Below are 89,429 nucleotides of genomic sequence, written 5' to 3'. Positions count from 1 at the left end.
GCGATCGTAATGGCACTTTTGAACCTCAACTGGTGAAGAAGCATCAGACCACGCTGTCCGACGAGATAGAGCGTAAGATCATCCGCCTGTTCGCGCTGGGAATGAGCTACCAGGATATCGGCCGGGAGATTGAAGATTTATATGCCTTCAGTGTTTCCACTGCCACCATCAGCGCGATTACCGATAAAGTTATTCCTGAGTTAAAGCAGTGGCAGCAGCGCCCGCTGGAGAAGGTTTATCCCTTCGTCTGGCTGGACGCCATTCACTATAAAGTCCGGGAGGATGGTCGTTACCAGAACAAGGCCGTCCACACGGTGCTGGCGCTGAATCTGGAAGGCAAAAAAGAAGTTCTGGGTCTGTATCTGTCGGAAAGTCAAGGCGCTAACTTCTGGTTATCCGTACTGAGTGACCTGCAAAATCGTGGAGTTGAAGACATTCTGATAGCCTGCGTGGACGGGCTGACCGGCTTCCCGGAGGCGATTAACAGCATTTATCCACAGACAGAGGTGCAACTGTGCGTCATTCACCAGATACGCAACTCGATAAAATATGTCGCATCGAAGCATCACAAAGCGTTTATGGCCGACCTGAAGCCGGTGTATCGGGCAGTATCAAAAGAAGCCGCAGAGACGGCACTGGATGAGCTGGAAGCGAAATGGGGTCAGCAGTATCCGGTGGTACTCCAGTCGTGGCGTCGCAAGTGGGAAAACCTGTCAGCGTACTTCCGTTATCCGGCCAATATACGTAAAGTGATCTACACAACCAACGCGATAGAGTCGGTGCACCGTCAGTTCAGGAAGCTGACCAAAACGAAAGGCGCTTTCCCGAATGAAAACAGTCTGTTGAAGCTACTTTATCTGGGGCTGATGAACGCGCAGGAGAAGTGGACAATGCCCATCCAGAGCTGGAATTTGACATTGTCGCAGTTAGCCATTTATTTTGAAGGGCGACTGAATAATGTGATGACGCTGTAGAGTTTTTAACGTGACACAGAATTCTGAACGCTCTCTCTTTTTTAGTTTAAAATATTATGCTCGTTAAAAATTGGGCCTTCCAAATAAGCCCTCTCCTACCGAAGAGGGTCGATCTGCTTAGTATCCCGCCGTTAAATCATCCACGGAACGCGGGTCGGATGCGCCATACAGTTCGCCATCCGGGCCAACCATAATACTTTGGGTGCTGCCCATCGCTTCTTTCAGCGCGACTTTCTGCCCTTTCTGTTCCAGCAACTTCAGCGTATCGGGGCTGAAGCCCTTTTCTACCCGCAGTTCGTCCGGCAACCATTGATGATGGAAGCGCGGCGCGTTGGTCGCTTCGGCGACGTTCATGCCAAAATCAATGCTGTTCACTACCATTTGCAGCACGGTAGTGATGATTCGACTCCCGCCAGGACTGCCGGTCACCAGCCAGGTTTTGCCATCTTTTACCACAATAGTGGGCGACATCGACGACAGCGGACGCTTCTTCGGACCGACCGCGTTAGCATCGCCGCCTACCAGGCCATAAACATTAGGTACACCGGGTTTAGCAGAAAAATCATCCATTTGATTATTCAGCAGAATACCGGTATTTCCCGCCACAATTCCTGTGCCGAAGGTGGTGTTCAGGGTATAGGTCACCGCCACGGCATTGCCGTCTTTATCCACCACCGAGAAGTGGGTAGTCTGGTTGCTTTCATACGGGGCGAGCTTGCCAGGTTTTATCTGGCTGGAAGGTTTGGCCTTGTTGATATCAATTTGATCGGCCAACGTTTTCGCATAGGCTTTGTTGGTCAGCGCCTGCCACGGCACTTTCACAAAGTCCGGATCGCCCAGATACTCTGAGCGGTCGGCATAGGCGTATTTTTCCGCTTCCGCCATGATTTGCATGGCATCGGCGCTGCCAAAGCCGTACTTCTTCATGTCGAAGTTTTCAAGAATATTGAGGATTTGCACGATGTGAATACCGCCCGAGGACGGCGGCGGCATGGAGAAGACCTGATACCCGCGATAGTCACCGCTGATTGGCGTACGCTCAACGGCTTTATAGCTGGCTAAATCCTCTTTGGTCATCAGACCGCCGTTCTTCTGCATTTCCCCGGCAATCTGGTCGGCAATCGCCCCTTTATAAAACGCATCCGGGCCATTTTCGGCAATCATTTCCAGGCTTTTCGCCAGATTCTTCTGGACCAGCTTATCGCCTTTTTTCAGCGGCTCGCCGTCTTTCCAGAAAATGGCTTTGCTGTTCTCATGGTTGGGGATCACTTCGCTGCCGTAAGTTTTTAAGTCGTCGGCCAGCGCATCGTTAACCACAAAACCCTCTTCCGCCAGCTTCATCGCCGGACGCACCACTTTATTCAGCGGCATCGTGCCGTATTTCTCCAGCGCCAGCGAGAAACCCGCCACGGTACCCGGCGTACCGGATGCCAGATGCGACGTCAGCGACTTTTTCGCATCGGCGTTACCCTGATCGTCGAGGAACATATCACGGGTCGCGCCAGCCGGCGCCATTTCACGAAAATCGATCGCCGTGGTAGCGCCATCTTTAGTGCGCAGCAGCATAAATCCCCCGCCGCCCAGATTCCCGGCTTGGGGATGCGTGACAGCCAGAGCATAGCCCACGGCGACGGCGGCATCCACGGCATTACCGCCCTGCTTTAAGATATCCACGCCAACCTGCGTCGCCATTGCATCCACGGACGCCACCATCCCTTGTGTAGCCCGCACGGGATGAAAGACATCTTCTTCAACACCATAGGAGACTGGCGGCGCGACGGGAGGATTGGCCACCGCGCTAAACGTCCCCCCGGCCAGCAGAGCGGCGATCGCCACCCAGCGCATAAACGTTGGTTTCATCGTTGTTTTTCTCCAGATAAATGGGTGTATGTCCCGTTTAATCCTGGTCCACAACGCTTAAAAAATCATCATCATGGCGAAATAGAGGTACACTTAAAAAGAGGCCTCATCGGGAGGAGACGACAATGAAACGCTTACTACTTATTACGGCTTTGTTACCCTTTGCTGTATTGGCCCAGCCAATTAACACTATGAATAATCCTAATCAGCCAGGTTATCAGATCCCCAGCCAGCAGCGTATGCAGACGCAGATGCAAACGCAGCAGATTCAGCAGCAGGGTATGTTGAAACAACAGATGCAAACGCAGGCGCGCAGCCAGCAGCAAAATCTACAGTCGCAGTTGAATGCCAATACGCAGCGGGTTCAGCAGGGACAGCCGGGCAACGGTATGCTCGGTCAGCAAACGCTGCCCAATACGCAGGGCGGAATGCTCAGCGGCAGCGGAAATCCGGACCGGATGTTAAACCATTCCCAGCCAATGTTGCAGCAGGGCAGCGGAACGCCGCAGCCTGACATCCCGCTGAAAACCATCAGCCCTTAAAACTGACAGCCCTTAAAACTGAAAGTGAGGGCCGATGTCATCAATGCGATCGGTGCAGATACAATCCACGCCCCAGCGCAGCAGCTCTGCCGCCCGCTGGGGCTGATTGACGGTATACACCAGAATCCGCAGACCCGCGGCCTTAATCTCTTGCACTCGCGTCTCATTGAGTAATTTATGGTTGAGATGGAGGGAAACACAGCCCAGACGGGTCGTCAGTTCACGCCAGTCTTCACGCCATTTATCCAGCAGTAACCCGCGCGGCAGTTCAGGTGCTGCCGCCTGCGCCGCTTCCAGCGCCTCTATCTCAAAGGAAGAAAGCAGCGGCGGCGTCATCCCGGCCCACAGTTCGCGGGCGGCCAACGCCACGACGCGTCCTGTTAGCCTTCCGCTCCCCGTTGTCGGTTTGATCTCAATATTCGCCATCATGCCGTGTTTACGGCAGCGCTCCGCCACCTGCGAGAGCAACGGCAGCGGCTCGCCTTTAAATTCGCCGCTAAACCAACCGCCAGCGTCCACACGCAATAAATCCTGCCAGTTCAACTCGCCCGCCACGCCCCAACCGTTGCTGGTGCGCTCCAGGTTATCGTCATGCAGCAGGAAAATTTCGCCGTCTTTCGACAGCTTGGCATCAAACTCAATCATGGTGTGCCCGTATCGCGCGCCCACGTCAATCGCCGCCAGAGTGTTTTCCGGTGCCAGTTTACCGCCGCCGCGATGGGCGACAATGTGGGGATAAGGCCAGTTACTCATACACGTTGTCCTGTTTCGCCATCAAAAAGATGTCGCTGATGTTCCGGCAGATGCAGCCATAGCGTACTGCCCGCCGCCGGGCGCTGCTGATGCGCCAACCGCACCACCAGTTTCTGATCGCCCCAGCGCCCATGCGCCAGATTATCCGCGCCCAGAATCTCCAGCGTGTCTACCGTTAACGGCACGCCGCCTTCCGCCTGCGAGCTTAACGCAATATGCTCCGGGCGGATACCCAGCGTCATTTTACGTCCAGCATGACCCCGATAGCCCGCACCAATCGGCAACGCCAGACCGCCAGGCAATTCGAAACGGTCGCCGGAAGCGCTGATAACGCCATCCAACAGGTTCATCGCCGGGCTGCCGATAAAGCTCGCCACGAAGCGACTGGCCGGTTTTTCATATACCTCTACCGGCGTGCCAATCTGTTCTGCGACGCCTTTATTCATCACCATCACCCGCTGGGCCAGCGTCATCGCCTCTACCTGATCGTGAGTAACATAGAGCGAGGTGGTACGAAGACGACGATGCAGATGTTGTAACTCCAGACGCATCTGCACGCGCAGCTTGGCGTCGAGGTTAGAGAGCGGTTCGTCGAATAAGAAGACTGCCGGCTCGCGGACGATCGCGCGCCCCATTGCCACGCGCTGCCGTTGACCGCCGGAAAGCTCGCGTGGACGGCGTTTAAGCAGGCCGTCCAGCTCCAGAATGCGCGCCGCCTCCCGCACGCGTTCTTCAATATGCGCTTTGCTCATACCGCGAATTTTTAGTCCCCACGCCATGTTCTCCTCTACGCTCATATGGGGATAGAGAGCATAGTTCTGAAATACCATCGCGATGCCGCGATCTTTGGGCTCCATCTCGGTGACCCGTTTGCGATCAATCCAGATATCGCCGCTGGTCACGCGTTCCAGACCGGCTACCATCCGCAACAACGTTGATTTGCCGCAGCCGGACGGCCCGACCATCACGATAAATTCGCCATCCGCCACGTCCAGCGTTAACGGTTGAATGACCTGGGTTTTGCCGTCCCAGCTTTTGGTTACTGCCTGTAGTTTTAAACCAGCCATTTTATTTCTCACTGTCCACTAAACCACGCACAAACGCCCGTTGCATGGCTAAAACGATAACGACCGGAGGGATAAGGGTGAGCAACATTGCCGCCATCACCTGGTTCCATTGCGTGGTACCTTCGCCGGTAGCGATCATCCCTTTGATACCCGCTACGGCAGTGCCAAGATTCACGTCGGTGATAATCAACAGCGGCCACAGATACTGGTTCCAGCCGTAGATAAAGGTGATGACGAATAACGCCGCCAGGTTGGTTTTTGACAGCGGCAACACGATGTCGCGGAAAAAGCGCATCGGCGACGCGCCGTCAATACGGGCCGCCTCCACCAGTTCATCCGGAAGCGTCATGAAGAACTGACGAAACAGGAAAGTGGCGGTAGCGGACGCCATCAGCGGTAGCGTCAGACCAGCATAGCTGTCGAGCATTTTCAGGTTGGCGATCACTTCCACCGTCGGGAAGATACGCACTTCAACCGGCAGCATCAGGGTGATAAAAATCATCCAGAAGAACAGGTTACGCAGGGGAAAACGAAACCAGACGATGGCGAATGCGGAAAGCATAGATACCGTGATTTTGCCTACCGTAATGCTGAACGCCATAATGAAACTGTTAAGCATCATCAGCCAGAATGGCGCGCTATTAACACCGACGCCGTTGACCCAAATAGTTTTGATATTCTCCAGTAACTGCGTGCCGGGAAGCAGCGTCATCGGCGTCTCAAACACCGCGCGATCGTCCAGCGTCGCCGCGACAAACGCGACATACAGCGGAAACAAAATGACCGCGATCCCCAGAATCAGCATGGTATGGCTGAATATTGTCAGCCCGCGACGATTCTCTATCATTGGTAACGCACCTTACTTTCCACATAGCGGAACTGCACCACCGTCAGAATGATGACGAGGAACATCAACACCACCGACTGCGCGGCGGACGCCGAGAGATCCAGGCCGGTAAACCCTTCGCGATAGATCTTATAAATCAGCGTCGTGGTGGCTTGTACCGGCCCGCCGGCGGTCGCGGCGTCGATCACCGGGAAGGTGTCGAAAAAGGCATACACCAGGTTGACCACCAGCAGGAAGAAACTGACCGGCGCAATAAGCGGCAAAGAAAGCCGGAAGAAACGACGAATCGGCCCGGCGCCGTCAATGGCCGCCGCTTCCACCAGCGAGCGGGGAATGGACTGCAGCGCGGCAAAGAAGAATAAAAAGTTGTAACTAATCTGCTTCCAGACTGACGCAAATACCACCAGGAACATCGCCTGACCGCTGTTTTGCGCGTGGTTCCAGTCATAGCCGAATTCGCCGAGGAAATGGGTGATTAATCCCCGCCCCGGGTTAAACAGGAAAATCCACAATACGGCGGCGACGGCGGGCGCGACGGCATAAGGCAGCAGCATCAGCGTCTGATAAAAACGGCTGCCGCGCACCACGTAATCCACCAGGGCGGCGAAAAACAGCGAGACCAGCAGGCCGCTAAATGTGACCAGCGCGCTGAATTTAATCGTCGTCCAGAAGGCGTCGAGATAATAACTGTCGTGAAAAAGCGCGACGAAATTCTCCAGCCCGACAAATTGGCTGGAAAAACCAAACGGATCGACGCTTTGCAGCGAATACCACAGCGCTTCGCCCGCAGGCCAGATAAAGAAAATAACGGTGATAACCAACTGCGGGGCAACCAGTAAATACGGCAGCCAACGCGAGCGGAACACCGGACGGGATGATGACATGAAGGTTCTTTTCCTGGAAGGTGCCGGATGGCGGTGCAAGCACCTTATCCGGCCTACAAACGCTGTAGGCCTGATAAGCGCAGCGCCACCAGGCACTTATACACTTAAGATTTGCTCGCTTTCTCAAAACGACGCAGCAACTGATTCCCGCGATCCACCGCGGTATCCAACGCCTGTTGTGGGGTTTTCTTCCCGGTCCAGACGCTTTCCAGCTCTTCGTCCACGATGGTACGAATCTGCGGCATATTGCCCAGACGCAAGCCTTTGGTGAAGGGTAACGGCGGCTTATTCAACATCTGGCGAGTGGCGATATCCGCACCGGGGTTTTTATCGTAATAACCCTGCTCGCGGGTCAGCTCGTAGGCGGCGGTGGTAATCGGCAGGTAGCCGGTTTTTTGATGCCATTCAGCAGCGTTTTCCGGTTTTGCCAGGAAGTCGAGGAATTTGGCGACGCCGGTATAGGTTTCTTTATCTTTACCCTGCATAACCCATAGGCTGGCTCCGCCGATAATGGCGTTTTGCGGCGCGCCCTTGATATCAGCGTCGTACGGCATCATACCCACGCCATAGTTAAATTTGGCATACTGGCGGATATTGGCGAGCGAACCGGAGGACGCGGTTGTCATCGCGCAGTCACCGTTATAAAACTTCTCGGTAGACTCGTCCTTACGCCCAACATAGCTAAAATCGCCTTTCTTATTCATCTCTTCCAGCAGCGCGATATGTTTCACCTGCTCTGGCTTATTAAATTCCAGCACCGCATCTGTACCGTCAAAACCATTGTTTTTACTGGCGAAGGGGAGACCGTTCCAGGCGCTGAAGTTTTCCAGTTGGATCCAACCTTGCCAGCCGCTGGCGTAACCGCATTTCATGCCTGCCGCTCTCAGTTTCGCGGTATAGTCAGCCAGCTCCTGCCAGGTTTTCGGCGGCTGTTCCGGATCTAAACCGGCTTTCTTAAAGGCGTCTTTGTTGTAGTACAGTACCGGCGTGGAGCTGTTAAAGGGCTGGGAGAGCAGATGCCCGCTTTTAGCATCGGTGTAGTAGCCTGCAACGGTCGGTACAAACTGGGACTCGTCAAAGTTAATACCGGCGTCTTTAAACACTTCATAAACCGGCTTAATGGCTTTCGAGGCCATCATGGTCGCTGTCCCAACCTCATAAACCTGCAATATTGCCGGCGCGTTGCCGGTACGGAATGCCGCGATCCCGGCGCTCAGGTTCTGTTCATAGTTCCCCTTATAGACCGGAACGATTTTGTAATCCGGATTGGCCTGGTTGAAACGTTGCGCCAGTGAATCAACTTCTTTGCCTAACTCCCCTTCCATTGAATGCCAGAATGGAATAGTGGTGACGGCCAACGCCTGACCCGTAAATGCCAGACTCAGCGCCAGTCCTAAAGCTGTATGTCGTAACGATATCATCGGTTATCTCTCTTTTTGTGCCGGGATGCGCGATATCACGCGTTTTATGTTCGCGGGGGTAACATGACATGCTCGAATGACAGAAAAATAACTTTTTTATTACAAAAAAAAGATAGTAAGGCGACAGAGAGATGGCAAGGCAGTGAAAGCGCCGGAAAAGAAAAGTGGGAGCTACGGCACGGATAGGTACGACATTATTCTCGGGGGCGGCGCACATGCCGTAACTCAACCAGGCGGAGCATCGCCGGGATTAACGTCTCAGGCGCGTAAGCGAACGGCAATTTGCTCCAGCGTAAGCCGCCCTGCCGCCGCATCGACTGTCATATCGACAAAATCCGGATTCGCAGCGAGTGAGATCCCGTTACGCTTTAAAAACAGCAGCGTAATAAATAAGGCGGTGCGTTTGTTACCATCATTGAAGATATGCCAACGGGATATAGCGAGCAAATGCATTGCCGCCAGCAGCCACACGTCGGTCACTCCTTCATATTCGATTTGATTGAGTACCCGGTACATTAGCGCTTCCGCGCGGCCAGGATCAGGCATGCCTGTTACACCAGGCGTAACGCGGAGAAGCCTGTCGTGAAACTGAATTATCTCTTCCGCTGAGATAAGTTGTAGGGTCATTTATCCGCCAGATCCCTGAGCTCATTGCCATGAACCGCCATAATGGCAGCAAACTCATCATCCATTCGCGCCGTCTGATAACGCTCAAACTCCTCGGCGCTGATGATCACTGCGGACTTATGCCCACGACGCGTGATGGTGACAGGGCCCGCCGTCACCGCGCTTTCCAGGACTTCGGCCAGATTTTGCCGCGCTTCGCTATAGTTAACCGTACGCATAAACATCTCCCCAGTTGTACATGTTTATTGTACAACAAACACGTACAAAAAAAGAGCCATCAGGCTCTTTTGAAAAATTTTACCGCTTGCCGTTACCGGGGGCGGCGCACGCGCTTCCCCCTGGCACAGTCTAACCGCCCAGATAGGCGCTGCGCACCGCTTCGTTCGCCAGCAGTGCATCACCGGTATCGGATAGCACCACGTGGCCGTTTTCCAGCACATAACCGCGGTCGGCGAGCTTCAGCGCCTGGTTAGCGTTTTGCTCGACAAGGAAGATGGTCATACCCTGCTCGCGCAACTGCTCAATGGTGTCGAAGATCTGCTGGATGATGATCGGCGCCAGCCCCAGCGACGGTTCATCCAGCAGCAATAGCCTCGGCTGGCTCATCAGCGCGCGACCAATCGCCAGCATCTGCTGTTCGCCGCCGGACATAGTGCCCGCTCGCTGGATACGGCGTTCATGCAGGCGCGGAAACAGCTCGTACACCCACTTGATACGCTCCTGAAACCGATCGCGCTCGGCAAAAAAACCGCCCATCGCCAGGTTCTCTTCCACCGTCATCCGCGAGAAGACGCGCCGCCCTTCCGGCACTATCGCCACCGCTTCACGCATGATTTTCGCCGTCTGCCAGTCGGTGATGTCTTTACCGTCAAACACCACCCGTCCGCTGGAGGCGCGCGGATCGCCGCACAAGGTGCCAAGCAGCGTCGTTTTCCCCGCGCCGTTAGCGCCAATCAGGGTAACGATTTCCCCCTGGTTGATGTGCAGACTGACGTCGTGCAGCGCCTGAATCTTGCCGTAGTGGGCGCTGACTTTTTCAAACGTTAACATCGTTTTTTCCATCTTATGCCTCACCCAGATAAGCGCGGATGACGTCCGGGTTGTTGCGGATCTCTTCCGGCGTGCCGTTCGCCAGCGGCGTGCCCTGGTTCACCACATAAATACGATCGGAAATGCCCATCACCAGCTTCATATCGTGTTCAATCAGCAAGATAGTGGTGTTGTGATGGTTACGTAGTTCGGCAATCAGCTCATCCAGCTCTTTGGTCTCTTTCGGGTTAAGGCCGGCCGCCGGTTCGTCGAGCATCAGAATTTCTGGCTGCGTCACCATGCAGCGGGCAATCTCCAGCCGGCGCTGGTCGCCGTAGGCCAGATTACTGGCCTGGCGGTTGGCATGTTCCAGCAGGCCAATACGCTCAAGCCAGGTCGCCGCGCGGTCCAGCGCTTCGCTTTGCGCGCGGCGGAAAGCGGGCGTTTTCAACAGGCCGGAAAAGAGGCCCGTTTTCAGTTGCTGGTGCTGCGCCACCAGCAGGTTTTCAATCACCGTCATTTCGCGAAACAGGCGAACATGCTGGAAAGTACGTACCACGCCCATGCGGGCGATCTGCTGGCCCGGCAATCCTTCCAGATGCCGCTCGCGCAACGTGATCGTACCGCCTGTCGGCTTATAAAAACCGGTCAGGCAGTTAAACACCGTCGTTTTACCCGCGCCGTTAGGGCCAATCAGCGACACAATTTCCCGCTCACGCAATTCCAGCGATACATTGTTGACCGCCAGCAAACCGCCAAAGCGCATCATCAGGCCGTTAACCGCTAATAATGGCTGACTCATGCCTGCTCTCCTTTCGCCTGACCACTTTTCAGCTTCAACTGCGGACGCGTCATCGGCAGCAATCCCTGCGGGCGCCAGATCATCATCAACACCATCAAACCGCCGAGCATCAACATGCTGTATTCGTTGAAATCGCGCATCAACTCGCGCGACACCACCAGCAGAACCGCCGCCAGGATCACCGCAAACTGCGAGCCCATTCCGCCCAGCACCACAATCGCCAGCACGAAAGCGGATTCGGCGAAGGTGAAGGATTCCGGGCTGACAAAGCCCTGGCGGGCGGCAAACAACGTCCCGGCGAAACCGGCAAACGCGGCGCTGATAGTAAAAGCGGTTAGCTTGATGCGCGTCGGGCTTAAACCTAATGAGCGACAGGCGATCTCATCTTCACGCAACGCTTCCCACGCCCGGCCCAGCGGCATACGCAGCAGGCGGTTAATGACAAACAGCGACAAGACCACCAGCAACAGGGCCACCAGATAGAGGAAAATGACCCGGTCGGATGGGTCGTACTTCACGCCAAAGAAATTGCTGAAGGTATCCCAGCCGCCTTCGCGGGTACTGCGGCTAAACTCCAGACCAAACAGCGTCGGTTTGGGTATCTGACTGATGCCGTTCGGGCCGCCGGTAATTTCAGTGTTGTTGAGCAACAGGATACGGACGATTTCGCCGAAGCCGAGCGTCACAATCGCCAGATAGTCGCCGCGCAGGCGCAGTACCGGGAAGCCGAGCAGGAAACCGGCGGCGGCGGAGACCAGTCCCGCCAGCGGCAGGCAGGTCCAGAAACCCAAACCGTAATAGTGGTTGAGCAGCGCAAAGGTATAAGCGCCGATGGCGTAAAAGCCGCCGTAGCCCAATACCAGCAGGCCGGACAGCCCCACCACCACGTTCAGCCCCAGACCGAGGATGATATAAATCATGGTCATAGTGGCGATATCGACGCTACCGCGCGACACCATAAACGGCCACGCCACGGCGATAACCAGTAGCGCCATCAGAAACAGCTTTTGCTTAACGGTAGAGCCATCGATCGCCGGCAGAATAAACTTCGGTCCGGAGACGTGCTTCACCGCTTTCTGGAACATCGGACGCAGCAACTGAAAGAAAAAAACCACTGCCGTACCGATAAAGATCCACTGCCAGCGGATGTCGGCGGCGGTATCCACCACCAGTTTGGTGCCGTCCAGCTCCAGTTGTACGCCCATGAAGACGCTAGCCAGAACGAAGAACATCGCCGCAGAGAATAGCGCCATCGCAATATGCATCGGTTTCATACTTTCTCTACCTCCGGCCGCCCCAGGATACCGGTCGGCATCACCAGCAGTACCAGAATCAGCAGAGCGAACGATACGACATCTTTATATTCGGTACTTAAATATGCAGACGAGAGCGCTTCGGCGACGCCCAAAATCAGACCGCCGATCATCGCGCCCGGAATGCTGCCAATACCGCCCAGCACCGCCGCGGTGAACGCTTTCATCCCGGCCATAAAACCGATGTAGGGGTTAATCACGCCGTAAAATTGCCCAAGCAGCACGCCCGCCACCGCCGCCATTGCCGCGCCGATAACAAACGTTAGCGCAATGACGCGGTCGGTATTAATGCCGAGCAGGCTGGCCATTTTCAGATCCTCCGCGCAGGCGCGGCAGGCGCGGCCCATCCGGGAGTAGCGAATGAAAATGGTGAGCGCCAGCATAGCCAGAAAGGTGACTATCCAGATCACCGCCTGCATGGTGGTGATGGACGCGGAAAAGTTTTCGCTGCTGCCCACAATCCACTGGCCGTTAAACAGGCTGGGTAACGCCACGTCGCGCGAACCTTCCGTCAGGCTGACGTAGTTTTGCAGAAAGATGGACATCCCGATGGCGGAAATCAGGGCGATCAGGCGTTTGGAGTTGCGCACGGGCCGGTAAGCGACTCGCTCGATACTCCAGCCGTAGGCGCTGGCAATAATAATCGCGCCGATAAATCCGGCGGCCACCAGGAGCCAACTGGTGTCTATTCCCATCATCATTAGCGCGGCGATGATCATAAAAGAGACGTAGCTGCCGATCATATACACCTCGCCATGAGCGAAGTTGATCATGCCGATAATGCCGTACACCATCGTATAACCGATAGCAATCAGCGCGTAGGTGCTCCCCAGCGTGACGCCGTTAAACATCTGCTGCAAGAAATAGAGAAACTGCTCGGACATAAGGTAACCTTTTTAAACCCGCCCGGCGTGCGGGCGGTGGGATAACTTATCTTCTGGCATTACTTCGCGACGGTTGACGAGCCGTCGGCGTGCCACTGGAAGACGCCAAATTCAAATCCCTTAAGATCGCCTTTTTCATCCCATTTCAGCGGCCCAATAACGGTATCAGCCCCGTTAGCTTTAAGATCTTTCACCAGATCCAGCGGAGCATGGCTGGCGCTACGCGTCATTGCGGTCGCCAGCGACTGGACGGCGGCGTAGGTGATCCAGACGTACGGACCGCTGGGATCTTTCTTGTCGGCTTTCAGCGCCTCGACAATCGCCTTATTCGCCGGGTCCTGGTCATAACGTTTTGGCATCGTCACCAACATGCCTTCCGCCGCACCGCCCGCAATATTGGACAGCGACGCGTTACCCACGCCTTCCGGCCCCATAAATTGCGTTTTCAGGCCATTAGCCCGCGCCTGGCGCAGCATCTGCCCCATTTCCGGGTAGTAGCCGCCGTAATACACAAAGTCGATATTCTCTTTTTGCAAGCGGGCAATCAGAGCGGAGAAATCTTTTTCGCCGGCGGTAATACCATCAAAAAAGACAATATTGGCATTGCCCTGCTTCAGGCCATCCTGCACGGAGCGCGCCAGTCCTTCGCCGTATTGCTGTTTATCGTGAATGATAGCGATGCGCTGCGGTTTCACCGTTTCCAGGATGTATTTCGCGGCCGTTGGCCCCTGGGAGGAGTCCAGGCCGGCGGTACGCATAATGTACTGATAGCCGCGCTGGGTCAGCTCCGGGTTAGTCGCCCCCGGGGAGATCATCAGAATACCTTCATCTTCATAGATATCGGATGCTGGCTGAGTAGAAGAAGAACACAAGTGACCAATAACGTATTGAATACCGTCGTTAACGATTTTGTTGGCCACCGCCACCGCCTGTTTTGGATCGCAGGCATCATCGTACTCTACGCCGACCAGCTTATCGCCTTTAATACCGCCTTTAGCGTTGATGTCTTTAATGGCCTGGCGCGCGCCGTTAAATTCCATATCGCCCCATTGCGCTACCGGGCCGGACATCGCCCCGACTATGGCGACTTTAATATCATCTGCCATTGCCCCCTGCGAGACTGCTAATGCAACAATCCCTGCGATTATTGTTTTCGCTTTCCGTTTCATGTGCCTGTATCCCCATTCGTGATGTTATATGTTTTGTTTTTTGCTGGTTAAAAAGCAGACTGTACTTTTTATAAATGGTGCGCTTTTTACTGACTCATTAATGAGTTAGCGCAGCATTTAAAGCATAATAAGATTAAAATCTCTATTTTTCAGTCTATTAAGGAAAGATAATATTCTGCTTTTCGCTATAGATAAACAAAAAAAAGCACACTTGTCAGCATAAAATAACGGCATATTAAGCGGAATAATTCACTAGCATTCAGGGAATTATGCTGCCTGTTTTCCATTCTCTAATGCTTCAAACTGTAATTATCGTTGTTAAAAAATTAATAACCTGGTAAATGACACAAAAAAGAGAAAGCATCTGGCCTGCCTGTTTCGGTACACTGATCGCATCTTTTGAAATCGGGACAAGCCGTCGATGAAGCTGACCATTCTTCGTTTAGAACACTTTAGCGCTCAGGATCAGATCGATCTGGGCAAAATCTGGCCGGAATATTCCGCCTCCTCATTAAGCGTAGATGAAACGCACCGGATTTATGCCGCGCGGTTTAACGAGCGTTTGTTGGGCGCCGTAAGAGTGACGCTGAGCGGAACGCAGGGCGCGCTGGATTCCTTACGCGTGCGTGAAATCACCCGTCGCCGCGGCGTCGGGCAATACCTGGTAGAAGAAGTCATCCGCGATAATCCCAACGTCTCGTCGTGGTGGATGGCAGATGTCGGTGTTGAAGACCGCAGCGTGATGGCCGCGTTTATGCAGGCGTTAGGTTTTACCGCACAGCATGACGGCTGGGAGAAGCGCTAGCCAAAAAGTTGCTCAATCGACTTTGTCGGGTAAAACAGCGCGTGCTCGTTTTCTCCGGATAAAGAAATAAAGCCCAGTCGCTGATAAAAGGCCTGGGCTTTTTCGTTTAACGCTTCCACAAAGATGCCATGAATCCCAACGGCCAGTGATGCCGACCACACCACTTTCATCGCATGCGTGACCAATATGGCTCCCCACCCTTTTCCCTGTAATGAGAGATCGACCGCTAAACGGCCCAGCGTAACGCTGGGGATATTCTGGTAAGGGATGCGCTTTTGCTGGGTTCTGGAAGGCAACGACGCGCGTTCAAAGCAGCTTCCTGACAGGGTGTAATACCCCAACACTCGCCGTTCTGGCGTAGTGGTTCTGAGTACATAGCCGCGCAAGATTTTGTTGTTATGCTGGCGCTGAAGATGCTGCGTTAAAAAAAGGTTTAATGATGCCTCACCGCAGTCGAACTGCCGCCAGTTGTATTCTGCGTTATCAGCCAGAATCTCTATTGTCAGGTTGTCCACGGTTCACTCCATGTCTTGTAGACGTTGCGCCGCGCGTTTTAATTTCTCATTGGGGGCAGGAGGATGACTAAGCGCATCCATGACTCGCGCCCAGGATGCTTCATTAAGGATAACCCGACGGTGCTGTTCAAGCACTTCTGCGGCTCGCTCCGCTGCGCTATTCAACATAAATTGCGTGATTGATTGATTAGTAATGGCGGCCGCTTCTTCAATCATGCTTTTATCGCCGTCTGTGAGCCGCAGATCGATACGCTGTTTTTTTAGGGCTGACATGAAAGAGACTCCTGGATAATGTACGGTAATACACCGTACATACAGTGTATTTCGTCGTGATATTTTTTTCAACATCGGGCGGATTACAGGCGTAAGAAAGCCGGATGGCGCTGACGCTTATCCGGCCTACATGCCGGGAGCAAAGATAAAAACCACCTCGCAATTTTCCAAGAATTTCGCGTTGCAGGCAGGCGGCAAGTTATGAAATCCCCGGGAGCTTACATAAGTAAGTGACCGGGGTTGAATAACGTAGCCAACGCACCTGCAGCGCGAAAGGCGCCAGGAAAATTACTTAGCGTCTGTCGCCGTACCGTTCGCATGCCAGTCAAACACGCCGAACTCAAATCCTTTCAGATCGCCCTTCTCATCCCACGACAGCGGTCCCATTACGGTGTCGACCGTGGCGCCTTTCAGGTATTTGGCGATTTCCGCCGGATCGTCAGACTGGTTCAGACCCGCCTGCAAGGATTGCAGCGCGGCGTAGGTGGTCCACACGAATGCGCCGCTAGGATCTTGTTTCTTGGCCTTGATAGCATCCACAATCGGTTTGTTCGCCGGGACCTGATCGTAGTTCTTCGGTTTGGTGACCAGTAAGCCTTCCGCCGACTCTCCGGCGATGTTAGACAGCGACACGTTCGCCACCCCTTCCGGCCCCATAAACTGGGTTTTCAACCCTGCGGCACGGGACTGGCGCAGGATCTGTCCCATTTCCGGGTGATAACCGCCGTAGTAGACAAAGTCGATATTCTCTTTTTTCAGACGCGCTACCAGAGTGGAGAAATCTTTTTCGCCGGCGGTAATGCCGTCAAAGAATACAACGTTAGCGCCGCCTTTCTTCAGACCGTCCTGCACTGCGCGCGCCAGCCCTTCGCCATACTGCTGCTTATCGTGGATAATTGCGATGCGCTGCGGTTTTACCTTCTCCAGAATATATTTTGCCGCCGTTGGCCCCTGGTCAGAGTCCAGACCGGTCGTGCGCAAAATCAGGTTATAGCCGCGCGCGGTCAGCTCCGGCGCGGTCGCCGCCGGGGTTATCATCAGGATACCTTCGTCTTCGTAGATATCAGACGCTGGCTGTGTGGAAGAGGAGCATAAGTGACCGATAACATACCTGATGCCGTCGTTCACCACTTTGTTAGCGACAGCTACCGCCTGTTTCGGGTCACAGGCGTCGTCATATTTCACCGCGACGAGCTTATCGCCTTTAATACCGCCTTTCGCATTGATATCGGCAATTGCCTGCTCCGCACCGGTAAATTCCTGGTCGCCATACTGCGCCACCGGACCGGACATCGCGCCGACAACCGCGACTTTAATGTCCTCGGCGAATGCCATATGGCTTAATGACAGGGCGATACATCCTGCCAATAACGTTTTACCCTTCATATTCATCCTGATAATCCCCATTATTCTGGTTGTTACGTATGTTGTGGTGTTATTGTTCAGCACTTTATTTCAATTATTGGCTAGCTACCCGTGCTTTAGCAGCATACTCTGCTAAAACATACCCGATTTTTATTATTTTGGAATAGCTAAATTTACATCCAGATAACAGATTTGTGTCGGTGGGGGAGAGGAAGGGCCCGTAGGCCCGATAAGCGAAGCGCCATCGGGACTACGTGTTGCCGGATGGCAGCGTAAACGCCTTATCCGGCCTACAAAAAACAAAACCCCCGAATTCACATTCGAGGGTTCATTGGCAATTCGCGAAGATTACGCTTCGATCGCAGCGCGAAGCTTTTTCATGGCGTTCTTTTCAAGCTGGCGCACACGCTCAGCGGAGACGCCGTAACGATCGGCCAGCTCCTGTAACGTAGACTTATTGTCTTCGTCCAGCCAGCGAGCGCGGATAATATCCTGGCTACGCTCGTCGAGCCCCTGCATCGCGTCGGTCAGTCGATTGGCGGCCTGCTCTTCCCAGTTATCGTCTTCAATGCCGTCGGCAAAGTTAGACGATTTATCCTGCAGATACAGCACCGGCGCCATTGGCTGACTGTCGGACTCATCGTCCGAAGACATGTCAAACGTCATGTCCTGCGCCGCCATACGCGACTCCATCTCACGCACATCTTTACTGGAAACACCCAGTTCGCGCGCCACCATTTCAACCTCATCCTGATTAAACCAGCCCAGACGCTGCTTGGTTTTACGCAGATTAAAGAACAGCTTACGCTGCGCTTTCGTGGTTGCGACTTTAACGATACGCCAGTTACGCAGCACGTATTCGTGAATTTCTGCTTTAATCCAGTGTACGGCGAAGGAGACCAGGCGCACGCCTACTTCCGGGTTAAAACGGCGTACGGCTTTCATCAGGCCGATGTTGCCTTCCTGGATCAAATCCGCCTGCGGCAGACCATAGCCCGCATAGTTACGAGCAATATGAACAACAAAGCGCAGGTGAGACAGGATCAGCGTTTTAGCTGCTTCCAGATCGCCCTGGTAATGCAGCCTTTCAGCCAATGCCCGCTCCTCGTCAGCCGATAACATCGGCCACGCGTTCGCCGCCCGGATATAAGATTCCAGGTTGCCAACAGGGGCTAAAGCTAAATTTTGCATTTCTTTGGTCATTCAAATCCTCTCAATCAGTATTGCCTGGCACCGTCAGCGAGCAACAACCGTGCCAAAGCCGATGAGCAACGAGAATATCATCCACTCTTTTATCAGACAGTGATTTTATCCACAAGTTCAATGTAACACTGTGCATAATTTACACACATAATGTGACATGAAGATGAAACGCGGGGAAGAGACAACAGGGACTCTTTCCCTGCGAACGGAAGCCCATTGCAGGGAAAGATTATACCACGATTTTATCAATCGGGAGTAAAGTGACGTAAATGTTGCACCGTGGCCAGCCAGGCGGCGATCCAGCCAATCATGGAACAGACCAGCAGCAGCAACAGGCACTCATCGAACGATAAGCCATTGAGATCAAACTTCGTGCCGAAGACCTGCGCCACTTCAGTCACCGCCGATGATAAACGCATCACCAAAATTTCAGACAATATCAGTGAAAGAAACGCGCCGGAAAAACCGAGCAACGCGCCGCCATAGAGGAACGGACGCAGGATAAAGCCATCGGTCGCGCCAATCAGCTTTTGCACGTTAATGGTGTCGCGACGGGCAAAAATGCTCAGGCGCACGCTGTTGCCGATAACGAGGAAGACCGCCGCGACCATCAGCACGCCAATCATCGCCGACACGCGGCCCACCAGCCCGGTGAGCGCCGCCAGGCGCGCAAACCAGCTATCATCCATGCGGACTTCGTCAATGCCGTTAATCTGCGAGATACGGTCGCGCAGCGTATTAAGCGAGGCGGTACTCTGGAAGTCCAGCTTGGGGATCACCACCGCCACCGCCGGTAGCGGGTTCTCTTCCAGCATGTCCAGCGCGCCGCCAAAACCCGACCAGTTGCGGAATTCTCCCAGCGCGTCCTCACGGGACAGGTAGTTGACCTTCTCAACGCCCTGCTCGGCCTGAAGCTGCCCAACAACCCGTGCCGCCGCGTCATCATCCAGCGTTTTTTGCAGATAAACGGTGATCTGCGGCGACGGATAATACTGAGTCGCCGCCTGGTTGACGTTCTTATAGACCATGTAACAGACGCTGGGCAGCGTCAGGGAGATGGCGATCACCATCACCGTCAGAAACGTCGCCAGCGGTTTGCTTTTCAGATCCTGCAGCGCGCCGTGCCAGGCATAGCGCACCTGTTCATTAAAGACATTTGTTTTACGTGAGTTCGGTTTCGGCGTCGGCTTCTGGCGTCCTGGCGCGTTGCGCCCGCCGCCTGTTCCGCCGCGAGACTTACGCAGTCGATCCAGCCGTCCGCCGAACTGCCTGATTTGGTTAATCGCGTCGCGCCTATTCATTGGCCAGGCCTCCATGCAGATGTCCATCGCTCAGGACGAGCTGCCTATAGGAACGACGGGAGATAAGTCCAATATCGTGCGTCGCCATCAGTACCGTCACCCCTACGCGGTTAAACTCTTCAAACAGACGTAAAATCCCTTCCGACAACGCGTCGTCCAGGTTCCCGGTCGGTTCATCCGCCAGCAATACCGCTGGCTTATTGACCACCGCGCGGGCGATGCCCACGCGCTGTTGTTCGCCTCCGGAGAGTTGAATCGGGAAGTTTCTCGCTTTGTCCAGTAGTCCAACCTTATCCAGCGCCGCCGACACACGACGACGGATATCATCGCCGCTGGCACCGGCAATGATTAACGGTATCGCCACATTGTCATAGACCGTGCGATCCATCAGCAGATGGTGATCCTGGAAAATCATCCCAATCTGGCGGCGCAAAAACGGCACTTCGCGGTTTTTCAGGCGCGTAATATCATGCCCGCTGAAGAAGATTTTGCCGGCGCTGGGCCGCTCAATCCCACAGATTAGCTTCAGCAGGGTACTTTTCCCCGCGCCGGAGTGGCCGGTCAGAAACGCCATCTCGCCTGGCCGCATATGGAATGTCACTCCCTGCAGCGCTTGTCTCCCGCCGAGATAGGCCTTGCTGACATGTTCAAAGCGAATCATTGTTAATCCTCTCGGGCAAAAAGTGCCTCAATAAAATCGTCCGCCTTAAACGGACGCAAATCCTCGATACGTTCGCCCACGCCAATGTAACGGATAGGAATGCCAAACTGGTCAGCTACCGAGAAAATCACCCCGCCTTTCGCCGTACCGTCCAGCTTGGTCAGGGTAATACCGGTTAAGCCTACCGCTTCATGGAACAGTTTGGCCTGGCTTACCGCGTTCTGCCCGGTGCTGGCGTCAATGGTCAGCATAACTTCATGTGGCGCTTCTTCGTCCAGCTTTTTCATGACGCGAACGATTTTTTTCAGCTCTTCCATCAGGTGCGACTTGTTCTGCAGACGCCCTGCCGTATCGGCAATTAACACATCCACATTACGCGCCTTCGCGGCCTGGATTGCGTCAAAAATCACCGAGGCGGAGTCCGCGCCGGTATGCTGGGCGATAACCGGAATGTTGTTACGCTGTCCCCAGACCTGTAGCTGTTCGACCGCCGCCGCGCGGAAAGTATCCCCCGCCGCCAGCATCACTGATTTACCCTGCTGCTCAAACTGGCGCGCCAGTTTACCGATAGTGGTGGTTTTACCCACGCCGTTCACGCCAACCATCAGAATAACAAAAGGCGTTTTACCTTCAATATTAAGCGGTTCGTCTACCTTCGCCAGAATCTCGCCCATCTCGTCTTTCAACAGACCATACAGCGCCTCGGCATCTTTAAGCTGTTTGCGGCTGGCGCCTTCCGTCAGATTAGCGATAATCTTACGCGTGGTTTCCACCCCGACATCAGCGATGAGCAACTGCTCTTCCAGCTCCTCGAACAAATCATCGTCGATTTTCTTGCCGCGGAACAGACTGATAAATCCGGAACCGAGATTTTCTTTGGTTTTCAGCAGGCTGCGTTTCAGGCGGGCAAAGAAACCTTCTTTAGTCGGTTTTTCCTGCTCCTGAACGATCGCTTCCACCGGCGCGTCTTCTTCCGCTGGCGGAACAACCATCACCGCCTCTTCCGCCGCCTGAGCAGCCAGCGCCTGCGCTTCCAGCTCTTCGTCGGTGAATTTCGCCGCGTTTTCACCCTCTTCTTCTACCGCGGCAATGACCTCTACGGTTTCCGCTTCGGCCTGCCACTCTTCCGGCGAGATAGCCTCGTCTTTGACCTCTTCCGGCAGCGGCAATTCCTCGCGTTCCACCGCGATCTGCGGCGCTGCCGTCTCAATGGCCGCCGCGGACTCCGGCTCTACCGGCTGCGGTTTTTCGCTCTCCTGAACTTTCTCAGTAACGTCCACCACCTCTTCCGCAAAGGCTTCGGTTTCTGCTTTGCTGTGCGCGGGCGTTTGCGCGTCTACGTCTGCCGCCGTTTCAACAGGGGGCTCAACCGGTCGTTGTTCCTCAACAATCTGCTGTTCTTCGGTCTGTTCCTGCTTCTGCTCTTTATCACCGAAGCCCAACCAGGAAAAGAAGCCACGTTTTTTCTGTTTTGCCATCTGCGACTACACCCCTCGCGGCGCTATATACATGGAAGCTAAAAAAATGATGAAATAGTCTATCACTTAACTTAATTCACATCACCGCCTGGAATAACTTGCAACAGGCGGTTCGAGCAAGAGAAATGAAAAAACCGACTCACTCTGGCAGCGGCCAAATCCGCATTATTGGCGGGCAATGGCGTGGCCGTAAATTACCGGTTCCGGACAGTCCGGGTCTGCGTCCCACCACCGATCGCGTGCGCGAAACGTTATTTAACTGGCTGGCTCCGGTAATGGTAGACGCCCATTGTCTGGATTGCTTTGCCGGCAGCGGCGCTCTGGGCCTGGAAGCGCTATCGCGTTATGCGGCCCAGGCAACGTTACTGGAAATGGATCGCGCCGTATCGCAGCAGTTGCAAAAAAATCTGGCAACGCTGAAAGCCAACAATGCTCGCGTCGTCAATACCAATACGCTGGCCTTCCTCAGCCAGCCGGGAACGCCGCATCACGTCGTCTTTGTCGACCCGCCGTTTCGTAAAGGGCTGCTGGAAGAGACGTTACAATTGCTGGAAACCCAGGGATGGCTGGCCGACGACGCGCTAATCTACGTAGAAAGCGAGGTGGAAAACGGTCTGCCGCCCGTTCCGGCGAACTGGGCATTGTATAGAGAAAAGGTGGCCGGACAGGTCGCTTATCGTCTGTATCAGCGCGACACGCAAGGAGAAAATGATGTTGATTAATCTGGGCCGCTTATTAATGCTCTTCGTGTGGGCATTTTTGATTCTTAATCTGGTGCATCCCTTCCCGCGCCCGCTCAATATCTTCGTCAACGTGGCGTTGGTGTTCATGGCGCTGATGCACGGTATGCAGTTGGCGTTGCTGAAATCAACGATACCGAAAGAGGGTCCGCAGATGACGACGGGAGAAAAAATCCGCATTTTCCTGTTCGGCGTGTTTGAGCTGCTGGTCTGGCAGAAGAAGTTTAAGAACAAAAAATAACGTTTGCTGCCGGATGACGGTTTATTCGTTATCCGGGGTACGGCTAACAAACCCGACGAACCGCGTTCCCTTATAGCTCAGCGTACCTTTATCGCCCACCGTCAAAGCGTGGTACTGCTGCGCTTGTAAACGGAACGTTTTTTCCAGACCGCCATTGAGCGGCTTAAAACTGACCTCATAGCGCATACTGGTTCCTGCCGGGCTCACTTCCTGCTGGCGAGAGCGTCGGTCGTTAACCGGCTTCTCCCGTTTATTGCTGACCACGACCAGCTTTTGCTGTAACGGCGCCGCCTCATTAGCGGCTTTTTCCCGCCGTTGCTGAACGAAGCGAAACGACGCGGCAACCACGATTAATGCAATGATTATAATGAAGAAAAGCGGTGGCTTACTCATAATGTTAACCTGTCAGAAAATGCGGAAATAAGCATACCCTGCCCGTTATAGTGTTGTCATCTGACCGTCACGGCCTCTACACTGAATAATAGAGCCGCAAGCATACCGTTTGCGAAAAAATAACGAATTCAAGGAATTAAGATGCTTTGGTCGTTTATCGCTGTCTGCCTGTCCGCATGGCTGTATGTGGACGCCTCCTATCGCGGGCCAGCCTGGCAACGCTGGGTTTTTAAGCCCGTCACGCTATTACTGTTGCTATTGCTGGCCTGGCAAGCGCCGATGTTTGACGCCATCAGTTATCTTGTGTTGGCCGGACTGTGCGCCTCGCTGGTCGGCGATGCGTTAACGCTATTACCGCGTCAACGCCTGCTGTACGCCGTCGGGGCATTTTTCTTATCGCATCTGCTCTACACCATTTACTTTGCCAGCCAAATGACGTTGTCGTTCTTCTGGCCGCTGCCGCTGGCGTTACTGATAGTCGGCGCGTTGCTTATCGCCGTTATCTGGACGCGACTGGAGGAGCTACGCTGGCCGGTATGTACTTTTATCGCCATGACGATGGTCATGGTCTGGCTGGCGGGCGAACTGTGGTTCTTCCGTCCAACGGCGCCAGCCCTTTCGGCCTTTACCGGCGCGACGCTGCTGTTTATCGGCAATATCGTCTGGCTGGGTAGCCATTACCGCCGCCGTTTCCGGGCGGATAACGCGATTGCCGCCGCCTGCTACTTTGCAGGACACTTCCTGATTGTTCGCTCGCTGTACCTGTAAATAATAGCGCTTGACTCTGGAGTCGACTCCAGAGTGTATCCTCCGGTTAATGAGAAAATTATCATCAACCGGAGGACGTTATGTCGACCCCTGATACCGATGGCAAAAAAGTCCCACCCTTTACCTCCTTCAGATTAGCCCCGGCAATACAGAAGGCCGATAGCTGCTGCTGCGAAGAACATTGCGCGTCCAGCGCGCCTGTTTCTACTGCCGTGGCAGGCACGCGCTATACCTGGAAAATCTCCGGCATGGACTGCGCCGCCTGCGCCCGAAAAGTGGAGAATGCGGTACGCCAAATTCGCGGCGTCAACCAGGCGCAAGTGCTGTTCGCCACCGAAAAGTTAGTGGTCGATGCCGACGCCGACCTCCGCACGCAAATTGAACGCGCCGTACAGAAGGCGGGTTATACCTTGCGTAGTGAAGATTCGCGCGACGCCGCACCTGAATCTCGTCTTAAAGAGAACCTGCCGCTTATTACGCTGATCATTATGATGGCGATAAGCTGGGGGCTGGAGCAATTTAACCACCCGTTCGGCCAACTGGCCTTTATCGTCACCACTCTGGTCGGTCTGTATCCTATTGCCCGCCAGGCGCTGCGGCTGATGAAAAGCGGCAGTTGGTTCGCTATTGAAACGCTGATGAGCGTCGCCGCCATTGGCGCGTTGTTTATTGGCGCGACGGCGGAGGCGGCAATGGTATTGCTGCTGTTCCTCATCGGCGAGCGCCTGGAAGGATGGGCCGCCAGCCGCGCCCGTAAAGGCGTCAGCGCGTTAATGGCGCTTAAACCGGAAACGGCGACCCGTTTGCGCGACGGCGTGCGGGAAGAGGTCGCTATTAATACCCTGCGACCGGGCGATATTATCGAAGTCGCCGCCGGGGGGCGTTTACCCGCCGACGGTAAACTGGTTTCCGGTTTCGCCAGCTTTGATGAAAGCGCGCTCACCGGCGAGTCTATCCCGGTGGAGCGCGCAACGGGCGACAAAGTCCCGGCAGGCGCGACCAGCGTTGACCGTCTCGTCACCCTGGAGGTGTTATCTGAACCTGGCGCCAGCGCGATTGACCGTATCCTGACGCTGATTGAAAAGGCGGAAGAGCGCCGTGCGCCCATTGAGCGGTTTATTGACCGTTTCAGCCGCATCTATACGCCAGTCATTATGGTCATCGCGCTGCTGGTGACGCTTATTCCGCCGCTGATGTTCGATGGCGGCTGGCAGGAGTGGATTTATAAAGGGCTGACGCTGCTATTAATCGGTTGCCCGTGCGCGCTGGTGATCTCCACGCCCGCGGCCATTACCTCCGGGCTGGCGGCGGCGGCACGGCGCGGCGCATTGATTAAAGGCGGCGCAGCGCTGGAGCAACTGGGCCGTATCACGCAGGTCGCCTTTGATAAAACCGGTACGTTGACCATCGGTAAACCACGGGTGACGGCGATTCATCCGGCAAGCGGTATCAGCGAAGCTGAACTGTTGGCGCTGGCGGCAGCCGTAGAACAAGGCGCTACGCACCCGCTGGCGCAGGCTATTGTCCGCGAAGCGCAGACACGCGATCTGGCGATCCCGACGGCGGAATCGCAGCGAACGCTGGCCGGAACCGGGATTGAAGCGCAGGTTAACGGCGAACGAATTCTGATTTGCGCGGCGGGAAAACAGCCTGCGGCAACGTTTGCCGGGCAAATTAGCGAACTGGAAAACGCCGGGCAGACGGTGGTTCTGGTGCTGCGTAACGAGACCGTACTTGGCGTCCTCGCCCTCCAGGATACGTTGCGTGACGATGCGCGCGACGCCATTCGCGAACTGCATCAGTTAGGCGTTAACGGCGTGATTCTGACCGGCGATAACCCACGGGCGGCGGCAGCGATTGCCGGCGAGCTGGATCTGGCTTTTAAAGCCGGGCTACTGCCGGAAGACAAGGTGCGGGCAGTCACCGCCCTTAACCAACAAGCGCCGCTGGCAATGGTGGGCGACGGCATTAATGATGCGCCCGCGATGAAAGCCGCCAGTATCGGAATTGCGATGGGCAGCGGTACTGACGTCGCGCTGGAAACGGCTGACGCCGCCCTTACTCATAACCGTCTGCGCGGGTTAGCGCAGATGATTACGCTGGCGCGCGCTACCCACGCGAATATCCGGCAGAACATCACCATTGCGCTGGGGCTGAAAGCCATTTTCCTGGTGACGACGCTACTGGGTTTTACCGGGCTATGGCTGGCAATCCTGGCGGATACGGGAGCCACGGTATTGGTGACCGCCAACGCGCTACGTTTGCTGCGTAAAAACTAATCTTCTCCCACCCGGCGGCATGTCGCCGGGTTATCCCGCGATATTCCTTTCTTTGTTCATATTATTCACGCGAAAATTATTTATTTTCTATTACTTATCAAACCATTAATCAGAAATAGCGTGATTTGATGTAAGGTTAATTTTTATCCAACCGATATTGATCATACCGTCTACAAAATAAGGAATGTTAGGCACTATGAAAAATATCAAAGTCATCACCGGCGTTATCGCGACGCTGGGCATATTTAGCGCCTTATTGCTGGTGACAGGAATACTGTTTTATTCCGCCGTCAGCAGCGATCGGCTGAATTTCCAGAATGCGAGCGCGCTGAGTTACCAACAACAGGAACTGGGCGGCAGTTTTCAGACATTGATTGAAACCCGCGTCACCATTAACCGCGTGGCGATACGCATGTTAAAAAATCAGCGCGATCCCGCCTCGCTGGACGCCATGAACACGCTGTTAACCAACGCTGGCGCGTCGCTCAACGAAGCGGAAAAGCATTTCAACAACTACGTGAACTCCGAAGCGATCGCGGGAAAAGATCCGGCGTTGGATGCCCAGGCCGAAGCCAGCTTTAAGCAGATGTATGACGTTTTGCAGCAGTCTATCCACTATCTTAAAGCCGATAATTACGCCGCCTATGGCAACCTTGACGCGCAAAAAGCGCAGGATGACATGGAGCAGGTATATGACCAGTGGCTCTCTCAAAATGCGCAATTAATAAAATTAGCCAGCGATCAGAATCAGAGTGGTTTTACCCAGATGCAATGGACGCTGGGGATAATTCTACTTATCGTGCTCGTCGTGCTGGCGTTTATCTGGCTGGGGCTGCAACGCGTTCTACTCCGCCCGCTGCAACGGATTATGGCGCACATTCAAACTATCGCCGACGGCGATCTTACCCATGAGATAGAGGCCGAAGGACGCAGTGAAATGGGCCAACTGGCCGCCGGTCTTAAAACGATGCAGCAGTCGTTAATCCGTACCGTCAGCGCGGTGCGCGATAACGCGGACTCTATCTATACTGGCGCAGGCGAAATTTCCGCCGGCAGCAGCGACCTCTCTTCCCGTACCGAACAGCAGGCCTCGGCGCTGGAGGAGACCGCCGCCAGCATGGAACAGTTAACCGCCACGGTACGGCAAAACACCGATAACGCACGACAGGCGACGGGTCTGGCGAAAACCGCATCAGAAACCGCGCGTAAAGGAGGACGCGTGGTGGATAACGTAGTGAACACCATGAACGATATCGCCGAAAGCTCGGAAAAAATCGTGGACATCACCAGCGTGATTGACGGTATCGCCTTCCAGACTAATATCCTGGCGCTGAACGCCGCGGTAGAAGCCGCCCGCGCCGGCGAACAGGGGCGAGGATTCGCGGTCGTGGCCGGAGAGGTACGCACGTTGGCCAGCCGTAGCGCGCAGGCCGCCAAAGAGATCAAAGTGCTGATTGAAAACTCCGTGTCGCGCATTGATACCGGCTCTACGCAGGTACGCGAAGCGGGAGAAACCATGAAAGAGATCGTCAACGCCGTGACCCGCGTGACCGATATTATGGGCGAAATCGCCTCTGCCTCCGATGAGCAAAGCAAAGGCATTGAGCAGGTGGCGCAGGCGGTATCGGAAATGGACAGCGTGACGCAGCAAAACGCCTCGCTGGTAGAGGAATCCGCAGCAGCGGCGGCGGCGCTGGAAGATCAGGCTAACGAACTTCGTCAGGCGGTCGCCGCGTTCCGCATCCAGAAACAGCCTCGTCGGGAGGCGTCGCCGACGCCGTTAAGCAAAGGCTTAACGCCACAGCCCGCCACAGAACAGGCGAACTGGGAAAGCTTCTAATCAGAATGTTATCTGCCGTGCGGTTAATGCGCCTTACGCAATAAATAGCGGTACGGCAGACCCTCCGTCTCTTGCGCCAGCAAATCGTGTTCCATAAAGGTACAGAACCCCGGAATATCACGCGTCGTCGCCGGATCGTCGGCGATAATCAGCAATGTTTCGCCAGTTTGCATGTTGCGCACCGTCTTGCGCACCATCATTACCGGTTCAGGGCAACGCAGCCCCAGGGCGTCAAGCGTATGGTCAGGGGAGGAAAACAGATCGCTCATCTTCGTCTCAATGGTAGAAAAACGGCGATATTTTACGCCCATCTTCGTCAGTAAGCCAGGCAGGTTAACGATTGCGTGAAAATTAGCCATTGCAATGCCAGCGCAAAACAGTATTATGCGGCGGTTCTTTATTGGGTTCCCTCACCCCATCCAACAAAAAGGTCACAATATGACTCCGTTTACACAATCACAGCGCATAAAAGCGTTGTTCTGGCTATCGCTATTCCATTTACTGGTGATCATTTCCAGTAACTATCTGGTGCAGCTCCCCATCACTATTTTTGGTTTCCACACGACCTGGGGTGCGTTTAGTTTTCCTTTTATTTTTCTCGCCACCGATCTTACCGTGCGTATTTTTGGCGCACCGCTGGCGCGCCGCATTATCTTCGCCGTCATGATCCCTGCGCTGCTGGTGTCGTATGTGGTGTCATCGCTGTTCTATATGGGTGCCTGGCAAGGTTTCGCCGCGTTGGCGAACTTTAATCTGTTTGTCGCCCGTATCGCCGCCGCCAGCTTTATGGCCTACGCGCTGGGACAGATCCTTGATGTCCATGTGTTTAACCGCCTGCGCCAAAATCGTCGCTGGTGGCTGGCGCCGACCGCGTCAACGCTGTTTGGCAATATCAGCGATACCCTTGCCTTTTTCTTTATTGCGTTCTGGCGAAGCCCGGATGCCTTTATGGCCGGGCACTGGATGGAAATTGCGCTGGTGGATTATTGCTTTAAGGTGCTCATCAGCATTATTTTCTTCCTGCCGATGTACGGCGTTCTACTGAATATACTGCTGAAAAAGCTGGCAGATAAATCTGAAATTTCCCCATTACCGGCAAGTTAAAGGTTCGTTTTCCGAGTTGTGATAAGATGAGCGAATGAGCCGTTATGGCCGTTTATCGAAAGGAAGAAGTCAATGCGCAATTTGGTTAAATATGCCGGTATTGGCCTGCTGGTTATGGGGCTTGCGGCCTGTGATAACAACGATACAAAAGCGTCGGCAGAAAGCGCCGCCGCAGAAAGCCAGGCCTCCGGTCAGCCCATCAGCCTGATGGATGGCAAACTCAGTTTCTCACTGCCGGCGGAGATGACCGATCAAAGCGGTAAGCTGGGCACCCAGGCGAATAATATGCACGTTTATTCTGACCCGACGGGCCAGAAAGCGGTGATTGTTATCGTCGGCGATAATACCGATGAAGCGTTGCCGTTGCTGGCGAACCGCCTGCTTGAGCAACAGCGTAGCCGCGACCCGCAGCTTCAGGTCGTCACCAATAAGTCTATTGAGCTCAAAGGCCATACGTTGCAACAACTGGACAGCATTATCTCCGCGAAGGGCCAGACGGCGTACTCTTCCATCGTGCTGGGCAAAGTGGATAACCAATTGCTGACGATTCAGGTTACGTTGCCTGCGGACAATCAGCAAAAAGCGCAAACCACGGCTGAAAACATCATCAATACGTTGGTTGTTAAATAACCTTTACGACGATGATGCGGCCTCCGGCAGTGCAGACGGAGGCCATTTTTTTAAGCGCCAGGTCAGTAATAGCGCCATCGCTACCAGCCCGGCCGCCGCCAGATAAATCACCGGCACGCCCGCCCAGGTCATCACCAGCCCCGCCAGCGGCCCGGTAACCCCCAAAGACATATCCATAAAGACGGTATAGGTCGCCAGCGCCGCGCCCTGGTTCTGCGGCGGCACGGCTTTGACGGCCACCACGCCCAGCGCCGGAAAGACCAGCGAAAACCCCATCCCCGTGAGTAAAACGCCGATTTTTGCCATCCACGGCATGGCTGCCGTCCCCACCAGTAACAGACCAATAATCTCCACGCCAAAGCAGATCATGGCGACATTCAACCCGCCTAAACGATTGATGCCGTTAGGGAACAGCAAACGCGTGCCGACAAACGCGACGCTAAATAACGTGAGCGCAAAGGCGGCGCCATCCCAACCTTTAGCATCATAAAATAAGGTAATAAACGTCGCGATGACGCCAAACCCTGCCGAGGCCAGCGCCAACGCCATACCATACAGCCAGACACGCCCCAGCACCGCGCGAAACGGCAGCGGCTTGCCTTTGTTCGCCTTCACCGACGGACGTGGAAGCGCTAACAGTATCGCCAACAGCGCCACGCCCATCACCGTTAGCGCCAGCCCCTGTAACCCGCCCCAGGCATAACACAGCACGCCCAGCGGCGCGCCCATCGCCATTGCACCGTAGGTGACGATACCGTTCCAGGAGATGACCCGACCAATATGCAACGACCCGACGACGCCGACGCCCCACAGTGTCGAACCGGTGCCGGCAAAACTTTGCCCAATCCCTAAAATCACACGACCCAGCCCCAGTAGCAACAAACTGATCATCGGCCAGGCGCTGGCGATATCCGCCAGCAGGTAGCCGAGTCCGCTTAAAAAACAGCCGCATAAGCCAAAGACAACGATTTTTTTCGGCCCTAATACATCCGCATACCGCCCGGCATGGGGACGGCTTAACAGAGTGGCGAAGTATTGCAGGCTGATAATAAGCCCCGCCCAGAACGCGCTGAATCCCATCGCATCATGCACATAGCCGGGCAAGACGGCGAGCGGCAGGCCGATGGTCAGGTAGCTGGCAAAGTTAAACATCACAATGGAGACAATACGCAGATTGAGGCGCAATCCGTTTAGCGCCGGTTCAGCGACGGGTTCGGGCATGAGTATCACCGCATTTTTACAACATGTTTTCTTTTCTATCATGGCGCGCGGTGAAAATCAGTAGTGAGATTCAGATTATCGGTATCAGGGCAGCCGCTACACTTAGAAAAAAACACAACAAGGAAAACTTCATGCCAACCGCTCAACCCGACAAAACGGGTATGCATATTCTGCTGAAACTGGCCTCCCTGGTCATTATTCTCGCCGGGATTCATGCCGCGGCGGATATTATTGTACAACTCTTGCTGGCGCTCTTTTTCGCCATTGTTCTTAATCCATTAGTGACCTGGTTTATTCGCCGGGGCGTGAAGCGACCGCTGGCGATTACTATCGTGGTGGTCGTCATGCTGATCGTGCTTACCGCGCTGGTGGGTGTGCTTGCCGCATCGCTTAATGAATTTATCGCTATGCTGCCTAAATACAGCAAGGAACTGACGCGTAAGGTCTTACACCTTCAGGAGTTAATGCCCTTCCTGAATTTACATATGTCGCCGGAACGTATGCTCCGCGGGATGGACTCCGATAAAATCATGCTCTTCACCACAACATTAATGACCGGCGTATCGGGCGCGATGGCAAGCATTGTGCTGCTGGTGATGACCGTGGTTTTTATGTTGTTTGAGGTGCGTCACGTGCCTTATAAATTACGTTTCGCGCTAAACAATCCACAAATCCATATTGCCGGCCTGCACCGCGCCCTGAAAGGCGTCTCGCATTATCTGGCGCTGAAAACGCTGCTCAGTTTATGGACGGGCGCGATTATCTGGCTGGGGCTGGCGTTAATGGGTATTCAGTTTGCGCTAATGTGGGGCGTACTGGCCTTTTTGCTCAATTACGTTCCTAATATCGGCTCGGTGATTTCCGCCGTTCCCCCCATGATTCAGGCGCTGTTATTTAACGGCTTTTACGAGTGCGTACTGGTCGGCGCGCTCTTTTTGGTGGTCCATATGGTGATTGGCAACATTATGGAGCCACGCATGATGGGCCATCGTCTGGGAATGTCCACGCTGGTGGTATTTCTTTCGTTATTGGTCTGGGGATGGCTATTAGGCCCGGTCGGGATGCTCTTGTCCGTTCCTTTGACCAGCGTCTGCAAAATCTGGATGGAAACCACTAAAGGCGGCAGCAAACTGGCGATCTTACTGGGGCCAGGCCGACCGAAAAGCCGTTTACCGGGATGAGGCGACAGATGCTACAATCTCCTCTTCTTCATAGGCAACGTTGGTCCTGATATGTACCAGATCGTTCTGGGAAAAGTGTCAACATTAAGCGCAGGTCAATTGCCCGACGCGTTAATCGCTCAGGCACCGCAGGGCGTTCGCCGGGCAAGCTGGCTGGCCGGGCGCGTGCTGCTTTCCCGTGCGCTCTCGCCGCTACCGGAAATGGTGTATGGCGAACAGGGTAAACCGGCTTTTTCCGCCGGAACGCCGCTGTGGTTTAACCTCAGCCATAGCGGCGACACTATTGCTCTGTTGCTTAGCGACGAAGGTGAAGTCGGCTGCGATATTGAAGTGATCCGCCCGCGCGATAACTGGCGTTCGCTGGCAAATGCGGTATTCAGCCTCGGCGAACATGCTGAAATGGAAGCGGAACGTCCGGAGCGACAACTGGCGGCCTTCTGGCGTATCTGGACGCGTAAAGAAGCCATCGTAAAACAACGCGGCGGCAGCGCCTGGCAAATCGTCAGCGTGGACAGCACGTTGCCCTCTGCCTTGTCGGTCAGCCAGTGTCAGCTCGATACGCTCAGTCTGGCAGTCTGTACCCCCACACCGTTTACGCTGACGCCGCAGACGGTAACGAAAGCGTTATGACACATTAATTTTTCCCTCTGGCGGCGGACGTGTGTTACAAAATGCGGAGCTTCCCATGCGCCGACGCGCCATACCAAAAGGTTTAAGTCAGATGCAACGTGTCACCATCACCCTCGATGACGATTTACTGGAAACGCTGGACAGCCTGAGCCAGCGACGCGGCTATAACAATCGCTCCGAAGCGATCCGTGATATTCTGCGCGGCGCTCTGGCGCAGGAGGCCACCCAGGAACACGGTACACAGGGTTTCGCGGTACTTTCATATGTTTATGAACATGAGAAACGGGATTTAGCCAGCCGCATCGTCTCCACCCAGCATCATCATCATGATTTATCCGTCGCCACGCTGCACGTCCATATCAACCACGATGACTGTCTGGAGATCGCCGTTCTGAAGGGCGATATGGGCGACGTACAGCATTTTGCCGATGATGTTATCGCCCAGCGCGGCGTGCGCCACGGCCACTTGCAGTGCTTGCCGAAAGAAGACTAATGCCGGGGCGCTTCGCTTGCCCGGCCTACGCTCGCACGTCGTCGTTTGTAGGGCGGATGAGGCGCAGCCGCCCTCCGGCAATAATGTTTACGCCATCGTGCCAATCGTTTTTCTGAAGCGTAACAGCGCTATCAGGAAGAACACGCCGCCTATCGCCAGCAGGGTCAGGAACTGCGGCCAGACGATACTCAAACCTGCGCCGCGATAAAGAATCGCCTGGGCAAGACTGACAAAATGCGTCGTCGGCATGGTCAGCATAATATCCTGCACCGCCTGCGGCATACTTTCGCGCGGCGTGGAACCGCCGGAAAGCATTTGTAGCGGCAACAGTACCAGAATCATTAATAACCCCAGCTGCGGCATCGAACGGGCAATGGTGCCCATAAAAATCCCAATTGAAGTGGTAGCGAACAGGCTCAGCGCCACGCCCAACATAAACAATGGGATCGATCCTTCAATCGGTACGCCAAGTACGCCTTTCACCATCAGCATCAAAGACAAACCGGAAACCACCAGCACAACCAGCCCCATCGACCATACTTTCGCCATCATGATCTCAAAGGGCGTGACCGGCATCACCAACAGATGCTCTACCGTGCCGTGTTCTCGCTCGCGGATCAGCGCCGATCCGGTCAGCACTATCGCCAGCATGGTAATGTTGTTGATAATCGCCATCACGCCGCCAAACCACGCCGGGTCCAGATTCGGGTTAAAGCGCATCCGAATCTCCAGCGACACCGGCTGAACGTTATCTCCCCGCGCGCGCGCCACAAAGCTGTTGACCTCGCCGCTAATAATATTCTGGATATAACTGTTGCCGGTAAACGCCTGGCTCATGCGCGTCGCATCGACGTTAACCTGAATATCAGGCTGACGTCCGGCCAGCACATCACGCTGGAAATTCGGCGGAATATTGACCGCAAAGGTATAGCGTCCGGCATCCAGTCCGGCATCCATTTCCGTTGCCGTAATCATCTCCGGCGGCAGAAACCACGGGCGGTAAAAACTATTCACAATACGGTTCGACAACTGTGACTGATCCATATCGGCGATGGCGATAGGGGCAAGATGCAACGAACCGGGCAGGACGGTAGCGGAGGAGTAAACCGAAATCGTAAAGGCGAAGACGATCAGCGCCAGCATCGCTTTGTCGCCCAGCAGACTGCGCAGTTCTTTAACGCCGAGATTATAAATATTACGTAATCCGCGCATTACCCCTCCTGTTTTTTCAGCAGCAGAATGCTCAGACCCATCACCACCGGGACGGCAATCAGTAACGGCATAAATAACGGCCAGAGATCGGACAGATCCAACGCTTTGGAAAACGTCCCACGCGCGATCGTCAGAAAATGGCTGGTCGGGTAGATCTCGCCGATCCATCTTCCCGGTCCTTCCAGCGAAGCCACCGGATCGATCATGCCAGAAAATTGTGTTGCCGGAATGAGGGTAATAATCGACGTCCCAAAAATAGCGGCGATTTGGCTCTTCATAAACGTGGAGATCAGCAGCCCCAGACCGGTGGCGATGATGACGTAAAGCAGCGCCGCGAGGGTAAGCGTGAGAAAGCTGCCTTTCAGCGGCACGCCGAACACAAAGACCGACAGCGCGCACAGTAGCAAAAAGTTCAGCATACCCAGCGCGATATACGGCAGTTGTTTACCCAGCAAAAATTCGCTGCGCGTCGTCGGCGTTACGTACAGATTAATCATCGACCCCAGCTCTTTCTCCCGCACCACGCTCAGGGCGCTAAGCATTGACGGGATCATCATGAGCAGCAGCGGAATGACCGCCGGAACGATAGCGGGCAGACTTTTCACATCCGGATTATAGCGATAGCGCGTTTCAATGTTGAGCAGCCCGGTCTGTTTAACCGGGTTCGGCTGACGACTCGCCGCCTCCTGCAGCCAGCTTTGGTGCATCGCCTGAACGTACCCCTTCACCGTCTCGGCGCGGCTGGGCATAGCGCCATCCACCCAGACGCCAATCTGCGCTGGCGTACCGCGAGCAATATCGCGGCCAAAATTAGGCGGGATCTCAATGGCAACCGCCAACTCTCCCGAACGCATCCGCCGGTCAAGCTCGTCATAGCTGGCGAGCGGCGGCTGTTCGATAAAATAGCGCGATCCCGCCAGATTGAGCGACCATGCCTGGCTGCTGACGGTTTGATCGCGGTCGAGTACGGCAAAACGCAGGTTCTCCACGTCCATACTGATGCCATAGCCCATAATCAGCATCAGAATTACCGTTCCCAGCAGCGCCAGCGTCGAGCGTACCGGATCGCGGCGTAGCTCCAGCGCTTCGCGGCGACTGTAGCTGAACAAACGCCGGAAGCTCAATCCCTGCCGCGACGGTTTACCTGACGCGGCAGGCGTCTGGGATGGCGGTATTGGGGTTTCAGGCGCCGCTCCCGCAGCTTCCTGTAGCCAGGAAATAAACGCCGCTTCCAGATTGGCCGCGCCCCGCTGTTGCACCAATTCCTGCGGCGTCCCGCTGGCGAGCACTTTACCGGCGTGCATCAATGACATTCGGTCGCAACGTTCCGCTTCGTTCATAAAATGGGTCGAGATAAAAATCGTCACCTTATCCTGACGCGAAAGATCGACCATAAGCTGCCAGAACATATCCCTGGCGACCGGATCAACGCCGGACGTTGGCTCATCAAGAATCAGCATTTCCGGGCGATGGATCACCGCTACCGCCAGCGATAAACGCTGGCGGATACCGAGCGGCAACGAAGCGGGGAGCGTATCTTCCACCTCCGTTAGCATAAAGCGTTCGATCATCTGCGCGACGCGCGCCGGGATCTCCGCTGGCGGAATATGAAACAGGCGGGCATGAAGTTCCAGATTCTGCCGCACGGTGAGTTCGTTATAGAGCGAAAAAGCCTGCGACATATACCCGACCCGGCGACGGGTATCGATGTCGTTCGGGTCTACCGGCTGGCCAAATAGCCAGGCCTGGCCTTCGCTGGCGGGAAGCAGACCGGTCAGCATTTTCATGGTGGTCGATTTGCCGCAACCGTTTGAACCGAGGAAGCCAAAAATCTCGCCGCGCGGAATACGGAAATTAACATGGTCAACCGCGACGAACTTACCGAAGCGCATGGTCAGATCTTTCGCCTCAATGGCAATCTCTTCCTGCTCAGCGTGATAGGGGGGGATTACCACTGGCTTATGCGCCTGGCGCTGCGCTTCTGGCAACAGGGCGATAAACGCCTGCTCCAGCGTCGCACTATGGGTTTTTGCCCGCAGTTGCTGCGCGCTGCCGGTTGCCAGTATCTCGCCCGCATTCATCGCCACCAGCCAGTCAAAACGCTCCGCCTCTTCCATATAGGCCGTTGCGACCAACACGCTCATATTGGTCTGCCGTTGGCGGATACTGTCGATTAAGTCCCAGAACTGAGCGCGGGAGAGCGGGTCCACGCCGGTGGTAGGCTCATCAAGAATCAGCAATTCCGGGTCATGAATCAGCGCACAGCACAGCCCCAGCTTTTGTTTCATCCCACCGGACAGCTTCCCGGCAGGACGGTCACGAAACGGCGCCAGGCCGGTGCTGTTCAGCAGCTCGGTAATACGCGCTTCGCGTTCAGCTTTGTCATGACCAAAGAGACGAGCGAAAAAATCGACGTTCTCATAAACCGATAGCGTGTGATAAAGGTTTTTCCCCAGCCCCTGCGGCATCCAGGCGATGCGCGGACAGACGTCGCGGCGATGTTTCGCATCGCGCATATCGCCGCCCAGGACGATAACGTTCCCTTGCTCAATCACCCGCGCGCCAGAAATCAGCGACAGCAGGCTCGACTTACCCACCCCGTCCGGACCAATCAGCCCGACCATACTACGGGCGGGAATGTCCAGCGTGATATTGTTCAGCGCGACCGTTTTTCCGTAATGCTGGCTCACCCCCTCAAGCTGCGCCACGGGAGGAACAGGCACCAGCGTCAGCGACGTCATTGCGACAGCCTCACGCTTAGAGCGTCAGGCCAGGGCACGCGCTCATCCAGACGAACCCAGGCCATTCCCGGCAAACCGGTTTTGACATATTCCAGATGCTGTCGCAGCAGCTCTGGCGGAATACGCGCTTTGACACGGAACATCAGCTTTAACCGTTCATCGTGGGTTTCCACGGTTTTGGGTGTGAACTGCGCCACGCTGGCGACAAAACTGATCGTCGCCGGTATACGCAGATCCGGCGCGGCGTCCAGCACCAGTCGCGCTTCACCGCCGATCTTCAACAACCCCGCCTGTTCGGTCGGCAGGAAAAATGTCATATAAACATCGCTGAGATCGACCATGTTCAACACCCGGCCGCCAGCCGATAACACTTCGCCCGGCTCCGCAACGCGGTACTGCACACGTCCATCGCGCGGCGCTTTTAATTCGCTGTCGTCGATGTCGGCGACAATACGCCGCTCGGTCGCCTGCGCCGCTTCCACGCGCGTTTGCGCCTGGATAATACTGGTACGCGCCGCCTCAATCGCCGCTTTTGCCGCAGATACCTGCGCTTTGGCGGTCTCCAGGGCGGCGCGCGCGCTTTCCGCCGCCGCGCGATCGTCATCTAACTGTTGTACAGATACCGCGCCACGCTGCGACAGCGAACGAGAACGCACGTGACGTTTAGAGACGGAGTCCAGCTCAGCTTCCCGCTGTTTGACGACCGACTGCGCGGCGCGCATTTCACTCTGGCGTTGCTCCAGCAAGGCACGGGCGGCGGCAACTGCGCTCTCGGCCTCTTTAATCTGCGCAATCGCCTCCAGCCGCTGCTCCTGCAATACGCGGGTATCCATTTTCGCCAGCACCTCGCCCTGACGAACGAACTGCCCTTCCGAAACGAGGATGGTATCAATACGCCCGGCAATCTTAGTGGCAATATCCACTTCGGTGGCTTCAATTCTGCCGTTGCTGGCGGCAAACCCCTCCGGTATTCCCGCAGGGCGCAGCATCCACCAGGCTATCGCGGCCACCGCCACAAGAATCCCCGCACCCCACCACACCAGATGACGCTTCATTTTGTCCATAATCGACCCGCCGTAATCCCTGTTGTCTAACCATGCGTGCCACAAAGTCCGCCGGGCGTGCGCTCAGCGGGGGTTTCCATCCGGGATAAGAATGAAAAAAGAAAAGGGGCCAGACGACGAGCAGACGCCAATGAAGCGCTCGCCGTCAAAGGGAGTGAATGATGTAGGTACCCGAAAAAGAGGGAGTAATGTTGTCATCATCAGCGTTCCTGGCCGTAAATGAAACACGCATACTCATAACTGCTATAAATCGATACTAACACCTCTGTCCGGGATGTCTATTCGCTTATTGTTTGTAATGGTATTTAGCGTTTTGCCGCCAAATCCTGCGCGCAGGCCCAGGCGCTCGACCACGCCCACTGGAAGTTATAGCCGCCCAACCAACCGGTGACGTCCATCACTTCGCCGATAAAATAGAGGCCCGGCACGCGGCGCGCTTCCATAGTCCGCGATGATAGCTCGTTTGTATCCACGCCGCCCAGCGTCACTTCCGCTGTCCGATAGCCTTCGGTGCCGTTAGGCTGCACTTGCCAGGCCGTAAGCGTGTCAACCAACGCCTGCTGGTCACGAACGTTCAACTGCCTGAGCGATACATCCGGGATCTGCCCCAACTGTTGTAAACACTCCACCAGCCGTTTCGGCAGATGCATCGCCAGCGTGTTCTTCAGACTCTGGTTCGGGTGCGCGTTACGCTGTTCATTGAGAACGTCTTCCAGCGAGAGGTCCGGCAATAAGTTAATGCTCACTAACTCGCCCGGTTGCCAGTAGCTGGAAATCTGTAAAACGGCGGGGCCGGACAGTCCACGATGGGTAAAAAGTAGGTTTTCCCGAAATACCGTGCCATTGCGGGCGGTAATTACGCAGGGCACAGAGACGCCAGACAGCGTCTGGAGCTGTTCTAACAGCGGCTTATGTAGGGTAAAGGGCACCAGCCCGGCGCGCGTCGGCAACACCTTGAGACCAAACTGTTCGGCGATTTTATAGCCAAACGGCGATGCGCCAAGCCCCGGCATCGACAGGCCGCCACTGGCAATCACCAGCTTTTGCGTAGTCACCGTCTCGCCGTTCAACGCCAGTATGAAACCCGACTCATCACGCTCGACGCTCAATACCTCGCTACGCAGGCGCATCGTTACGCCGCCTTTGTCGCACTCGGCAACCAGCATATCGACAATGCGTTGGGCGGAATCATCGCAAAAAAGCTGTCCCAGCGTTTTCTCATGCCAGGCTATCCCATACCTGCCGACCAGATCGATAAAGTCCCACTGGGTATAGCGGGCTAACGCTGATTTGCAAAAATGGGGGTTCTGGCTCAAATACGCAGCAGGCTCAACATAAAGATTAGTAAAGTTGCAGCGCCCACCGCCGGACATGAGGATTTTACGTCCTGGCTTCTTGCCATTATCGATGAGCAGCACGCGGCTACCCGCCTGTCCTGCCTGCGCGGCGCAAAACATGCCCGCTGCGCCAGCGCCTATAATAACGGCATCAAACCTTTCCACGTCGCCTTCCTCTCTCAAATTCGGGCGTGAATTGTAAAGTTTCCTCAGTGGTCGCACCAGCGCGAAAAGCGCCTGAAAATGGTATTTATCTGAAATATATAAGATAATTCTTTAGTGATATCAAACAAAGCACGAAGTGCATCAAAAAAAGTCTATATTTCACTTTGCCCGCGCCGCCAAAGTCACTGATAATGCGCCGCGTTCATGTCCTCAAAATGGCGTAACGTCCTATGCTACATTTGTTTGCTGGCCTGGATTTACATACCGGGCTTTTATTATTGCTTGCTCTGGCTTTTGTGCTGTTCTACGAAGCGATTAACGGCTTCCATGACACAGCCAATGCAGTCGCAACCGTGATTTACACCCGTGCGATGCGTTCGCAGCTGGCGGTTGTCATGGCGGCGGTGTTTAACTTTTTTGGCGTTTTGCTGGGGGGTCTCAGCGTGGCGTATGCCATTGTGCATATGCTACCGACGGATCTCCTGCTCAACATGGGTTCCGCGCACGGCCTCGCTATGGTCTTTTCCATGTTGCTGGCGGCGATTATCTGGAACCTCGGTACCTGGTATTTCGGGTTGCCGGCGTCCAGTTCCCACACGCTGATTGGCGCCATTATCGGCATCGGTTTAACCAATGCGATGATGACCGGCACGTCAGTGGTGGATGCGCTTAACATCCCGAAAGTTATCAATATTTTCGGTTCACTCATTATTTCCCCTATTGTCGGTCTGGTATTCGCCGGCGGTCTGATTTTCTTGCTGCGCCGCTACTGGAGCGGTACTAAGAAACGCGCCCGTATCCACCTGACGCCAGCCGAACGTGAAAAGAAAGACGGCAAGAAAAAGCCGCCGTTCTGGACGCGTATCGCGCTGATCCTCTCAGCTATCGGCGTGGCGTTTTCGCATGGCGCGAACGATGGTCAGAAAGGCATTGGCCTGGTCATGCTGGTGCTGATTGGCGTCGCGCCTGCGGGTTTCGTGGTCAATATGAATGCCTCCAGCTACGAAATCACCCGTACGCGCGATGCTATCAACAATGTCGAAACGTACTTTGAGCAGCGTCCTGACCTGCTGAAAGCCGTCACCGGCGTTGACCAACTGATTCCCTCTCCGGAGCCGGGCGCGACTGAACCGACTGAATTCCACTGCCATCCGGCTAACACCATTAACGCGCTTAACCGTGCGAAAGGGATGCTGGCAAACGTGGAAAGCTACGACAAGTTAAGCGTTGAACAGCGTAGTCAGTTGCGTCGCATTATGCTGTGCATTTCCGACACGACCGACAAAGTCGTGAAATTGCCTGGCGTAAGCAGCGATGACCAGCGCCTGCTGAAAAAGCTGAAGACCGATATGTTAAGCACCATTGAGTATGCGCCGGTGTGGATCATTATGGCAGTGGCGTTGGCGCTGGGTATTGGTACGATGATCGGCTGGCGTCGCGTGGCGACCACTATCGGCGAGAAAATTGGTAAAAAAGGCATGACGTATGCGCAGGGAATGTCGGCGCAGATGACGGCGGCAGTCTCTATCGGTCTTGCCAGCTACACCGGTATGCCAGTTTCTACCACTCACGTACTCTCCTCTTCAGTGGCGGGAACCATGGTCGTTGATGGCGGCGGGTTGCAGCGTAAAACCGTGACCAGCATTCTGATGGCCTGGGTATTTACGTTACCGGCGGCGATTATTCTTTCCGGCGTGCTGTACTGGCTTTCCCTGAAGATTATTTAAGCCAAATGGGCCGGATAGCGCTGTCGCTAATCCGGCCTGTCAGGATGAAACGACACAGGCCTGATAGGCCGCTACAAGCGGCGTCATCCGGAGGCTTATCTAATACGAGCGGGTCAGGAAACTGGCCCGCTTTTTTTATTCAGTGCCAAATCATGAGCGCAATCAAGCTCACCACCACCAAACCGCATAACGCGCTGGTCAGCAGAAACTGGCGGCGCACGCGTTCACAACGGCGAATAAATTCTTCATCATGATGATCGCGATAGCGCTGAGCGTAGATATACCATACCAGGCGCACCTGTTTGTTGGGCTGACCATGCGTGGTAAAGAAGCCGCCGCCATCGACATATTGATAGAGCAAAGGATCGCAACCACGAAGTACCACTAACAGTGCGCGTAGCGATGAGAAATAGCGCGCCATATTAACAATGCAAACGACACATAAAGCCCAGAATAGTGAGACGGTGCTTATCATATCTCCTCCCCGGCGACCCGCCCACGGAGTTCCTCTCCGGGACTACCGCTCCCCGATACCCTGCCAGACAATCAGTGAAAGAGTACTACGAAAGCCGTCCATATTAACGCTCCGCATTCAAACGGCTCTTATACACATTGTAGGAGATCAGTTAATTTTTTTACCAGAAGGTTAATCACTATCAATGCAATTCACTGAAAATTTTGTTTAACTAGCTGGCAAGCAAGGCAGATTGACGGATTATCCTGGTCGCTATAATGTAAGGATAGTTATGGTAAACTGTTGAGCTAGCCCCGCGCATAGAGTTCGCAGGACGCGGGTGACGCGGCGGCATAAGAAACGCCAGTAGCTCAATGGTCATCGACAACTTATGGAAGGAGTAACACTATGGCTTATAAACACATTCTTATCGCAGTTGATCTCTCCCCGGAAAGTAAAGTTCTGGTTGAAAAAGCGGTCTCTATGGCGCGCCCCTACAACGCGAAAATCTCCCTCATCCACGTTGACGTGAATTATTCAGACCTGTACACCGGCCTGATTGACGTCAATCTGGGCGATATGCAGAAACGTATCTCCGAAGAAACCCACCACGCGCTGACCGAGCTGTCTACCAACGCTGGCTACCCTATCACTGAAACCCTGAGCGGTAGCGGCGATTTGGGCCAGGTGCTGGTTGACGCCATCAAGAAATACGATATGGATCTGGTCGTTTGCGGTCATCACCAGGACTTCTGGAGCAAACTGATGTCTTCTGCGCGCCAGTTGATCAACACCGTTCACGTTGACATGCTGATTGTTCCGCTGCGCGACGAAGAAGAGTAATACTTGCCGTGCCGGCTGGCGGCTAAGACCTTATCTGGTCTATAGTCAATCAGGTTAGCCTGAACCATCAGGCAAATTCCGGCTATCAACAACAACGCCCGCTTATGTGGGCGTTTTGTTTATCCCCCCCTCTTCGCAGCACTCAGTACATCATTCCATCACACCAAACATAATTAGTGTGATCCACTAATTAGTTTGCGTATCATTTGTATAATAACCTATTAATCAGGCTAATAACCGCAGTCTATATCAGGGTAAGACTTTTCGGCGCGTTTTGATATACGCGCTCATACGTTTCGGGATGGCATTGAAAGGCGAAGGAATATGAATACAACTGCACCTACGGGCTTGCTGCAGCAACCTCGTCCATTCTTCATGATCTTTTTCGTAGAATTATGGGAACGATTTGGCTATTACGGCGTCCAGGGCATCCTGGCGGTCTTTTTCGTTAAACAATTGGGTTTTTCTCAGGAACAGGCCTTTATTACCTTTGGCGCTTTTGCGGCGCTGGTTTATGGCCTGATCTCCATCGGCGGCTATGTTGGCGACCATCTGTTAGGGACTAAACGCACCCTGGTCCTGGGCGCGGTTGTGCTGGCGATTGGCTATTTTATGACCGGCATGTCGCTATTAAATCCCGATCTGATTTTTATCGCACTGGGTACGATTGCCGTGGGCAACGGGTTATTTAAAGCCAATCCCGCCAGCCTGCTCTCTAAATGCTATCAGCCTAAAGATCCCCGGCTGGATGGCGCTTTCACCCTGTTTTATATGTCAATTAACATCGGTTCTTTGTTATCGCTATCGCTGGCGCCGGTGATTGCCGATAAATTTGGCTATGCGGTGACCTATAATCTGTGCGGCGCTGGTTTAATTGTTGCGCTTCTGGTGTACTTCGCCTGCCGTGGCATGGTGAAAAATATCGGTTCTGAACCGGATCATAAACCGCTACGTTTTCGCAATTTGCTGCTGGTACTGCTCGGCACCGTCGTCATGATTTTCCTCTGCGCCTGGCTGATGCACAACGTTAAGATTGCCAATCTGGTGCTCATCGTCCTTTCTATCGTCGTCACTATTTTCTTCTTTCGCGAAGCGTTTCGTCTGGATAAAACCGGCCGCAATAAAATGTTCGTGGCGTTTATTCTGATGATTGAAGCCGTGCTGTTTTACATTCTGTATGCGCAGATGCCTACCTCGCTGAACTTCTTTGCGATTAATAACGTGCATCATGAAATTCTTGGATTCGCCATTAACCCGGTGAGTTTTCAGGCGCTGAACCCATTCTGGGTGGTCGTCGCCAGTCCGGTACTGGCAGCGATTTACACCCGATTGGGTAGCAAAGGCAAAGATCTGACTATGCCGATGAAGTTTACGCTCGGCATGTTCCTCTGCGCGCTGGGTTTTCTGACCGCCGCCGCCGCCGGGATGTGGTTTGCCGATGCGCAAGGATTGACGTCGCCGTGGTTTATCGTGCTGGTGTATCTGTTCCAGAGTCTGGGCGAGCTGCTGATTAGCGCGCTGGGACTGGCAATGGTCGCCGCTCTGGTGCCGCAGCATCTGATGGGCTTTATTCTGGGAATGTGGTTCCTGACCCAGGCCGCCGCCTTCCTGCTCGGCGGTTATGTGGCGACCTTCACCGCCGTACCGGAAAACATCACCGATCCGTTACAGACGCTGCCAATTTATACCGGCGTCTTTAGCAAAATTGGTCTGGTAACGCTGGCGGTCACCGTGGTGATGGCCATTATGGTGCCGTGGTTAAACCGGATGATTAATACGCCAGGTACCGAACAGTAATACTCAGTGCCGGATGCGGCTTACGCCTTATCCGGCCTACAAATAATTGAGAATCATAGGCCCGATAAGCGTAGCGTCATCGGGCAATCCGTTACTCCGTCTGTGGGGTTCCGGCATAAATATCAAACCGATGCCCTTTGGTGACGATGGCGTTGGGCGTCGCGACATCCGCCAGCGGCGGCGCATAATCGGGACGTTTAACCACCACGCGTTTGGTCGCCAACTGACGCGCCGGTTCCAGCAGGCCATCCGCGTCGAGATCCGGCCCCACCAACGACTGAAACACCCGCATCTCTTTCTTTACCAGCGCGCTTTTCTGCCGGTGAGGAAACATCGGATCGAGGTACACCACCTGCGGGCGCGGCGTGATATCAGTCAACGCCGTCAGGCTGGAAGCATGAATCAACTGCAAACGCTCCTGAAGCCAGCCGCCAATATCCGCATCGGCGTAGCCGCGCGTCAGACCGTCATCGAGCAACGCGGCGACCACCGGATTACGCTCCAGCATCCGCACGCGGCAACCGACGGACGCCAGCACAAACGCATCGCGCCCCAGTCCGGCCGTGGCATCAACCACGTCCGGCAGATAATCGCCTTTGATACCGACGGCTTTCGCCACCGCTTCGCCGCGCCCGCCGCCAAACTTGCGCCGGTGCGCCATCGCGCCGCCGACAAAATCGACGAAAATGCCGCCGAGTTTCGGTTCGTCGCGCTTGCGCAGCTCCAGATGTTGCGGCGTCAATACCAGCGCCATCGGGTTGTCTTCGTCATGCTCCAGTCCCCAGCGGGCAGCCAGCACAGATAAGGCGCCGTCTGTGGCGCCCGTTTCATCCATTAAGCAGATTTGCACGTAAAATCAGCCTTTAATCCCGTAATGCTCCAGCATCGCGTCCAGTTGTGGTTCACGGCCACGGAAGCGTTTAAAGAGTTCCATTGGCTCTTCAGAACCACCGCGAGTCAGGATGTTATCAAGGAACGACTGACCGGTCTCACGGTTGAAAATGCCTTCCTCCTCAAAGCGGGAATAAGCGTCCGCCGCCAGTACGTCGGCCCACAGATAGCTGTAGTAGCCTGCCGCATAGCCACCGGCAAAGATATGGCTGAACGCATGTGGGAAGCGGCCCCATGTCGGTGACGGCACCACGGCGACCTGTTTTTTAATTTCAAAGAGCGTCTCAAGAATTTTCGCCCCTTGCTGCGGATTAAATTCCGCATGCAGACGGAAATCAAACAGACCGAACTCCAGTTGACGCAGAATAAACAGCGCCGCCTGATAGTTTTTCGCCGCCAGCATTTTATCCAGCAGTTCCTTCGGCAACGGCTCGCCGGTTTCATAGTGGCCGGAGATAAACGCCAGCGCTTCCGGCTCCCAGCACCAGTTTTCCATAAACTGGCTTGGCAGTTCGACCGCGTCCCACGGCACCCCGCTGATGCCGGAGACCCCGGCGGTCTCAATGCGGGTCAGCATATGATGCAGGCCATGACCAAACTCGTGGAACAGGGTGATCACTTCGTCATGGGTAAACAGAGCGGGTTTACCGTTCACCGGACGGTTGAAATTACAGGTCAGATAAGCGACCGGCTTTTGCAATGTGCCGTCCGCTTTACGCATCTGGCCGACACAGTCGTCCATCCACGCCCCGCCGCGTTTGTGTTCGCGCGCGTACAGGTCAAGGTAGAAGCTGCCGCGCAGCTCGTTATTTTCGTCATACAGTTCAAAGAAACGCACTTCCGGGTGCCAGACATCAACGTCAGTACGCTCTTTGGCGGTGATGCCGTAAATACGTTTCACCACTTCAAACAGGCCATTCACGGCTTTGTTTTCCGGGAAGTACGGACGTAGCTGCTCATCGCTGATGCTGTACAGGTGCTGTTTTTGCTTTTCACTGTAGTACGCGATATCCCACGGTTGCAGCTCCTCAATGCCAAATTCGGCTTTGGCGAAGGCGCGCAGCTGGGCCAGCTCTTTTTCCCCCTGCGGACGAGCGCGTTTCGCCAGATCGGTTAAGAAATCGAGCACCTGCTGCGGATTTTCCGCCATCTTGGTGGCCAGCGATTCATGGGCATAATTTTCGAAGCCCAGCAGTTGCGCCAGTTCATGGCGCAGCGCAAGAATTTCTTCCATCACCGGGCTGTTATCCCACTTACCGGCGTTCGGCCCCTGGTCGGAGGCACGAGTGGAATAGGCGCGATACATCTCTTCGCGCAACGCCTGGTTGTCGCAGTAGGTCATGACCGGCAGATAGCTCGGGATATCCAGGGTCAGCAGGTAACCTTCCTGCTCTTTGGCTTCCGCCTGGGCTTTAGCGGCGGCGAGCGCGCTTTCCGGCATTCCCGCCAGCTCGGCTTCGTCGGTGATGAGCTTCGTCCAGCCCATGGTGGCATCGAGCACATTATTGCTGTACTGGTTGCCCAGCTCAGACAGGCGAGTGGCGATTTCGCCGTAACGCTGCTGTTTCTCTTTCGGCAGACCGATGCCGGACAGTTCAAAATCACGCAGCGCGTTATCAACCGCTTTCTTCTGCGCGGTATTCAGAGTGGCGTAATGATCGCCGTCGCGCAGGTCGCGGTACGCGTTGTACAGTCCTTCATGTTGCCCAACCCAGGTGCTGTATTCCGACAGCAGCGGCAGCGTCTGTTCGTAGGCTTCACGCAGCTCCGGGCTATTTTTCACCGAGTTTAAGTGGCTAATTGGCGAGAAAATACGCCCCAGAACATCGTCGGCTTCCGCCAACGGCTGGCAAAGGTTTTCCCAGCTATACGGCGCGCCATGCGCCACAACGCCTTCTACCGCCGCCCGGCAATCGGCCAACGCTTTGGTGACCGCAGGCACCACATGCTCCGGTTTAATTGCAGAAAAAGGCGGCAGTGAAAAAGACGTTAGTAATGGATTGGTCATATGCGCAGTCCTGTAGAAGAAGGTGAGTGGAGCGCGCTTTTGGCGCTCTCGCGATGAGATCTAGAATGGGGGATAGTAAGGGGAATTTCAATGATGGACAGCGTACAGACGTGGGTATCGCTGCAATAAGCCGCCCCTTTAACATCATCCCGGCTTACGTTTTATAAGCCGGGTGACAACGTTAGCGCGTTTTTCTCGCCATCTCGTAAGCAGCGGACAGATCCAGACGCTGCCAGAACTGTTGATCCTCGGTCTCGCCCGACAACGGATATCCTGTCGGTAACGCCGTCTCTTCCATTAACGCCTGACGCTGCGCTGGCGACAGGTTTGGCAGCGCTGTCTGTAGCAGAACATCGGCGCCTTTTGGTATTTTCAACGGCTGATGCTCGCCTTTCTGTTGCGGCAGGTTATAAGTCATGGTGAAGCGGTAGAAGGTATGCATGGCCGGATCGCGGTACGGATCGTCTTTTCCGGCCGATGCCGCGCATTCGACAATCGTCGTACCGCACTCTTTCACCAGCGCCTCGCGCAGTTGAGCGCGAGCTTCGTTGAATAACGTACGGTAATACGGATCGTTAAGATAATGCGCGACATTACGCTGCGCGACCATCCGCGCGCCCATTACATCCAGCGGATAGTGTACGCCAAGGACCAGGCGAGAATAGCCATAACGCGCGCCACGAATCACCAGCGCATCAAAGCGTTCCGGGATCATTTCCGCCATCAACAGCGCATCCGTATAACCGGTATTCGTGTGTCCGCTGGGGAAAGCACCGCCACCTGCGGTATAAGGATGACCATCTTTTACCACCACATCATCCGGCGTCAAATGGATAGTATTACCCGGCACCTGGTAAGGACGCGGGTAATGAAAATATTTTTTCGCCGCGCCGGTGCTGACTTCCGAGGCTTTAATCAACGCCGCCGCTTTGCCCAACTCACCTTTATCATAAGCGGCGAGAAATGCCCGCCCCAGCCGCGGCCCCATTGCGTCGCTCAGGAAATAGAGATACTCCACGCTTTCCGCATCCGCCAGCGCCTGGTGACGGGTATTAACATCGGCATCGTGATTAATCGCCGTCACCGTCGCCAGATTGTCTTTCAATACTGCTTCCGGCAATGTATTGAAGGCGGAAAGTAGGGTAATTCCCATCTGTTGATTCTCAGTAGTATGAAAATCATAACCGCTAGCCTGTAACCAGGCATTATCCGCCTGGATGGAATTCTGTCGCATCTGAGCCAGGGCGTCGCGAGTCAACGCGGCGGTATCGCCTTGTAATGCCTTACGCAACTGTGTCAGCCATTGAGCCTCAAGGTCATTAGAGGCGACGCTCGCCGAGTCGGGCGTCACGCTTTTCGCTATCGACTCCGCCTGGGGCAGGGGAATATCTTTCGCCAGTGCCGGCATCGCCAGCGCCAGAGATGACGCCAGTACAGTAATGTGTAGTTTCATTATGGTTCCTTTCATTAAAAATAACGCCAGGTCAAAACCACTACCTTGCCCACAGGCGATGCTGGCCTGCGCAGTTGACGGTTTGATGATACGAACACGTCTTGCAATACTTTCACAACGCGCGAAACAACATGGCGGTACTGGGGTAATCTGCACGGATCTGCGGTAAACTATCGGCTAACTTGTTTACTTCCCGGAATATCTGCATCCATGCTCAGTTATCGTCACAGCTTTCACGCAGGCAACCACGCCGACGTCCTTAAACATACCGTTCAGAGCCTGATCATCGAGTCGCTAAAAGAGAAAGAAAAACCGTTTCTCTATCTGGACACGCACGCGGGCGCGGGGCGTTATCAGTTGGGCAGCGAACATGCTGAACGTACCGGAGAGTATCTGGAAGGCATCGCCCGTATCTGGCAGCAGGACGACCTGCCCGCCGAACTGGAACCGTATATTAGCGTCGTAAAACATTTCAACCGCAGCGGGCAGTTACGCTACTATCCGGGCTCCCCGTTAATCGCCCGCCAGTTGCTGCGTGAGCAGGACAGTCTGCAACTCACGGAATTGCATCCCAGCGACTTCCCACTGTTGCGCGCGGAGTTTCAAAAAGACAACCGCGCCCGCGTGGAACGCGCTGACGGCTATCAGCAACTGAAAGCCAAATTGCCGCCAGTTTCCCGCCGCGGTCTGATCCTCATTGACCCACCTTATGAAATGAAAACCGATTACCAGGCGGTAGTCAGCGGCATCAGCGAGGGTTATAAACGTTTCGCCACCGGTACATACGCGCTATGGTATCCGGTGGTGCTCCGCCAGCAAATTAAGCGCATGATTCATGATCTGGAGGCCACCGGCATCCGTAAAATCCTGCAAATTGAGCTGGCGATCCGTCCGGACAGCGATCAGCGCGGGATGACGGCCTCCGGTATGATCGTGGTTAACCCGCCGTGGAAACTGGAGCAGCAGATGAACAACGTGCTACCGTGGCTGCACAGCAGGTTGGCGCCAAACGGTCACGGACACACTTCGGTAAGCTGGATCGTGCCGGAGTAATCACAGCCATCGGTGGAACCTTTCACCTTCAGGTATACAATCGCGAATATTTTGGCGGATAGCGCAGAATCTATCCGTCCGACAACGAACATAAAGGAGCGGTCATGACCAAACACTATGATTACATCGCTATCGGCGGCGGCAGCGGCGGTATCGCCTCGATTAACCGCGCCGCTATGTACGGCCAGAAATGCGCGCTCATCGAAGCCAAAGAGCTGGGCGGCACCTGTGTTAACGTGGGCTGCGTGCCGAAGAAAGTGATGTGGCATGCCGCGCAGATTCGTGAAGCGATTCATCTGTATGGCCCGGACTACGGTTTTGACACCACGATTAATCAGTTTGACTGGAGCAAGCTGATTGCCAGCCGTACCGCGTATATTGACCGCATCCATACTTCATACGACAACGTGCTGGGCAAAAATAACGTGGATGTGATTAAAGGCTTTGCCCGCTTTGTCGATGCCAAAACCATTGAGGTGAACGGCGAAACCATCACCGCCGACCATATTTTGATCGCTACCGGCGGTCGTCCGAGCCATCCTGAGATTCCAGGAGTGGAATACGGCATTGATTCCGACGGTTTCTTTGCGTTGTCTGCCTTGCCGGAGCGCGTCGCAGTGGTAGGCGCAGGTTATATCGCCGTTGAACTGGCTGGCGTTATCAACGCGCTGGGGGCGAAAACGCATCTGTTTGTCCGGAAACATGCGCCGCTGCGCAGTTTTGACCCAATGATTAGCGAAACGCTGGTTGAGGTGATGAACGCCGAAGGCCCGCAACTGCATACTCACGCCGTGCCGAAAGCGGTGGTGAAAAACGCCGACGGCAGTCTGACTTTGGAACTGGAAGATGGCCGCAGTGAAACCGTTGATTGCCTGATCTGGGCCATTGGTCGCGAACCGTCGACCGACAATATTAATCTGGCGGCAGCGGGCGTGAAAACCAATGAAAAAGGTTACATCATTGTCGATAAATTCCAGAATACCAACGTTGAAGGCATTTACGCCGTTGGCGACAATACTGGCGCGGTAGAACTAACGCCAGTCGCCGTCGCCGCCGGTCGCCGTCTCTCCGAACGCCTGTTTAACAACAAGCCGGACGAGCATCTGGACTACAGCAACATCCCGACCGTGGTCTTTAGCCATCCGCCTATCGGCACCGTCGGGTTAAGCGAGCCGCAGGCGCGCGAGCAGTACGGCGACGAGCAGGTGAAAGTCTATAAATCATCGTTTACCGCTATGTATACCGCGGTGACGACGCACCGCCAGCCGTGCCGTATGAAGCTGGTCTGCGTCGGGCCGGAAGAAAAAATTGTGGGTATCCACGGTATCGGCTTCGGCATGGATGAAATGTTGCAGGGCTTCGCGGTAGCGCTGAAGATGGGCGCTACCAAGAAAGACTTCGATAATACCGTCGCCATCCACCCGACCGCGTCGGAAGAGTTTGTGACCATGCGTTAATATCTTGTGCGCCCATCTTCGAGGGTGGGCGCACAGGCCTTCATGATTAATACGTACTGAAATAACTCTGGATCAGTTCCGGATTACGCGTCTGAGTTAATGCCGTCATCAGCAAGACTCGCGCCTTCGCGGGGTTGACGGTTGATTTTGCTGACGCCATCCTGAAAATCGTCGTAGTGCGCATACCCTTCCGTCTGCTGGAGCAGTTCGACCGCACTCAGCAGGCCTTTCATTGTTTTCTCTCCGGCAATATCTTTACCGTCGCCAAACGTGTACGTTTCCACATAGTCGCAATGCGCCACCAACGGTGAATCCATTATCCAGGTTAAACCAATGACCGGCGCGCCGTGCTGACGGGCGATTTCAGCCGCTTTAATTGTCTCTGGCGTATTACCTTTGTGGGAGGCGACAACCACAACGGCATTTTCTCCCAGCGCTACTGGCGGGTTGTTAATAAATTCTCCGCTGTTATACAGACCGACAGTCAACGCTTTCGCTTCTTTTTCTAAAAATGCTTTCGCCGGATAGAACGCCGCATAAGAACCGCCGCACGCCACGTAATAGACGTGTTTAACGCCCCCTTTCTCTGCCTGGCTGGTCACAATATTGCTAACTGTCTCTTTCATACCCATCATGCTTTCCTCTGGTCCCATCAATGATACAGGCGAGGATTCGCCATAAATGACTCATAATGTATTATTATTTTTATATGACATTTAAAGACATTTTATCAAGATGGAAACCAAAAAAAATCGGGATCCGCGATCTGGATCCCGATTCAGCCTGCTCTTCGTTAGCGTAATGCTGACATCATACGGTAAACCGTATTTTATCGCCGACAATCAACTGTTGCGAAACGCAGGAGAGTTCTCCTTTGTTATCAATCATTTCACTTTTTATCAGGATCAGCGGATAACCCTCGTTGACGCCAAGATAATGGGCGACTTCAAAGCTGGCATAAACCAGTTCGATCATCTTACGGGAGTGGGTAAACCATAAATGGTATTTCTCGCGTAAGCATTCATACAAAGAGTGATTATTAAGATCTTCGTCCAGCAAAAACGCAAAACGTGGGGGAAGATGTACGGTTTCCAGCGATACCGCCACATCGTCGGCATAGCGGATACGTTCAATGACGACCGCTTTTTCGCCATCGTTCATATTCAGTAACGCTTTTGTCTCATCATCAACCGATTCAAAAACGGATTTGATGGTGCGTGACCCCGGGCGACGTCCCTGGGACTGGCATAACTCGCTGAAACTCATGATGCCGGTCATGCTACGCTGAAATTTCTCACCAGAGACAAAGGTGCCTTTGCCGGAGACACGGGTCAGCAAATTTTCACGCGTCAGCGCATCCAACGCCTTACGGACCGTGACCCTGCTCACCTGCCAGCGCGCGCTCAGTTCATTTTCCGTCGGGATCTGCTGGCCTGGTTTATACTCTCCACGCGCAATGGCCTCTTTTAAGGCGGCTTCAAGCTGCTTATAAAGCGGTTTGGCGCTTTTACTGTCGGGTTGCTCGATCATTTGTATCCATTTGTATTATCATGGTGCCATAGCTTGTATTATAACTATTTACGTTACCTTTGCTTGTGAATCCACGCCATGCGGTGACGTAGTGATACCACTATGAAACGAATGTTCTGATTTTAGGTCTGGGGCGGGCGTCATGAAAATAGGATTTTCGCAATATTATTCAGTAAGTTATGAATTGTTTTTTCTTGAGAGGTAAATTGCAAAATGTGATCCACCGCACACTTTGCCACTCAGGTATCGAAGCGAATGTCTACGCTTAATAGACAGCCGGGCAACACCCGTATCTTTTACGACGCAAGCCGGAGGTCCTTGTCATTATGCTCAACCAGAAATTAAACCCCACGCCTTCTGAAGATCTGACTATTGATGTCGATCTGCTTTATGAAACAGACCCGTGCGAGTTAAAGCTGGATGAAATGATCGAGGCGGAACCGGAGCCGGAGATGATCGAGGGGCTTCCCGCCTCTGACGCCCTGACCCCTGCCGATCGGTATCTCGAACTGTTCGAGCATGTACAGTCAACAAAACTGTTTCCAGACAGTAAAACGTTCCCGGACTGCGCGCCGAAGATGGACCCGCTTGATATCCTGATCCGCTACCGTAAGGTCAGACGCCACCGTGATTTTGACTTACGCCGCTTCGTCGAGAACCATTTCTGGCTACCGGAAACCTTATCCAGCGAGTATGTCTCTAACCCCGAAAACTCGCTCAAAGAACATATTGACCAGCTTTGGCCGATACTGACGCGCGAACCGCAGGATCATATTCCGTGGTCTTCGCTGCTGGCGCTGCCGCAATCCTATATCGTGCCGGGAGGCCGTTTTAGCGAAACCTATTATTGGGACTCTTATTTTACCATGCTGGGTCTGGCGGAAAGCGGGCGCGAAGACTTACTTAAATGTATGGCGGATAATTTCGCCTGGATGATTGAAAACTATGGCCATATTCCCAACGGCAACCGGACCTATTACCTGAGTCGCTCCCAGCCGCCGGTTTTCGCCCTGATGGTTGAACTGTTTGAAGAAGATGGCGTGCGCGGCGCGCGGCGTTATCTCGACCATCTCAAAATGGAATACGCCTTCTGGATGGACGGCGCCGAATCGCTGGCGCTCAACCAGGCTTATCGCCACGTTGTGCGGATGCCGGACGGTTCCCTGCTGAACCGCTACTGGGACGATCGCGACACGCCGCGCGACGAGTCCTGGCTGGAAGATGTCGAAACTGCAAAACATTCCGGTCGTCCGCCCAATGAAGTCTACCGGGATTTGCGCGCCGGGGCGGCGTCCGGCTGGGACTATTCTTCACGCTGGCTACGCGATGCGGGCCGGCTTGCCAGCATACGTACGACCCAGTTTATCCCTATCGATTTGAACGCTTTTCTGTATAAACTGGAGAGCGCTATCGCCAATATTTCAGCACTGAAAGGCGAACGTGACACCGAGGCGCTATTTCGCCAGAAAGCCAGCGACCGACGCGCCGCCGTAAACCATTATTTGTGGGATGATGAAAACGGCTGTTATCGGGACTATGACTGGCGACGCGAAGAAATGGCGCTCTTTTCCGCTGCCAGTATCGTGCCGCTGTATGTCGGTATGGCGAACCACGAGCAGGCCGACCGTCTGGCAAATGTGGTACGCAGCCGTCTGTTAACGCCCGGCGGGATTATGGCGACCGAATACGAAACCGGCGAACAGTGGGATAAACCGAACGGCTGGGCACCGCTGCAATGGATGGCGATCCAGGGCTTCAAACTGTATGGCGACGATATGCTGGGCGATGAAATCGCCCATAACTGGTTAAAAACGGTGAACCATTTTTATCAGGAGCACCATAAACTGATCGAGAAATACCATATTTCCGGCGGTACGTCCCGCGAAGGCGGCGGGGGCGAGTATCCGCTACAGGATGGGTTCGGCTGGACCAATGGCGTGGTGCGCCGCCTGATTGGCCTTTACGGAGAGCCTTAACCTGCTCCGGCCTCAGTGAATCGCATCATAAATGGCTGACTGAATTTTCAGCCATTTTTTGTTGTCTGCGCTGGGCCGGGCCTGAGCGCGCAGCCGGGCCTGCTCCGTATCGTGCTGCTGGCGCGTCACAACAGCCGGAACGGTGCAAAACGTTTGCAAATAGGTTTTATGCATCGCGGTCAGCGGCGCGCCGCTCGACATGTCATGACTTAACGTTGTGATAAATCGTCGGCAGGGTTTGACCTCATCCATCAGCGCGGGATAACGCAACAACAGTTGCAGCACCTCGGTATGTCCTGCCGCAAACGCCTGTTCCGTCCACGCGAGCTGCCAGTTCATTCCGCCCTGGAGGAACAGCGCCGTCACCCGCGTATCATTGCGATCTATCGCCGCCCGCATGGTAAACGCATCCCAGGTAATCCCCATATGATTGAGCGTTTCCCGCGCGGAAGGTGCCTCGCGCGGCGGTTCATCCTGCACCATTGCGGGCGCTTGCCCGTTATCGGAGCCTGGCGACAGCGAACTAAATAGCCAGAACGCGCCCGCCAGTATTGCCAGCGTCATGACGCCGACCCCGCCCCACAAAGCGCCGGAAATAAGTTGCTCACGCTCTTCAGGCGTACGCGGAGGCCGCTTACGCGGTGGTTCTATGCTCTCGCTAATCTCATGCTTATCTCCCCCGGCCTGCCGATCTTTAAGCCGCGCGGTTTCCCAGAACTGGCGCAATTCACGTTCATCCGCCAGCAGAAACGAAGCGGGATTCACACGGGTACGTTTTTCGTCATAGGCGCGCTGGATGGGCCGAACGATTTGCTGATACTGAACGTTTAGCAGCATAAGCCGCGCTGAGGTGAGCGGCTGCCTGGCGATAACCTCGTTTCGCGCGAGGCGGCAATCATCCAGAAACATACGCAGAGTGGTGCGCGACTCGGCGAACAGCGTTAACGCTGAGGCGTCATTAAAAATTCTGACGTAATGACGGGCAAACAATTTTTTATCGACCACCATAAGCGCCAGTTCGCTGAACAACATGCCCTCCAGCGCATGTTGATCTTCTCCCTGTTTTAACCACTGGCGCAAACGGTCCGGGCCGAAATGTTGCTTGAGGTAGTGATTCAGCGACGCCCGATCCGGCCATGCGCGCGCAATAAGCGCTTTTAACGTCAGTTCTATCGCCCGAAGCTGACGCTGCGCCTCAAGATGCGCCTCCTGGTCGGGGTCTTGCAGCTCAGTTTGATACATCAGTAGCGGCTGCTGCTGACGTAGATGTTCCAGCGAGGAGACAAAACGCAACGCGGCAAGGAGTTGATTTTCGCTCACCTCTTGCCCGCTGTCATACTGGGGAACATGCTGCTGAAGGTGACGCAGTTGCAGCATAAACTGGCTCAACTGCGCGTCATTTATCCGCAATTTTTTCGCCACCGCGCCCCAACCGCCCAGGTTAAGACGCGCCTGCTCAAGTTGTTCCATGAACCACCGGGGCTCTTTTCCCTCTGTGGTATGAATACCCAGCAGCAGCAGGATTTCTATTGATGCCTGGCGGATAATCCCCAGGCTATGTTCAAAAGGCGCACGTGTCGCCTGCGAAGCGCTATTCGTCATTATCTTCCCTAAAAAGACGATCCCGCGACGAGATCTTCGTTTTCTTTTAATTATGTTTTTTCATAGATATAACAAATTAAGCCACATTTCAGTGACTTAATCTTAATGATTGCAAATTTATAAGAAGATCGGTTACTAACCAAAAACATCAGTTTTTCATTCTGTCAACGCGACGTGACGCTGAACGGCATAGACCTTTTCCCTGCCTGCGTTTGGCCGTCTGACCGCTAGCCACGCGTGCAGCACACTTTATAATCGCGCTTTTTATGAGAAAGACGCCATGCCGCACATTTCATCTCGCTTTAGCTCCGCCTGCATCGCGTTTATTAAACAGTGGCAGGGTCTGTCGCTGGAAAAGTATCGCGATCGGCAGGGTAACTGGGTGATTGGTTACGGGCATATGTTGACGCCGGATGAGGCGCTGACGTTCATTACGCCCGACCAGGCGGAGGCATTCTTGCTGGATGACCTCAATAGCTGCGATATACTGCTACAGAATTGTTTGCCGGAACTTAATGATCGGTTTCAACGCGAAACGCTTATTGCGCTGATGTTCAGCATCGGACATCAGCGTTTTTTATCATTAATCAATACGGGTGATATTTCACAGCCAGAAATAAGCGGGCTGCGAATGTAACGTCGTTAATTCGATTCATTTAACATCATGGCGGCCTGGGTACGATTTTTTACATCCAGCCGCCGGTAAAGCGACTCCAGATGCGCTTTAACCGTCCCGGTACTAATATTTAACGCTCGCCCAATTTGTTTATTTGATTCTCCTGCGGCAAGCATCTGTAAAATTTCCCGCTGGCGGGCGCTTAACGCTTTTATATCACGGGACCCCAGCTCCGTTGAATTTAACCAATCCCCCGGTAAAAACATCATCCCACGAGCGACAGTATTGAGCGCAAGGACAAAGGTTTCGGCATCAGAATCGCGTGGCACCACGGCCTGAACGTTAAATTGCATCACTTCATGCAGCCACTTTTGACTGCCATCCATCGCCGTGATAATAATCTTCACCTCCGGAAATTGCTGCGCGGTTCTTTGTAACACCTCGCGGCAAAATTCAGCATCCAGGCCGCCATCCAGCATGACCAGCGCATCCGGCGCGCTTTCTATTTTTTGCCAGAGTTCTTCTGCCTGACCGACACTCTGGATACTTATTCCTGGAATGTGCTGCTGCAAACTGATTTTCATTCCATGAATAAATATTGACTGCCTGTCAAACATGATTACCTGCATTACTTTTCTCCACCTGGGTAAGATAATAGTCTCAAGATGAGGAAGGGTATTACCCGTAGGGTAAAATAAGAAGTCGCTATTTGGTATAGGCCATTTTACCGATAGTCATTGGTTGAGGAAGAGAAAGGTTATGAATATTTACAGCTTCAACATCGGGATTACAGAATTCGCTAACATTAGCGTTTTAAAGTAAGGAATATCTTATTAGCGCAAACGAACAGGGTTAATTTGAATATTAATTTAATGAAGAGTACGCCTGCCGCGTCACAAAGGAAATATCTGCTTTTCACCTGATGTGTTACAAAAAATAAAGTAGCACATTTTGTTAAAAAATAGCTAATCCGCCTGAAAAACGCGACGATGGGTCAATGATAATACCGTGATGCACATGCATTTCTCTCTCCCACTACACCCGCTGTTATCAGCGTGTTTTACCGCTCTCGTCCCGTTTATCGGCTTTTTGGCGCTAAAATGCCTGGCCGGAAGGCGATAAATCCGCCGCGCAACGTGATCAGACGTATTCGTCACGCGAGCAATGATTGCGAAAGGGCTTATTAGGTGCTAGAAAATCAATAAAACCAGCCGCTTCAGCGTCACTGTTTCAATAAAAACCATAATAGAGCCTGATGATGGATAAAATATATGCAATGAAATTGTTTGTACGCGTGGCGGAACGGGAAAGTTTTTCCCGCGCAGCAGAGGATATCGGCCTTCCCAAAGGCAGCGTCTCACGGCAAATACAAGCGTTAGAACATCAACTGGGCATCCGCCTGCTCCACCGCACCACCCGGCGGGTACAGCTTACTCAGGACGGAATGGTTTACTACGAACGGGCAAAAGATCTGTTGAGTAACCTGGATGAACTGGAAGGTCTTTTCCAGCCTGACCCCGCCAGTATCAGCGGCAAAATACGGGTAGATATACCGCCAGGCCTCGCAAACAGCCTTATCATGCCGCGCCTGCCCACTTTTTTGCATCAGTATCCCGGCATTGCGCTGGAACTTTGTAGTAGCGATCGACAGGTCGATTTACTACGGGAAGATTTCGACTGCGTGGTGCGCACAGAGCCGCTACATGCGCCAGGGATACTGACGCGCCCGCTTGGCAAACTGAGAAGGGTGAACTGCGCCAGCCCACAATACCTGGCGCGCTTTGGGTATCCAGAAAACCTTGACGATCTCGCCTCACATGCGGTGGTGCATTATTCATTGACCCCGGGAGTCTCTTCACCGGGTTTTGCCTTTGAAACTCCCCACGGTATGCAGTGGGTAAAAACCGGCGGAATGCTAACGGTAAACAGCACGGAGACCTGGCATACGGCCTGTCTGGCAGGATTAGGGATCATTCAGACGCCGCGCATTGCTGTACGGGAGGCGTTACGCGCCGGAACGCTCATTGAAATTTTACCGCAATATCGCGCTGCTCCACTGTCGGTGACGCTGCATTATCCTCATCGCCGTAATCTTTCCCGCCGGGTACACCTGTTTATGGTATGGCTGACGGAAACCATTAAAGAGGCCGCAGAGTAGTCGCATTTTCAGCATCCACCGGGGAGAAGCTATACTGACATATTCTATTAATGATGAAGGACTACCGACCTGATGACGCAGGAAAATGATGTAAAACGCCCTATTCAGGAACTGGAGCACGACCCGATACAAAAAATAGAAACGCAGCCGCATGACGCCCTGGAAAAAAACGAAAAGGCAAATCAGGCGTTGCATTCCGTCACCACCCTGATGCAAAAAATTCAGCGTCAACCGATGGTGGCCCACCTCATTCGCGCGACCGAACGTTTTAACGATCGACTGGGTAATCAGTTTGGCGCGGCTATCACCTACTTTTCGTTTCTGTCGATGATCCCGATAATGATGGTGTCCTTTGCCGCGGTAGGTTTTATCCTCGCCTCGCACCCTAATCTACTGGAAGATATTTTCAGCAAGATATTGATGAATGTGAGCGATCCTACGCTGGCATCCACGCTTAAAAACACGATTAATACGGCGGTTCAACAGCGTACCACGGTAGGGCTGGTCGGACTGGGTATCGCGCTCTATTCCGGCGTTAACTGGATGGGCAACCTGCGGGAAGCGATTCGCGCCCAGTCACGGGACGTCTGGGAGCGCAAGCCGCAGGATCAGGAGAAAATCTGGCTCAAATATCTGCGCGATTTTATCTCGCTGATTGGATTATTAATCGCTTTAATCATTACGCTGTCCATTACTTCCATCGCCGGTTCCGCCCAGCAGATGATCATCTCCGCCTTGTATCTCGACAGCATTGAATGGTTAAAACCGGCCTGGCATTTGATCGGTCTGGCCATCTCTATTTTTGCCAACTATCTGCTTTTCTTCTGGATTTTCTGGCGACTGCCTCGCCATCGTCCCCGTAAAAAAGCGTTGATTCGCGGGACATTTATCGCCGCTATCGGTTTTGAGGTGATTAAAATCATTATGACCTATACGCTGCCGTCACTGGTGAAATCGCCTTCCGGCGCGGCGTTTGGCTCCGTACTCGGTCTGATGGCATTCTTCTACTTTTTTGCTCGCCTGACGTTATTCTGCGCGGCCTGGATAGCCACCGCCGAATACAAGGACGACCCGCGAATGCCGGGTAAAACGCAACGCTAGTCTGCGGCTTGCTGCCGGATGGCACGCACGGCGTCGTCATTCGGCCTACTGGCGTGTGGTCCCAGGCCGGGCAAGCAAAGCGCACTCAGCGGTACGATCAGGCACGTCCTTCCGCCTCATCTCATTGTTTCAGCATATAAATCCAGTAATTAACTTTTATTTAACCTGAAACCAGTTTTATCCACCAATTCTAAAATTATGTGAAGCATTTCATAGACGCAAAATGGCTGGCTTAAACATTATCCCCTTTTTGCGCTTTTTTTGACCATCTTTGGCTTTTGTTACACATTGAAATATAACTTTTGCTGTGCGTAATATGGCTATTCGTTCGCTAAAAATAAGAAAATAGTATGCAAGCAACCGCCACAACACTCGACCATGAGCAGGAACATGTTCCGGTAAACTCACGCAATAAAGTCGTTATTGCCTCGCTTATCGGCACCGCAATTGAGTTCTTCGACTTCTATATTTACGCCACCGCAGCGGTGATCGTGTTCCCCCTTATCTTCTTCCCCCAGGGCGATCCCACTGCGGCAACGCTACAATCGCTCGCCACCTTCGCTATCGCCTTTGTGGCGCGTCCGATTGGCTCTGCGCTATTCGGCCACTTCGGCGACCGGGTAGGCCGCAAAGTCACGCTGGTGGCTTCGCTGCTGACGATGGGGATCTCCACGGTCATTATCGGTCTGTTACCGGGCTACGCGACGATAGGTATTTTCGCGCCGCTGCTGCTGGCGCTGGCGCGTTTCGGTCAGGGACTGGGGCTGGGCGGCGAATGGGGCGGCGCGGCGTTATTAGCGACGGAGAATGCGCCGCCGCGCAAACGCGCGCTGTATGGCTCCTTCCCGCAGTTGGGCGCGCCGATCGGCTTCTTTTTTGCCAATGGCACCTTCCTGTTGCTCTCCTGGCTGCTGACCGACGAGCAGTTTATGAGCTGGGGCTGGCGCGTGCCGTTTATCTTCTCGGCGGTGCTGGTGATTATCGGCCTGTATGTGCGCGTGTCGCTGCATGAAACGCCGGTGTTTGCGAAAGTCGCCGCAGCGAAAAAGCAGGTAAAAATACCGCTGGGCACGTTGCTGACGAAGCATGTCCGCGTAACCATTCTCGGCACGTTTATCATGCTGGCGACCTACACGCTGTTCTATATCATGACCGTCTATTCCATGACTTACAGCACTGCCGCCGCGCCGGTGGGGCTTGGCTTGCCGCGCAATGAAATACTGTGGATGCTGATGATGGCGGTGATTGGTTTCGGCGTGATGGTGCCCGTCGCCGGCCTGCTGGCGGACGCATTTGGCCGTCGGAAAAGCATGGTCATCATTACCACGCTCATCATTCTCTTCGCGTTGTTCGCCTTTACCCCGCTGCTGGGTTCAGGCAATCCAGCGCGGGTATTCGTGTTCCTGTTGTTAGGCCTGAGCCTGATGGGGCTGACCTTCGGCCCAATGGGAGCGCTGCTGCCGGAGCTATTTCCGACGGAAGTGCGCTATACCGGCGCATCGTTTTCCTACAATGTGTCATCGATTCTGGGCGCTTCCGTCGCGCCGTATATTGCCGCATGGCTGCAAAGCCACTACGGGCTGGCGGCGGTAGGGGTTTACCTGGCGTCAATGGCGGCGCTGACGCTGATTGCACTGCTGTTAACCCATGAGACGCGTCATCAGGCGTTGTAATAGGGCGCCGGATGGCGTCATCCGGCGCTACGTTTCACGTTACTGTTTCATCTGCGATAAAATCGTCCGGCACTGATTGGCTTCGCCTTCAGAGGGCGAAATGAGCGCCAATAGCGCGGCGGCGGGCGTTACCAAGGTCGCCAGCGCTGCCGCAACCGCGCCGCGCGCAATCAGCGGGCCGGGCTTGACGCCCGCCTGCGGATTTTTAAATGTCCCACGCACGTACAGCGGCGATCGCAGCGTAATAATACGAATCCCTTTACTTTCCGGATCAATGGTTAAATCGAGCTGTTCAGAGGCGAAGCTCGCCGTACCGGTCACGTTAATCAGCGCATTTTCTGTATCAAAAGCAAAAATTTGCGGTCGCGCCACGCCGTTCGCAATATTGAGATTCGCCGCCGCGCAGTTAACCCGCACTTCGTCATCGCCAAAAATCTGCCCGACAATATAGTTGCCGACGTTCAGCCCCACGATTTCCATCAGGTTGCGGCTAATCAATCCATCATTCATCAATAATTTGAGATTGCCGTTACTGTTGCCAAGCAGCGCGGCGACCGAGTTGCCCGTCCCGCGAATATCCGCATCGCCGTTCAGCTCGCCCAGCGTTTTCTGCATCAGTTCCACATCCGGCATCAGTTCTTTAAGCTTCAGCCGACGCGCCTGTATATCCGCCCGCCCCTGCATTGGTTTTTTATCCCCTTCCAGATGGATGTTGGAGACAATACTGCCGCCTGCCAGACCAAACTTCAGCGGCTGTAGACGTAAGTCGGCGTTTTTCAGGATGATATGGGTCGAAAGATCGCTAATCGGTAGACTGCCGCCATGCTCAATACGTCGGCCTTTAAACCGGACATCGGCGTCCATAACGTCCCATTTGTCGGTTTCAAAGCGATCGTAAGGCAACACTTTATCCGCCGGCTGAACATTCTTCTCGCCTTTGCGCTGTTCAGACCGTTTCGACTGCTCAGCGTCTTTCCCGGAATCCACGCCAATCAGCGGCCCAAGATCGGCCAGTCGTAACTGGCGCGATTCGACATCGCCTTCCAGTTTAGGGCGCGGTTTACCGGTGGTATAAGTGAGGGAGCCGTGGATATCACTGTCGCCAATGCGCCCATTAAAACCGCGATAATCAAATACCGATGACTTTTCGGCGTCAATTTTCGCCACCAATCGCCCATCGGTCTCAAACGGCGGCGTATCCGGCAGCAGCACGCCGGTTAAATCATATAAATCACCCAGTGAATCGCCAGAGAATTTAAGCCGCAGATCGACGCCGCCCATTTTCATCGGCTCGTTCACCACGCCGCTAAAAGCCACCCGCGTATTGCCAGAGCGGAAATCGGCCTGCACAGGAAAAGGCGTACTTTCGCTGCGTAGCGCCAGCATACCGCCTATTTTGCCCGTACCGGTCAACGGTTCCCCGTTATAACGCCCCTGCGCCTTCAGGCCGAAGACATAGTCGCCCACGCTGGATTTGTCTGCTTTGCCTTTCGTTCCCGTCACTTCGCTGAACGGCAACGGTTTGCCTAACGGATCGATCAGAATAGTGATATCCGCTTTGCTGACCTTATCATCGATCGCGATTCGCCCCTGGTCGAAGAGAATATTATCCAGCCGGAAGGACCAGGCGGAAGGTTTAGCATTGGGGTCCGTATTCTTGTCTTGCGCGAGGTTAAAGGTCCAGTTATTGGTTTTCTCGGACAGACGAATAAGACGCGCGTCGGGTTTCACCAGTTTGATCCACGGCAGCCAGACGGTTTTGGTCAGGAGCGCCAGCGGGGCAAGCGTCGCCTCAACGCGTGGCAGATGCACCATCGTGACTTCCGGAATATCCGGCGGATTGCCGAGAATGACGTCTTCCGCGTGAACATGCGGCCACGGTACCCAGCTTCGCCAGCCGGTCTCCTGTTTTTGGCGTTCCCACACCACGCCTAAATCGCCGCGAATAGCGAAAGGCCGGTTCAATTCGGTAGAGACTTTCTGGTTGATGGTCGGTTTGAGGCGGTTCCAGTCAAATGTTGCGATCAACAAAATCACTATGACGATCAACAACAAGAAAGTCCCTGTGATGGCGGCGGTTATTTTGCCTGCTTTAGTCATGTGTTATTTCCTCACTTCTTCCCTTGCCTGTCCTAAAGATAGTTCAGCCAGACGAAAAAGGAGGATGACCGCGCCTCGTAATACCACGTATTACGGGAACAGTCTGGCGTTACAGGGTCAGAATCACCTCTTCGAGCGATATCAGCGGCACGGGTCGAGAAAGAAAATAGCCCTGGGCGGCAAAGGCGGGCGAACGCTGCACATCACGCCACTCTTCCAGCGTCTCCACGCCCTCGACAATAACGCCGCGGCAGTAGCGGTTCATCAGTTGCAGCAGCAGAGTGAACAGGTTGCGCCCCTCCGCGGACTGACGCAGCATGACGAACAGCTCGCGCGCCACTTTAATGTAGTCATAACGCACTTCGCTCAGCGCTGAAAAATTGGCCATGCCGGTACCAAAATCATCCAGCCACAGCGGGCCGAACTCACACATCGAGGCGAAAGAGGAGTCTTTCGGCAAACGAATATGTTCCACCAGTTCGAAACGCAGCCAGGGTAAGCGCTCCATCGCGGCCAGAATGTCCGGCTGTCGTCGCATGGCAATCAGCGTAGGGCCATCGACATTGACCGATGCCAATAAGTGATGGCGAGTGAAAAAATCCGCTTTTTGTTCAAGCTGATGAAGTTGTTCTTTCACTACGTCAATGCGGTGTCGAACCGCTAACTCCGCGAAATAACGATCCGGGGCAATACGTCTGGAAGGGTTATCAGGATGGGTGACGACAGTGAGAAGTTCAACCGCCATCAGACGGCCATCCGTCTGGTATATCGGCTGGTAAGTATAGGCACGCTCGCATTGCAGCCAATAGCGCCGTTCCTGCAAATTCTCTATACCTGCATCAGGAACGCGTAGCTGCTGGATAACCTGCTTTATCATCTCAGTTGTCCTGTTAATGGGAGTGTGACTGTCCGGACTTGTCAAAGGTTATCGGCGTTCAGGCAGAGAACTTTACCCTCGGTCCCTGGCAAAATAAAAACAGGCCACGAAACTTGTCAAAAATACGCACTTGCTCAAAAAAATAATGGACCGATGTTTTAATATTATTGACCACTAAACATCCACAGCGCACACTAACGCTAATTTTTACAGATCAGGTTCACGACTATGTCTAAAAAGATTGCCGTGATTGGCGAATGCATGATTGAGCTGTCGCAGAAAGGCGCTGATGTTCAGCGCGGCTTCGGCGGCGACACGCTGAATACCTCCGTTTATATTGCCCGTCAGGTCGATTCTGCCGCTCTGGCCGTTCACTATGTGACGGCGCTGGGTACCGACAGTTTCAGCCAACAGATGCTGGAGGCGTGGCAGCATGAAAATGTGGATACCTCGCTAACGCAGCGGATGGAAAATCGCCTGCCAGGCCTCTATTACATCGAAACCGATGACACTGGCGAGCGTACCTTCTACTACTGGCGTAACGAAGCGGCAGCGAAATTCTGGCTGGAGAGCGAGCAGTCAGCGGCTATCTGCGAGACGCTGGCGACCTTCGATTATCTCTACCTGAGCGGCATTAGCCTCGCGATTTTAAGCCCAACCAGCCGTGATAAGCTGCTGTCTTTATTGCGTGAATGCCGGGCCAACGGCGGGAAAGTCATTTTTGATAATAACTATCGCCCACGTTTATGGACAAGTCGCGAAGAAACGCAGCAGGTCTATCAAAAGATGCTGGAATGTACTGATATCGCCTTCCTGACACTGGACGATGAAGACGCGCTATGGGGTCAGCAACCGGTGGAAGAGGTCATTGCCCGCACCCATGCGGCAGGCGTACAGGAAGTGGTGGTAAAACGCGGGGCGGACTCTTGCCTGGTCTCGATTCAGGGCGAGGCGCTCATTGACGTTCCGGCAGTAAAACTGCCGAAAGAGAAAGTGATAGACACCACTGCCGCAGGCGACTCCTTCAGCGCCGGTTATCTGGCCGTTCGTTTGACGGGCGGCAGCGCGCCGGATGCCGCGAAGCGCGGACACCTGACGGCCAGCACGGTGATTCAGTACCGTGGGGCCATTATTCCGCACGACGCGATGCCGCAGTAAGTCATTCGCTCTTGCCCGGTGGCGCTGCGCTTACCGGGCCGACAGGCGGCAGCTTACTGTGCCGCCGGTGTCTCCGTCACTTCCGGATGCGCCTCATCTGCTTCAACAGCGGCGGCAGTTGCCGGGACCATGATGTCATCCCACGTCGCCTTTAACGCCTTCATATTAAATTCCGGCTCGCCTTGCGGTTGCAGCAAAATTAATGCCATCTCCTGCGATAGCTGCTGACGTAGATTCTGATTGAGCATATCGACGGTCAGGCTGTTGAGGAAATTCTGACGCAGCTTCTGATACTGCTCCGGCGCGATATCCACCACCTGATTCTGCAGCGAGCGCATACGCTGTCCAGTCAAAATGTCAGTATCGGTACGCGCGTAGGTCGCGAACAGCTTTTGCAATTCGAGATTTTTCTGCGCCACCAGCGCAGTAAACTCCTCTTCCGACAGACCTTTATCGCGTACTTTCGCCAGTTCATTCGCCACCAGGCTCAAATTGGTGTTGAGCTTATCATTAGGTGATTCAATGTTGATGGCGCACTGCGCGCGCAGAAACAGAACCCGGCAGTCAAACCCCAGACCAATATCTTTCGCGTTATTTTTAGTAAGCTCTTGCTGGATATGCCAGAACAGCGCTTCGCGCGCCAGATCCGCCTGCCAGTAGCGCAACAGCGCTGCCGACTCGCGAATCGGTTGCCACGGCGTATCCCACATAATGGAGAGACGATCCTGGCGCACCGCATCGGTCATAATGCTCACTGATTCCGCCCGCAGCGGCGAAAGCGTCGGCACCGGGGCGGGCGCTTCGCGTTTACCTTTCAGCGTACCGAACGTTTTATTGATCTGCTCGGCGACGGAGCGCGCATCAATGTTGCCGACAACAATCAGCGTCATGGCATCCGGGGTGTACCATTTTTCATAGAAAGCCTGAATTTTGGCTGCGTCTACCGGCTGCTTTAACGGTTCCGCGGGATCGTGCCCCAATAACGCCGATCCTTTCAGCCGATAACGCCACCAGCCCTCTTTAGTATCTGCTGGCCACGTCGCAACCATATCTTCGCTGCTTAACGCATGATTCACCGTCTCTGGCGTAATGGTTAATTTACCGGAGACGTTAGCCAGATAGGTCAGCGCTTCTTTCAGCAGATCGTTACGGTTATTGGGTAAACTGAGGTTATAGAGCGTGGAATCATAAGAAACAATAACGGGCGGCATGGGACGTTTCGGATCAAACCCTTGCTGCCATAAAGAACGTGCCTGTGCGGCATCCAGACCACCGCTTTGCGTCAGCGCGATACGGGGAATCGCATGGCTGAACCCGCTCTGTTGCGTACTTTCGGTGAGCGAACCGGTATTAACCTGTAGACGAACTTCAATACGATCGCTGGGGCGCTGAGGCGTAGCCAACACTTGCCACTGTAACCCATTAGCCAGCGTCCCCTGTTGCCATGCCGGATCGGGCTGGAGCGCATCTGCCTGCACATAGCCGGCAGAGGCCAACATCAACAGACTGCCCGCTAAGAGTCGAATTTTTGTGCCCTGCATGTGAACCCCTGATCAACAATCCTGGTAATAAAAAGACAGCCCCGGCAGGGATGCCTGAATATGACGTAAAAACACTTCGTGTTAGACCGCGAGAACCTAAAAATGTCACGGAAGAAGTGAAATAATCCCTAAGCATCATGCTGTATGCTTTGGGCGCAGGGGTCAATTATGCGCAAACACCCGCAGTCCTGGAAGGGACTACGGGCATAAGTGGCGAGATTAGGAGGAAATTTCGTGCGTTTTGCCATCCGGCGCACGATTATTAAGCACATCGTCCAGCTTTTGGTGATCTAACTCTTTCACCCATTTGGCAACCACCACCGTCGCCACGCCGTTACCCACCAGGTTAGTCAGCGCGCGCGCTTCGGACATAAAGCGGTCGATACCGAGGATTAACGCCAGTCCCGCAACCGGTAAATGGCCCACGGCGGAGATAGTGGCCGCCAGCACGATAAAGCCGCTTCCGGTCACGCCCGCAGCGCCTTTTGACGAGAGCAGCAGCACGACCAGCAGCGTTATCTGGTGGAAGATATCCATATGGCTGTTGGTCGCCTGGGCGATAAACACCGCCGCCATCGTCAGGTAGATAGAGGTGCCATCGAGGTTGAACGAATACCCCGTCGGGATCACCAGCCCCACCACCGATTTACGGCACCCCAGTTTTTCCATCTTATCGAGCATACGCGGCAACGCTGACTCGGAAGAGGAGGTGCCGAGCACAATGAGTAATTCTTCCCGGATATAGCGAATAAATTTAAAAATGCTAAAGCCCGTTACCCGTGCAATCGTCCCCAGCACCACCACCACGAAGAGAATACAGGTGATATAGAAGCAGATAATGAGCTGCCCCAGTTGCACCAGAGAACCGACGCCGTATTTACCGATGGTGAAGGCCATCGCGCCGAATGCGCCAATCGGCGCCAGGCGCATGATCATATTGATGATGCCGAAAATGACCTGCGAAAAACTCTCAATCACATTGAAAATGAGCTGGCCTTTGCTGCCCAAACGGTGCAGCGCAAAACCAAACAACACCGCAAACAGTAAGACCTGCAGAATGTTGCCGCTGGCAAACGCGCCGATCACGCTGCCCGGTATGACATCCATCAGGAAGGCAATAATACCCTGCTCCTTGGCTTGTGCGGCATAAACGGCCACCGCCTGCGCATCCAGCGTTGCCGGATCGACGTTCATCCCGGCGCCAGGCTGCACGACGTTGACGATGATAAGACCGATAATCAGCGCAATCGTACTGACAATTTCAAAGTAAAGCAGCGCGACCGCGCCGGTACGGCCCACCGCCTTCATGCTTTCCATGCCTGCGATGCCCGTCACGACAGTACAGAAAATGACAGGAGCAATGATCATCTTAATGAGCTTAACGAACGCGTCGCCAAGCGGTTTCATTTGTGCGCCCAGTTCAGGATAGTAATGGCCAAGGAGAATACCAATGGCGATTGCTGTCAGGACCTGAAAATAAAGACTTTTGAACAGAGAGGTTTTCATAGGGTGTCCTTAAAGTAAAAACCACAGGTCTTGTAAGGTTATGAGTAACCTGCGGCCTTAAAATAACACCCACACAACATGACAGAAATGCGTCAGGATCATAATTGAAACAAAAATGTTAAAAAGTTTGAGCTGGCTCGCACAAGCGCGACCTTTTTTAACTTTTGTAATCAGGATTTTCGTGCGACAGATACCGTTCTTCAAAGATATCCGCGGGAACGGGCCGAGCAAACAGGAAGCCTTGCGCGACGTTGACTCCCGCCTGTTTCAGCCACGCGCGTTGCGCCTCGTTCTCCACGCCCTCGGCAATCAATTGTAAATTAAGACTGCGGGCCATCAGGATAATCGCCATCACCATACTGTGATCATCCGGTAACCCATCGACAAACATTTTATCAATTTTAAGGATATCGACCGGTAGCGACTTCATATGCTGTAACTGGCGCAGCCCCGCGTAACCCATGCCAAAATCATCCAGTGCGATACGCACGCCAGCATTACGTAACGGACGTAAGATAGCGACGGCAGCGTGCGGATCGTCGATACGGCGGCTTTCAGTGACCTCAAGAATCAGCGTACCTGGTTGAATACGATAGCGGTTTAACAATTCCAGCAGCTCCGACACCATGCCAGGGTGCATGAGCTGTAACGCGGAAAGATTGACGGAGAGCGGCAATGTCACGCCGCGCTCCTGCCAGGCGGCAAGCTGGCGGCAGGACTCTTCCAGCACCCAATGACCTACTGTGACCATCAGGCCGCAGGATTCAATGCGCTCAATCAGCCCCTCCGGCAATTCCCAGCTACCGTCCGGCTGCTGCATACGTAACAAGGCTTCGGCGCTTAATACGTTGCCGCTGCGCATCTCGACCTGCGGCTGCAGCCAAATGGCAAACTGATGATTATCCAGCGCGGTAAGGATATCGCTCTCTTCGGTAAGGCGCTGTTGAGCGGCCTCCATCTGCGCCGGGTCAAAGAACTGGATCTGATTTTTACCTTTTCGGCGCGCGGTAAACGCGGCGGAGACGGCGCGACCATAGAGCGCTTCGGCGGTCAGATCGCCATAATACATCGCAATGCCAATACTGCAGCTTGGGCGCAGTTGAATACCCTGGATGGGCAGTCGTTCATTAATGATAGTGAGTATTTGCTGACCTAATGTAATGGCGTGCCACGGCTCTTTAACGCCGTGGGCGATAATGGCAAAGTCATAGCCGCTGACCTGCGTAAGCACCATGCGCGGCGCCAGCACCGACTTCAGCTTCTCAACCAACGTCAGTAATAGAATCTCCCGCTGCGTCTCTTGCAGCACGCCTGCCGTATCACGCAACGTTTCGCACGTCACGATGATAAGCGCGGTGGTCTGTTGGCGGGCGATAACCTGTTCCAGTAGCGCCATTAAAAAGGCTTTATTGGGCAGCTCGGAAACCGGAAAACGCATCGCGTTGTCCGTTTGCTCCTCGCGTTGACGCTGCATAAGCTGCTGGTTGAGGTTATAGCTGCGCACCAGCATCCCAATTTCATCATCCTGATGCAGACGCGGCAACGCCAGCTGATGTCCGATCAGCTCCTGCTGCGGAATGTCGTTCAGCTCGCGGGCAATTTTGCGCAGCGGATGCACAATCAGGCGGTTTACGCACCAGGCGATGGCCACCGTCAGGATCAGCGACAAAAGTAAGTAAATGGTCACTAACGTAGAGAGCGCGCTCATGACGAACTTGTACATACGGTACGAATCCGCCTGCAATACAAGGTAGGCCAGTGGTTGCGGATTGGCGGGACGCTCCAGCGAATAAACCGGCAAAGAAATTTGTACCGGCAGTTCGAAGAGACGCGTCACCATAACCGGGACGGGGCGTTCAGGAATGAAGCGCTTACGCAACGCCTGGAACTGATTCGGCAATACCACATCGGCGCGACTCACCACGCCCGCAGGTTTAATACTTTCCAGAATGGTTTCCGCGCCGGGGAGATCCGCTTTTAAAATCGCGGAAGAAAGAGGTTCCCGAACAGATCGCGCGATGCTTTCCAGTTGCGTAGCCGTGTTGTAGCGGTTCTGCTGTACCAGATGGAACAACAAAACGGTGCAAAAGACAAAAACAAACACCATGACAACGGCCGCAACCATTGCCATCTGTTTAATTGTTAACGAGCGGCTGACGCGCAAATTGACTCTCCCTGGATATCCCGGACTGCCGCCTGAGTATACCCGATTGCAGCGGCATTAAGAGAGGCTGTATCTGAAAAGGACTTTTCTGAATAACGGTTAATAATAGCGTCTGATGGCGCTGCGCTTCTCAGGCCTACGGCGCCTGTCAATACGTAGGCCTGACGCGATAATTACCAGTCAGCGTAAGGCACCAGAGGCCGCGGCGGTAAATCCATATCCCCCTGCCAGCCCGCCGCGGAATAACGGACATACAGCAGCAGATGACTGGGGGTATAATCTTTCGCCTGCTGAATATCGACAGACGTACCCACAAACCAGTTGGCAGTGACCCGGCGTTCAATGAGCGCCCGCGCGGTATAGCCAAATCCCTGGCTGCTGCCGCCGCCGTTGGTCTGGTCACGCGCATCCTCCTGATAATCCGCCGGGATCAAATTCATCAGCGGATAACGCGGCATGGTACGGGTGCGGGAGTGCGACCAGGATACCGAGCCGCCTAGCTCCCACGACCAGTTTTCCGTACGCTGCCGCCACATCACCGGCACCGCAAACGACAGGTATTCCTGCGGGCTATAATAACCGCCCTGACCCAGTGAATAACCGCTCAGATCTTTGTCGTAATGCCAGATCATGTTATTCAGCCCGACGGTAACGCGGCGGTTATTCTCGTTAATCACCTTATAGTAATAACCGGTCATCCAGCGCACACGCCAGTTATCTTCCACATTTTTACCGCTCAACTGGTCGCCGCCAAGCGACGCCCAGACACCGTTTGCTTCGCCTTTATCATAGCTGAGACTGACGCCGCCGCCGTTGGCCCGCACGCCGCCCCATTTGGTGCCGGTATTGCTGCTGGCGTCCTTTTGCCCGCCAAACGCCAGCAGCGAGCTGGAAATCGGGCGACGATGCGCGTTCAGGGTATAACCCAACGGCCCGATATCGTCGCTATAGCTGATGCCGCCGACCACATCAACGACATTAAAGCCCATCGGCGTCGTGCCGATATCCCAGCGCCAGGTCTCATTCTGCCAGCCGACCGCCACGCTCGCGCCCGTATCGGCCTGGCTACGATGTCCGCTGCATTTCTCCAGCGTACAGGTACCCCAGTTATTATCGTATTTTCCATCCGCATCCGTAGAGAAGCGGCCAACATCCATATTCACCATATCAGTACGAAAGAACGCCCGTCCGTCCGACCAGGGCGCATCCACCTGAAGCATCGTGGTATGCGCCTTCAGATCGGAGTAGCCGCCAGTCCCGCTCGACCCCCAATAATCGTGCGCCAACGTGACATTGAGATCCTGCTGACGGTACAACTCCGCCGCATCGCTACGCACGCCGCGTTTTAGCCAGTCATCTTTTTCATCATTGCGCGTCAGGCGGGTAAAGGTATCGTTATCCTGGGGACGAACCGGCGTAATCGCCGCGGCGACCATTGCCTCTTTGTAGGTCTCCAGCGCCCGCTGCGGCTCGCCCGTTTGCGCCTGAAAAGCGGCGGCGTCACGCAATACCATCGCGCTTTCCATTGATGGCGGCTGTGCTTTTGCCTGCGGCGTAATGCGGTTGAAGGTCCGCGCCGCCGCCGTGATATCGCCAAGCTGGAGCTGCGCCAGCGCGACGCGGCGCTGCATGTTAATAGAGGTGATTTGCGACGCAGGCAGCGCCGCCAGTTGAGCGCGCGCCGCGGCGTTATCGCCCTGTGCGATGTCGATTTCCACCCGCCCCAGCATGGCATCGACATTACCCGGTTCCCGCGCCAGAACGGCGTCATAAGCGGCGCGGGCCGCCGCATTATCGCCACGCTGCTGCGCCCAGTCCGCCAACGTTAACGCAATGCGCGTAGAGGGCGGCTGCTGACGTAACAACGCTTCCGCTTCGCGTTCTTTGCCGCTATCGCGCAAGCGGTTAGCGCTTTCCAGCACCTGGTTACTTTGCAATCGGCCCGCCAGTTCCTGAATATTGCTGTTCCACTGGCTGGTCGGCAGGGTATTGAGATGCGCCAGCGCCGCCCGGTCCCGATCGCTGCCGGAAAGATAAAGCCCATAAGCATAGACCTGTTCCGGATCGTTTGGCTTCTGCTGCGCCAGAGAGCGCATTTGCGCATCGGCCTGGGCGTGCTGCCCGGCCTGCCACAGATCGCGTGACAGTCGGTACGTCACCCACACGCTCCCCGGATCTAATGCCAGCCGACGACGGTGCAGTTCTGCGGCCTGCGCCCATTTGCCCTCGCTTTCCAGCGTTTCCGCCTGCTGCGCCAGACGGTCATTTTCCAGACTGCGTTCGATATCGTCGATACTGCGCCGCTGGCTGGCGGAAAGAGAAGCGATAAACGCGGCGGCTTTTTGCGGCGACTGCTGGCGATAAAGATTCGCCAGCCCGCGTACAGCATTGGTATTACCGCTATCCATACGCAGCGTCTGCTGATAATAACGTTCGGCGGCGGCATTATCTTTGCGCGCCATCGCCACATCCCCCAGCCCCAGCACCGCGTAGCTGTCGGTGTTATCCACTGCTCGCGCCTGCTGATAGAAACGCTCCGCCTGGGCCAGATTATTCGCTTTTAAGGCCGCGTCGCCCTGCTGAATTAACAGCCAGTAGCGATTGACCTTCAGCAGACTCTCCCACTTATCGCGGCTGCTGCTGTGCGGCGCCATCGCCAGCGCCTTTTCAAACTGCGCGACGGCGCGGGCGCGATCGCCACGCTGTGAGTATGCCTGCCCCAGCGCGCCGACCGCCTCGCTGTCGTCCTGCCGGGCGCTCACCGCCTGCTGCAATTGCGCAATGGCGTTGCCGCCTTCTCCGGCATTAACCGCCGCGATGCCCTGCGAGCGCGCACGGAACGCCGGATCGGCTAACTGTTTTTGCTGCTCGCTAAGCTGGGCGCGGGCGGCAGACACGCTATCGCCTTCGCTAAACTGCGTCAGATAGTCTTGCAACGCTTTTACGCTGGCGTCGCTCACCGGGAGATCTTTTATCTGCTGGTACCAGATGGCGGAGGCCGCGCTGCGTCCCGTACTGGATTTCGCCATCTGTTTTAGCACCGCAAATCCCTCATCGCGCCGCCCGCTGGCGAACAACAGTTGCGCCAGCGCATTTTGCAGAGCGTTATTACCCGGACTGACGGCATTGATTTTCTGTAGCTGGTTAATCGCTTCGTGACGGCGGGCGGGCAATTTCGCCACGGTCGTCCAGTATTCGACCGCCAGTTCGCCCTCCGGCGGATAACCTTTAAACAACTTGTCGTAGCTGGCGATCGCTTGTTCAGTATGGCCGGTCGTCGCCAGTAAACGCGCCTCCTGCAAAGACTGGCGTCCTTGCGGCGTGGAGAGCAGCATCGCGGTGCGGGAAGATTGATACGCCGTCGACTCCGGCGCCAGTTGCGCCAGCCGGTCAAGTAGCTTCTGTGCCCCGTCGCTATCCCCCTGGCGCAACAGATAGCGGAAACGGGCAGCGATAACCTGTGGATCATTGGGGTCGATCAGCTCCAGGCGATAGAGCGACTGACGGACTAAGTCCTCACGGTGCGTGGCCTCGCCCAGCCGAACCTGCTCCAGCAACTGTTGCTGCGCGGAGGTCGCTGCGCCGGCAAGCGGTGTTAGCGCCATACCAAGCGATAAACCCAATAATGCCCGAGAAACGCCCCTTTTGCCAGGTAAGGCGTTTCGACCGCCAGCCGGCAAAAAAGCGTGCATGAGACTTAACGTGAACTTACGCATTCCTGGCCCCAGTCAGGTAATAATTCACCTTTGACGGTGAAGCGAAAACGGTGCTGATCCCAGCCTTGTCCAAAGAGAGTCAGCACATAGTTGTAATAGGCATCGCTGCCAGGAAAATGGTCTGCGACCCGCTGTCGCTGCACGGCCTGGGCGTCGCGATTTTGCAGGAAAGGCAGTAAGGCGGCGGAAAACCCGACCGGCCCCGTCCCTTGTGCGTTCCCGCTGACGACATCCACTTTCTCCGGTGGAACGCCGTTTTTCATCGTTAACGTCGCCATCGGTTTAAATCGCGCCAGTAAACGCGCTTTTTGCGGATCGTCATCATGCATCATTCCCGCCCATAAATAGACGCGAATCGCATCGTAGCTACTGATCAGCGTCTTTTCCGCTTTCAACTGCCAGCCTTGCTTGCTTTCATAACGCACCCAGTCCGGCGAGAAACCTTTCGGCGCGGTTTCCAGCAAAAGCCGCAAATTGGTTTCCCGTAGCGTCGACCACGGCGCGCCAAAACGGCTAAAGTATTGCGCCAACTGCGGCGGCAGATAGCTTGGGTTAAAACGCCAGCTATTCACCTCGGCAAAGCCGATTTTGCCAGGTAGCAGCATTGAGCCCAGCCCCGGCACATTCACGATCTCTTCGCGGGCGATGCGTTTTAGCAACGCCGTGCCCACCTCGGTATAACGCGTCTCTTTCCACAGACGACCGGCCTCCAACAGCGACCATGCCATCCAGATATCGCCGTCGGACGCGGAGTTGCTGTCCAGCACCGACCAGGTGTCGGGATCTTTTTGCCCCCACAGCCAGGCGGGCAGATGTTCACGCAGAGATCCCTGCGCCAGATTGTTTTGCGTCCAGTTAAACAGTTGCGCGAACGCCGGTCGATCGTTCGCCGCCAGGGCAAAGAACATGGCGTAGCTTTGCCCTTCGGAGGTGGTAATTTTTCGCGCATCGCCCGGATCGATAACGCGTCCCTGCTGGCTAATGTAATCTTTCTTGAACTGTTCCCACGCAGGCCAGCTACAGGCCGCCTGCGCATTTATTGCCGTCAGCATGACGATCATCGTTATCCATCCGCGCAGCATAGTCATCATGCATTACTCATGGTCAGGGTCGAGACGACGGCGACTGAGAATACGTAGCAGACGCCACAATACCCACGCCAGTAATACCACACTGAGAGCCGCCAGTACCGCCAGCAGCACCGGGTGATTCGCCAGCGCATACCACAGCCGCTCAAACCACGGCAGATGTCCGACGTAATAGATATCGCCAACGCGCAGACTGTGAACGCCGGACTCGCGGATCACCGTCACGGAACCAAACATCGCGGCGCGTTTACCGCTGTCATTCACGGCGTCGTTCAGTAGCTGGTAACCGCGCGGGCTGTCAGCCAGCAGAGCAATCACGCTGCGCTGATCATTAAACGGCGACTGGAAGCCCACCACCACCGCCATCGGGCCGCTGGCGGTGACGGTGGACTGCGCATCCGCCGCGCGATCGGCCTCATCCGGCATAATCGACGGGAAAGCGGTCTGCCGCATTGGGGTTTTTACCCAGCTTTGTGTCGCCTGCACCAACAGATCGATACGCTGATCGTCTTTTAGCTTGTCCGGAATAGCGCCAATAATCAGCAGATCGGCGTCTTTGTCGGCTATCTGAGCGCTATCATCGGTGATTGTAAGATTAATTGCCGGGAAACCGGTCTGCCCGCCAATGGCGCCGACCGTATTCAGCAGCGTTTCCATTTGCGCTTCGGTTGGGGTCTTCGGCATCACCGCCAGCGTGTCAGACAGGTCGGCCATCCGGCTGAACGGGAAACCCGCATTGGCGAACGCGCGTAAATCCGGCATCGCAATAAAGTGGTAATATTTCGAAAAATCGATAGTGGAGTCATCCCCTATCACCACATGATTCGGTACCGGCTGGAAGGTAATACAGTTGTCCACCGACCCGCCCGGCATCGGGTTCATGTAGCGGAAGTCAAAACGTAGTTGGTTCATCGCCCCCAGTTTGAGCGCCGGAATAGACACATCCGTTTTACCATCCAGCAGTCCCTGAAGTACCGGCAGGCGCAACAGGAGTCGATTAGTTTCCTGCGTGCTGTTAAGGCTAAAGGCTTGCAGGAACTGGTTATTCAGACTGATGTCCAGCCGCGAACTGTCTTTGGTCGGCGGCGAGGTATAACGGTAGTTGAGATCCATATCAATACCGTTGCTACGCAGCAAATAGAGGTCCGGCGGTAGATTCAAAGAAACGTTGATGGGCGCCGGCTCCAGCCCACTCGACTGGAACTGCTCTTCGTAGGTTTTCAGCTCGCCAAAAGTGACCGGACGATCGGTTCGCACCCAGTTCGGCGCATCATACGGTTTGCGCGCCAGTAGCGGTTTTACATCGTTGACCACCACGCTGGAACCACGGAAGAGAATATTCCCTTGCGCGATACCTTTTGCCGCCTGCAACAGGTCTTTATCATCTCGACCAAACACAACCAGCAACTTCACATACGGATTATCCGGATGGTTCATCATCTCAATAACCGGCGCGTTAACCGCAGGATGATCGCGCAGGAAATCGGGGCGTCGATCGTTGGTGGCGAACACGATCGCATTGCGATCCGGCAGGTGATTATACAACACCGGGAAGCGCTGACCGCGCCAGCCCGCCCGCGAGCCAAACCAGGACGCGACAATAGAAGCCGCCTGCTGCTGCGCCAGATCCGGCATGTCAGCAAACACTATCGGCAACGTCACCGGACGGTTATCCCGCGGGTCGAAAAACGGCACCGGGAAGTGGGACAGATCGTTATTCACCGCCAGCATGTTATAGGTCAGATCCAGGGCGCTATTTCGCCCGATGTCTAACCACAGAGTACTGCTGGCCGGGTTTTCACACACGTCGCGATAGTGGCCGACAAACTCCAGCCGCACCCGGTTAAAGTCGGTGATAAATAGCGGATTGATAGGTACCTGCGCCAGCGTCTTTTTCCCCAACTGCTCTTTTGTCACCGGCAGTACGCCCATCAGTTCATCATTGAGATAAACCTTAAGCTGCGACTGAACCGGCAGAAGCGACGGCGAGGGCGTATATTCCAGATTCAGCACCGCTTTCGACGCCACTTCATCGCTGCGCATACCAAATTCAATGCCGCCGTTAGGGTTAACGCCACGCAGCGCCATACTACCCGGCGGCGGCGCGATTTGCGCAAAGGTCAGCTTGACCTCGCGCGAAGGCGCGGTCTGCGCCACGACTGGCGCCTGAATTGCGGGCGACGGCGCAGGCTCGGTGGGTTCAGCATTTATCAATGGCGGCGTAGCAGGCGCCGCCGCCGTCATGAAAGCAGGAAACGCGCTTAATCCTATTACCGCCGCACACATCCAGGACAATTTTCTTTTCATCGCATTATCATCATTGTTGAGCCTGAGCCATAACCCGATCCGACGGCTGTATCGCCGCTTGCCGCTCCGGGCGACGCGGAATAAACGATACAATCCAGGCAATTAACGCCGTCAACGATCGGAAAATTACTTTTACTGAAGGCGGCGCGAATTCCGCGAGGTGGCGATATCCGCGGAAGCCCAGCTTCAGAATATCCAGCAAGCTTTCCAGCGGTTTATCTTCCGGGAAGCTATCTTGCCAAAGCGCCCACGTATCGGCGCGCGCGAAGGTACACTGCACAAAATCAATATGTTGTTTGGTGGTGAGCGGCATCAGTTGTAGCCCGACCTCATTGCCCGTTACGCGCACCACCTGCGTTGGAAAGACATATTCCTGCTGCCCGCGTTTAAGCAACAGATTCACTTTCTGCCCTTCCAGCACCTGCGCCTGACCGTTGATCTTGATGCCTAACCCGCCGTCGGAGAAGTCATGTACGGTACAGGAGAACAAATGTCCATCTTCGCGGGCGATGGCCCCCGGCATGGCAATCTCGACCCGATGCGCGCGCCTGACCTGTTTACTCTCTACCGAAACCGCAACCGCGCCGCCGAGAATGACCAGGTTGTAGAAGACCCACACCAGGCTAACGATGACGGTCAGCGTTTCATTTTCCGGCCCGTAATAGTATCGCCATACGCCCGCCGCCACGCCGAGCAGGTTAAGCAAGACAAGGAAGATATACGGACGCGAGATTACCCAGTCGACGTACTTCTCTTCCACCAGCCCGCCTTTCGCCGTGACGTTAAATTTCCCTTTGTGCGGATTGATCAACGCGACCAGAGTCGGCGGTGCGATATACCATGCCAGTACCGTTTCATAGATTTCGCTCCAGAAAGAGTGACGATACTTGCCCTGAATCTTCGAGTTAGTCAGACTGGCGTGGACCATGTGCGGTATCACAAATAGCGCAATCATCAACGCAGGCGCATAAATGATATAGGCGTGCAGCAGCAGAAAAGCCAGCGGCGCGGTCAGAAAGATCAGGCGCGGAATGCCGGACAAGAAATGGAACATCGCGTTGAGGTAGCACAGCCGCTGCGCCAGTTTTAATCCTTTACCAAACAGAGGGTTATCGAGGCGGAAAATTTGCACCATGCCCCGCGCCCAACGAATACGCTGCCCGATATGCGCCGACAGGCTTTCCGTCGCCAGCCCCGCCGCCTGCGGAATGCGCATATACGCTGAGGTATAACCTCGCCGGTGCAGCCGGAGCGAAGTATGCGCATCTTCCGTCACCGTCTCAACGGCGATACCGCCAATCTCATCCAGCGGCTTACGGCGAATCACCGCGCACGATCCGCAAAAGAAAGTGGCGTCCCACATATCGTTACCGTCCTGCACCAGTCCGTAAAACAGCGTGCCTTCGTTAGGCGTTTTACGAAAACGTCCCAGGTTGCGCTCAAACGGGTCCGGGGAGAAAAAATGATGCGGCGTCTGCATCATCGCCAGCTGTTTCTCTTTCAGGAACCAGCCCATTGTCATTTGCAGAAACGAGCGCGTCGGCACATGGTCGCAATCGAAGATTGCCACAAACTCGCCTTTCGCGTGTTTTAGCGCATTGTTGATGTTGCCGGCTTTGGCGTGTTCATGCGTAGCGCGGGCAATGTAATGCACGCCAACATGTCGGGCAAACTGACGAAATGATTCGCGCCCGCCGTCATCAAGGATCCAGATATTCAGCTTGTCCTTCGGCCAGTCAATGCCAAGCGAAGCGTAAATGGTATTTTTGACCACGTTAAGGTCTTCGTTATAGGTCGGTACAAAAATATCCACCGTCGGCCACTGCGACATCTCTTTCGGCAACGGCACCGGTTGACGATTTAACGGCCACACCACCTGGAAGTACCCCAGCACCAGCACAATCCAGGCGTAGGTTTCCGCAAACAGCAGAATCAGCCCGCACACCAGACTGACCGGGTCGTCCCAATTTAGCGTCGAGGTATAGCGCCACCAGATATAACGACAGGAGACCGTTAGCGACAGCACGATGAGCATCAGCGCGGAAAAGCGTCCCGGCATACGTCGTACCAACAGCGCAACGCCCCACAGCAATAGCAGAAAGATAAATTGCGATAGCGGGTTAAATGGCTGCGTAATACAGATCAGCGCCAGTATCAGTGAAAAAGTCACGATAACGCCCAGAATAAAACGCCGGGCGCCGTTGCTAAGATGTCCCAGCTCTTTTTCCTTTTCCAGATGCGTTGTCTTTTGGCGCACCCGTTCCGGTAAGGTACCCATCCATTGATGGTAACGTCCACGAACGTCCTTCAGGCGCGCAAATGACCGCCAGCGCGGTTCATGACGTTCTTTAGTCGACGAGATCATCACCAGCCAGAGGGTCTGAATGAGGTAACGGGCCGGGTCCAGCGGGCGCGGGCGGGCGGCATTGATATGCGGATAAAGCGCTTTATGCCCGTCGCGAATACGCTGCCAGCGCGGATGCTCAAGCGGAAACACTATCCACGCCAGAATCATCCACAGGCAGCCGAGCGCTGCGCTAAACGGCGACGCGCCGTGGCGGCGGTAACCCTGATAGCGCTCGCTCAAGCGCGCGCTAACCGGCGGGATAAGCAGCCACCGGGAAAGGGCGCTCATCGCAGGCTCCCGGCGGACGTTTTGTCGCCCGCATCATGCAGCAGGCACCAGTTCGCCAGCGTTAACACCTCTTCGGCGGCTAACGAATCGCTGCGATATTCGCCTAACGGCTGTTTCGACGCCATACACTCCGCCATCGCCTCATCGCGATGGATCACAATGGGCAACAACCGACGCTGGCTTTGCAGCCAGACCTGGTACAGATCGTCCTGTAACTGACTGCCAATGCGTAAGTCATTGATCAGAATATGCGCTCCGGCAGGCAACGCCTGCTGATGAAGGCGAATATGGCAGTTAGCGTCAACCTGGGCTATCGCCAGCGTATGGTCGCAGAGGCTCACCAACTGCCGTGTCAGCGGTGACGCGCCGTAGGGCAAGTCCAGTAAAATCCAGCTATAACGCCCGCTCGCTTTCAGCGCCTGGATAGCCGATCCGATCTCTCCCAGCGTCTCCTGCCAGGCCTGCGGATTTTCCCGCTCTTGCGCGGTGAGCTGTCCAAACGGCAGTAGATCAAGCTGCGAGGTATAACGTAACCCGGCATCGCGCCAGTCCTGGCCGTCCAGCAATGATCGCGCCCAACCGCCCTGATGGACGAAGTCGACGTTAAACGACATGCGCAGCAGGTTATCGGGGCTGGCGTCAATCACCAGGACATTTTCCCCTAAGATTTGTAACGCCCAGGCGAGTGCTGCGGTGAGAGATGTAGTTCCCACCCCGCCGCGCACGCCCTGCAGTCCCAGAATCGCCATTCATGGCTTCCTTAATGAATGTGGTTGCGCAAATTCAGCCAGGAGTGGCCATCTTTTAATCGCCGCCGCCAACTGTTCGCGTTGGGAAATATCGGTATAATCTATTTCGGGTAGTGAAAACGCCTGGCTTAATGCCAGAAAATCATTTTGAAAAGTGTAGCCCAATGTTGGATCGGACTGAGCGCCAGGTTCATTGTTATACATTCTGGTTGCTCCTTTTTAAATATTTCTCACTGGCAGCATTACGCCCCGTCGTCAATACGGGAGAACGCGCATTTTTCATCTTTCCGTGACATCATTTATAATGTGTAAAAATGCAAAGCGCAGAGTTACAGGGCATCCTGCCGGACAAATTGATTCACATGCTAAATCTGATGCGTTTTAATTTCAATGTTAGGTTTATTTTTGTGCTTTCGCTAGTAAACTGATAAACAGTTAAAATAGTGACATGAGGGACACTGTGGACCCCGTATTTTCTCTCGGCATCTCATCATTATGGGATGAACTGCGCCATATGCCAACCGGCGGCGTCTGGTGGGTTAACGCCGATCGCCAGCAAGATGCCATCAGCCTGGTGAATCAAACGATTGCGTCACAAACGGAGAATGCAAATGTCGCCGTCATCGGCATGGAAGGCGATCCTGGCAAAGTAATCAAATTAGATGAATCTCACGGTCCGGAGAAAATCCGCTTATTTACCATGCCGGATTCAGAAAAAGGGCTATACTCTTTGCCCCACGATTTGCTTTGTTCTGTTAACCCGACGCATTACTTTTTCATTCTTATTTGTGCAAATAACACGTGGCGGAATATAACGTCAGAAAGCCTGCATAAATGGCTGGAAAAAATGAATAAATGGACTCGTTTTCATCACTGTTCATTGTTGGTTATTAACCCTTGTAATAATAGCGATAAACAGTCCTCGTTGTTGATGGGCGAGTATCGCTCACTTTTCGGCCTCGCCAGTTTACGTTTTCAGGGCGACCAACATTTGTTCGATATTGCCTTCTGGTGTAACGAAAAAGGCGTCAGCGCCCGCCAGCAGTTATTGCTGTGTCAGCAGGACGAACGCTGGACGCTATCCCATCAGGAGGAGACGGCAATTCAGCCGCGTAGCGACGAAAAACGCATTCTTAGCCACGTCGCCGTCCTTGAAGGCGCGCCGCCGCTCTCGGAACACTGGACGCTTTTCGACAATAACGAAGCGCTATTCAACGACGCGCGCACGGCGCAGGCCGCGACAATTATTTTTTCGCTTACACAGAACAACCAAATCGAGCCGCTTGCTCGTCGCATTCATACTTTGCGACGCCAGCGGGGAAGCGCGCTGAAAATTGTCGTGCGCGAAAATATCGCCAGTTTGCGCGCCACCGATGAGCGCCTGCTGCTGGGCTGCGGCGCGAATATGATCATTCCCTGGAACGCCCCGCTTTCACGCTGTCTGACGCTTATTGAAAGCGTGCAGGGGCAGCAGTTCAGCCGTTACGTACCGGAAGACATCACCACGCTACTGTCGATGACGCAGCCGTTGAAACTGCGCGGTTTTCAGCCGTGGGATACCTTTTGCGATGCCATCCATACGATGATGAGCAACACCCTGCTCCCCGCCGACGGGAAAGGCGTTCTGGTCGCGCTGCGCCCAGTACCGGGCATTCGGGTTGAGCAGGCGTTAACATTATGTCGGCCAAGCCGAACCGGCGATATTATGACCATCGGCGGCAACCGTCTGGTGCTGTTTTTATCATTCTGCCGGGTCAACGATCTGGATACCGCGTTAAACCATATTTTCCCTTTGCCGACGGGCGATATTTTCTCTAATCGTATGGTCTGGTTCGAAGATAAACAAATCAGCGCCGAGCTGGTGCAGATGCGCTTATTGTCGCCGGAACTGTGGGGAACGCCGCTACCGCTGGCAAAACGCGCCGACCCGGTAATAAATGCCGAACACGATGGCCGCATCTGGCGTCGTATTCCTGAACCCCTGCGATTGCTCGACGACACCGCGGAGCGTGCATCATGATGACCATCAGCGATATCGTGCAAATTATCCTTTTTTGCGCGCTGATTTTCTTTCCGCTGGGGTATCTGGCGCGTCATTCGCTACGCCGTATCAGTGATACGACCCGGCTGCTATTTGCCAAACCTCGTTATGTAAAACCAGCCGGAACTCTGCGCCGCGCTACGAAAGTCAAGGCAGACAAAAAATGACTCAGCATACTCAAACTCCTTCAATGCCTTCTCCGCTCTGGCAATACTGGCGCGGCCTTTCCGGCTGGAACTTCTATTTTCTGGTCAAGTTTGGCCTGCTGTGGGCAGGCTATCTGAATTTTCATCCTTTACTGAATCTGGTATTCATGGCGTTTCTGCTCATGCCAATACCAAAATATCGCCTTCACCGGTTGCGCCACTGGATTGCCATTCCCGTCGGCTTCGCGCTGTTCTGGCACGATACCTGGCTGCCCGGCCCGCAAAGCATTATGAGCCAGGGGACGCAGGTGGCGGAATTCAGCTCCGGTTATCTGCTCGATCTGATCGCCCGTTTTATTAACTGGCAAATGATCGGCGCCATCTTCGTACTGCTGGTTGCCTGGCTATTTTTATCACAGTGGATTCGGGTCACGGTGTTTGTGGTCGCCATCATGGTATGGCTGAATGTCCTGACATTAACCGGCCCGGTTTTTACGCTGTGGCCGGCAGGCCAGCCAACCGATACGGTGACGACGACTGGCGGTAATGCAGCCGCTACCGTCGCGACAGCGGGCGATAAGCCGGTCATCGGCGATATGCCTGCGCAAACCGCGCCGCCGACGACCGCGAATCTGAACGCCTGGTTGAACACCTTCTATGCCGCGGAAGAAAAGCGGAAAACGACGTTCCCGGCACAACTTCCGCCTGATGCGCAGCCGTTCGACCTATTGGTCATCAATATTTGTTCGCTCTCCTGGTCGGATGTCGAAGCGGCAGGCTTGATGTCACATCCGCTATGGTCGCACTTTGACATTTTGTTTAAACACTTTAATTCCGGTACGTCTTACAGCGGCCCGGCGGCCATTCGTCTGCTGCGCGCCAGTTGTGGTCAACCATCGCATACCCGACTTTATCAACCAGCCGATAACGAATGTTATCTGTTTGATAATCTTGCGAAGCTGGGCTTTACTCAGCATCTGATGATGGATCATAACGGTGAATTTGGCGGCTTCCTGAAAGAAGTTCGCGAAAACGGCGGTATGCAGAGCGAACTGATGAACCAGTCCGGCCTGCCAACCGCCCTGCTGTCATTCGACGGCTCGCCGGTATATGACGATCTGGCGGTCCTGAACCGCTGGTTGACAGGGGAAGAACGTGAAGCCAATTCCCGCTCCGCGACTTTCTTTAACTTGCTGCCGCTGCACGATGGCAACCATTTTCCCGGCGTCAGCAAAACGGCGGATTATAAAATCCGCGCGCAGAAACTGTTCGATGAACTGGACGCTTTCTTTACCGAACTGGAGAAATCCGGGCGTAAGGTGATGGTGGTGGTCGTACCGGAGCACGGCGGCGCGCTGAAGGGCGACAGAATGCAGATCTCTGGCCTGCGCGATATCCCCAGCCCCTCCATCACCAACGTCCCGGCGGGCGTGAAATTTTTTGGCATGAAAGCCCCGCATGAGGGCGCGCCGATTGATATTAATCAGCCGAGCAGCTACCTGGCGATTTCCGAACTGGTCGTACGCGCCGTGGACGGTAAGCTCTTTACCGAAGACAGTGTGAACTGGAACAAGCTGACCAGCAATCTGCCGCAAACCGCGCCGGTTTCAGAAAACGCTAATGCGGTGGTGATTCAGTATCAGGGTAAGCCCTACGTTCGTCTGAATGGCGGCGACTGGGTGCCTTACCCGCAGTAAACCGAAAAAGGCCGCAAGGTTTCCCCTGCGGCCTGGTTCGGGCGCATGTTGCCATTACGGCGGACAGACGCTCAAAACGCGTTACTTCCTGTCACGTAGCCAGTTGACGATCACACTGGCGATAATGCCAGCAATGATCGGCGCCGCCAGATCGTGCCAGAAGGCCACGCCCAACTGCGTAAGCGTCATATAGCCGCCTTGTTGCAATGGCAACCGTTCGCGGCTATCCTTGATGTGTTGAGGTTCAAGTTAGCCCCCGTCAGGTTGCCAGGTTTATACCAGTCAACGTGCGGGGGTTTTCTCTATCCAGCAACCTATGCCGCCGGGGATCAAGCCCCCGCAACATTGCGCCTCACCGGGTAAACCCGGCTTGCTGCTGATATTACGGCAAAATCTCCGTCCCGGCACGGCGCTAACGTGCAATCTGCGTGACGCTTCGCAGACGGTTACTTTTATTTGCCAGAATACATTCAGCATTTCTGAGGCTGGCAGTCAGCCGCTCAATTCTGTAAATTATGCCTCCTCGCGGCCAGTCCCGGTGATACCGAAACCCTCGTTCAGCATCCTGCGTCTATGACATATTCGCCTGTTGCGCCAGAGGAATGGCTAAAAGCAGGTATTACCGACGAACTTATCCGTCTTTCAGCGGGACCTGAAGATCCCGACGATATTATTCATGACCTTGAACGCGCCAGCAGAAAAGCAGCATTCTGACAATTGCTCGGCGAACCGCTGTCACCGGTTTGCCGCATCGGGTATCAAGGCACTATAGCCTGGTTATAGGCAGCATTCTTTATGAGAGAGCTGCCTATATTTTGGGCAGGGGGCTCTATGCAGGACGACACATTACCATTAAATAACAGTAACGCTACGACCACACCGCTTCCAACGAGATTACCGTTTACAAAATATGATTTTGGCTGGGTGCTCTTGTGTATCGGTATGGCGATCGGCGCCGGTACCGTCTTAATGCCAGTGCAAATCGGTCTCAAGGGGATCTGGGTATTTATTACCGCTTTTATCATCGCCTATCCCGCTACCTATATTGTGCAGGATATTTATCTAAAAACGTTATCTGAAAGCGAAACCTGTGACGATTATACCGATATTATCAGTCACTATCTTGGCAAAAACTGGGGCGTTTTTCTCGGTGTAATCTATTTTCTTATGATTATCCACGGAGTGTTTATTTACTCCCTGTCGGTGGTGTTTGATAGCGCCTCCTATATCAAAACCTTCGGCCTTACTGAGGCCGATCTTTCGCAGTCTATTATCTATAAAGTCGCGATTTTCGCCGTGCTGGTGGCGATTGCCTCCGGCGGGGAAAAGTTATTATTTAAAATTTCCGGTCCGATGGTGGTGGTGAAAGTCGGGATCATTCTGATATTCGGTTTTGCGATGATCCCACACTGGAATCTTGATAATATTTCCGCCTTTCCCGCCGCATCGGTTTTCTTTCGCGACGTACTGCTCACTATCCCATTTTGCTTCTTTTCTGCGGTCTTCATTCAGGTGCTAAACCCAATGAACATCGCCTATCGTAAGCGCGAGCCTGACCGTGTGCTGGCCACCCGGATGGCGATTCGCACGCATCGCATTAGCTATATTACGCTGATTGCCATTATTCTCTTTTTCTCGTTCTCGTTTACCTTTTCGATTAGCCATGAAGAGGCGGTATCAGCGTTCGAGCAGAATATTTCCGCCCTTGCGCTGGCAGCTCAGGTAATCCCTGGCCATATCATCCACATTACCTCTACCATCCTCAATATTTTTGCCGTACTTACCGCGTTCTTTGGTATTTATTTAGGTTTTCACGAAGCGCTTAAAGGTATTGTGCTGAATGTATTGAGTCGTATTATGGATGTCAAAAACGTCAACCCACTGTTACTGACATCTGGAATCTGTGTCTTTATCGTGGTGACTCTGGTTATTTGGGTTTCGTTTCGCGTCTCAGTATTGGTCTTTTTCCAGTTAGGCAGTCCGCTTTATGGCATTGTCGCGTGTATTATTCCCTTTTTCCTGATTTATAAAGTAGCGCAACTGAAAAAATTACGCGGCCTGAAAACCTGGCTTATTCTGTTATATGGAATATTATTGTGCCTGTCGCCGTTATTAAAATTGATTGAATAAGAGCCTATCCCACCAGGCGTTATTGGCGCAGCCAGTTTGGACACGGACAGCGCGCAAAAACCGGAGCGTACACGTAGTACGTGAGGATTTTGAGCACTGCCCAGGACCAAAATGGCAAGTAAAATAGCCCTAATGGGATAGGCTCTAAGTCGTACCGGAGAGCCATGCCCCGTGGCGCTACGCTTACCAGGCCTACAGGTACGGTGTAGGCTTAATAAGGCGCAGCCGCCATCCGGCATAAAACGCAATTAACTCAGCGGTTTCTGCGGGTTTTCATCCTGATCGACGGCAAAGCAGGCCACCAACTGGCCGTCGTACTCTTTAAGCTGCGGCTGTAACTGCGTGCAGGGTCCGAAGCGACGGCGGCAGCGGGCGTTGAAGGCGCAGCCCGGCGGCGGGTTCAGCGGGCTCGGCAACTCGCCGGTCAGCTTAATCCGCTCACGGCGATCGTCCGGATTCAGCCGCGGCGTGGCGGAGAGCAACGCCTGGGTGTACGGATGACGCGGGTTGTTGAAGATCTGGTCTTTCGTGCCCTTCTCCACGCAGCGGCCTAAGTACATGACCATTACTTCATCGGCGATGTGTTCCACCACTGACAGGTCGTGCGAGATAAAGACATAAGACAGCCCCATATCCTGTTGCAAATCCATCATCAGGTTCAGCACCTGGGCGCGCACCGACACGTCGAGCGCGGAGACCGGTTCGTCGGCAATCACTACGTCCGGATCAAGCATCAGACCGCGGGCGATAGCGATACGCTGACGCTGGCCGCCGGAGAACATATGCGGATAGCGGTCGTAGTGCTCGGTTTTCAGCCCCACCTTCGCCATCATCGCCAGCGCTTTTTCACGACGCTGCGCTTTACTCAGGCTGGTATTGATCAGCAACGGCTCTTCCAGAATTTGCCCCACTTTCTTGCGTGGGTTCAGGGAACCGTAGGGGTTCTGAAACACAATCTGAATTTTCTGCCGCCGTAGTTTCTGGGCGTGCGGATCGTGTTTGAGCAGATCCTGCCCCTGGTAATAAAGCTCGCCGCCGGTTGGCGTTTCAATCATTGTCAGCAGGCGACCCAGTGTGGATTTTCCACAACCGGACTCCCCCACTACGGCCAGCGTTTTACCGCGTTCGAGATTAAACGACACGCCGTCCAGCGCTTTTACCAGCCGTTCCGGAGAAAAGATCCCCTTCTTCACCGGATAGTGTTTTTTCAGGTCGATAGCCCGCAACAGCGGCTGTTGCAAGGTGGCCTCATGCGTACTCATAGTGTGGGCCTCCCGGCATCATCGAGTGGGTAATGACATTTTGACTGACGTCCATCGTCCAGTTGGTTGAGAGCAGGTTCTTCCGCACGGCATCTGTCCGTGGCGTAGGGGCAGCGCGGGTTAAGCAGACAGCCCGTCGGTCGGTCATATTTCCCCGGCAC

At 54.5% G+C, this 89,429-nt stretch carries 77 protein-coding genes and 3 pseudogenes (1 of these 80 only partly in view); 30 read left to right on the top strand and 50 right to left on the bottom strand.

Annotation, left to right across the window (positions count from 1 at the left end; all coding sequences use genetic code 11):
- Nucleotides 1–974: IS256 family transposase (locus tag ACLD4K_RS07055; protein ID WP_411011597.1), on the top strand; the 974-nt coding region annotated here is incomplete at its 5' end.
- A 117-nt stretch (nucleotides 975–1,091) separates the two neighbouring features.
- Here the strand turns inward: ACLD4K_RS07055 and ggt are convergent.
- Nucleotides 1,092–2,834, bottom strand: coding sequence for a gamma-glutamyltransferase (ggt, locus tag ACLD4K_RS07050; RefSeq protein ID WP_050067959.1), 1,743 nt, complete (start codon nucleotides 2,832–2,834; stop codon nucleotides 1,092–1,094).
- Nucleotides 2,835–2,959: 125 nt separating this feature from the next.
- Between ggt and ACLD4K_RS07045 the strand changes: the two genes are divergently transcribed.
- On the top strand, nucleotides 2,960–3,376 hold the full coding sequence (locus ACLD4K_RS07045; protein WP_000826042.1) for a DUF2756 family protein: 417 nt from the start codon (nucleotides 2,960–2,962) through the stop codon (nucleotides 3,374–3,376).
- A gap of 12 nt (nucleotides 3,377–3,388) precedes the next feature.
- On the opposite strand, the gene ugpQ is transcribed toward ACLD4K_RS07045, so the two are convergent.
- The 12 genes from ugpQ to livK all read right to left on the bottom strand — a co-directional run bounded on the left by ugpQ (nucleotide 3,389) and on the right by livK (nucleotide 14,172).
- Nucleotides 3,389–4,129, bottom strand: a complete 741-nt coding sequence (gene ugpQ, locus ACLD4K_RS07040) for a glycerophosphodiester phosphodiesterase (protein WP_079981693.1) — start codon at nucleotides 4,127–4,129, stop codon at nucleotides 3,389–3,391.
- The gene (locus ACLD4K_RS07035) at nucleotides 4,126–5,196 is read right to left on the bottom strand and encodes a sn-glycerol-3-phosphate import ATP-binding protein UgpC (protein ID WP_000907842.1); all 1,071 of its coding nucleotides are present in this window, start codon (nucleotides 5,194–5,196) and stop codon (nucleotides 4,126–4,128) included. Before ACLD4K_RS07035 ends, ugpQ begins: the two co-directional genes overlap by 4 nt.
- Nucleotide 5,197: 1 nt before the next feature.
- Nucleotides 5,198–6,043: a sn-glycerol-3-phosphate ABC transporter permease UgpE gene (gene ugpE / locus ACLD4K_RS07030; RefSeq protein WP_000572196.1), complete on the bottom strand. Its 846-nt coding sequence runs from the start codon at nucleotides 6,041–6,043 to the stop codon at nucleotides 5,198–5,200.
- The gene (gene ugpA, locus ACLD4K_RS07025; protein ID WP_000099303.1) at nucleotides 6,040–6,927 is read right to left on the bottom strand and encodes a sn-glycerol-3-phosphate ABC transporter permease UgpA; all 888 of its coding nucleotides are present in this window, start codon (nucleotides 6,925–6,927) and stop codon (nucleotides 6,040–6,042) included. Before ugpA ends, ugpE begins: the two co-directional genes overlap by 4 nt.
- A gap of 104 nt (nucleotides 6,928–7,031) precedes the next feature.
- On the bottom strand, nucleotides 7,032–8,348 hold the full coding sequence (gene ugpB / locus ACLD4K_RS07020) for a sn-glycerol-3-phosphate ABC transporter substrate-binding protein UgpB (RefSeq protein ID WP_000624747.1): 1,317 nt from the start codon (nucleotides 8,346–8,348) through the stop codon (nucleotides 7,032–7,034).
- 258 nt (nucleotides 8,349–8,606) lie between these two features.
- Nucleotides 8,607–8,975 carry a type II toxin-antitoxin system death-on-curing family toxin gene (locus tag ACLD4K_RS07015; protein ID WP_023202025.1) on the bottom strand — a complete coding sequence of 123 codons (369 nt, stop codon included), beginning with the start codon at nucleotides 8,973–8,975 and terminating at the stop codon, nucleotides 8,607–8,609.
- Nucleotides 8,972–9,193 (bottom strand): type II toxin-antitoxin system Phd/YefM family antitoxin, encoded by a 222-nt coding sequence (locus ACLD4K_RS07010; RefSeq protein WP_023993856.1) that lies wholly within the window; start codon nucleotides 9,191–9,193, stop codon nucleotides 8,972–8,974. The genes ACLD4K_RS07015 and ACLD4K_RS07010 overlap by 4 nt, the downstream gene beginning before the upstream one ends.
- A 130-nt stretch (nucleotides 9,194–9,323) precedes the next feature.
- On the bottom strand, nucleotides 9,324–10,037 hold the full coding sequence (gene livF / locus ACLD4K_RS07005) for a high-affinity branched-chain amino acid ABC transporter ATP-binding protein LivF (protein WP_000416114.1): 714 nt from the start codon (nucleotides 10,035–10,037) through the stop codon (nucleotides 9,324–9,326).
- Between the two features lies 1 nt (nucleotide 10,038).
- A complete protein-coding gene (gene livG, locus ACLD4K_RS07000; protein WP_000082083.1) occupies nucleotides 10,039–10,806 on the bottom strand; it encodes a high-affinity branched-chain amino acid ABC transporter ATP-binding protein LivG in 768 nt (255 codons plus the stop codon).
- Nucleotides 10,803–12,080: a branched chain amino acid ABC transporter permease LivM gene (gene livM, locus ACLD4K_RS06995; protein ID WP_183059679.1), complete on the bottom strand. Its 1,278-nt coding sequence runs from the start codon at nucleotides 12,078–12,080 to the stop codon at nucleotides 10,803–10,805. Before livM ends, livG begins: the two co-directional genes overlap by 4 nt.
- Nucleotides 12,077–13,003 (bottom strand): high-affinity branched-chain amino acid ABC transporter permease LivH, encoded by a 927-nt coding sequence (gene livH / locus ACLD4K_RS06990; protein ID WP_000003007.1) that lies wholly within the window; start codon nucleotides 13,001–13,003, stop codon nucleotides 12,077–12,079. Before livH ends, livM begins: the two co-directional genes overlap by 4 nt.
- 59 nt (nucleotides 13,004–13,062) lie before the next feature.
- On the bottom strand, nucleotides 13,063–14,172 hold the full coding sequence (gene livK / locus ACLD4K_RS06985) for a high-affinity branched-chain amino acid ABC transporter substrate-binding protein LivK (protein WP_000822976.1): 1,110 nt from the start codon (nucleotides 14,170–14,172) through the stop codon (nucleotides 13,063–13,065).
- 421 nt (nucleotides 14,173–14,593) lie between these two features.
- On the opposite strand from livK, the gene panM reads away from it, so the two are divergent.
- A complete protein-coding gene (panM, locus tag ACLD4K_RS06980) occupies nucleotides 14,594–14,977 on the top strand; it encodes an aspartate 1-decarboxylase autocleavage activator PanM (protein ID WP_000778873.1) in 384 nt (127 codons plus the stop codon).
- On the opposite strand, the gene ACLD4K_RS06975 is transcribed toward panM, so the two are convergent.
- Together ACLD4K_RS06975 and ACLD4K_RS06970 are read right to left on the bottom strand one after the other, a co-directional pair.
- Nucleotides 14,974–15,492 (bottom strand): GNAT family N-acetyltransferase, encoded by a 519-nt coding sequence (locus ACLD4K_RS06975; protein ID WP_000369560.1) that lies wholly within the window; start codon nucleotides 15,490–15,492, stop codon nucleotides 14,974–14,976. The genes panM and ACLD4K_RS06975 overlap by 4 nt on opposite strands.
- Nucleotides 15,493–15,495: 3 nt before the next feature.
- Nucleotides 15,496–15,765 (bottom strand): DUF1778 domain-containing protein, encoded by a 270-nt coding sequence (locus ACLD4K_RS06970; protein ID WP_156010418.1) that lies wholly within the window; start codon nucleotides 15,763–15,765, stop codon nucleotides 15,496–15,498.
- 73 nt (nucleotides 15,766–15,838) lie between these two features.
- Here ACLD4K_RS06970 and ACLD4K_RS06965 point away from each other — a divergent pair, with 73 nt between their 5' ends.
- A complete protein-coding gene (locus ACLD4K_RS06965; RefSeq protein WP_411011598.1) occupies nucleotides 15,839–15,970 on the top strand; it encodes a hypothetical protein in 132 nt (43 codons plus the stop codon).
- Between the two features lie 83 nt (nucleotides 15,971–16,053).
- On the opposite strand, the gene livJ is transcribed toward ACLD4K_RS06965, so the two are convergent.
- From livJ to ftsY, 5 genes are all read right to left on the bottom strand, one after another.
- A complete protein-coding gene (gene livJ / locus ACLD4K_RS06960) occupies nucleotides 16,054–17,157 on the bottom strand; it encodes a branched chain amino acid ABC transporter substrate-binding protein LivJ (protein ID WP_411011596.1) in 1,104 nt (367 codons plus the stop codon).
- Between the two features lie 321 nt (nucleotides 17,158–17,478).
- Nucleotides 17,479–18,333, bottom strand: coding sequence for an RNA polymerase sigma factor RpoH (gene rpoH / locus ACLD4K_RS06955; RefSeq protein ID WP_000159621.1), 855 nt, complete (start codon nucleotides 18,331–18,333; stop codon nucleotides 17,479–17,481).
- Nucleotides 18,334–18,578: 245 nt separating this feature from the next.
- Nucleotides 18,579–19,634 (bottom strand): permease-like cell division protein FtsX, encoded by a 1,056-nt coding sequence (gene ftsX, locus ACLD4K_RS06950; RefSeq protein WP_001081707.1) that lies wholly within the window; start codon nucleotides 19,632–19,634, stop codon nucleotides 18,579–18,581.
- Nucleotides 19,627–20,295 (bottom strand): cell division ATP-binding protein FtsE, encoded by a 669-nt coding sequence (ftsE, locus tag ACLD4K_RS06945; protein WP_000617729.1) that lies wholly within the window; start codon nucleotides 20,293–20,295, stop codon nucleotides 19,627–19,629. The genes ftsX and ftsE overlap by 8 nt, the downstream gene beginning before the upstream one ends.
- Nucleotides 20,296–20,297: 2 nt before the next feature.
- Nucleotides 20,298–21,773, bottom strand: a complete 1,476-nt coding sequence (gene ftsY, locus ACLD4K_RS06940) for a signal recognition particle-docking protein FtsY (protein ID WP_080205484.1) — start codon at nucleotides 21,771–21,773, stop codon at nucleotides 20,298–20,300.
- Nucleotides 21,774–21,898: 125 nt separating this feature from the next.
- Between ftsY and rsmD the strand changes: the two genes are divergently transcribed.
- Together rsmD and ACLD4K_RS06930 are read left to right on the top strand one after the other, a co-directional pair.
- Nucleotides 21,899–22,495 carry a 16S rRNA (guanine(966)-N(2))-methyltransferase gene (gene rsmD, locus ACLD4K_RS06935; protein WP_183059681.1) on the top strand — a complete coding sequence of 199 codons (597 nt, stop codon included), beginning with the start codon at nucleotides 21,899–21,901 and terminating at the stop codon, nucleotides 22,493–22,495.
- Nucleotides 22,485–22,754: a DUF1145 family protein gene (locus ACLD4K_RS06930; protein WP_000906759.1), complete on the top strand. Its 270-nt coding sequence runs from the start codon at nucleotides 22,485–22,487 to the stop codon at nucleotides 22,752–22,754. Before rsmD ends, ACLD4K_RS06930 begins: the two co-directional genes overlap by 11 nt.
- A 21-nt stretch (nucleotides 22,755–22,775) precedes the next feature.
- Here the strand turns inward: ACLD4K_RS06930 and ACLD4K_RS06925 are convergent, their stop codons facing one another.
- Nucleotides 22,776–23,147, bottom strand: coding sequence for a DUF2500 domain-containing protein (locus ACLD4K_RS06925; protein WP_411011595.1), 372 nt, complete (start codon nucleotides 23,145–23,147; stop codon nucleotides 22,776–22,778).
- 141 nt (nucleotides 23,148–23,288) lie between these two features.
- On the opposite strand from ACLD4K_RS06925, the gene ACLD4K_RS06920 reads away from it, so the two are divergent.
- The 3 genes from ACLD4K_RS06920 (at nucleotide 23,289) to tcp (ending at nucleotide 28,034) form a co-directional block, all read left to right on the top strand.
- The gene (locus tag ACLD4K_RS06920; RefSeq protein WP_183059683.1) at nucleotides 23,289–23,915 is read left to right on the top strand and encodes a lysoplasmalogenase; all 627 of its coding nucleotides are present in this window, start codon (nucleotides 23,289–23,291) and stop codon (nucleotides 23,913–23,915) included.
- An 80-nt stretch (nucleotides 23,916–23,995) separates the two neighbouring features.
- Nucleotides 23,996–26,194, top strand: coding sequence for a Zn(II)/Cd(II)/Pb(II) translocating P-type ATPase ZntA (zntA, locus tag ACLD4K_RS06915; protein ID WP_411011594.1), 2,199 nt, complete (start codon nucleotides 23,996–23,998; stop codon nucleotides 26,192–26,194).
- Between the two features lie 196 nt (nucleotides 26,195–26,390).
- A complete protein-coding gene (gene tcp, locus ACLD4K_RS06910) occupies nucleotides 26,391–28,034 on the top strand; it encodes a methyl-accepting chemotaxis citrate transducer (RefSeq protein WP_183059685.1) in 1,644 nt (547 codons plus the stop codon).
- A 23-nt stretch (nucleotides 28,035–28,057) separates the two neighbouring features.
- Here tcp and tusA read toward each other — a convergent pair whose 3' ends face one another.
- On the bottom strand, nucleotides 28,058–28,303 hold the full coding sequence (gene tusA, locus ACLD4K_RS06905) for a sulfurtransferase TusA (RefSeq protein WP_001541054.1): 246 nt from the start codon (nucleotides 28,301–28,303) through the stop codon (nucleotides 28,058–28,060).
- A gap of 169 nt (nucleotides 28,304–28,472) precedes the next feature.
- On the opposite strand from tusA, the gene ACLD4K_RS06900 reads away from it, so the two are divergent.
- Together ACLD4K_RS06900 and ACLD4K_RS06895 are read left to right on the top strand one after the other, a co-directional pair.
- On the top strand, nucleotides 28,473–29,138 hold the full coding sequence (locus tag ACLD4K_RS06900; protein ID WP_411011593.1) for a 7-cyano-7-deazaguanine/7-aminomethyl-7-deazaguanine transporter: 666 nt from the start codon (nucleotides 28,473–28,475) through the stop codon (nucleotides 29,136–29,138).
- A gap of 72 nt (nucleotides 29,139–29,210) precedes the next feature.
- Nucleotides 29,211–29,768 (top strand): DcrB family lipoprotein, encoded by a 558-nt coding sequence (locus ACLD4K_RS06895; RefSeq protein ID WP_411011592.1) that lies wholly within the window; start codon nucleotides 29,211–29,213, stop codon nucleotides 29,766–29,768.
- Between the two features lie 3 nt (nucleotides 29,769–29,771).
- Here ACLD4K_RS06895 and ACLD4K_RS06890 read toward each other — a convergent pair whose 3' ends face one another.
- Nucleotides 29,772–31,031, bottom strand: a complete 1,260-nt coding sequence (locus tag ACLD4K_RS06890; RefSeq protein ID WP_411011591.1) for an MFS transporter — start codon at nucleotides 31,029–31,031, stop codon at nucleotides 29,772–29,774.
- A gap of 89 nt (nucleotides 31,032–31,120) precedes the next feature.
- Between ACLD4K_RS06890 and ACLD4K_RS06885 the strand changes: the two genes are divergently transcribed.
- The 3 genes from ACLD4K_RS06885 (at nucleotide 31,121) to nikR (ending at nucleotide 33,293) form a co-directional block, all read left to right on the top strand.
- The gene (locus ACLD4K_RS06885) at nucleotides 31,121–32,170 is read left to right on the top strand and encodes an AI-2E family transporter (RefSeq protein ID WP_411011590.1); all 1,050 of its coding nucleotides are present in this window, start codon (nucleotides 31,121–31,123) and stop codon (nucleotides 32,168–32,170) included.
- Between the two features lie 51 nt (nucleotides 32,171–32,221).
- Complete coding sequence (gene acpT, locus ACLD4K_RS06880) at nucleotides 32,222–32,800, top strand: 4'-phosphopantetheinyl transferase AcpT (protein WP_001649271.1); 579 nt, start codon at nucleotides 32,222–32,224, stop codon at nucleotides 32,798–32,800.
- Between the two features lie 91 nt (nucleotides 32,801–32,891).
- Nucleotides 32,892–33,293: a nickel-responsive transcriptional regulator NikR gene (gene nikR, locus ACLD4K_RS06875; RefSeq protein ID WP_001190057.1), complete on the top strand. Its 402-nt coding sequence runs from the start codon at nucleotides 32,892–32,894 to the stop codon at nucleotides 33,291–33,293.
- Nucleotides 33,294–33,380: 87 nt separating this feature from the next.
- On the opposite strand, the gene ACLD4K_RS06870 is transcribed toward nikR, so the two are convergent.
- The 4 genes from ACLD4K_RS06870 to ACLD4K_RS06855 all read right to left on the bottom strand — a co-directional run bounded on the left by ACLD4K_RS06870 (nucleotide 33,381) and on the right by ACLD4K_RS06855 (nucleotide 39,812).
- Nucleotides 33,381–34,505 carry an ABC transporter permease gene (locus ACLD4K_RS06870; RefSeq protein WP_001214750.1) on the bottom strand — a complete coding sequence of 375 codons (1,125 nt, stop codon included), beginning with the start codon at nucleotides 34,503–34,505 and terminating at the stop codon, nucleotides 33,381–33,383.
- Complete coding sequence (gene rbbA / locus ACLD4K_RS06865; RefSeq protein WP_000202924.1) at nucleotides 34,505–37,246, bottom strand: ribosome-associated ATPase/putative transporter RbbA; 2,742 nt, start codon at nucleotides 37,244–37,246, stop codon at nucleotides 34,505–34,507. Before rbbA ends, ACLD4K_RS06870 begins: the two co-directional genes overlap by 1 nt.
- Complete coding sequence (locus tag ACLD4K_RS06860) at nucleotides 37,243–38,310, bottom strand: HlyD family secretion protein (RefSeq protein ID WP_000359836.1); 1,068 nt, start codon at nucleotides 38,308–38,310, stop codon at nucleotides 37,243–37,245. The genes rbbA and ACLD4K_RS06860 overlap by 4 nt, the downstream gene beginning before the upstream one ends.
- A 305-nt stretch (nucleotides 38,311–38,615) precedes the next feature.
- On the bottom strand, nucleotides 38,616–39,812 hold the full coding sequence (locus ACLD4K_RS06855) for an NAD(P)/FAD-dependent oxidoreductase (RefSeq protein ID WP_000439228.1): 1,197 nt from the start codon (nucleotides 39,810–39,812) through the stop codon (nucleotides 38,616–38,618).
- A 230-nt stretch (nucleotides 39,813–40,042) separates the two neighbouring features.
- Here ACLD4K_RS06855 and pitA point away from each other — a divergent pair, with 230 nt between their 5' ends.
- Nucleotides 40,043–41,539, top strand: a complete 1,497-nt coding sequence (gene pitA / locus ACLD4K_RS06850) for an inorganic phosphate transporter PitA (protein ID WP_000902764.1) — start codon at nucleotides 40,043–40,045, stop codon at nucleotides 41,537–41,539.
- Nucleotides 41,540–41,678: 139 nt separating this feature from the next.
- Here pitA and uspB read toward each other — a convergent pair whose 3' ends face one another.
- Entirely contained in the window at nucleotides 41,679–42,014 is a 336-nt protein-coding gene (gene uspB, locus ACLD4K_RS06845) for a universal stress protein UspB (protein ID WP_000626193.1), read from the bottom strand.
- 387 nt (nucleotides 42,015–42,401) lie between these two features.
- Here uspB and uspA point away from each other — a divergent pair, with 387 nt between their 5' ends.
- Together uspA and dtpB are read left to right on the top strand one after the other, a co-directional pair.
- A complete protein-coding gene (gene uspA / locus ACLD4K_RS06840) occupies nucleotides 42,402–42,836 on the top strand; it encodes a universal stress protein UspA (protein WP_000323565.1) in 435 nt (144 codons plus the stop codon).
- A gap of 324 nt (nucleotides 42,837–43,160) precedes the next feature.
- On the top strand, nucleotides 43,161–44,633 hold the full coding sequence (dtpB, locus tag ACLD4K_RS06835) for a dipeptide/tripeptide permease DtpB (protein WP_411011589.1): 1,473 nt from the start codon (nucleotides 43,161–43,163) through the stop codon (nucleotides 44,631–44,633).
- Between the two features lie 91 nt (nucleotides 44,634–44,724).
- Here dtpB and rsmJ read toward each other — a convergent pair whose 3' ends face one another.
- The 3 genes from rsmJ to ACLD4K_RS06820 form a co-directional block, all read right to left on the bottom strand.
- Nucleotides 44,725–45,483 (bottom strand): 16S rRNA (guanine(1516)-N(2))-methyltransferase RsmJ, encoded by a 759-nt coding sequence (gene rsmJ, locus ACLD4K_RS06830; RefSeq protein WP_411011588.1) that lies wholly within the window; start codon nucleotides 45,481–45,483, stop codon nucleotides 44,725–44,727.
- 6 nt (nucleotides 45,484–45,489) lie between these two features.
- Entirely contained in the window at nucleotides 45,490–47,532 is a 2,043-nt protein-coding gene (gene prlC / locus ACLD4K_RS06825; protein ID WP_001528193.1) for an oligopeptidase A, read from the bottom strand.
- A gap of 181 nt (nucleotides 47,533–47,713) precedes the next feature.
- The gene (locus tag ACLD4K_RS06820; protein WP_411011587.1) at nucleotides 47,714–48,985 is read right to left on the bottom strand and encodes an acid phosphatase; all 1,272 of its coding nucleotides are present in this window, start codon (nucleotides 48,983–48,985) and stop codon (nucleotides 47,714–47,716) included.
- Nucleotides 48,986–49,195: 210 nt separating this feature from the next.
- Between ACLD4K_RS06820 and ACLD4K_RS06815 the strand changes: the two genes are divergently transcribed.
- Nucleotides 49,196–50,038: a 23S rRNA (adenine(2030)-N(6))-methyltransferase RlmJ gene (locus ACLD4K_RS06815; RefSeq protein ID WP_000954233.1), complete on the top strand. Its 843-nt coding sequence runs from the start codon at nucleotides 49,196–49,198 to the stop codon at nucleotides 50,036–50,038.
- A 104-nt stretch (nucleotides 50,039–50,142) separates the two neighbouring features.
- The gene (gorA, locus tag ACLD4K_RS06810; protein WP_000160773.1) at nucleotides 50,143–51,495 is read left to right on the top strand and encodes a glutathione-disulfide reductase; all 1,353 of its coding nucleotides are present in this window, start codon (nucleotides 50,143–50,145) and stop codon (nucleotides 51,493–51,495) included.
- A 46-nt stretch (nucleotides 51,496–51,541) separates the two neighbouring features.
- Here the strand turns inward: gorA and ACLD4K_RS06805 are convergent.
- From ACLD4K_RS06805 to ACLD4K_RS06795, 3 genes and pseudogenes are all read right to left on the bottom strand, one after another.
- A pseudogene (locus tag ACLD4K_RS06805) lies at nucleotides 51,542–51,634 on the bottom strand (L-asparaginase); the annotation flags it as partial.
- Nucleotides 51,633–52,130: pseudogene (fraB, locus tag ACLD4K_RS06800) on the bottom strand (6-phosphofructose-aspartate deglycase); the annotation flags it as partial. The pseudogenes fraB and ACLD4K_RS06805, both read right to left, overlap by 2 nt.
- Before the next feature lie 175 nt (nucleotides 52,131–52,305).
- The gene (locus ACLD4K_RS06795; RefSeq protein ID WP_000572566.1) at nucleotides 52,306–53,025 is read right to left on the bottom strand and encodes a GntR family transcriptional regulator; all 720 of its coding nucleotides are present in this window, start codon (nucleotides 53,023–53,025) and stop codon (nucleotides 52,306–52,308) included.
- A 326-nt stretch (nucleotides 53,026–53,351) separates the two neighbouring features.
- On the opposite strand from ACLD4K_RS06795, the gene ACLD4K_RS06790 reads away from it, so the two are divergent.
- Nucleotides 53,352–55,001, top strand: coding sequence for an alpha,alpha-trehalase (locus ACLD4K_RS06790; protein WP_023892901.1), 1,650 nt, complete (start codon nucleotides 53,352–53,354; stop codon nucleotides 54,999–55,001).
- Nucleotides 55,002–55,013: 12 nt separating this feature from the next.
- Here the strand turns inward: ACLD4K_RS06790 and ACLD4K_RS06785 are convergent, their stop codons facing one another.
- Nucleotides 55,014–56,603 (bottom strand): STY4199 family HEPN domain-containing protein, encoded by a 1,590-nt coding sequence (locus ACLD4K_RS06785; RefSeq protein ID WP_411011586.1) that lies wholly within the window; start codon nucleotides 56,601–56,603, stop codon nucleotides 55,014–55,016.
- Between the two features lie 280 nt (nucleotides 56,604–56,883).
- Between ACLD4K_RS06785 and ACLD4K_RS06780 the strand changes: the two genes are divergently transcribed.
- Nucleotides 56,884–57,240, top strand: a complete 357-nt coding sequence (locus ACLD4K_RS06780) for a glycoside hydrolase family protein (protein ID WP_127175149.1) — start codon at nucleotides 56,884–56,886, stop codon at nucleotides 57,238–57,240.
- Nucleotides 57,241–57,245: 5 nt separating this feature from the next.
- On the opposite strand, the gene ACLD4K_RS06775 is transcribed toward ACLD4K_RS06780, so the two are convergent.
- Nucleotides 57,246–57,848, bottom strand: coding sequence for a helix-turn-helix transcriptional regulator (locus ACLD4K_RS06775; RefSeq protein ID WP_127175148.1), 603 nt, complete (start codon nucleotides 57,846–57,848; stop codon nucleotides 57,246–57,248).
- Between the two features lie 629 nt (nucleotides 57,849–58,477).
- Here ACLD4K_RS06775 and ACLD4K_RS06770 point away from each other — a divergent pair.
- The 3 genes from ACLD4K_RS06770 (at nucleotide 58,478) to ACLD4K_RS06760 (ending at nucleotide 62,151) form a co-directional block, all read left to right on the top strand.
- Entirely contained in the window at nucleotides 58,478–59,377 is a 900-nt protein-coding gene (locus tag ACLD4K_RS06770; RefSeq protein ID WP_164726677.1) for a LysR family transcriptional regulator, read from the top strand.
- 72 nt (nucleotides 59,378–59,449) lie between these two features.
- Nucleotides 59,450–60,478: an inner membrane protein YhjD gene (yhjD, locus tag ACLD4K_RS06765; RefSeq protein WP_411011585.1), complete on the top strand. Its 1,029-nt coding sequence runs from the start codon at nucleotides 59,450–59,452 to the stop codon at nucleotides 60,476–60,478.
- A gap of 350 nt (nucleotides 60,479–60,828) precedes the next feature.
- A complete protein-coding gene (locus ACLD4K_RS06760) occupies nucleotides 60,829–62,151 on the top strand; it encodes an MFS transporter (protein WP_127175146.1) in 1,323 nt (440 codons plus the stop codon).
- Nucleotides 62,152–62,190: 39 nt separating this feature from the next.
- On the opposite strand, the gene ACLD4K_RS06755 is transcribed toward ACLD4K_RS06760, so the two are convergent.
- Nucleotides 62,191–64,251: an AsmA family protein gene (locus tag ACLD4K_RS06755; protein WP_411011584.1), complete on the bottom strand. Its 2,061-nt coding sequence runs from the start codon at nucleotides 64,249–64,251 to the stop codon at nucleotides 62,191–62,193.
- A 109-nt stretch (nucleotides 64,252–64,360) separates the two neighbouring features.
- Nucleotides 64,361–65,128, bottom strand: a complete 768-nt coding sequence (gene pdeH / locus ACLD4K_RS06750) for a cyclic-guanylate-specific phosphodiesterase (protein WP_000595624.1) — start codon at nucleotides 65,126–65,128, stop codon at nucleotides 64,361–64,363.
- 228 nt (nucleotides 65,129–65,356) lie between these two features.
- On the opposite strand from pdeH, the gene ACLD4K_RS06745 reads away from it, so the two are divergent.
- Nucleotides 65,357–66,286 carry a sugar kinase gene (locus ACLD4K_RS06745; RefSeq protein ID WP_183059698.1) on the top strand — a complete coding sequence of 310 codons (930 nt, stop codon included), beginning with the start codon at nucleotides 65,357–65,359 and terminating at the stop codon, nucleotides 66,284–66,286.
- A 53-nt stretch (nucleotides 66,287–66,339) separates the two neighbouring features.
- Here ACLD4K_RS06745 and ACLD4K_RS06740 read toward each other — a convergent pair whose 3' ends face one another.
- From ACLD4K_RS06740 to bcsR, 9 genes are all read right to left on the bottom strand, one after another.
- The gene (locus ACLD4K_RS06740) at nucleotides 66,340–67,827 is read right to left on the bottom strand and encodes a M16 family metallopeptidase (RefSeq protein ID WP_411011583.1); all 1,488 of its coding nucleotides are present in this window, start codon (nucleotides 67,825–67,827) and stop codon (nucleotides 66,340–66,342) included.
- Nucleotides 67,828–68,046: 219 nt separating this feature from the next.
- Nucleotides 68,047–69,333, bottom strand: coding sequence for a C4-dicarboxylate transporter DctC (gene dctA / locus ACLD4K_RS06735; protein WP_000858228.1), 1,287 nt, complete (start codon nucleotides 69,331–69,333; stop codon nucleotides 68,047–68,049).
- Nucleotides 69,334–69,490: 157 nt separating this feature from the next.
- Nucleotides 69,491–71,497, bottom strand: coding sequence for a biofilm formation regulator HmsP (hmsP, locus tag ACLD4K_RS06730; RefSeq protein WP_411011582.1), 2,007 nt, complete (start codon nucleotides 71,495–71,497; stop codon nucleotides 69,491–69,493).
- A 173-nt stretch (nucleotides 71,498–71,670) separates the two neighbouring features.
- A complete protein-coding gene (gene bcsC, locus ACLD4K_RS06725) occupies nucleotides 71,671–75,213 on the bottom strand; it encodes a cellulose synthase complex outer membrane protein BcsC (RefSeq protein WP_411011581.1) in 3,543 nt (1,180 codons plus the stop codon).
- Entirely contained in the window at nucleotides 75,195–76,304 is a 1,110-nt protein-coding gene (bcsZ, locus tag ACLD4K_RS06720) for a cellulose synthase complex periplasmic endoglucanase BcsZ (protein ID WP_411011580.1), read from the bottom strand. Before bcsZ ends, bcsC begins: the two co-directional genes overlap by 19 nt.
- A gap of 3 nt (nucleotides 76,305–76,307) precedes the next feature.
- Entirely contained in the window at nucleotides 76,308–78,608 is a 2,301-nt protein-coding gene (gene bcsB, locus ACLD4K_RS06715; RefSeq protein WP_411011579.1) for a cellulose biosynthesis cyclic di-GMP-binding regulatory protein BcsB, read from the bottom strand.
- A 10-nt stretch (nucleotides 78,609–78,618) separates the two neighbouring features.
- The gene (gene bcsA, locus ACLD4K_RS06710; protein ID WP_411011578.1) at nucleotides 78,619–81,243 is read right to left on the bottom strand and encodes a UDP-forming cellulose synthase catalytic subunit; all 2,625 of its coding nucleotides are present in this window, start codon (nucleotides 81,241–81,243) and stop codon (nucleotides 78,619–78,621) included.
- Entirely contained in the window at nucleotides 81,240–81,992 is a 753-nt protein-coding gene (gene bcsQ / locus ACLD4K_RS06705; RefSeq protein ID WP_000996118.1) for a cellulose biosynthesis protein BcsQ, read from the bottom strand. The genes bcsA and bcsQ overlap by 4 nt, the downstream gene beginning before the upstream one ends.
- Nucleotides 81,993–82,196, bottom strand: coding sequence for a cellulose biosynthesis protein BcsR (bcsR, locus tag ACLD4K_RS06700; RefSeq protein WP_000282616.1), 204 nt, complete (start codon nucleotides 82,194–82,196; stop codon nucleotides 81,993–81,995).
- 244 nt (nucleotides 82,197–82,440) lie between these two features.
- On the opposite strand from bcsR, the gene bcsE reads away from it, so the two are divergent.
- The 3 genes from bcsE to bcsG are packed head-to-tail and all read left to right on the top strand — an operon-like array spanning nucleotide 82,441 to nucleotide 85,876.
- Nucleotides 82,441–84,012 (top strand): cellulose biosynthesis c-di-GMP-binding protein BcsE, encoded by a 1,572-nt coding sequence (bcsE, locus tag ACLD4K_RS06695; protein WP_023197652.1) that lies wholly within the window; start codon nucleotides 82,441–82,443, stop codon nucleotides 84,010–84,012.
- A complete protein-coding gene (bcsF, locus tag ACLD4K_RS06690) occupies nucleotides 84,009–84,200 on the top strand; it encodes a cellulose biosynthesis protein BcsF (RefSeq protein WP_000988321.1) in 192 nt (63 codons plus the stop codon). Before bcsE ends, bcsF begins: the two co-directional genes overlap by 4 nt.
- On the top strand, nucleotides 84,197–85,876 hold the full coding sequence (gene bcsG / locus ACLD4K_RS06685; RefSeq protein ID WP_000192022.1) for a cellulose biosynthesis protein BcsG: 1,680 nt from the start codon (nucleotides 84,197–84,199) through the stop codon (nucleotides 85,874–85,876). Before bcsF ends, bcsG begins: the two co-directional genes overlap by 4 nt.
- A gap of 81 nt (nucleotides 85,877–85,957) precedes the next feature.
- Here bcsG and ACLD4K_RS06680 read toward each other — a convergent pair whose 3' ends face one another.
- A complete protein-coding gene (locus ACLD4K_RS06680; RefSeq protein WP_001537650.1) occupies nucleotides 85,958–86,065 on the bottom strand; it encodes a type I toxin-antitoxin system toxin Ldr family protein in 108 nt (35 codons plus the stop codon).
- A gap of 372 nt (nucleotides 86,066–86,437) precedes the next feature.
- On the opposite strand from ACLD4K_RS06680, the pseudogene ACLD4K_RS06675 reads away from it, so the two are divergent.
- Nucleotides 86,438–86,590, top strand: a pseudogene (locus tag ACLD4K_RS06675) (PLP-dependent transferase); the annotation flags it as partial.
- 117 nt (nucleotides 86,591–86,707) lie between these two features.
- Entirely contained in the window at nucleotides 86,708–88,006 is a 1,299-nt protein-coding gene (locus ACLD4K_RS06670; protein ID WP_411011577.1) for an aromatic amino acid transport family protein, read from the top strand.
- 248 nt (nucleotides 88,007–88,254) lie between these two features.
- On the opposite strand, the gene dppF is transcribed toward ACLD4K_RS06670, so the two are convergent.
- Together dppF and dppD are read right to left on the bottom strand one after the other, a co-directional pair.
- Nucleotides 88,255–89,268 carry a dipeptide ABC transporter ATP-binding subunit DppF gene (dppF, locus tag ACLD4K_RS06665; protein ID WP_058108000.1) on the bottom strand — a complete coding sequence of 338 codons (1,014 nt, stop codon included), beginning with the start codon at nucleotides 89,266–89,268 and terminating at the stop codon, nucleotides 88,255–88,257.
- Nucleotides 89,265–89,429, bottom strand: partial view of a dipeptide ABC transporter ATP-binding protein gene (gene dppD, locus ACLD4K_RS06660; protein WP_001196509.1) — the 3' end only. Its footprint extends 819 nt past the window's final position; the window shows 165 of its 984 coding nt (coding positions 820–984); its start codon lies off the right edge, out of view — the gene reads right to left on this strand; the stop codon is at nucleotides 89,265–89,267. The genes dppF and dppD overlap by 4 nt, the downstream gene beginning before the upstream one ends.

Source organism: Salmonella sp. 741265055_HSA (genome assembly GCF_046569525.1).
Taxonomy (GTDB): domain Bacteria; phylum Pseudomonadota; class Gammaproteobacteria; order Enterobacterales; family Enterobacteriaceae; genus Salmonella; species Salmonella enterica.
Note: the sequence above shows the minus strand (reverse complement) of the source record. Positions and strands in the feature narration are given on the sequence as shown.

Bases quoted from the DNA above. Each gene is read 5' to 3' on its own strand.
- ACLD4K_RS06815 (WP_000954233.1), top strand. From the start codon at position 49,196: ATGCTCAGTTATCGTCACAGCTTTCACGCAGGCAACCACGCCGACGTC.
- ACLD4K_RS07010 (WP_023993856.1), bottom strand. From the start codon at position 9,193: ATGCGTACGGTTAACTATAGCGAAGCGCGGCAAAATCTGGCCGAAGTC.
- livK (WP_000822976.1), bottom strand. From the start codon at position 14,172: ATGAAACGGAAAGCGAAAACAATAATCGCAGGGATTGTTGCATTAGCA.
- ACLD4K_RS06780 (WP_127175149.1), top strand. From the start codon at position 56,884: ATGCCGCACATTTCATCTCGCTTTAGCTCCGCCTGCATCGCGTTTATT.
- livJ (WP_411011596.1), bottom strand. From the start codon at position 17,157: ATGAATATGAAGGGTAAAACGTTATTGGCAGGATGTATCGCCCTGTCA.
- bcsE (WP_023197652.1), top strand. From the start codon at position 82,441: ATGAGGGACACTGTGGACCCCGTATTTTCTCTCGGCATCTCATCATTA.
- dctA (WP_000858228.1), bottom strand. From the start codon at position 69,333: ATGAAAACCTCTCTGTTCAAAAGTCTTTATTTTCAGGTCCTGACAGCA.
- uspA (WP_000323565.1), top strand. From the start codon at position 42,402: ATGGCTTATAAACACATTCTTATCGCAGTTGATCTCTCCCCGGAAAGT.
- ACLD4K_RS06760 (WP_127175146.1), top strand. From the start codon at position 60,829: ATGCAAGCAACCGCCACAACACTCGACCATGAGCAGGAACATGTTCCG.
- ACLD4K_RS06795 (WP_000572566.1), bottom strand. From the start codon at position 53,025: ATGATCGAGCAACCCGACAGTAAAAGCGCCAAACCGCTTTATAAGCAG.
- ACLD4K_RS06785 (WP_411011586.1), bottom strand. From the start codon at position 56,603: ATGACGAATAGCGCTTCGCAGGCGACACGTGCGCCTTTTGAACATAGC.
- ftsE (WP_000617729.1), bottom strand. From the start codon at position 20,295: ATGATTCGCTTTGAACATGTCAGCAAGGCCTATCTCGGCGGGAGACAA.
- ACLD4K_RS07035 (WP_000907842.1), bottom strand. From the start codon at position 5,196: ATGGCTGGTTTAAAACTACAGGCAGTAACCAAAAGCTGGGACGGCAAA.
- livF (WP_000416114.1), bottom strand. From the start codon at position 10,037: ATGGAAAAAACGATGTTAACGTTTGAAAAAGTCAGCGCCCACTACGGC.
- bcsR (WP_000282616.1), bottom strand. From the start codon at position 82,196: ATGTATAACAATGAACCTGGCGCTCAGTCCGATCCAACATTGGGCTAC.
- panM (WP_000778873.1), top strand. From the start codon at position 14,594: ATGAAGCTGACCATTCTTCGTTTAGAACACTTTAGCGCTCAGGATCAG.
- bcsZ (WP_411011580.1), bottom strand. From the start codon at position 76,304: ATGATGACTATGCTGCGCGGATGGATAACGATGATCGTCATGCTGACG.
- rpoH (WP_000159621.1), bottom strand. From the start codon at position 18,333: ATGACCAAAGAAATGCAAAATTTAGCTTTAGCCCCTGTTGGCAACCTG.
- ftsY (WP_080205484.1), bottom strand. From the start codon at position 21,773: ATGGCAAAACAGAAAAAACGTGGCTTCTTTTCCTGGTTGGGCTTCGGT.
- ACLD4K_RS06895 (WP_411011592.1), top strand. From the start codon at position 29,211: ATGCGCAATTTGGTTAAATATGCCGGTATTGGCCTGCTGGTTATGGGG.
- ACLD4K_RS06925 (WP_411011595.1), bottom strand. From the start codon at position 23,147: ATGAGTAAGCCACCGCTTTTCTTCATTATAATCATTGCATTAATCGTG.
- ACLD4K_RS06745 (WP_183059698.1), top strand. From the start codon at position 65,357: ATGTCTAAAAAGATTGCCGTGATTGGCGAATGCATGATTGAGCTGTCG.
- bcsF (WP_000988321.1), top strand. From the start codon at position 84,009: ATGATGACCATCAGCGATATCGTGCAAATTATCCTTTTTTGCGCGCTG.
- ugpE (WP_000572196.1), bottom strand. From the start codon at position 6,043: ATGATAGAGAATCGTCGCGGGCTGACAATATTCAGCCATACCATGCTG.
- livM (WP_183059679.1), bottom strand. From the start codon at position 12,080: ATGAAACCGATGCATATTGCGATGGCGCTATTCTCTGCGGCGATGTTC.
- ugpA (WP_000099303.1), bottom strand. From the start codon at position 6,927: ATGTCATCATCCCGTCCGGTGTTCCGCTCGCGTTGGCTGCCGTATTTA.
- ACLD4K_RS06770 (WP_164726677.1), top strand. From the start codon at position 58,478: ATGGATAAAATATATGCAATGAAATTGTTTGTACGCGTGGCGGAACGG.
- ACLD4K_RS06900 (WP_411011593.1), top strand. From the start codon at position 28,473: ATGACTCCGTTTACACAATCACAGCGCATAAAAGCGTTGTTCTGGCTA.
- dppF (WP_058108000.1), bottom strand. From the start codon at position 89,268: ATGAGTACGCATGAGGCCACCTTGCAACAGCCGCTGTTGCGGGCTATC.
- ugpB (WP_000624747.1), bottom strand. From the start codon at position 8,348: ATGATATCGTTACGACATACAGCTTTAGGACTGGCGCTGAGTCTGGCA.
- ACLD4K_RS06930 (WP_000906759.1), top strand. From the start codon at position 22,485: ATGTTGATTAATCTGGGCCGCTTATTAATGCTCTTCGTGTGGGCATTT.
- ACLD4K_RS06870 (WP_001214750.1), bottom strand. From the start codon at position 34,505: ATGCGCGGATTACGTAATATTTATAATCTCGGCGTTAAAGAACTGCGC.
- bcsQ (WP_000996118.1), bottom strand. From the start codon at position 81,992: ATGGCGATTCTGGGACTGCAGGGCGTGCGCGGCGGGGTGGGAACTACA.
- ggt (WP_050067959.1), bottom strand. From the start codon at position 2,834: ATGAAACCAACGTTTATGCGCTGGGTGGCGATCGCCGCTCTGCTGGCC.
- rsmD (WP_183059681.1), top strand. From the start codon at position 21,899: ATGAAAAAACCGACTCACTCTGGCAGCGGCCAAATCCGCATTATTGGC.
- ftsX (WP_001081707.1), bottom strand. From the start codon at position 19,634: ATGAATAGGCGCGACGCGATTAACCAAATCAGGCAGTTCGGCGGACGG.
- pitA (WP_000902764.1), top strand. From the start codon at position 40,043: ATGCTACATTTGTTTGCTGGCCTGGATTTACATACCGGGCTTTTATTA.
- zntA (WP_411011594.1), top strand. From the start codon at position 23,996: ATGTCGACCCCTGATACCGATGGCAAAAAAGTCCCACCCTTTACCTCC.
- livG (WP_000082083.1), bottom strand. From the start codon at position 10,806: ATGAGTCAGCCATTATTAGCGGTTAACGGCCTGATGATGCGCTTTGGC.
- uspB (WP_000626193.1), bottom strand. From the start codon at position 42,014: ATGATAAGCACCGTCTCACTATTCTGGGCTTTATGTGTCGTTTGCATT.
- ACLD4K_RS06920 (WP_183059683.1), top strand. From the start codon at position 23,289: ATGCTTTGGTCGTTTATCGCTGTCTGCCTGTCCGCATGGCTGTATGTG.
- ACLD4K_RS06790 (WP_023892901.1), top strand. From the start codon at position 53,352: ATGCTCAACCAGAAATTAAACCCCACGCCTTCTGAAGATCTGACTATT.
- tcp (WP_183059685.1), top strand. From the start codon at position 26,391: ATGAAAAATATCAAAGTCATCACCGGCGTTATCGCGACGCTGGGCATA.
- bcsC (WP_411011581.1), bottom strand. From the start codon at position 75,213: ATGCGTAAGTTCACGTTAAGTCTCATGCACGCTTTTTTGCCGGCTGGC.
- gorA (WP_000160773.1), top strand. From the start codon at position 50,143: ATGACCAAACACTATGATTACATCGCTATCGGCGGCGGCAGCGGCGGT.
- ACLD4K_RS06890 (WP_411011591.1), bottom strand. From the start codon at position 31,031: ATGATAGAAAAGAAAACATGTTGTAAAAATGCGGTGATACTCATGCCC.
- tusA (WP_001541054.1), bottom strand. From the start codon at position 28,303: ATGAGCGATCTGTTTTCCTCCCCTGACCATACGCTTGACGCCCTGGGG.
- bcsA (WP_411011578.1), bottom strand. From the start codon at position 81,243: ATGAGCGCCCTTTCCCGGTGGCTGCTTATCCCGCCGGTTAGCGCGCGC.
- ACLD4K_RS06755 (WP_411011584.1), bottom strand. From the start codon at position 64,251: ATGACTAAAGCAGGCAAAATAACCGCCGCCATCACAGGGACTTTCTTG.
- ACLD4K_RS06680 (WP_001537650.1), bottom strand. From the start codon at position 86,065: ATGACGCTTACGCAGTTGGGCGTGGCCTTCTGGCACGATCTGGCGGCG.
- rbbA (WP_000202924.1), bottom strand. From the start codon at position 37,246: ATGACGTCGCTGACGCTGGTGCCTGTTCCTCCCGTGGCGCAGCTTGAG.
- bcsB (WP_411011579.1), bottom strand. From the start codon at position 78,608: ATGAAAAGAAAATTGTCCTGGATGTGTGCGGCGGTAATAGGATTAAGC.
- bcsG (WP_000192022.1), top strand. From the start codon at position 84,197: ATGACTCAGCATACTCAAACTCCTTCAATGCCTTCTCCGCTCTGGCAA.
- ACLD4K_RS06740 (WP_411011583.1), bottom strand. From the start codon at position 67,827: ATGCAGGGCACAAAAATTCGACTCTTAGCGGGCAGTCTGTTGATGTTG.
- ACLD4K_RS06860 (WP_000359836.1), bottom strand. From the start codon at position 38,310: ATGGACAAAATGAAGCGTCATCTGGTGTGGTGGGGTGCGGGGATTCTT.
- dtpB (WP_411011589.1), top strand. From the start codon at position 43,161: ATGAATACAACTGCACCTACGGGCTTGCTGCAGCAACCTCGTCCATTC.
- prlC (WP_001528193.1), bottom strand. From the start codon at position 47,532: ATGACCAATCCATTACTAACGTCTTTTTCACTGCCGCCTTTTTCTGCA.
- ACLD4K_RS06670 (WP_411011577.1), top strand. From the start codon at position 86,708: ATGCAGGACGACACATTACCATTAAATAACAGTAACGCTACGACCACA.
- pdeH (WP_000595624.1), bottom strand. From the start codon at position 65,128: ATGATAAAGCAGGTTATCCAGCAGCTACGCGTTCCTGATGCAGGTATA.
- nikR (WP_001190057.1), top strand. From the start codon at position 32,892: ATGCAACGTGTCACCATCACCCTCGATGACGATTTACTGGAAACGCTG.
- ACLD4K_RS07015 (WP_023202025.1), bottom strand. From the start codon at position 8,975: ATGACCCTACAACTTATCTCAGCGGAAGAGATAATTCAGTTTCACGAC.
- ACLD4K_RS06775 (WP_127175148.1), bottom strand. From the start codon at position 57,848: ATGCAGGTAATCATGTTTGACAGGCAGTCAATATTTATTCATGGAATG.
- ACLD4K_RS06970 (WP_156010418.1), bottom strand. From the start codon at position 15,765: ATGTCAGCCCTAAAAAAACAGCGTATCGATCTGCGGCTCACAGACGGC.
- acpT (WP_001649271.1), top strand. From the start codon at position 32,222: ATGTACCAGATCGTTCTGGGAAAAGTGTCAACATTAAGCGCAGGTCAA.
- ugpQ (WP_079981693.1), bottom strand. From the start codon at position 4,129: ATGAGTAACTGGCCTTATCCCCACATTGTCGCCCATCGCGGCGGCGGT.
- ACLD4K_RS06885 (WP_411011590.1), top strand. From the start codon at position 31,121: ATGCCAACCGCTCAACCCGACAAAACGGGTATGCATATTCTGCTGAAA.
- ACLD4K_RS07045 (WP_000826042.1), top strand. From the start codon at position 2,960: ATGAAACGCTTACTACTTATTACGGCTTTGTTACCCTTTGCTGTATTG.
- yhjD (WP_411011585.1), top strand. From the start codon at position 59,450: ATGACGCAGGAAAATGATGTAAAACGCCCTATTCAGGAACTGGAGCAC.
- livH (WP_000003007.1), bottom strand. From the start codon at position 13,003: ATGTCCGAGCAGTTTCTCTATTTCTTGCAGCAGATGTTTAACGGCGTC.
- ACLD4K_RS06820 (WP_411011587.1), bottom strand. From the start codon at position 48,985: ATGAAACTACACATTACTGTACTGGCGTCATCTCTGGCGCTGGCGATG.